Source organism: Ketobacter sp. MCCC 1A13808 (assembly GCF_009746715.1).
In the GTDB taxonomy this organism is placed as follows: domain Bacteria; phylum Pseudomonadota; class Gammaproteobacteria; order Pseudomonadales; family Ketobacteraceae; genus Ketobacter.
In genome coordinates this window covers 288,358-403,700 of sequence record NZ_VRKW01000003.1, presented here as the reverse complement: position 1 = coordinate 403,700, position 115,343 = coordinate 288,358, and the positions used below count along the sequence as shown (strand labels likewise).

The window sequence follows — 115,343 nt, the reverse complement described above, 5'->3', positions numbered from 1 at the left end:
CGCCGGTTGGAGCGCTCGGGTTTCCCGCCTGGGGTTAGCCACCGGCTTTGCGGGAATCGAAGTCTTTGGCTGTACCGCCAATGGGGGTCGTGATGAAACCGGATGCAGGGCAGCACTCTGATTCAGATAATTCTGTGGGGGATCCAAGAGAATCTCATAGCGCCGGTAAGTAGCCCCTTCCGGCCACCGCAACTCCACCACCATGTCGATATAAGGTTCCTGGATACGCTTGGTTGACATTACCCGCGCCGATAATACGCCTTGATCGCTTTCAATCACATCGAATCGCATTGTGCCATGGTCGACCAGATCACGCGCACCGAAACGGGCATAAACATCGGCACTGGCCAGACTGATTTTAACATCCGAACGGGTAAGCTCTTGCTGAGAGAGCAATGTTATTTGCGCATTCAAGTGAGCCCCTAGAGGCGACTCGACTGCAATATTTCCCAAACCCATCGCATGCACAACACCCGCCTGGAGCGCAGCGCCAGCCAACAGTAGTGACCTATACTTCATGTTTTATCCTTACTACATATCCATAACGAAACAAAAAGGAAACAAACTAATCAATACCTAGTCTATTGAACTGTAGACCATGTCTTAAAAAGCAGCATAGCCATTGCAACACAACTCATACGAATTCATGCAACGATGTAATGATGATAGACAATTGTAATTGAAACCGATTGAATACAGACTTGGTTATTAGGTTTGTGAGACATAGACCAAAAGGTTATAGGCCGGACAACGAGGTCGCGCGATGCAGGCTCAGGAGCAGATTTTTTATTATCAAGGTAATCAAGAAGATGCTGCAGGAATCATCATTAGCTGCGGTATTCACGGCGATGAGATCATTCCGGTATTTGCTCTACAGCAAATGCGATCCTATTTGTCCACTTGCGCCAGAGAGCTGCCCTTTTCCTTATTGTTGATCTTTGGAAATCCAACCGCGATTGAGCGGCGACAACGATTTGTCACAACTAATCTGAATCGGTTATTCGGCCTGAAACACAAACCCGACTGCGATGAAGGCACCCGCGCTGGCATCCTGGAGCAAGCCTGCATCGATTTCAGTAACAGTTGCAGTAAGGTGCTGTACCACCTGGACCTGCACAGTACAATAAAAGCGTCCCTACACCCCCGCTTTGCATTACGGCCTGCAAACATCACGACAGACGCGATCAATACCCATGCTTTGTCCGACCAAAGATCGCAGCAAAAACCGGCATCGTTTTTCAACCTGCTCGGCGTAAGTGCTTTGGTTGAACAAAGCCAGCATTCCAATACTTTTTCCCGCTTCACCGCCACCACCCTGCAATGTGAGAGCTTTACGGTTGAATGCGGTAGTCACTCCAATCCGGATGCCGGGGATATAGAGCGCCTGACCCAATGTTTAATCCCGTTTGTTTTTGATTCCCAAAATAAAGATACGCCCACTCAGCCAGCTGCCATGGCGCATTTTAAGGTCAGCCATGCAATCATCCGCGAAACGGATCAATTCCGGTTTTTGATCGAGGAAAACGAGCCCAACTTTTCGATTCATCCTGCTGGCACTGCAATTTACGCTGACACGAAAGGCCCTTATTATTGCGACACCGAAAGTGCAACTTTATTTCTCAATAGTGCTGTCCCATGCGGACAGAGAGCGGGATTACTTCTGACAAAAATCTAACGCCAAGTTAAGGCAGAAACGGCTGTAATAAACTTTCTGGCAGCTCCAGAATCTCATATATCTTCTCGATAGCGGACAACATTGAGCGCACCACATTCCAATCCGATAGCATAGCGATGCTCAGTTGCTCCGGGTAATATCTTTGTACTACTGTCTCCAGCTCAGCAATGGTTTTCAAGTCTACAATCAGATTCCCTTTCATCGCCTTCATTTCAGTTTCCGCCAGATTAATGCGCAATCTCAGGCACGCGGGCCCACCCCCGTTTTTCATGCTCTGATCCAGATCCAAATACTCAATCTCGGACAGGCCTGCCTGTGCACGCAAACTTTTTTCGACGTAATCAAACACCGCAGAATCGCGCTGACATTGCGTCGGAAGTAGCATCGCGAGCGCACCATCGCTACGGGTTACAATCTGGCTATTGAATAAATAGGCCGACACCGCTTGCGCCAGTGTTATCTGCCGCTCTTCAATGTTGATAATCTGGATTTGGCCGCCACTCAGGATTTGCAAACGCTGCAAGAAATCGCGCTGATTGACGAAGGCCTGGTCGTGACAAACCAGCAATCGGTCATGAGAAAGTGCAATGACGTCGTTGTGAAAAACGCCGCTGTCGATCGCATGCGGTGTTTGTTGAACCAGCACCACCTGGGACGCTGGTATCCGGTTTAATCGCGCTACCGCCTGGCTCGCGGCCAGACTCTGTCGTGCGGCATAACGCTGATTTGCCGGTGCAGCCACTGAGTGATCGTAACCGTATACCAATACATGGATTGCATTCCCGCAGCCCCCGATTCGCATATGATTGGCTGCGCCTTCATCTGACAATGGCAATACCGGCGGTAGTGGCGGGTTTACCCTAAAATAGCGGGTGTCGGAAAACACGTAACGTAACAAGGCTTCGGTCGCACCCACTTCAATACTGCGGTGCAGATGACTGATCAGATTGGCCGGGGTTATATTCAGTTTTTGGTCGTCCGTATCACAGGAAGGCGCCACCGTGGCAGCATTCGCAACCCACATAGACGAAGCGGAACAGGCATTGGAGAACAACAACGGCTGTTGCTTGAAGGCCTGTTCTAATACGTGCTGCGGCTCACCCCGATAGCCAAGGCGGTAAAGCAACCTGAAATCAGGCCGCACTTGGGGCGGCAGGACACCTTGCCTGACACCACGCTGCATCATCCAGCGTATTTTCTGCAAACCCTGCAAAGCAGCTTGGCGCGGGCTGGACATCCGCTGTTGGTTCTGAAGCGAAGCCAGATTGCCTTTGGCTAATCCGGAATAGTTGTGATTTGGCCCCACCAGCCCATCGAAATTAACTTCGTTTGTTGTCACAGCGTCATACCGGGCGGTAATTCAGCCGGGCTTTGTGGTTCTTCCGCAGTCAGTGAGGCCACCGGATAAGCGCAGTAATCCGCTGCATAGTAAGCACCAGGATTGAAGTTACCACTGGCACCGATGCCACCGAAGGGTGCTGAACTGCTAGCCCCGACCAACGGCTTATTGCAATTCACGATTCCTGCGCGCACTTGATCAGCAAACACTTGATAGGTTTCCGGCTGCTCGGTGACGATGCCTGCCGCCAGCCCAAAACGGGTGTCGTTACATAACGTCAGCGCATGCTCCAAATCCCGGTAGCGATACAACTGCAATACCGGGCCGAATAGTTCCTCATCGTAGTTTTGCTGCGCCGTCGACATATCCACAATACAGGGTGACATCAAGGTCTGCTGTGGATTCCCGTATTGACTTTGCAGCAACGTGGTACCACCGATATTATTCAACAACTGTATCCCGTGATTCAGATGGGCAACTGCATCCTTTGAAATCACGGTACCCATAAAGGGTTGCGGCTGAGCAAAACCATCAGCCACCACCAAATTTTTTGCACAGTGAATAAGATCCTCAACAAACTGATCTCCCCAGCGGCTGTCCGGCAACATCAGCCGCCGTGCACAAGTGCAACGTTGACCGCTACTAACAAAGGCCGAGAACAGGGAAAGATACATAGCCGCCTTCGCGTTACCTACCTGATCAATAACCAACGGATTATTGCCACCCATTTCCAATGCCAGTACTTTTTCCGGATGACCGGCGAATTGTTTGTGCAGGTAGTGTCCTGTCTGCGCGCTCCCGGTAAACAGGATGCCATCCAATTGCGGGTCCTCTATTAAGGCTGAGCCAGTCACTTTGTCGCCCTGTACCAAATTGAACACACCCGGTGGCAGTCCGGCCGCCACCCATAATTGGCACATTTCCTCTGCCACTCCGGGAGTCAGCTCACTGGGTTTGAATACCACACAATTACCCGCCAAAATGGCCGGTAATATATGACCGTTGGGCAGGTGACCTGGAAAATTAAACGGTCCGAATACCGCCAACACCCCATGAGGGCGGTGACGAACACTTAACATTCCCGCCGCGGTATCGTGCTGCGTGGTACTGGTACGTTCCTGCAATGCCCGTAACGATATCGCCGTTTTAGCCAGCATCGCGTTGACTTCGCTTTCAGCATCCCATAACGGCTTGCCATTTTCCTGGGTGATCAGCTTGCTGAATTCGACTTTGCGCTGGCTGAGCAATTCAGTGTAACGGTTAACAATATCGACCCTATCTGCTAAAGAGGTTTTGCGCCATTTGCTGAACGCTGTGCGGGCTGCCTCAACAGCGGCCGCAACCTGATCGCGGTCTGCCCCCGGCCCCTGCCAAATCACCGCATCGGTTAGCGGATTGAGGGACACCAAATCCGCGCCAGCTCCCGCTAACCATTCATTATTTATGAGGGCAGCATTATTCATTTTAAATTCCATCCCTGTTCAACAAAATACAGCGGGCTTTTTGTTCTTGGTTGAGTTTAAGTTCAGACCACAGCGACTCCGTGGACGTCGCGTGCACCCCGGACTCCCCCGGCCATAATAAGGCACAGCGGAATTGCAGCCGGTCCGGGTTGCACACCAATAACGGATAACCATCCAAAGCCTGTATTTGTAACATCGTTGCCAGATAGCTGTCCCGGATCGCTCGCACCCTATCCACATAACACTCCAGTGTGGGCCCGGCATCAAAAATATCGATACAGCCTTCATAACGAAACCCTTCCTGCTCCAGCAGCTTTTTTGCGGGGCGGGTGTCTGCATGGACTTTGCCGATGACACTACGGGCGCTTGCCGGTAGAAAATTGGTGTAAAAGGGATAGCGCGGCATTAACTCCGCTATAAACTGCTTGCGGTTGACCGCGGTTAAATAATCGGCCTGGGAAAAATCCATATCAAAAAAATGCCGGCCCAGCCCTTCCCAAAAAGGCGATGACCCGGTTTCATCCAGATAGCCTCTCAACTCGGCAATTACCTTCGCTGCAAATAACTGGGGATATTGCGCCATAAATAAAAATCGTGCTTTGGAAAGGAGCGCTCCGATTTTACTGTGACGGAAGGTGGGATCGAGATACAACGAGCAAAGCTCACTACAACCGCTGTGGTCGTTAGTCAGAAATAAAGTGGGAAACTGATGATAGATATTCAGGTTGGTAGAGGCGTGCACAATAGTGCCCACACGATAGGTATAACAGGCTTGGTCGAGGCCGATAGCGGATTCAATTCCGGACACACCAACGATGTTACCGGTATTCAGGTCTTCCAGCACAAACCAGAACAACCCGTCACCAAAGCTGTTCATGTGCTGGTGGGTATGCACGGCGCGGGAAAGTTTTTCAGACAAGGTAGAACGATCCAGCGGCAGATTGGTTAATCCACCGCCCGAGGTTCTAGCCAATTGAATAATAGCATCCAGATCTTGCGCCTGCGCCAGTCTGATGACTAACATCGCGGCTCCCGGGTTCGGAATGACACTAGTACTATAGGCTGGTTTGTTGGCTAATTAAAGTCTGCCGGTGGTCACTGCATTACACGCGCACATCGCCTGAGTCAATCTGTTGCTGCATAGCGGCGGTCAAGGGCACATAGTTACGGGCGCTGCTGTCCAGCATGTACAGGGGCTCAGACACCTTCTGCAAATCAAATCCTTCGTTCTTTAATTCCACTTTGCGGTTTTTGAAGGTGCCGGTAATTTCGTGTTCCGTCCGTATCCGTACAAAAAGGGGTATCGCATAACCGGGTAGCGCATTAAACAGCGTCTCGGCCAGTGCCAGCGTATCCAGGTTTTCACCGTTTTGCATGGTAATTGCAGCCATGCCCGCACGCCCATCGCAATTGGGCACCTGAACCCCGTACACCACAGCCTGATCTATCTGGTCTACATGTTTAAAGGCCGCTTCCACTTCAGTGGTAGCCACATTCTCGCCCTTCCAGCGGAAAGTGTCACCGAGCCGGTCAACGAACTGAATATGTTTATAACCCTGATCCCGCACCAGATCTCCGGTGTTAAACCAGCTGTCGCCATTTTTGAATACATCGTGCAGGATTTTTTTCTCACTGGCCTTGGCATCGGTATAGCCATCGAAAGGCGCCAGTTTGTTAATCTTGGTTATCAACAATCCAACACCGCCAGTGGCAACCTTTTTCATCCGGTTCTGCGAATCCCGAACCGGTTCTTCCGTCTCCGGATCGCATTCAACCACAGCAAACGGCAATGGGCAAAAGCCCGCTGTACAATCCACATCGAAGCTGTTCACAAACGCCAGATTACACTCACTGGCGCCGTAAAATTCGCAGATACGCTCGATACCAAAGCGATTTTTAAATTCCATCCAGATTTCCGGACGCAGGCCATTACCGACCACCACCCGCACGTTATGTTGGGCGTCCTGCGCAGTCGGCTCCTGGTTTAACAGGTAACGGCATAATTCACCGATGTAACAAAATCCGGTGGCATTGTAGCTGCGAACTTCGTCCCAGAACCGGGATACACTGAATTTCGGTGTGAGAGCGATACAGGCACCGCTCAGCAATACCGAACCCCAACTCACGGTAAGCGCATTATTGTGATACAGCGGTAACGGAACATAGAATGTATCTTCTGCTGTCAGTCGAGCGGTTAGCAACCCCATACCGGCCCCCCCTTTCAGCCAGCGGGAATGGCTCATGACGGACGCTTTCGGCATACCGGTGGTGCCGGAGGTGAATATATAAAAACAGGGCTGTTTGCTGCGTACAGCAGCCGTGGTGGACGGGTTCACTGCCGGCAGGCGCTCTGACTCTGTCTGCAGGCTGGCAAACCCGGCGGGACGATCGTTGTCGTTTTCACCTACCCAGAAATGGAACACATCTTTTGTATTGAGCGGGGCATAAGAAGTAGATTCAAGCGCGCCGACACATTCTTCGCCGGTGACAATGACCTTGGGTTTGATTAAGCCAATGCTGTGTTCCAGTACTTCGTCGCGCTGGTTGTAATTGAGCATGCCGGCAATGGCACCGAGCTTGGCTGCAGCCGCAGTACAGACCAACATCTCGGGCCTGTTCTCAGACATAATGGCGACCACGTCCCCGCTTTGCACTCCCGATTGCCGGAACAAGGCGGCGACCCGGTTCACCCAACTATTAAACTCCGCATAACTCCATACCTGATCCCTGAATTTCAGAGCCGGGTTAGATGGACGACGGTGGGCTTGCTTTTCCAGCTGCAGGCCGATTGACATCTTACTTTCGGGTCTGGCCTGAAGCATAGTGCGGACACCGTTAATGAAAGCCGGTGCCTCGGGCAGTGCACGTAAAATGCCTGCAGAGATTTCAGTAAAGCTAACTTGTTTATTAGAAGCCATAACTACAAATAATCGTTGTCGTTGCTAAACGGGAGGCTATGATCTCAAAATTAGGCTGCAGTGGCCAGACTACACGGTCGCAAGTCCAGGCTCCAGGGTCAATACACAACATTGGACAGGTACAGCAATTAATCCGATACCGGCTGCAATTGGATCTTGGGCTTCCAGTTCAACCACTCGTCATCGAACTCCTGGTGCAGGATATAGCGGTCACCCCCCGCAGCCAGTGGCAGGGTATTGCCTCCCGGCGGCGTTGCAAATGAAATACCGCCGGCGAGGATTGTTTCCAAAGATTCACTGCGGATGCTGGCACCACTGAATAATCCCACATCAATATTGATTCCGCTGGCGTTCCAGAATTTGGTCCCCTTACGCACCAGCTGGCTGTATGGTTCTTCGATATTGGCAAACACCAGCACCTGATCAGCTTCACCGCTCAGTGAGTATCCGGTCACCATACCCACAGCGATATCCCGATAAAACACCTTCAGGCCCGGCCGAATCGAATTCAGTCGTGGTGTGGTCAGTACGATATTGACTCCGCTATCCGGCACAGCCATTCCCGGCTCGCTTAATTGCAGTTGAAAATCGAATTTCGGCGCCCCGCTTCCCGGCTCCACATTAAAATACTGGCCTTTTAAAAGCGTCTCCAGATGGGAAGCGCCGGTAATGCCCAACTCCGGCTTTACCAGCCAAAAGCGGGTGCCTGCCACGGCAAACTTTTCCGCATGCTGACGCAGTACCACATGAGCTACCAACCCGCTCAGGTCGGGGTCCAGCTCCAGTTTTTTAACTTCGCCCACAGGGTAGCCCTGGTATTTGACCGCTGTTCCCTCTTCAACTCCTTCGCTGCTGGGCAAATGGATCTGGACAGCAAGCCCTTCTTCCGTCGCCTCGCTGTAATCCCGATATAGATTAAAAAGGGTACCGTTGCGCACGACACTGTGTTCACTTTTTGCTTCTGGATTCATAAAGGCGATGCCGCCCTGAATCAGCGTACTGAGCGATTCTGCTTTCACTTTTATCTTGGTCAGCGACCCGCTCACAGAAACCCCGCTGGCATTCCAGAAACGGGTTTGGCTGTTCACCAGGTTGCGAAACTCTTCGTCTATGGTGATATCCGCGACTATACCGGTTTTATTTTCAGACAACGAAACGGCCTGTACCTGACCGACTTTCATCTGACGATATAAAACAGGTGCACCTCTGCTCAGCGAGCCTGATTCGGTCGCTTCCAGTTTCAGGTGTAATCCAGGTCGACTGTAATCCACTTCCGGTGGCTCGTTGAGGGCAACAAAATGTCGGCGAGGCTGGCCTTTTTTCACCTCCATTTCAATTTGACTACCTGAGATCAACGTATCAAGACCACTGACACCGGCCAGCGATATCTCCGGTTTCACCAACCAAAAGCGCGTATTTTCCGTCAGATATTCTTCTACCATCGGATGGAAGCTCACGCTCGCCGTTACAGCACTGTTATCTTCCGTTAGCTTGGCCGCTTTAACCGTACCGACCTCAAACCCGTTGAGCATTATTTTGGTTTTTCCGGCATTCAGCTGTTGCGGTGGCCGAAATACGATTTCTGCATCCACCCCTCGTTGTGCAGCGTCATAGTCCTTATACAAAATATATTCATCATTATTGCTTGCGGCTGGATTGCCATCACTCGGCTCCCCGGAGTCGAAGGTAATCCCCCCCTGCACCATACTGATCAGGGACTCGGCCCGGATATCCAGGCCACTCAGATCGGCGTTGACCTGAATCCCGCTGACATTCCAGAAGCGGGAACTAGCGCGCACCAGATCGACATACTCCGGTTTAATATGGACGCTGATTTCGACCCGGTCGTTATCCTGGTCAAGTTGATACTGGGTAACGCTTCCAACGGTGATTTGTTTGTACAATACCGGGGCATCTGCGTGTATCGACCCCAAATCCCGCGCATGCAAAGTCAGATGTAGGCCCGGCATTTCAGTATCTATCGGCGGTGGCTCTGACAACGCCTCGAATCGCGTGGCACGCTCACTATCGGCTCCCATTTTTACACCGATGTAATTACCGGTCACGATGGTCTCAAGCCCGGTAACGCCACTCAAACTGATTTCCGGACGCACCAACCAGAACTGTGTGCTCTCTTTCAGTATGACCTCAAGGCGATTATCTATTTCGACCGTCGCCACGACCCCTTTCATATCCTTTGTATCCAACTGTATATCGGTGACCACTCCGGCCGTGATGCCTTCATAAAGCACCTTGGTTTTGCCCACCTCCATGCCGGTGCCACTGGGGAAGTTAATCGAAATTTCTATCGGTGCTTCGACCACAGCCCGATACAGCAACCAACCGCCAATAACGACGGCGATCAGCGGTAACAACCAGATTATTGAAAACGCCTTGTCTTCTTTTACCAGCGCATCTTGATATTCAGGTTCAGCCATTTTTTTCTTCCAACAAATCCCAAAGCAAACGAGGATCAAAAGTAATTGCAGCCAACATTGTTAACACCACCACGCTGGCAAAAGCGGTCGCACCAGGACCGGCACTGACTTGTGCTACGGTACCCAAATCCACCAGGGTGACCAGAATAGAAATCATAAACAAGTCCAGCATCGACCAGGCACCAATAACTTCGATGATACGATAGAGCACCGTGCATTGCTTTTTACTGAGCCGCCATTTGAACTGCACAGTGAACAATAACAGCATGATACCCACCAGTTTTAACACCGGTACAACAATACTGGCAATAAATACCAAAACAGCAATGGGTAACATGCCCTCTTCTGCCAGCTTGATCACACCGGACAAGATCGTATCGGGGTCACCATCCCCCAGATACACTACCGTCATTATCGGGTACAGATTAGCCGGAAACATGAGAATCCAAGCGGTGATAATAAGAGCCCAGGTACGGGAATAACTGGCAGGGATCCGGGAATGCAGCCGACTGTCACAGCGGGGGCAAACGCCTTTGCCCTGCGCCGGTTTGCGCACCAGCAACTGGCATTCATGACACAACACCAATCCCCGGCTGCGCGCTGTGCTCATGCCGCCACCCGCTGTCGCTGCTGGCCAATACGCTCCCAGATCACGGAGGCATCAAATAAAACCGCATTGAGGGTGGTGGCCAGCAGCACGCTGCAAAAGCAGAACAATCCCACGCCAAAGTATACCTCGCCGTCCTCAATCAGTTTCACATAGGCCACCAAGATACCCAGGAGATAAACCTCCAGCATGCCCCACTTTTTTATTTTCCGTTGCGCTTTCAGCAAGTTGATTAACAGCCCGTTGTAGCGTTGCATTCGGACCAGCAAACTGATCAACAGGATTAATCCGGCCTGCGCTACCGGCGCGACCATACTGCACAGCAATACCAGCAGGCCCATAAACCAGAAGCCTTCCTCAAACAAATGCCCCACGCCCTTGGCAACGGTGTCCACGGTGTTGGAGCCGAGCATATTGAACGTCAGTATTGGCAATAGATAGGCCGGCGGCATCAGGATCAAGGCGGTCAGGCTCAGAGCAAGTCCTTTGGCCGTTGTGTCTTTGCCGGCCTTTTGCAATGTCGCATTGCAACGAGGGCAAACCAGCTTCTGCCCGGACTTCAGAGCGACCCGATTCACCAGAGTGTCGCACTCGTGGCACGCTAGCAGGGGTTGATCGTATAACATAAGCTATTCGTCTTCACGCCGTAGATGGACCGCGACCTGCCCCTCCTCGCTTTCGTCCACCACCACTCCGACCAGCATCGGCTGACAACAAACCTGACAATCTTCGGTGTAAGTTTGCTCTTCAACACTGCAATCAATCAGCAGCTGGATTGATTCGCCGCAGTATGGACAGAACAACGCGATTTCTTCCAGATTGAGCATGGATTACCTGGCGAGGTATCTAAAGGGGCGTTTTAAGGTGCTGACATTGAGTGTGCCAGATTGAAAGGTAATGGAAAACATACTGGTGTCCCTGATTGTGAACTCATCCTATGCTATCACACACGGGGCTTAAATGAGGCGCCTATCCGCTGGCCAGGCAAATGCAATTTCGGCCCATGGTTTTCGCTTCGTAGAGCGCCATATCCGCTTCGTTAATCAACTGGTCCTGGACCAGCTTCCTGGCCGGTGTGGCCGCCAGCACGCCAATACTCACCGTCACCATGATCCGCTGTCCGGCGCAGGATATCGGGCATTCGGCGACACGGGCTCGTAGTTCCTCTGCCATTTTCATCGCTCTGTTTTCATCGCAGTTGGAGAGCAGGGCGACAAATTCTTCACCACCATACCGGCAAACCAAATCCTCTGATCGCCGCAAATTGCGCTGCAACAACTGCGCGACCGCTTGAATGCACTCATCACCGGCAATATGGCCACAGCTATCGTTGACCGATTTAAAGTGGTCAATATCAATCATTAATATGGCGAATGCCGTATTCAAGCGTTGGCCTTTTTCAATTTCTTTCTCTAACGCGGAGTTGAAAAAGCGGCGGTTCTTTAACTTGGTTAACGCATCCCGCTCACTGATCAACTCCAGCTCTTGCAGCGTGTCTTTCAACTCCCGGGTTCGTTCTGCCACGCGCCGCTCCAGTACCAAAGCGTAGGCTTCCTGAGCGTCCACCGCCTTTGCCATTGCCTGTCTGGCCTGCTTTTCCTTGATCATGGCAAGCTGTTTCAAGTCGGCTTCTTTTTGCACTGCCCCGATGACTTGCTCCTGCGCCTCTATTTTCAAGTTGCGTTCTTCATGGTATTTGTCGCCCAGCGCAATACACAACAAAATCATATCCAGAACAGCACCCCACAACACCATATTCTCAGTCGCTGGCAGCACCTGAACAAAACCGAATTTATTCAATCCCATACTGAATGCCCCGAATACATACAGCATCCAACCCAGAACAAAAAGGCGGGTTGGCCGGTAACGAAAGGAAGCGCAAGACCACATGGCCTGTAACACAAGAATTACCGCAGGAAAAGTTAAGGTTGAGGCAATAATAATGGCCCATTGTTCATTCATAAACGGAGTCATTAACGCGCCCAGCAAGCCCAGGTTACGCACCAAATTAAAGATTTTATAGCCCGAAAAATTCGCGGCTTTTATTTTCAGAAATTCGCCACAAAACAACATAGAAAAGGCAATGGCAAGAAAAGTCGCAATGGAAATACTGCGCTGCTGAAATTCGACCCACCCTACCCAAAGGTAATCCGGGCCAATACCCTGCCAGCTCAGAACAAAAAAAACAAAACAACAGACATGAGCTACGTACATCAAAAATGTTTTGTCTTTCACAGTCAAATACAACACGAAGTTATACAAGGCCATGGCGACCAAAATCCCAAGGAAAACACCCAAAGTGGTATCGTTAAGTTCTTTTTTGGTAATATATTCGGATTCCTCCACTACTTGTGCTGGAATCTGCAGTGCGCTGGTGGAGGTTACTTTTAGATAAATTTCGTAGGCGGCATTTTCCTGAACCAGAAATTCAAATGAAGGCAATCGATTTTTTACCGTACGCCGGTAGACCCCGTAACGAGTGCCGGCACGCTGTTCGCTTTGCAATACCCCGTTTTCAAGTACACTGAACTGAACATCCGTCAGCAATGCATTGTGTATCCACAAATACCAGCGACCCGCCTTTAGCTCATCGGCATCGATCTGCAAACGAAACCAATAGGTTTTGGAGGTAAAACCCAGATTGGGAGAATCCCACTTTGATTGCTGCCACTCGTTATCCGCTGACTGCACTTGGTGCAAAGTAAAATCCTGATCTTGCAATATCGACCAACGCCCTTGAACTCCGTTCGCGGCAAAGCCGGTGCTGGCGAAAACCAGCAACAACAGCAGTAGGGAAAAACGGGCGATGAGATTAGGCACGCAACTGTCCCCCGTTTTCAAGTGCAAGTTGCACCCGGTTACGGCCGGATTGCTTCGCACGATAAAGAGCCGTGTCCGCCATCCCCACCAACTGTTCGGAGCGTTGACTGGCCTCGGGCGTAAAGCCGGCAACACCAATACTGACCGTTACCCTGTCCGGCCCGCTCTGATCGGCCAGATTAACTGTGGAAACCTGCTCGCAGATCGCATCCCCCAGCAGATAACCCTGCTTAGGATCCGCTCCCGGCATGAGTACGACAAATTCCTCGCCACCAAACCGGAATAGCTTGTGACCGGTATCGCCCAACAGACGGCTTATCCTAGCGGCTACCGCACACAAACATTTGTCGCCAATTGCGTGGCCCCATTGATCATTGACTGCTTTGAAATGGTCCACATCAATCATTAGCAAGGAAATGAAGCGATTGTGGTGTTTTGCAGTTTCAAAATGCTCAGCGATTTGCTCATTAAAAAAGTGCCGGTTATACACCTGAGTCAGAGGATCCAAGCGCACCAATTCTCGCAATTTTTCCGCGGCCTGCCTTAAGTCACCGGTTCGCTGCTCTATAGACTGCTCTAATTGCGCGTTGTTTTTCAGCTGTACCTGGAGTGATAATTCTTTGGCATTCAATTCCATTGCTTCGATCTGAAGTAGTCTCTGCATTTCCTCCTGTTCCGACTCCAAGGACAGCAGCACTTTCTCACGGGCGGCTAAAGCCTGTGCTTTTTCTGTATTGATACGGTCACCTAGCGCAATACTGAACAGAATCATCTCGGTAATCATGCCTAGGGCTATGGTTTGCTCTGTCCACACGTTGACCGAAATCCAGCCCAGTTTATTGAATATATAGAGCAACACACCCAATAAAAATACCACCCAGGCGGCGATGAATATCTTGATGGGGCGGTCACCTGATTTGTAATAGGTGAAAATAGCGATAAAGCCGACGCAGATCACACTAATGGCGAGCAAAGCAACGATATACAGGTTCCAATACCGATCCAAAACCGGCAACATCAGCAACGCTCCAATGGCACTGTAACGCACCAGGTTTATCGCCCACAGCAAGCGAAAGCCACGCTGTTTTAGTTTCAGGAACCACATCGCGAACGTCGTTGCGAAAAATAAGGCGCAATAAGCAGAGAGAAATGTAGACACCTGGGACCAGGCGGAAAATTCACCCCAAAGAAAGCGATAGCCTAACCCTTTAAGTGAAATCTGCAGCACCAGAAAACTACACACTCCGCAGACATACACCAGATAAATGGGATCACGAATGGCCGTATACAGAAAAAAGTTATACAACAACATAATCGCCAGGGCGCCAGCCAACATGCCCACCACCACACTGCCTGCTTCCGAGTGCTCAATGAAACGTTCCATTGACCACAGTGAGGCAGGCAATTGCATTGAGTGATGACTTATCACCCTCAGGTAAATGGTAAAATGGCCGTCCCCGGGCATGTCGAGAGGCACAAGGTTCAGACGATGGACAAGCTGCCTCCCGCTATTCGGACGGGCAATCCCCATATGGTGCTCTGACAGCAGCAGTCCGTCATCCGAGACTAAATAAAAGTCGAGTTCATCCAGCAGGGGATTGGATATTTCCAACAACCAGTTTTCCAACCGATTGTTATTCTGCACCTGCAGGCGGAACCAGAATGCCTTGCGGGACAACCCGTGATTAGGAACGGTCTCGGCACTCGGCAGCCAATCCGCCTGCCTAATAACTTTTTGTAAGTCTGCATCACCAACCTCGTCAACCCAAAACGACATGTATTTGCCCAAAGGGGCTCCCTGAATCAGAGGATCCAATACAAGCGCCTGGGCTTGGAGGTTGGCAGTCGCTGAGCTCAACAACAGCAATAAAACTAGAACTCTAAATCGCATCTGCTCGCCGGTGGGGAATCTACTACGACTCTAATAATAGGGAGTGAATCGACTTCTCACCATTTAACTATGTAGTATTTCGTAATCAATCAGGGCCTTTGTATTAATATCCCAGATAGGCGATTTTCATATAACCTGTGGCTCTAAGAAGCGCTTCGATAAAGACGGATGACTGACAGTTCACCCATTCCCCATGCAAAAGTGACGTAAAAATCGATGTCAATCAGTCATTGCTTTATCCGCCGTGACCGGTATCGTATCAGCGCTTATCGTTTATTAATTTTTTTGACTTTGGTATCGACTATGCGCAATCCAGGGCTGTTAACGCGATCTTATTTTTTTGTCCGCAATGCGATTGAACGCCGGACACAAACAGAAAAGTTCATCGTCTCGGATAAAACCAGCCACGACGTTTTATTCAGTGATGGTTTAATGGAATTGCGTTTTTACCCCCAACAGGATGAAACGCCTTTTGTATTGGATGGTGATGCGATCGTTCCCGACCAACAGCAACACCGCACTCCGATCCTCCTAGTCCCGCCGTTAGGCGTGTACCACTGGATTTACGATTTGATGGCCGAGCGTAGCTGGGTGCGTTTTCTCAACGCACGGGGGTTTCAGGTGTATCTGGTATGTTGGGGCGCACCCTCAAAATCCGATGCCGGGCTGTCCATTGATACTTACGTCAATCATTGGTTGAGCAAGGCCGTAGAACAGGTTCAAGAGCATAGTGGCCAGCAGCAAATATCGATGGTCGGCTATTGCATGGGAGGGTTACTCACCCTGCTCTGGGCCGGTGCTCATGACCGCGGCCAAATCCGCAATATTGTTACCATCGCCAGCCCCATCGATTTTCATGCCAGCCACGTCTACGGCAAAGTGCTTCGCTGGGTAAAACAAAGCACCCGCCGCGTGCCGATACCGGAATATTTCCGCGACAGCCAACGCTTTCATGTTCCGGGTGATATCCTGTCAGTGATGTTCAAGATGACCAACCCATTGGCGGGGGTTGTCAGCTACATTGATCTTGTACGTAACCTTTCTGATCGTGACTACGTCACTGCCCATCTCACTACCCGTGAGTGGTTCAATAATATGCCGGACTATCCCGGCGCCACCGTCCAGCAACTGATATTCGACTTTGGCATTAAAAATTCCCTCGCAGACGGCAGTGCCATGATCGGCAAGCACCGTTCAGATTTGACCAGCATCCGCAGTAACCTGCTGGCTTTCGCGGGTAAAAGCGACAACATCGTCAGCGTGGAAGCAGCCAGGAAAATCATGGATTTAGTAAACACAGAAGACCGCACTTTTATGGAAGTGCCCGGCGGCCATGCCGGTGTATTTGCCGGCGGGAAGGCGCAAGAGCACACCTGGACCATTACCGCAGACTGGTTGGCACAGCGTTCGGATTAAAGGCCGTTCTCAAGGCTACACCTTTAAAGCTGATCCACATCCGTCAACAAGGAGGGAAACAATGCCAGTGGATCTGAAGACAAACCGCCTAGATATTTTTGCTTCAGTGCGGGGAGCAAAGGCTTGATGGAGTCGCACAAATAGGGTTCTTCCAGTGAGATAATCTGGAATATAGCGCGTTTTAACATATCGCGTCCCATGCTGGTGCCACCGTCAGGCTGTATTGATGTGGTTTGCAAAAAGGAGGACCAGGAGACAACAGTCACCCAGATATTAACTATCAAGGCATCCACCTGTTCCGGCGTCGCCTTCATCAAGCCGGCGCTGACCATCGTAGACAGAATCTCGCGACCATCGCTGACCGTGCGGATTGAAAAGTTACGGTAGGCGAGCCTTAGCCCGTCATTTTCCAGCAACAGCTGATGCAAATCCCGGTGTAAAAAACGGTAGTCCCACATACTGCCCAAAATGGCTTCAAAATACTGAACTTTGTCCTGGTAAGTAATCGGACGATGGGCAGGCACAGCCAGAAATTCCTGCACTTCCTCCTGATATTTCAGGAACAACTGAAATACAATTTCATTTTTATTGCGGTAGTGATAATAAAGATTGCCCGGACTAATGCCGAGGTTTGCGGCAATATGATTGGTGGAAACATTGCGCTCCCCCTTCTCATTAAATAACTTAAGGCTGGCTTGCAAAATTCGGTCTTTGGTTTTCATCAGATTAATAACGCTTCTTTATCATGATGCTACATAAGAACGGGGTTTGGCGCCCCTCGCTGTGCATTGTAGATAAAAACCCGACCAATGGGGGATAATATCTGTCTGAAACACCGCAAAATCAAACTAAATTTTTATAATTCAATATATTATTTATCACCTGACGCTCTAATCACTCCAGATTACCTGATAGTTTTGTTGCAGGTTCGCCACTTGACTGTCGATCTGTCGGATGCGTTGTTGTTTTTGCCAGTCGGCCATGAGCCTGGGCCGCAACACCTTTAGCGGCGGCAGCATTTCCGGCTGGTGGGTCTGATAATTAAGCAGCCAGGTGCGGTCTTTGAGCGCGACTCTCCGCCATTGTTGATCCGGTGAAAGTGCATTCAGCCACTGAACCAGGTCTGCCCCCCACACAGCACTTAAATAGGCCGGGTTTTTACCTTCAACCTGTTGCACCTGTAGCTGCAAAGCCGCCGGATCTGCGCCATTATTCAAGGCCCGCAGCAGCAACCGGTCTTGCTCGGCAGACGAACTGGCCGGGAGTGCGAGAAAGCCATAACGGGGGGATTCTGCGTAGCGCTGTCGATGCTGTTGCAAAAACCGCTCTAACTCGCTTTCTTCCGGCTCTGTCAGCTCAGGTTGACCGGCAAACAACAACTGCATCTTTTTAATAACCCGCTCACGCACTACCGGGTCGTGCTGATCCAGTCCCATTGCAAGACCTTCTTTGTACAACACTTCCTCTTTAATCCAGTTTTTTTCAAAATCCTGTAATGCCTCAGTTTCTGGTGACTGTCCATGCTCTTTTTGATATCGCTCAATAAACTGTTGTCTGGTTTCGAGAGGCAAACGAACTTGCTTCTCTGCTTGCTCGTCCTGCAACCATGCGCTTATAACAAACACCACCGCCCCCAAAACCAGAAAGTGGAAAAGCGGTTCATTCCCCACCGATACCTTACGTTTTTCTATCATGACAGGCTGCTTATCCAATTCGGAATATTATTGAGCATGTTAGTTCATCTCTATTACATCGAAATGAACACCCTTTGAATTATCCGTCCTATGTTCGTTTTTCACTCTGACTTCTTACGTTCATCAAGTTGAAAGTGAATCGTTAAAAATATGTCCAAAGGACGAAATTTAATTACCGTATCTTGTGAGCCTCCCTTCCTGGTTCGCTGTCTTTTCTATAGGAGCTCTCATGTTCAGAATAAAAAAATTGGCTGTTGGTATTTCACTGGGGACTGCATTGCTGGCGGGTACCAGCATTCCGACGCTCGCTCAAACACGTCAATCTCATGAAAGGTGGAACCCGCCACATCAGTCCGACACCTATCGTGCAGAAGTAGAAACCATTGCCTCCAAAAACGGAAAGCTGACCCGTAAGTTCGTTAAGGGTACCGTTTTTGAAGACCGCAATAGAAACGGAAAACTGGATCGTCGCGAACAAGGTATCTCCGGCGTTATGGTTTCCAACGGCAAAGACGTTGTTCTTACAGACAACAAAGGCCAATATACCTTGCCGGCCAAAACAGGCGGACTGAAAAATTTTACCGTATTCGTCACCAAGCCTGCTGGCTTTGAGCTCCCTGTTGACCAGGATAATATTCCTCAATTCTACTATCACCACATGCCCCAAGGGTCACCGCAAATGCAATTTGACGGGCTGCCGGCAACCGGCCCTCAACCCAAAGCGATTAATTTTCCAATGGTGCGGGGCGCGTATAAGAAGCATTTCAAAATAGCGGTGTCCGGGGATCCTCAACCTTATTCGAATAACGAAGTTGGCTATGTTCGTGATTCCCTGGCCAATGAACTTGCCATGCGTGACGATCTGGAAATCGTTTTAATTGAAGGCGACATTATGGGCGACGACCTCGGCCTCTACCCTCGCTTCAAACGCATTATGAGTGCTGTGGGTAAGCCGGTTTATTTTGTTCCCGGCAACCACGACCTGAACTTCGATGCACCCACGGATGAAAACAGCCTGGATACGTTTAAACGGGAATGGGGGCCGAGCTACTACTCATTTGATATTGGTGATGTCCACTTCGTCACACTGGATAACATGCGTTACCCCTGTACTCCGGATATTGATAATGCAGATGGCAAACATGATTTCTGTAATGATCCGCAGACAGCGCCAACCTACAACGGCATTATCGATGCTGCACAAATGGAATGGCTGGCGAACGATCTTGCACTGGTGCCAGAAGACAAATTATTGGTGTTCAGCATGCACGTTCCGCTGGTTTCCTATGTGGATATGACATCAACCAAACACCAGACCGACAACGCACAATGGCTATATGATCTGGTGGGCAACCGACCCGCCGTTGCACTCAGCGGGCACACCCATACTCTGGAAAACTTTTTACCCGGTGAATATTACGAAGGGTGGCAGGAATCATTGGGACTGGGACCAACGCCATTCCCGCATATTATTACCGGGGCAACATCCGGTTCCTGGTGGTCCGGCGATATTGATGAGTTCAATTTGCCCATGTCAATACAAAAATTGGGGGCACCTCGGGGCTATCTGATTTTTGAGTTCCATGGCAACAGCTATTCCAACCGGTTTAAAGCAGCAGCCAAGTCCGAACAGGAGCAAATGTCCGTTGATTTTCTCTCGCCCACATTCCTGGGCTGGTATCAAACCATGAAAGACTGGGCTTCAATGCCTTCTGCGAGCCGTCCTGAGACACCGCCGGTCAACATCAACGACCTTGCAGATACCAGCATCCTCACCGCAGACGATCTGGCCGGTGGTACTCAGCTTATGATTAACGTCTGGAACGGCAGTCGTGATTCCCGCGTTTGGGTTGAAATCGATGGCAAATCCGCCGTGCAGGCTCAACGTACGCAATCCGGCAATGGCGAAGGCAAAGCGGTGTCTCTGGATCCGTTTGCACTGAAGAAGCAAATGTATGTCTTCCGTTATGCTGCTAAAAGCGAATCCGGAAATGAGCGCACCCAGGGCTTTGAACAATTCCGCGGCTCTCATTACGGCACCGCCGACCCTCAACCGATTAGCCGTTCCAATTGGACCGAATCTTCCAATCATATCTGGGCAATCGACATTCCCGCTGATCTGGAAAACGGCATTCACACAGTGAAAATCACTACCCAGGACCAATTCGGCAAAACCTACACCAGCCACAAGACGTTCGAGGTCATGGAAGAGCGACCCGCCCCTTATTTCCGTACGGAATTATTTGAATAGTCCGTTTTATCAAGTCTACTTGCCAAAAAACCCAGTAAGTACCTCAAAGGCAGCCGGCGTTTAGCGCGGTTGCCTCTTTTCATTCCTGGACGAATAAAACCGCAAACTAAAGAGATTAGACCGGTTATCGCTGCCCCCTGCGCAGTTGGTGGCACTCTGCCCGCTGCTGATATATTCTAGCAATAGACCGGAAGAGCGAGACCATAATAATGAAAACGTTAAATCAACAACTCACTCAATATGCTGCCTATCACCGGGACAAGCGCAACGTGTTTTCCCATTTCATCGGTATTCCCATGATTGTGTTTGCAGTGACCATTTTGTTATCCCGTCCCGGCGTCAATCTCACCGGCTTTTTAATTTCTCCCGCCCTGCTAGTTGCCCTTGCCGCACAGTTTTATTATTTCAGACTGGACTTTCGCTTCGGTGTTGCGATGGCGCTGTTCCTGGGCCTGTGCTTGTGGGGCGCCCAACACATTGCTTTGATCTCAACCGCACAATGGCTCGCCTGGGGTATTGGCCTGTTCGTGGTCGGTTGGATTATTCAGTTCGTTGGCCACATTTACGAACGTCGAAAGCCTGCTTTCCTGGACGATGTAATGGGACTCGCCATCGGACCGCTGTTCGTTATGGCTGAACTGGCCTTTCTACTCGGACTGCGCAGTGATGTTCAACACGCCGTGGAAGACCAGGTCGGACCTTGCGTTATCAAAACCGCTGCAGTCCACTAGTCGTTTTATTGCATAGTGGAATCAGGTTACGACGCAACCCTTTGGCCTGTGTACCAATTGGCATGAAATCAGCTTAAATATAGTTACTACCCAATAAGTAGCGCTGGCTGCCAGCCAGACATTGATTGCCATCAAGGAGATGCTTCGTGTCCCCCGCTTTACACCCTATTCAATTTCTCCTTAATGACCAAAGCGTCACCATCGACACCATCGCACCCTCGATGACCGTGTTGCGCTATCTACGTGAAATTCGTGGGCTAACAGGAACAAAAGAAGGCTGTGCCGAGGGCGACTGTGGTGCCTGCACCGTTCTGATCGGAGAACGCAAGGGGGATGACTTGCAATTACGCAGCGTAAACGCCTGCATCCAGTTTGTGCCGACATTGCACGGCAAAATGCTTTATACCGTGGAGTATTTGCGGCAATCCGATGGTGAACTGCATCCGGTTCAGCAAGCAATGGTGGATTGTCACGGCTCCCAATGTGGTTTTTGTACACCGGGCTTCGTTATGTCGTTGTGGGGTTATTACCTGGACAAACAAAGCCAGGGCACGGCGCCGTCCAAATCGGAATTACGTACCCTGCTGTCCGGAAATTTGTGCCGTTGCACCGGTTACAAGCCCATTCTGGCAGCTGGAATACACATGTTTGGATTGCCCACGAAAAAATACGATAAAAACGACAAGTTACAGCAACTGGATACATTAACCGCGCATCTGTCTGATGAAGATGCGGACCATTTTCGTCACGACACCGGTGACTACTTTGCACCGCATACCCTAGCGCAATTGCTCGCATTACGCAGTCAGCATCCTGACAGCACTTTGCTGGCCGGATGCACTGATATTGGCTTGTGGGTGAATAAACAGTTCCGCGAGCTGAATACTATTATCTATCTCGGCAACGTCACGGCATTACAGCAAATCGAACACTCACCGCAAGTGATCCGCATTGGTGCTGCGGTGTCGCTGACTGACAGTTATGGTGCACTCGCCCACTACTACCCCGGTATTACCGAGTTGTGGCAACGCTTTGCTTCGGTTCCCATCCGCAATGCCGGCACCTTGGTCGGTAATCTTGCCAACGGCTCGCCTATCGGTGACTCCGCACCCTGGTTAATTGCGGTGGGCGCCAGGGTGGAACTTCAAAATGTTGACGGTCAGCGTACCCTGGCGCTGGAAGAGCTATACACCGGGTATCAACAACAGGCCCGCGCCAAAAATGAGGTTATCACCGCCGTCATGGTACCCCTACCTACGGCACAACAACGCTTCCGCACCTGGAAAGTTTGCAAACGATACGATTCTGATATTTCCGCTGTCTGCGGCGCATTTCAACTAACCATCACCCATGGCGTTATTGACAGCGCACGGGTTGCATTCGGCGGCATGGCCGCTACCTCCAAGCGGGCAACACAATGCGAAGCCGCTCTCAACGGAAAGCAATGGAGTCAGAATAGTGTCGAAGCAGCGATGCGGACACTGGACCGGGATTTCACTCCCCTGTCGGATATGCGGGCCAGCGCGGAGTACCGTAGCCAGATCGCAAAAAATCTACTCTATCGTTTTTACCTGGAAACCCGTGATGATCAACCGCTAAACCCGTTGCAGACCCGGGCCTTTACACTCGCGGAGCAACCATCATGAAACCCGATTCGGCAGCCCATGAGTCAGCGCATTTACATGTCTCCGGTGAAGCAACCTATATAGACGATATAGCGGAGATAGCGGGTACGGCCCACTGCGCACTGGGGTTAAGCACGCAAGCACACGCAATCCTGACGACAGTGGATTTGCAGAACGTTCGGAATAGTCCCGGCGTTATCGCCGTTTTAACCGCCGGGGATATTCCAGGCGTGAATGATTGCGGTCCCATCATTCACGATGATCCGGTGCTGGCACAGGGCGAAGTATTTTATATAGGCCAGCCCATATTTGCGGTGGTCGCAGAAACCCGCGAACAAGCGCAAAGAGCGGCACGCCTTGGGCAAATCGAATATCGCCCCCTACCGGCAATATTAACGCCCCGCGCAGCCCATGCAGCACACGACTACGTGTTACCTCCTATCTCGCTTACCCGCGGCGAGCCGGAGCAGAAATTAAAGGCCAGCGCGCGTCAATTAAGCGGAACATTCGACATTGGCGGACAGGAACAATTCTATCTTGAAGGACAGATTGCTTACGTCATACCCAAGGAAGACGGCTGTTTTCATGTGCATAGTTCCACGCAACATCCCACCGAGATGCAACACGTGGTGTGCCATCTGCTGAACCTGCGAGCGCATCAGGTGGTGGTGGAAATGCGGCGCATGGGTGGGGGCTTTGGCGGCAAGGAATCGCAGTCTGCGCTGTTTTGCGCAGTCGCAGCGTTAGCTGCCTGGAAAATAAAACGCCCGGTAAAGCTGCGCCCGGACCGTGACGATGACATGATGATTACCGGCAAACGTCACTGTTTTGCCTACGACTACGCGGTGGGGTTCGATAATCAGGGCAGAATAAACGCTGCTAAAATTGACATGATTACCAGGGCAGGATTTTCCGCCGATCTTTCCGGGCCGGTAGCCACCCGCGCACTCTGTCACTTTGACAATGCTTATTTTCTCAGTGACGTTACCATCAATGCATTTAACGGCAAGACCAATACACAAAGCAATACCGCATTTCGTGGATTCGGCGGTCCACAAGGCGCCATTGCAATCGAATACATTCTGGATGACATCGCCCGTGAATTAAAAATGGATCCGCTGGATGTACGCATGACTAATTTCTACGGCACCCATGATCGCAATGTCACACCCTATGGGCAACCGGTTAAAGATAATGTCATTCATGAACTGGTGGCCGAACTGGTGGAAACCAGTGATTACCGGCAACGGCGTCGGGCGGTATCGGATTTTAATCAATCCAACACCATACTGAAAAAGGGTCTGTATCTGACGCCGGTTAAATTCGGAATCTCTTTTAATGTTAAACACTTTAACCAAGCGGGTGCGCTGGTGCACGTCTACACTGACGGCTCTGTGTTAGTGAACCACGGTGGTACTGAGATGGGTCAGGGGCTGAATACCAAAGTGTGCCAGGTTGTTGCCCGCGAGTTGGGTATCAGTCTGAATCAGGTGCGGGCGACCGCAGCCGATACCAGTAAAGTGGCCAATACCTCCGCCACGGCTGCATCCACCGGAAGCGACCTCAATGGCAAGGCAGCACAGAACGCAGCCGCACAGATCCGCCAGCGCTTGACTACTCTGGCTGCCACATTACTGCAATCCGAACCTGAGCAAATCGAGTTTTCAGGCAACCACATTACGGCCGGGGCCCGTCGCATGCGGTTTACTGAATTGGTACAAAAGGCGTATGAAGAACGCATCCAGTTATGGTCCGACGGCTTTTACAAAACACCGGATTTAAGCTGGGATAAAGACACGCTGACCGGAAGCCCGTTTTACTACTTTGCCTATGGTGCGGCGGTCTCGGAAGTGGTGGTAGACACCCTGACCGGAGAATGGAAATTACTCCGCGGCGACTTGTTGCACGATGCGGGTACCAGTATTAATCCGGCTATTGATATCGGCCAGGTGGAGGGGGCCTATATTCAGGGAATGGGCTGGCTCACTACCGAAGAATTGTGCTGGGATCAGAACGGTAAGCTGACCACGCACGCTCCCTCTACCTATAAAATTCCAGCGACCCATGATTGCCCGGATCTGCTCAATACAACATTATTCAGCAACCCCAATGGCGTCGACACCGTATTGCGCTCCAAAGCAGTGGGTGAACCCCCATTGCTACTGCCATTTTCAGTATTTTTCGCCATCAGGGATGCCATTGCACAGGCAGGACAACAGAATATCTCTCCACCACTACAAGCACCGGCAACGCCGGAAGCGATTCTGGCTGCGATCAGAGCAGTAAAAGGTATTTAACGGGAAGGACGTTATCTGGAAGGAGCGCCATCGTATTCGCCACCTTTAGCAGATCAATAAACCCGATCTGCTAAAGCGGCACGATGCTTCAAACTATTCGGTCATAGATTTAACTTTGTTTTCGGCGTCGTTCAGTGCCTCATCCGTTTTATCCATGGCGTCATCACCTGCATCTTCAGCGTCATCCGCCATATCGTCCATGCTGTCCCCGGCGTCAGCTGCCATATTTTCGGCAGAATCCATCGCATCATCCGCTGCGTCACTTACGCTGTCCATGGCATCGCTGCCCATTTCTTTCGCAGATTCCGCCATTTCTGAAGTTTTATCCCCGACAGTTTCTGCTGCTGAAGAAATTGAGTCTGCTGCACTATCAGCAGTCTCTTTTGACTTTTCACAGCCGATCAACCCAAATGCCAGCACTACGGAAAAGGCAATGTGGTGTAATTTCATGGTCATTTCTCCTTGAGAGTTATAATTAGATATTCCACTTCGAAGCGTCCAGGACAACTTACCACCCTATAAAATCATTTGGAAGCACGAAGAGCAACCCACCCGCACTATACCAAACAACCTGCGTCAGGGTGAGTATGCAGGCAACCAGATTAACAAAGAAATTCCACAAACTTGTAAAACTCCTGCACAAAGGCGCGCTCGTCTGTCTTCACCTGAAACTTACAGATCATTTTTTAAACAGAAGGTATCACTCAAAACCGCCTTCGTAGTTTCGCATTGGGAAGCACTATTAAACTGGTAAGATAGATTTTTTACCGGCAGGCACCATTCAATCCGGGATATCTCCGAGCACACCTACGGTCTTCAAACATTATCTTAAGGAGCTACGATGAGTGAGCGCGTCACCCTGAATGTAGAAAACGATATTGCTTATGTCACCCTGAACCGCCCCGAAAAACACAACGGCATGGACCTGGAAATGCTTAGGGCCATGATTAAAGCCCAGAAAAAAGCGCGTAAGCTGAAAGGAATTCGCGCGGTTATAGTGCAGGGCGCAGGTGCGTCATTTTGCTCCGGCCTGGACTTTAAAAGTGTGTTGGCAAAACCCGCTTCCGCTTTCACCAGCTACATGAAGTTATGGAGCCTTTATCGGAATGATTTTCAAACCTGGAGCATCGGATGGCGTGAAGTAGGCGTGCCGGTGATAGCAGTCATGCATGGCAACTGCTTTGGTGCCGGCTTGCAATTGGCATTAGGTGCAGACATCCGGATCAGCCACCCGCAAGCAAAGATTTCCATGATGGAAGCCAAATGGGGCTTAGTGCCTGATATGGGTGGCTGCCTAACAATGCGGGAATTGCTGCCTCTGGATGTGGCAAAAGAGCTCACCATGACCGGTCGCATACTGGACGCCGAACAAGCCAGGGAAATCGGATTGATTACCCACTTGAGCGATGATCCTCACCAGAAAGCACTGCAGTTAATAGACGAAATTAAAACCCGCTCACCCGATTCAGTAGCGGCCGCAAAATATTTGCTACAGGATGCCTGGCGGGTTCTGGACAGCGCTGCGTTAAAAGCAGAACGCATATGGCAACGACGAATCATAGGTCGAAAAAATCAACGCACTTCGGTAAAACGCAACCAGGAAAAAGGCGCGGCTCCTTTTTCAGAACGCCAGCTATAAGGCGACTACCGACACCGCGGCTATTTTCACTCATCTATGCAAGTACATTTTCCCTACTTTGAAGGTAATTAGTAACGACCCTCACCGAGCTAGCCCTGTTTTCAAACAGGGCCACCCAATCCGCGGTTTACGAACCAGATCTGGCCCGGCTCCGCGGCGCAAAATAGAAACACCAAATATCACCCCCTTGGACTGTGCACAAATCCTCTGCTCTTACATCCACTAGTTAATAGTGCTGCGCACCTCTCTGGACGTACGCTGAAAAGGTATCCAGCTCTTTTTGTCTGGACGCGGGTACACACAAACTAAATTCAAATGGAGAAAGACTATGGACACTGTATTCAAAAAAATCGCACGCATACGCCATCAGGATATCCCTACTGTTGCGGCTGCGGGTGTTGAGCGCGCGGTCGCTGCCCGTAATGTGAAACTACGGGAATTAAGTGAAGAGGAGCTGTGTCAGGTGGGTGGTGGTGCTGCGCAATTCGCAATGGAGCTCATCAATGGTGGCCGCATGGAGTTGATGAAGGCTACCTCCATGAAAGCCAACGTCATGACCCCGGCTATCGACGCAGGTACATTCGCTGGTATGCCCACATTAGGCGTGATGGGTTTGTAATGGCCACTCACTCCGATAAACCATCACTCTGCCCCAGTGCACAACCTGACTGGCAGGATGCGAAGGTGTTCGGTGTCGTCGGTGGAACCTCGGATACGCCGGCAACGGCGTATCTGAACACCCCCGCGCCGGTCACCGCAGAACTGCTGAAGTTGGCCGAGCCGGTTGCGCCCGCAGAAGTGTTTCGTTTTGCAGCACCTTGTGCCTGCAGCGCTTGCGATCACTATAGCGAAGCGCAATCGAAATGCCGTTTGGTTGAAAAAACCGTGCGCTGGGTGCCTATTGTCAGTGAGAGCTTACCGGTTTGCAGTATCCGCGCTGAATGCCGCTGGTGGCAGCAAGAAGGACGAGCGGCCTGCATGCGTTGCCCGCAGGTAGTAACCAACGACTTCAATCCGAGTGCGGAAATCCGTATGGCTGCTGATCCGGAAAACCACTGATATGTCCGAGTCACTATTCAGGGAGGAAGCCATCGCCCATCAGGAATCTACCCCGATGGGCGATGCCTTTGCTATCCATTCTTCCTATTTTCTTCCGGCTACGATCAGTTTCCTCTTTCTCTGTCTGCTGTTGATCTGCTTTATTGTGCTAGGTGAATACCACCGGAAGCAAACCGTGCCCGGTTTCCTGGTACCGAGCCAGGGCATGATTAAAGTATTTACCCCCCAATCCGGTACGGTCATTGAAAAACAGGTTAGCGAGGGCCAGGCGGTGGAAAAAGATGACGTACTTTTTGTGCTTTCATCAGAACAATCATCTGCGGAAAACAGTCAGGCACAATCCGAGATTATTGAACAGCTTCAACGTCGGCACCGTAGTTTACTGTTGGAACGTAAACAGCAGCAGGAGCTGAATGCACTCCAGCGCACCGAAATGGACAATCGGCTGCAAGCGCTGAAGCACGAATCGCAACAATTATCGCAAGAGATCCGTTCGTTGCAGCAACGTCATCACAATGCCCGTATTACCCTGGATAAATTTATCGATCTGAACTCCAAGCGTTTTACCTCAGAATTACAGACACGGGAACAACGGGACCGGCTGCTGACACTGGAAGGGGAATTACACAGCCTGAAACGGGACAAATTACAATTACAGCGTGCCATCGCCAGCCTGAATACCGAAATCGCCTCCAACCCTCACCGGTTTTCCCGCAATCAAATGCAGCTGGACCGGCAGATTGCCTCGGTTGCACAACAGATAACGGAGCAACGTTCAAAACGCAGTGTAGCGATACGTGCTCCCGTTACAGGAACCACCAGCGCGATACTTATCGAGCCAGGGCAATTGGCTACCCCGGATAAGCCACTGCTGTCGATCTTGCCAGTAAACTCACATATGCAAGCTCATTTATTAGTGCCCAGCAAAGCCATCGGTTTTATTACCACCGGGCAGCCTGTTTCACTACGCTACGAAGCGTTCCCGTTTCAACGCTTTGGCAGCCAGCCTGGCAAGATAACTGAAATGTCCCGAGTAATGATTGCAGCCAATGAAACGCTACTACCTATCCGCCTTCAGGAGCCGGCTTATCGGGTGGTAGTGGAACCGGAACAACAAAGCTTGCTGGCGTACCGGCAAACGTTGCCACTGCAATCCGGCATGCTATTGGAGGCAGATATTCTGCTGGACAAGCAGCCTTTATACCGATGGGTATTCGATCCGCTTTTTAGCCTGGCAGGAAAATTATGAGACACATTGATTTTTCCGGTCGCCGCTCAACGCCGATGATCATGCAATCCGAAGCTTCTGAATGCGGACTTGCCTGTCTGGCAATGGTGGCGGGATTTCATCGCATGCATCTGGATATGCCGGGACTGCGCAGCCGGTTCAGCAGTTCTTTACAGGGCATTACGTTGCAGCATTTGATGCTGTTCTCCAGGCAACTGAACTTTCAATGCCGCCCATTACGGATTGAACTAAAAGAACTGAATCAACTCAGATTGCCCGCGATTCTGCACTGGAACTTTAATCACTTCGTCGTGCTTACCCGAGTCAAAGGACAAGCGCTGACGCTACACGACCCATCCAGGGGCAAACTGGTGATGGAATGGCACCAGGCCTCGCCGCATTTTACCGGTATAGCGCTGGAGTTAACCCCGGACCAGGAGTTTACCGTTCACAAGCCAGCAGTACGGCTTAAACTGCTGCATCTTCTGGGAAAGCTGCCGGGTATCCGGCTTTCCGTTATACAAATCCTGCTACTGGCGTTAGCGCTTGAATTTCTTACCTTGTTAATGCCCTGGTTCACACAATTGGTGCTGGATGACGCTATTGTTTCAGGGGACAGGAACTTATTGCATGTAATTGCACTGGGATTTTTATTGCTGGTCTTGTTCAAGGTGGTAGTCGAAGCGGTACGTAGCTGGGTGGTATTGGTTCTGGGTAGCACCGTTAACTTGCAGCTATTGAGCAACCTTTTCCGCAAAATGCTCAACCTGCCCTACTCGTTTTTTGAACGCCGGCACCTGGGAGACATAGTATCGCGCTTTGAATCCATGAACGTGATTCAGCGCACGCTGACCCATAGCTTTCTGGAAGCCGTAATTGATGGTCTAATGGCTTTTTTCACTGCCATTATGATGCTGATTTACAGCATTAAATTATCCTGCATCGTGATACTGGCGACTGTCTGTTATCTGTGTCTCCGCACAATCCTGTTCGCACCACTCAGAGCCGCCACTGAAGAAAAAATTCACCGTTCAGCGATACAACACAGCAACCTGCTTGAAACCGTTCGTGGTATCCAGAGCATAAAACTGTTCAACCGGATTACCCATCGCAATGCCCACTTCCAAAACCTGGTCGTCGACCATTTCAATGCCGATGTCCGCTACCAGAAACTGCAGATAGTCTATCGCATTGCCAACAACCTGATTTTCAGTGTCGAGAATATTCTGGTGATCTGGATTGGCGCTTTATTGATTCTGGATCAACATTTTTCTGTGGGTATGCTGATCGCATTCCTGGCTTATAAAGAGCAATTCAGCACCCGGACCATCGCACTGATTGAAAAGGCTATTGAATATAAAATGCTGGGATTGCATAGCGAGCGGGTGTCCGACATCGCGCTAACAGAGCCGGAGCGAGCCAACGGCACCCATGATACCCGCCCTGTCGCTACCGGCTATCGCATTGAGATAAAAGCACTGAATTTTTCCTACGCCGACACCACCCCCCTCATCCTGCAAAATCTAAATCTCAATATTGAGGAGGGCGAATGTGTTGCGATTATCGGGGCATCCGGCTGCGGTAAAACCACACTGATGAAACTATTACTGGGCTTACTAAGCCCGGTTAGTGGCGAGATTATGGTTGACGGGATCAATCTTCAACAAATAGATATCGAGTCTTACCGGGACAAGGTCGGTGCGGTGTTACAGGACGATCATCTATTTGCCGGCTCCATCGCCGACAACATTTGTTTTTTCGCGCCAGAGTCCGATCGGGAGCACATCATGCGCTGCGCGAAAATGGCCTGTATACACGACGATATCATGGCCATGCCGATGCATTACAACACCCTGATCGGTGACATGGGTGGCGCCCTTTCCGGCGGCCAGCAACAGCGTATTCTGTTGGCCCGTGCATTATATAAAAACCCGAAAATCCTGCTATTGGATGAAGCCACCAGCCACCTGGATGTGCAGCGGGAAAAGCAGGTGAACGACGCCATTAAACGGCTTGATCTGACCCGTATCATCATCGCCCACCGCCCCGAAACCATTGCCTCTGCGAAACGGGTTATATTGCTACAGCAGGGCTATGCTCACCCTTGTGAGGGCACCGAGCAGGGTGCAATCCACATTGCCGGATAACGCAGCAGACCGGAAGCTGCAAGCACTCAGCGCGGTGGTGGAACGCTTCGGTCGCTTCCCCCACCGCAACACACTACTCGGCCGATCCTCTACGGCAGAAGAAGAAACTTATCTGAATTCCGATGAAAACAAATTCAGATAAGCGTTGTAGCAGTCAAGCGTTACGGACAGGACGGACAGATCTAAGCGGGTATTACTCCCGGCTGTGGTAACGACTGCGATGGAGTCAGCAGAACGCGACACAATACCGGTATAAACACCAACGTCAGCAACGTCGACATCATCAGCCCGGAGATAATCGCCCAGGCCATCGGCGGCCACAATGTTGATGCAGACAACGCGAGCGGCAACAATCCCAGCACCGTCGTCGCTGTAGTCAACAGAATGGGTGCGGTACGTTCCCGGATTGACTGCGCTACCGCCTCATCCACGGAAACCCCTTCAGCCAAACGAGCATCCACTAAATCCAATAATACAATCGCATTATTGACGACAATGCCGATCAGAGCGATCACACCCAGCAAAGATTGAAAGCCGAATGGCTGACCGCTCAGGAACAGGCCCGGAATGATACCCATCGCGGAAAGCGGAATGGTGGTCAGGATAATACCCAGGCGCCGAAAACTATTGAACTGCAACAACATGAAGAACAACAACAACATAATGCCCAGCGGAGCGGTTTTCAACAGCGCATTATTGGCTTTGGATGACCCTTCTGCATCACCGCCCAATTCCAGCTCTACCCCATCCGGCAGTGGCTGGTGTTCTAATTCCTTGTCTAATGCCGCCAGCACTTCGTTGTAAGCCGCACCAGGTAACAGCTCACTCAACATAGTCACCGAACGTTGCCCGCCATAATGGTGAATCACCGCCGGGCTCCATTGTGCAGACACTTCCGCAACGGCATCCAACGGAACGGCATCGCCATTCTCGTCATACAGGTAGAGGCTGCGTAACTCTTCAGCCTGTGTATGATCACCCCCGTCAGAACGGATACGGATGGTAATTGGATCATCACCGTACCGATACTCGCCGGCATTCAATCCTCGTGATTGACCAAACAATCCCGTCGCCACTTGTTCATTGCTGATGCCCAACTCCTGCGCGGTATTATTCTCAACGCGTACCGAAAATTCGGCAATCCCGGTATCCAGGTCATCGCGAATCATATGGGTTCCCGGCGCCCGCGCCAATATCGCTTTAACCTGATCTGCCGCTTTAAACAGTTGCGATTGACTTTGCCCGATCAGCCGGATTTCAACCGGAGCAGGTGAAGGCGGTCCTTGACCCAACTTCTTGGCAATTAACGTTGCTTCCGGAAACCGGGGCTGCAAAGTATCTTCGACCCAATCAATTATATGCTGGTTCGCCGCCAGCCCCGTCGTATTGACCATCAGTCGCGCCAAGTTTGTGGAATCCGGCACGCCATCCAGATTGTAGTAGAAACGGAAGCCCGTCATACCCACTGACCTGAAAACATCGCTGACATCGATTCGCTCCAGCAGTGCTTCTTCTACTTGACTACTCAATGTCAGGGTTCGTTCAAGAGTGGCATCACCGGGCAGCGTTATATCAATATAAACCTGATCCCGGTCTGCGGAAGGGAAAAACTGGAGCTTCAGCATTGGCAGCAAAGCAAGAGTCAATACCAAGGCAGCCAGCCCGACTATCATCGCTTTACCCGCATGATACCGGCTGATACTCACCAGTTTTTCTGACGTGTACTCCAGAAATCGACTCTTTTTTCGCACCCGTTCACGCACCAGGTGCTCAGCCAATAGGGGCAGTACTAACACCGAAATGATGTAGCTGATGATCAAAGAAAGAATGATCATCACCGGCACACCGCGGGTAAAGTCTCCGGTTCCGCCCTTACTCAGCAACAACGGAATAAACGCCGCAACGGTGGTGCCAGTCGACGTAAACAAAGGAAAGGCCATCTTGGCAACCGCCTCTTTGACCGCTGCTTTTCGGTTCAACCCCTGCTGCAAGCCCTGCTCAATGGCTTCTACCACAACGATTGCGTTATCCACCAGGATACCCAATGAAATAACCACTCCGATTACCGCAATCTGGTGCAACACACCGCCACCGATACTGTAAATTGCTAATGCGATTATCGCCACGACCGGCACTACCGAAGCCACCATCAACCCGTTCCGCCAGCCCAATGCAAACACCACGGCCAGGGCGATGATACTGATGCTGCCGAGCAAACTGAGTTGCAGCCCCGAAAGCCGATCTGCCACAAAATCTGGCTGGAAAAATATTTCTTCGATTTTTAACGGTGCGTATTGTTCACGAACCGAATCGAGACGCTCACGCAATGCAACCCCGAATTTTATGGAATCGACCTGGCCACGCTGCAGAAAAATACCCAAAGAAACTGCTCGCGCCCCTTTATGATAGGACTGGGCTGCTTTCGGTTCCTTTGGCGCAATGCTGATTTTACCCAAAGCGTGCAGCGGAATACGCTGACCGTTCGGTAAGGCAATTGGTATCGCTTCGATGTCACCGGTGTGTTGCAGATCGGAGCCGCTGGCGATTCTCAATCCCTGATTACCGGTGCGTATTAGTCCGCCGGGAATAATTTTATTATGGGTCTGAATCGCAGCGACCACCTGATCGCGGTTAATGCCCAGTTGATTGAGCGTATTATTATCCAGCTCAATACGTAATTCTTTTTCCGGATCGCCATTAATTTCTATGCGGGAAACACCGGCCACATGAAGCAATTGCTTTTTTAACTTCTCCGCCTGTTCGGCCATCGACACGATATCGCCACTGCCGACCACGCTGATTACCACAGCCGGAATCTCAACCCGTTGATCATCCAGAGAAAATTCAACGACCCCCTGGGGAAAATCGCGCTCTGCCTTTTCCATCGCACGACGCACCCGGTCCCAGGCGGCATCGGTATCATAAATACGATCCTGTAGCTGCATTACTACCAGCACCACATCGTCTCTGGAAGTGGACTTAATCGACCGTAACTCTTCCACTTCCGTGAGCTGTTCTTCCAATGGTTCGGTGATCAGTTTTTCAATTTGCCCGGCGGTCACCCCGGGAAAGACGACCTTGATCAATCCGGCACGCTGGGGAAAGCTGGGATCTTCCTGTCGCGCCATCGTAAACCAGGAGGCAATGCCGACCATGATTAACATGCCGGTTAATGCGTATGCCAAACGCTGGTAATGCCGCATTATTTCAAACAATTTCATGGCTACTGTTCCGGCTGATTATCTGATTTCGGGTCTGGCTGGGAGCTTACCAATGCCCCGTTATGCAAGCGATGACTACCGGCCACCACCACTCTGTCACCGCTGTTCAGATCACCATGAATCGCGACCAACTGATTTTGCATATCCAGAACCTTCACCGGTACTTGCCACGCTTTATTGTCGTTGTCGACGCGATACAAAATAGCACCGTCACCATTACTCACTAGGGCACCCACAGGAACCTGATACGCTTCACCCTGTTCATAATGGAAGTGCGCACTGGCGGCAATGCCCGGCCGCACATCCCCCGACGGGAAGCGTAAAACAATTGTCGGTAACGCTCGCCGCTCACGGAACGGGCTGATTTCGGCCACCACCGCTTTTCGTTGGGCATCGCCTGACAACGGTAAGGTGACATTCACTGCATCGGCTATTTGGAGACTGTCGGCAATGTCCTGACTGACCACCAGCTCCAGCTCAACCTGCCCCGGATCAGCCACCCGGATCAGATGTTGTCCCGGAGAAACCACTTCACCAATGTCGGTATCTATCGCGGTAACCACCCCGTCGAAGGGGGCGCGGATTAACCGCTCTGCATCCAGCTGTTGCGCCCGATGATATTCACTCTCGGCACCCAGCATAGCGTCATTCGCTGTTTCCAGCGCGGTACGCGCCTGCTCATGCTCTTGCTTACTGGCAGTGCCTTTCTTTACCAATGCTTGTAGGCGGTCGTAATCCCGTTGGCGCTGCCCCTGTTGTGACTGTGCCTGACGCCACTGGCGTTCCGCAATCAACACGGCCGGAGCGGCTTCGGGGTTGTACAATTCCAATAACAAATCGCCCTGCTTTACTTGCTGACCCAGAAACGCGGGTAACTTTGCCACCCTGCCCGCAATCTGAGACCGGACCACAGCCCGGTTCACCGGTCGTGTCGTTCCGGTAAAAACTCTGGACTCAACCAGTGGCTCTTTTGACACTTCTGCCACCCGGATCGGCAATGCTGCCGGGGTCCTCTGCACAGTCTCGGCCACCGGGCGCACCTGCCACACGGTTGCAGCCACTCCGACCACGACTATACTGATTAGGATTTTGGTTTTCACGAACGCCTCCGCTGTTTGACGCTGATATGCTATGCTAATTGACATTATGTTAATTAATGGCAATATGTCAATTATCTTATGAGTAAAAGGAGGCTGCTACACCGTGAAACCACGATCCCGCAACGACGACGAAAAGCTGGCCCGCCGGGAAGCCATCCTGGACGCCGCTGAGGAAGCGTTCCTGCAGGAGCGTTTCGATAAAACCTCCATGGATTCTATCGCAAAGAGTGCAGGGCTAAGCCGGGCATTACTCTATGTTTATTTCCGTGACAAAGAAGATATTCATCTGGGTTTGTGCGGACGGGCGTCTGAAATTCTTTTCCAGCGCATGCAGCAATATTCGGCTCAGGGCCAAACCGGAATCGAAAAGCTGAACGCGTTGGGCCGCGCCTATGTGGACTTCTATCTGGAGGACACCAGTCAGTTTCGCATTCTGACCCTGGCCTGCAGCCTGGCCAGTTCTGCGATTCAAACTGAGGAGGAGATCACACCATCGCAACAGGAATTCTCTGAACATGAATCCCGCATCATGGGACTGATGACAGAGTGCGTTCAACTGGGCATCAACGACAACACCACCAACCTCGCCCCGGAATCTGACCCGCTTTCCGTTGCCATGCAGATGCGAGGCTCACTGCATGGCGTCATTATGTTGCAGGATGTGGGCGGCAGCCCGATGTTCGATAAAGCCAATATCGATCGCAGGCAGTGGCTGGAACAGAGCCGCGCAAGATTGGCCGACTCGTTAAAAAAACAGCGCTAACCGCGCCCCAATTCACACAGCAACGTTCGCTTACGCCAGCAACGATTTCAGCTCCTGGATTTGCCCTTTGGCTTCATCCAAAACTCCCAGGCTCAACTGCGGCGTCAGTTGCCCGGCAGCCAACTTCTGAAACGCCGGGATTTCATCTATCCGGGGTAATTTGAGTCGCGCTCGCTGACCCGCCAGCGCATGCAGATGCGCGAGCAATAACACATCCGTATAGTCCGCCGGACCGTCATGGTCACGAAACCAGTTATTCTGGTGCCGTGCTGCAGTAATGAAAGCGTCTTCGAAACCCCACTGGTGCAGCGACATGGCCGTCAGCTCCGGGGTAAGTCGGTCAAGCATATCCTGAAGCACCTCCGGTTGCGCCAGCAAATCCGGATAAGAGGACACCGATCGCAGCAGCGGCAATGCACCGATTTCATGCAACAATCCCGCTAATAACGCATTTTCACTTTGCAGCCCCTGGGTATGCCTCGCCAACACGGCACACAAAGCCGCAATATCGATTGCGTGGCGCCAGCGTTGCAGCATCAGCTTCTTCAGATTTGCGTCCTTCACCACAAACAAATCCCGCGCCGCCAAACTCATAACAATCTGCAACGTCTTGTTCACCCCTAACCGTTGCAACCCGGTTCTTACTGATTCACACGGACGGCAGCCCCGGAACAGTGCACTGTTAGCGATATTCAACAGGCGCGCAACAATGGCCGGATCCGCAGAAATGATCGCCACAATCTCATTCAGTCGATAGTCATCCCGTTCCAGCGATTTTCGTACCCGCAAAGCGATTCCCGGCATTGCGGGCAACGAGAGAGTTCCGTTACGAGCCTGTTTTATTAAACGGGTCACCAACGGGTGATCGATCCAGTCAAGGCCGGCGACTTCATCATCAGTGAACAGACTGGCAGGTTTGCGTGAGGCTTGATGGCTGCGCAGCTTTGAAGCTTCGATGCGCAACAAAATCGCCCCCGCTGCCGCCGTTACGCTGTAAGGGCTGGGCCGCAGATTAGCAATGGGGTATCCCGCATCCGGATCACCCTCACGGATAGTTCGGATCTCGCCTGTCGGCATTTCCACCGTCACCTCTCCTTTCACCAGAAAATAGGCGAAAGGCTCCATCCCGTTAACCTGGATAATACGCTGCGGAGCAGACATCTGCAGCGTGCGGCAGCCTGACACCACGGACTTAAGCTCAGGAGCCGACCAATCGCTAAAGTACGGTAGTGTCCGGGAAATATGGCACAAATTCGTTACAGGAACGGACACGCTTGTCGCTTGACTCATCAATAGGCTTCCTTACCGCAGAAAACAGAATGGGCTTCAGATAAGGAATTATAGAAAACTCTGGAGAATGTGCATGACCGCACGGTATGGTTATATCCATTCTCCACAGCGATATGGAAAAGAATGAGATGACGGGGCGCCTATTTTTGAAGATCACCGGTATTTCCCTGGCGATAGTGCTCACCTTGGCAATACTGTTTTTGTGGACGTTCGATTTCGGTGTACTCAAACCAAAATTGGAATCCACCCTCAGCGACGTCATCGACCGCGAATTCCGTATCAATGGCGACTTCTCGTTAAAGTTATTACCTACCCCCACGCTGTTATTCGAAGATTTGACGCTAGCCAACCCTTCCTGGGGCTCAGAACCTGAGATGCTGACAGCAGGTAAAGGCTACATGGAAATCAAGTTGATGCCACTGTTTTCCGAGCGGATCGAGGTGGAAAAACTGCAACTTGAGAACATACGCTTGCTGGTCGAAAGCAGTGCAGATGACAAGTCGAACTGGGAATTTGACCTGGCTCAAAATAACGACGCGGAACCGGAGCAAAAAAACGAAGCGGACAAGGCGGCGTTTTCCTATGATATTCAAACCGCGGACATGAGCAATATTGTGGTGATCTACCGACAACCCGATGCTGAAGATTTATCGCTTCGTGTTGAGTCGTTTACAGTTAACCAACGCGATTCCGCCACTACCGAAATCAATGGCACAGGCCGCTTTATCGACATCCCGCTGTCCGTCTCTGGCCAGGTGTCGGAGCACCATACCGACCTCAGGGCACAAGCCGGTGAAGTTAAGCTCGTGTCCAAATACGATTACCCTGAAGATACCGTCAATTTCAGTTCCTCTTTGAGTACCCTGTCTGATTTGGGGGGCCTGCTTAAAATCGAAGAATTACCGGATACCGAGCTATCACTGGAAGGCCATGTATCCATGTCAAAGGGGAACGTCATGCTTAAACGCGTGGTTGCCAGCACCAAAGGAATCCGTATCACCCTGGATGGGGAAATTGATACCGGTACCAGTCGCGTTGAACTTTCCGCTCGGGCCTCCGGCGACAAACTCAGCTTATTGAGCCCGGATTTACCCCCTTTACCGTTCGAAATTCAAAGCGAGTTTATGCTGGCTGGCAACAAAGTCGATATGCCATCCTACCGTGTCCAAATCGGCAGCAGCACGCTGACCGGAAAAGCACATATAGAAAATAACGAGCGCCCGGTGATCCACCTGCAGGCCAAGTCGGATTTAATTGATCTTACCCCCTTTATTAATCATCAACCTGCAAGCAAGCCAAAAGCAGAGAAAACGGAAGCCAAATCCAACGGCGAAACCCATTATATTTTTGACGAAACCCCTCTCCCTTTCGATACGCTACAAGCATTGAGTCTGGATACCGACCTTAGTATTACCCGCTTGATAGTGCAGGATGCCGAATTCAAAAATGTGACTATTCAGGCGCAAGCGAAGAACGGCAAAATGACGGTGTCCAATGCCTTCGAAGGCAAGCTCAGTGGAAAATACGATAACAAGCTAACACTGAACACCTCCGACAAAAAAGCCGACATCCGCATCGACACGAAAGTCCGTGACCTGAAATTGGCATTGCTATCCGGAGCCTCGGTCCCTGAAGAACAGATTCCGGTTTCCAATATGAATATAGACCTGCACAGCAGTGGAGATTCACCCCGCGCACTGGCATCCAACCTGGATGGAAACGTCGTGGCCAACCAAGGCAAGGGCAAAGTCAGCAATGCGCTTATCGAAAAATTTACCGGAGACATTCTTACTCAGTTGTTCAATGCCATAAATCCGTTCGCTGAAAAAGAAGAATTTACACAATGGGAGTGCAGTCTATTTGCTATCGAGTTTGAATCCGGCGAGGGCGATATTGAAGGGTTTCTGATGCAGAGCGAACAACTAATGGTGGTCGGTGGCGGCAATATCGATCTAAACCAGGAAACTCTCGCCATTGAATTTAATACCAAACCCCGAGAGGGTGTTGGCGTCAGTGCCGATATGTTTGTCACGCCCTTTGTGAAATTGAGCGGAACGTTGGCGCAACCCAGTGTTGGCCTGAATAACAAGGGTGTTCTGCTTAGCGGAGGGGCGGCAGTATTAACCGGTGGCATGTCTTTCCTTTATAAAGGGCTAATGGACCGGGTAACTGCCGAAGCCGGGCGATGCGAGGAAGCTGAAACGGCGCTAAAAGACCGGCAAAACAGTGCCGAGCCTGACCAATAACCCCAATCCCGGTAATGCGTTTACCACCTCACACCCAGCCGCATCCTGACCCGTGAGTCGCACAAAATATGATCAATTATTGATGAATCAGAAACTTGGGCTAACCTGATCTGACAGATCTATAAACAGAGTGCGCACACATGAGACGACCACTTCAATGGTCTGTCGCAATAGCGGCAAGCATCGGCTTAATGGGGCTATCAGCCCAATCCCAGGCAACAGGCATGCACACGGTTAAAGCTGGATACGGCTATACCGATTTCGCCAACGACTCCGGTCAGCTGCAGGGTGATGGGGTGCCGGCAGGCATTACCGCTGGCGCCAAAAATGTTGACACGTTTTTATTAACCTACGACTACAACTTCAATAAAAACTGGACGTTTGAACTGGCAGTGGGGATTCCACCGACAGTCAAGCTCAAAGCACAGGCCAGCGGGCAGGATCTGGGTGAAGTCGGTGAGTCAAAATCCCTGGCACCCACCTTTCTGGCAATCTACCGCTATCCGCTCCAGGGCGGCTGGAATGTTTATGCTGGCTTGGGGGTCAACTACACCAAATTCGTCGATGTGGAAGTGTACGAAGGTTATACCTTTTCCCTGCTTTCAGGTGTCGTCGGGCCTGTTTTGGCCCAACAGCTAATTGCTTCCGGACAAGCATCCGCGGCAGGCGAAATTGATGATTCAATCGGTGCGGCTTTCAAACTGGGCGTGAGCCACAGCTTTGCGGCAAATTGGCTAATCGATTTGTCGTACTCGTATTACGATGTCACAGCCGACATCAGCAACACGGTAAACGTAAACGGGTTTCCTCCCAGCTCACAAAAAATTTCTATTGATGTAGACCCCAGTCTCTACAGCCTTTCCCTCGGCTATACGTTTTAAACTGACCCGCAAACCCGGGTTAGACTTCTGCTTGATGTAGAAGGCCAACCCGGTAGCAGATGACAACACAGTCGAAACTATTTCAACTGCCCACTATGCTGTCCGCTCTTCATCCCTAAGCGTCAGCACTTCATAGCCACCTGCTGTAACGGCTATCGTGTGCTCCCATTGCGCGGACAACCTTTTGTCGCTTGTTACCACTGTCCAGCCATCCTTCTTTGTTTTAACTTTTGCTTTACCCTGATTGATCATCGGCTCGATCGTGAAAGTCATACCTTCCTGCAAGAGCAGGCCTTTACCCCGCTGACCGTAATGCAATACCTGGGGCTCCTCGTGCATCTCCCGACCAATGCCATGGCCGCAGTACTCACGCACAACCGAATATCCATGCATTTCCGCATACCGCTGAACAGCGTGCCCAACATCACCCAGAGTAGCCCCTGGCCGCACCGCCCGTATTCCTTCCCACATTGCCTCATAGGTTGTTAAAACCAAGCGCCTCGCCAGTGGTGACACAACACCAATCAGATACATTTTGCTGGAATCGGCGATAAAGCCACGGTGTTCCAGCGTAATATCAACATTGACAATATCACCCGGCTTCAGTTTCTGAACGCGGGAAGGCACACCATGACACACCACATTGTTTACTGAGGTATTCAGCACGTACTGGTAACCGTACTGGCCTTTACTGGCTGGGCGGCACTTAAGTTGCTGTACTATATAATGCTCAGCCAGATTATTAATATCCATCGTCGACATTCCGGCTTCGATCTGACCATCAAGATAACCAAAAACCGCGGCCAGAAGCCGTCCGGATTCCCGCATCAGGCTCAATTCCCCGGCACTTTTCAAAACGACCTTAGCCACCGTTAATATCACTTATATCAACGTCGGCCTGCTTCATTTGGTGATTCACAATCTGGGAGTAGGTCATGGCCGGATTAGCCTCAGCCAACATACCAATTTTGATCCAGTATTCCGCCTGAGCGTTAATTGAACGCACCATTACCGAACTCGCTTTGCGCAATTCCTCGTGCAATTCATCATCTATCTTGACAATACCCATCTACGCCACCTGCATACGAAACATATATAAATCATATATCGATAGCGAATTGGTCGCAAGGGACTATCCAGGCCCGGAGAATATCCTCTAGAATACTGAACACGCAAACTCGCTTCACAAGGCTTCCACAATGCAATTAGTCGGTGTTCCGAATTCCCCCTATTTTAGAAGAACGGCCATTTCCCTGGAATTATTAGAGCTACCCTTCGAAGTCAAACCACTATCACCCTTCATCGATGTTCAGGCTCTGGGCAAGCTCAATCCCATCTTGAAAATCCCGACCCTGATACTCGACAACGGCGAAAAAATAATGGACTCGTCGCTCATTATTCAATACGCCGAACTGGCTCTTTCGAATGGCAACACGCTATGGCCTAGGGAGCCTGAATGGTTACAGAGCGATTTTCGGACCGTCAGCATTGCGCTGGCTGCACTGGAAAAATGCCTGCAGATTATTTACGAAACAAAGCTACGACCAGAATCAACCCGACATCAACCCTGGCTTGATAGAGTCCAGGGACAATGCCACGCCGCCTTTATTGAACTTGAGCAAGCCGTCAAAAACAACGCGGCTCGATATGATGGTGATTGTTGCCAAGCCGGTATTACAGCCGCCATCGCCTGGAGTTTCGGTGCTCAGTTGGTCGCCTCATCTATTCAGCCGGAGCACTGCCCCAGCCTGGTATCGCTAACATCCAACATGGAAGCACACCCGCTATTTAAAAAATACTCAGCCACTCGCTCTTGAAGTAATTTATACAGGACTATTGGAACTTCTCACCATCGTGTTCGAGCCAGCCATCGATGTGCCGGGCGCTTGGGTCATGGTGAGTCCAATGGACCACTCCGCCTTTATCGTTCCATTCGTACTCACCGAAAAACGCGACCTTGTCGCCTTTTCTCAATTGTGGAATGCGCGGAGCCAGATCAATGTTGTGTGCGACCAAAATACCAATACCCGAAGGCAAATCGAGTATGAATTTCTGATGCCGGCTGCCCTTCAGGTCATCCGGAAGCACCCTGGAAACCGTTCCATAGCCACGCACCTGTACGTCACTCTTTTTATCCTGAAAGGCTGCATACACTTCCGAACCAGCAGCCGAACCCGATGGCACAGATGAGTCAGAGAGGCCCAGATCGCCTCCCAATAAATAGTAAGTTAAACCCACCAATAATAGGAGAACGTATTTTATTTTCTTAATATTATGCGCCTTCAACATATTCACTTGATACCTGGATTAAAAAGACCTTATAACTGATCGAACGCTGCAGCCGTGCTTACCCAAAATGTCTTAAATTGCGTACAGATAGAGATTAAAAAACCAGACGATAAAGATACACAGACTCTGCCTTTTCCCCGCTTCGATCAACTGGCACAGCACAACGGAAAAAAGTGAAATTGACTGAGGGGGCACTACGACCAGTCGCACCCCCAAAGAACCCGAGGCTCCTCTCAAAGACCTCGTGCCCTAACGTTACGACGTACTTTATTTATGCGCTATCGGCTTGTCGGTAAACAGGTAATCTTTTAGTTCTTTATCGAACCGGGGATCCTTTCTTCTGATCCATTCAATGACCATGGCAGCGTGTTCTTTTTCCTCGTCCCTATTATGGGCGAGAATGGCCTTTAGCTCTTCGTCTTTACAGGCATCAACCCGCTGATTGTACCAATCCACCGCTTCCAGCTCTTCCATCAATGATGTAATCGCTCTGTGCATATCTCTGGTTTCAGCGGTAAGTTCTTCAATAGGTTCGTGGTAACCTTCATTTGACATAATCGTATCCCGACAGTTAAATGGTTGAAATTAAATTGAGATTATAAACCATAACCCGACATAATATACCCTGGTTAAAAATTGTTTACACCTCTAATCTCCGAGCAGAGCCACTACTGGTTAGTGCTTTGAAAGTGGCAGCGCCGGTTACTCAATTTCCCATCACAAAGTCGGGGCCCAGTAAAGGTACTTGGCCCGATTACCCAATGGCATCCAGCGGGCTATTCCCTTCCACCGGCGTCATCGTGTTTTAGCTCGGCAAATTTTGCAGCCATCGTCGGGTTTTTCTTCGTTAGTTTTTTCACACTTAAATCATCGGCCTTATTATTAGCAAGACGAAGATTGTTTTCAGACCCCAGCAATGCATCCTTGGTTTTTTGGAGGTGGTCGATGGTTTTGTCGATCTCCTGAATCGCTGTTTTAAATTTCTTAGACGCCAGCTCGTAATTTCGCGCAAAACCCGCCTTGAACTCGTCGAGTTCGTTTTCAAAGTTCGTGATATCAATATTCTGAGCTTTGACAATAGCAAGTTCATTTTTATATTTCAGCGCGTTCTGCGCCGCGTTACGCAACAAGGTAATGATCGGAATAAAGAACTGCGGGCGCACAACATACATTTTCTGATAGCGATGGGAGACATCAACAATCCCGGAATTGTAAAGCTCGCTATCCGGTTCAAGCAGTGAAACGAGAACAGCGTACTCGCACGATTTTTCGTTTCTATCCTTATCAAGCTCCTTGAAAAAGTCTTCGTTTTTCTTCTTAGTCGCCGTCTGATCATTTTCATTTTTCATTTCGAACATGATCGACACGATTTCCGTTCCGGTCTCACTCGAATCCCGAAAGATATAGTCCCCCTTACTACCGGATCGAGAATCGTTATCCTTTTCAAAATAAGCCTTGGGGAACGCGGTGGCCCGTATACGATTAAACTCCGTTTCGCAGTGCTGCTCCAGCGATTCTCCGACCATTTTGGTGGACAAGCGTGCCTTCATATCCTTAAGCCGCTCAATAGCATCATCACGATCCTTTATCTGAGTCTCATATTTATCTTTTAGCGACTGCTCCGCTAACTGCTTTTCGAGTCTAGCCCTCTCCAAATCACTTTTCAGTTGATCACGAATTTTTTCAGCCGCATTGGTTGCTTCCGATATAGCGTGTTGTTGTGCTACTTCGTTAGCACGTAATGTCGCCTTCAGCTCTTGAATTTCCACCTCTTTTTTCGCTGCAGTCTGTTGCAGTTGATTTGAATACTGGGCCGTTGCCAACTTAGAGGCTGCGTCGTTTTCCTGCTTCAGTTGCTTTATTTCATTTGCCAGTGTGTCGCGCTCTCTCTCAATTTCTTTTAACGCTTCGCTCACAGCCAATTTTTGCGCGACCTCAACCACACCCAGCCTGGCTCGCAATTCCTGTATCTCATTCTCCTTCACTGCCGCCGCTTTTTGCATCTCGCTGCTGGCCTTCTCCTTTGCCAGCGCCACCGCAGCCAGCTTCTCTTTCTCAGCCAATTCGAGCCTCTCGTGCAATTGCTGATTAAACTCACTGTCCCGCACCTGCTTCAGAATGTCAGCGTATCCGGCCTCGTCAATTTTGAAAGCTTTTGTACAGTGAGGACAAATAATCTCATGCATGACTTTTTTCCTTGCTCCTAAATAGATTTTAATAGTCGGCCGGTGCCATCGCTCCGGATTTCATACGGTATTCATGCACAAATCACTTACGTAACACAAGCGCCAAGAATAGCGTTGCATTTTGCAAGTCATGGTCATGCCCAGGGAAATAAATGAAAGGACTCTTCACATTGAGCAATGTTTTGCTCGTTTCTGCCCTGATTTTTGTGGCTGGATTCGCCGCCTGGTATCGAGGGTCTATAAACCCGCTTTCAGTGGAGGAGCAGGACTATTTTCTCCAACAGCTGAGTCAGCAAAAAGGGGCTGTGGCCGCGTTTCTCAATCCTGAAGAAGCCAGGCATTTTATGGCCACCGATGATGGCAGAGGGTTCTACGTCATAAATGCCTTCAAATTCAACGACCAGGCGCAATATGCGGAAGCTCTCTCCCCCGCGCTGACCGGAACAGAAGCGTTCAACAAATATACCAGGCAGCTGGCACCCATCTGGCTAAGCGCAGGTACCCACCCCCTGTTTAGTAGTACATTGGGTCGAAGAGGGTACAGTGACTGGGACTTTGTCAGTGTCGTCCGGTATCGGAGCCGACGTGATTATTTTACTATCCAGACCAGTGAAGCCTTTCTCGCAGCCATACCGGACCGTATTGCCGCTACCAAAGCCAATTTTCGGATCAAGATTGCAGGCAATCAGATGCCACTGCCGATTCTGCTTTTGTTGATTATCATAATTCTGCTCGCAGGTTTGGTTGCGGCAATAGTCGCCTTGGTTAAGCAAACCAGACTGGCGCGATCATTGCGTCCAAAAAACCCAAAGGACACCTAATGTGGCGCAAGTACCCAGCAATGGCAACATGGCCATTTTTAGCCGGAAAGCACACACCATTGCGATCACCGCCAACGTCATCATCGGTGCATTTATGCTGTCCAGCACCGGCAGTTGCATGTTAATGCCCCACCCGGTGGTGAACCGCTGATGCTCTCCAAACACTGCATTTACCGCGAACCATAATGCCAAGTTGGCGATCACCCCCACCACCACCGCCGTAATGGCGGACAAAGCGGAGGAAAGCCCATGGTTATTACGTAATTTTTCTACATAAGGTGCACCGGCAAAAATCCAGAGAAAGCAGGGTAAGAACGTAACCCAGGTCGTGAGCAACGCACCCGCGGACGCCATCAACAGACTGGGTTCGCCAGCCCCATCCCGGTATGCAGCCAGAAAGCCAACGAACTGGGTGACCAAAATCAGGGGCCCTGGTGTGGTCTCCGCCAGCCCCAACCCCTCCAGCATTTCACCCGGTTCAAGCCACTGGAAAGTTTCCACGCCTTGCTGTGCTACGTAGCTCAGCACCGCGTACGCTCCCCCGAAAGTGACCGTTGCCATCTTCGAGAAAAAAACCGCAATCTGGGTAAACACGCTCTCGTCGCCCAAAACCATAAATAACGCAGCCACCGTCAGCCCCCACAATAACAGACAACACAGCGCCGCCTGTTGGGTGCCGGGCCTGAGGGTAGTTTCAGTGAAAGCGTCTGGCCTGGGTTGCCTGCTGGCATCGGGGGCCGACCAACGGGCAACCAGGTAACCGATGATACCCGCGCTCAAAACAACCAAGGGAAAAGGCAAACTGAACACAAACAGCGCCACGAAACCGCCGACCGCAAGCGCAGGCTTCAGGATGCCCTGCAAAGTTCGGCGCCCGATACGAATCAACGCCTGTAAAACGATCGCCAGCACGGCCGCTTTCAGCCCGAAGAACACCCCCTCGGTAATGGCCAAATCCCCATACACTACATAAATCCAGGACAGTACAAAAATCGCCAATGCGCCCGGCAAGATAAAAAGCAGCCCCGCAACCAGCCCACCTCTGACCCCGTGTAACAGCCAGCCAATATAGGTCGCCAATTGTTGAGCTTCCGGTCCCGGCAATAACATGCAATAGTTCAACGCATGCAAGAAGCGGGATTCATCCAGCCACTTCTTTTCGTCCACGATGGTTCGGTGCATCAACGCAATTTGACCCGCCGGCCCCCCAAAACTGAGCAGACCAATGCGCACCCAGACTGCGAACGCTTCTTTGAACGTGATCTCCTGCCGACCCTCTACTTCTTTAAGCAACGTAAGAAATCCTCTCTGCTCTTTATTGGAATAAACCGACTCCCAAAACGAGTTTGCCAAAACCTGTGATCTTTTGGCGGCTAATCGTTACTATGCAGGTCTGAATTTAAACCACCCCAAACCGTGGAATTGGCAGGTAACACTTCAACCTGGCCGGTCTGACTGTGTCTGCGAAACAACACATTGGATGCCCCTGATAAGGAAACCACGCATCTATGGATTTGCCGGACTCAACGTCAATATAGCGATGTCCTTTTCGTTTAAGCATACCACGCCCCATAATTCACAATCTGACTTCCTCAACCCAACATAGTTTTGCCGCAATGCCGTATTCGCCAATGGCATTTTTGTGGTCGCTACTGCTTGTTATACTCTGCCTTTACTGAAAGCTCTCCTTCATCGGCTTCAACCCAATCGCTTTGGTTCTTATAATAAACCGTAATTCGGTCATCATCTCGCTTACCGGCGATCATGGCATAGTCCGGTCTATCGGACGATGAATAAATTTCAAATCGCGCCTCTTAGAGCGCATTGCGATAAAAAGAGATGACCTCTTCCCGTGCAACCTGAGTGCCGAATCTGGCTATCGATTCCTCGCGATCCCCCCCTGCGGTATCATAGGCGTCGCTGATAGCCAATCTCGCACCCGGTATAGCAGCCAGGCCAAACGGCATGCTGAATTCGTCAGCAACTACCGTGCCCGCGTTTAAAGCTGCAATCAACGCCACTAACCGTACAATAATTTTCATCTGGATCCCTCGTTATTTTTAAATAAAAACAGCAAAATTTATATTGCGATGCCGACACCCGCTAGCCAACAGCATAGTTCCATATAAGAATCCCCCACATAGCCAAAACCGCTGTGAAATTAATAGTAAATAGCAAACCCCGAAGCCTAATATTTGAAGTGCAAATTTGAACATAGCTATGAATCACGCGACCACCGACAAAAACCCAAGCCAAACCTGTATACCCCGAAAAATAGGTAAAATCGGATGACATTAACAACACGCAAATCACATAAAAAAAGAGCGGCCATTCAAATTGATTAGAGAGGTTGGCAGCCACCTTTGGCTCAAATTCAGCCCAGGGATTAGTGCCATCCTGGCGAGCCCCGACGCGCCATATTCCGGGCGCTCTCATTATAGTCAGAGCCACGTATAAAAATGCAGTCCATAGCATATGCGCAAACATAGGAAGCAGTAATTGGCTGGCCATAGCTAACATTTCCCAAGAAATAAGTTAGAGGATCTGGTTAACTAGAACAATCCATCCATTCAAACGCCCGCATCAGCGTCGTCGCAGAGCGCAGCATACAGCAATGAACCCAGCCAGAAAAGCGGAACAAATGTGAGTTGCACACTCAATGGTTGGCCTTCCGATTCGCTCTTGCCGTTTTCTGCTCTACGAGTCTTTACTCAAAAAAGCCCGTCGAAATAACGACGACAATACGGCCCATTGGATTGCTGCCTGACTTCTACGATGGCCAGCTATCTTTTTAACCGCATCATGCACTTCCGTCGTTCTATTATCGTAATAAATATGCGCAATAGGCGGAGGCAAATCCAGGTGACGAAGGTAGTTTGTGGGAATAGACACAAACCCAATAATCGAACCCATCTCTACTTTGCAATATTTAGGTTTACCACACTGTATACATTGACCGCGTTTGATCGGCGAAAAGCCGCTCTGATAGCTTTTAAATTCTAAACTTTCAGCATTTAGACTGGTGCAGTCTTTCAATAAAAATGTGCATTCATCGTTGTAGTCTGAGCCAAAAAACAACTGGCACGTTCTACAATGACAAACCAGCCTGAAAAGCGGCTTCGAAAAAGTATCAAACTCACCCGGACTGCAACCACAAAGTCCATTTGGAATCATGACTATTAGCTCCCTCTGCTGTCTATAAGACCGACCCAAGCATTCCGACCCTTAATTAAACACCGTTTGAGTCTATGCATCCAGCACTGGCCATCAGTCTCACCCCAAAAGGCATTAAATCACCCGATTTTCACTCCCTCTAGTCCGATAGTATCAGGACAACTCTCTTACCGTTGATTACAGTATCGGGAACTATTGCAAAAGAACGAGTTTTCTCTGATGGGCACATTCATATCGATACTGATCCGGTTCCGCTGGCTGCTTTTCGTCGCTTCGCTGGCCTTATTGGTCTTTTCTGCCGCTGGCCTGCGCCACTTCACGTTTGACGGCTCCCCGCGCGCCTTTTTTTCTGACGGCGACCCCGAGTATGAGCGTTTTGAGGCTATGGAGGAAACCTACGGCAGCGATTACCGGATTTTCTTTATGTTGTCCGCAACCGAAGGCAGCATGATGGATCCTGAAAATCTGCGCGCATTGCAGCAGATGACTGAAAAGGCCTGGGAGCTTCCCTATGCCCGCCGCGTGGATTCCCTCAGCAACTACCAGTACACCTACAGCCACGACGATGAGCTGTTCGTAGAGGATTTTTTTGGTGAGTCCGTAGTGAATGACCCCGATACACTGGCTGAGCGGCAGAAGGTGGCGCTGAATGACCCGGCCATCACCCAACGCTTGGTTTCCGCTGACGGCAAGCACGCAGCTGTGATCATCGCCCTGACCATTACCAACGAACAGTTGCTTTCCGGCGAGGGTTTGGCACTGGTCAAGCAAGCCTATGGCCTGGCTGATTCGATCAAAGCCCAGTACCCCAACATCACCACAGCGGCCACCAGCAGCTTACTGAGCACGGTTTACAACATGGAAGTGGCAGCATCGGATATGAGCTTGATGATCCCGGTGATGTTCGGTTTGATGTTTCTGATTCTGGGGCTGCTTTTGCGTAGCTTCTGGTCCGTTGTCGTGGCGTTGTTTATCGCGATTGCCAGCTCCCTTGGCGCGATCGGCTTTGCATCCTGGTTGGGTTTAACGTTTTCCGTGGTGTCCATTAATGCGGTCATTATCAGCATTATTGTTGCCGTCGCCCACTGCATTCATATCTTCACCCAGTTGCTCAAAGATATGCAGACTTTAAATAAAAAAGAAGCCTTGGCCAACAGCCTGCGAGTCAATTTTTTTGCGGTCAGCGTGACCACACTCACTACTCTGATCGGCTTTTTGAGCCTGAACACCAATGACTTACCACCCGCTGTCACACTGGGCAACGTCTCGGCCATTGGCGCTGTGTTGGCGTGGCTGTTTTCGCTGACCTTGCTGCCCGCCCTGGTCACCCTGTTTCCGTTTAAGCCGACCCAATCCAGAGAGCTGCTCATTGATAGGGTGATGGACAAGCTGGCTTTATTTTTAATTAAACGCAAATACGCCGTCTTGCTGTTTATGATCGCGTTGTCCGCCATCATGATTACACTCAGTTTTCGCAACGACCTGAATGATAATCTGGTTGAAACCCTGCACGAGCCGCATATTTTCCGCAGTGACACCGCCCTGATCGATAAACATTTCGGTGCCGTGTACATCTACAGTTACAATCTGGATGCCGACGGCGAGAACAACGCCGTGGACCCTGATTACCTGAAAAACATGGACAAGTTCGCCACCTACCTGCGAGCCCAACCGGAAGTTTCCAGTGTGCACGCTTTTTCGGATGTCATCAAACGCCTAAACAAGAGTATGCACAATGATGATCCCGCCTATTACAGCATTCCCGATGATCGGGAATTGATTGCGCAGTATCTGCTGTTATACGAAATGTCCCTGCCTTTTGGTCTGGATCTAAACGAGCAACTGACACCCGACCGGAGCCACACGTTAATGACGGTGTCTATGCCGGTACTGGATACCAAAACCGACATTGAACTGGATCAGCGCTTTTGGGCTTGGCAGAAAGAAAATCTGCCCCCGCACATGCAGGACCGGAATATCGCCATTGCAACGATTTGGTCTTATCTGACCATCCACAGCTTGACCAATTCATTGCAGGGTTCGGCGACAGCGCTCGTGCTTATCTCCTTTGTGATGCTGCTGATGTTGCGGTCGTTGCGCTATGGCGTAATCAGTCTGGCACCCAACATCATTCCGGCCATGTTCGGCTTCGGCGTCTGGTATCTTTATTCCGGCCGGGTGGGCCTGGGACTGACCTGCGTCACCATCATCACCATTGGTATTGTGGTGGATGACACCGTGCATTTTTTGGTGAAGTATCAAAAAGCATTGAAGGATTTTAAAGGGGATGCCGAACTCGCCATTCGCGCCACCTTCAAACAGGTTGGACCTGCGCTGTTCGTCACCACCGCGGTACTAGCGGCTGGATTCGGGGTGTTAGGCTTGTCGCAGATCATCATCAACAGCGCCTTGGGGCAGGTCACCGCCGTAATTCTATTGGCCGCGTTTTTATTGGATATTCTGTTACTGCCGGTGCTGCTGTTAATTTTCGATCGCAACCGTAAACACCAATATGCAGAGCAAAACACCGCCGCACTAAAAGCAACCGACACTCACCAGCCCGACCCCGAGGCGACGATAAATTCTGCTGAACCCGCATCGCAATAAGGAATCATTCCAGTAATCCCAGCTCCCGCGCTTTGGCCACCGCCTGAGTGCGGCTGCTCACCGCCAGCTTTTCATAAATATTGCGTAGGTGAGCCTTGGTGGTGGCCATGGCAATATGCAAATGGTCGGCGATGGATTGATTGCTGAGCCCCTGCGCTATCAGATCCAGCACTTCCTGCTCGCGGGTAGTCAGGGGCTCGACTAACCCCTTACTGGATGCCGGGCGACCTTTCGCTATCAACGCAACCTCCCACCAGCCTCGCTTGCCTTCTTTTACCAAAATGCGCAGCAAAGGAATCAGTGCTGCGCCCTCATCCAAAAACAGACGACGATAGCCTGGTGCCTCGCTTATCGTGATGGCTTGCAGCAAGCAGTCCGCCGCCAGGTCCGGTTCTTCCGCAGCCAACACCAGGGCGCGAGCGACTTTGGCACGTACCAGATTGATGATTCGGCCATGGGCTTCGGTATCCGCCTCAATACGCAACAATAAATCCACCGCTTCGGCTTTACGGTTCTGTAATGCCAGACACCGCGCCAGCACAATTCTGTCTTCTTCCTGCAAGAAGCCAAAATGCTGCAACAGGGCGTTTTCTCGTTCGGCAGCCCAGAGCAGGGCGGATTGAATCTGGTTCGATTGCAGGCAATACAAAGCCCGCATCATGCTGACGCTGGGCCCCATTTTGGACCAATAGGAACGATCCCGCTCCATTACCGGCGCTGCGCTATCCAAAATCCGGATGGCTTTGGAAAAATCTCTGGCCGGCACTTCCAAGGATGCTTGCAGCATCAGGATAAGGGCCCCATAAGCTGCTTCCGCGCCACTATCACGGAATTCAAGCAACACTTCTAACGCCTCAGTAGCGCGCTCAATCTGGTTGATTTCACAATAGATGTGCACATAGGCGGTGTTTTGCCAGCAGGCCAGATAGTGCGGGTCCAGACCTTCACCAATCAACCAGTCACGAGCATCCTGCAACTGATTGAGCGCTTTTACAGTGAAACCCTGCTGAAATAGAACATGAGACAAAATGACCGAGCAGGACAACACACAGAAATGATTTCGCTCCTGGCGGGCGCTGGCCATCGCCAACTCCATCAGCTGCTGTGTAGAGGGGTGATCGCCCTCTTGGTATAACTCCATACCCAGGGCGAATTGAGCCACGGCATTAAGCTGAACATCACTTTCAGCGGCCAGGGTGCGGGCCCGACCAGACCAATGATGGGCCAGCTCATCTTCACCCCGGACCCGCGCCAACTGGGTGCGGAATATCGCAATCTGAGTGCGCAGTGGCCCATGATCCGGGTGTTCCTGCGCAAGCAGACGGTCGGCCTGATCCAGATAGGGTTCAGCTTCTACAATCCGCTCCGTACAGAACAGGCTCCAGGCTTTAATCAAAGCCAGTTTGGGTCGCTGCAAAATTGTGCCCGCCGGTAGTCGGCTTAGCCACCAATTGAGGGATTCGTTTTGCCCGCCCAGCATGCGCGTCACCCCCAACTGCTCGATTAACTCGGCGGCTTCATCCCAGAGTGAGGCAGCAAGCAAACAATGTATGGCTTCCTCACGCTCGTCATTACTCACAAACCAGTCCGCTGCCCTGCGATTCCAGAGCAACCACTCCTGCGGATGCCGGTCACTGGTGATGTTAAGCAGGTTTTCCCGAAACAGGTCATGGAAACGAAACCAATGGCCCTGGTCATCCAGGGGAATCAAAAACAAATTGTCTTCCCGTAAGGCATCCAGCAACACCGCCACCTCTTTACTGTTTTTGTCCGGATTAAGTGCTTCACACAGGGACAGATTGAAGCGCCGGGCCGTGGCCATACTGAGCATAAACTGCCGCGTAGTTTGCGGCAGATTACTCAACACCTCTTCTGCCAGATAGTCCACCAGCAAAGTTGAGGATTCCTGCTCCAACCACTCGGTTGACTGCCGCGGGTGCTGCTTTAGGGTTAAACCAGCCAATTGCAGGGCTGCAGCCCACCCTTCGGTTCTGGCTTGCAGCGCGTCCAACATACCGGTATTGAGTGTCAGCTTGAGGGTTTCCTGAAAAAAGCGCTGCACTTCAGTGCGCCCGAAGCTGAGATCGAAGGCCTGAATTTCCGTGATATGGCTGCGCACCCGCCGCAGCGGGATATGCAGGGACGGCAATACCCGTGTGGTAATCAGCACATGCAAGCTAGGGGGCAGATTATCAAGAAACCAATTCACGGTTTGCAGCAACGCCGGATCCTGAATGACATGGAAATCGTCCAACACCAAGGTGGTCACTTGATCCTGGCCGGTCCAATGATTAACGATACTCACCACCCAAGCCTCCGGATCCGAATCCGTCTGGGCCGGCGCAAAACGGGTCTCGTTTCCGCCGGCCAAGGTGCCACTGACATAACGCCAAAAGCGCAAAGAATCGTTATCCTGACTATCCAGTGACAGCCAGACATAAGGCTGCCCAATGGACTGCAGCCACTGCAGTGCAAGCGTTGTTTTGCCGTATCCGGCAGGCGCATGAATTAAGGTAAGTTCACCCTGCGCAGGTGCACCCAACAGCTCCAGAAGGCGTACACGAGGTACCGCATTCTGCCGCAACGGCGGTGCGAATAATTTGGTTTTCAACAACATATCAGTAATTCTTGTTCTGATGACAGGACGTTAGTGTTTCCGGAAACGCCCCCTAAGTCAAAGTCGATCAATCCAAACAAAGAGGACAATCACACCCGGATAGCGCGAACCAACAAAAAACTGGCGGGTCACACTAAACAGAGACTGTGGTATAGTCCCGAAGCAGCGCCCGCGAAGGGCGGATTCAAAACTAATTTAGCCGAACTAACAACGCTGTATATTGAGACGTAAATCATGAAAGAACATTTTGCCGCAATCCTGAAAGCCGTTGGCGAAGACCTGGAACGCCCCGGACTACAACGCACCCCGGAACGGGCCGCCAAGGCCTATGAATACCTCACCCAGGGCTATCACCAGGACCTGGACGAAGTCATCAACAACGCCTTATTCCCTTCTGATTCCAGCGAAATGATCATTGTTAAGGATATTGAGCTGTATTCCATGTGCGAGCACCACTTGCTGCCTTTCATCGGCAAAGCCCACGTTGCCTATATCCCTCAGGGTGAGGTACTCGGCCTGTCAAAAGTTGCCCGCATCGTTGACATGTATGCGCGTCGTTTTCAGATTCAGGAACAGCTCACAACGCAAATTGCCGAAACCATTCAAAGCGTGGTGAACGCAGCCGGTGTCGGCGTGGTGATTGAAGCCAAGCATATGTGCATGATGATGCGCGGTGTTGAGAAGCAAAATTCGGTCATGAAAACCTCGGCAATGCTGGGCACATTCAGGGAAAGCCAAGCCACCCGATATGAGTTTTTATCCTTGCTTCGGGACGCCTGAAACAACACCCTCCAAGCGGTTCACAAACCTAAAGGTGAACCGCTTTTTTGGGCACCCATTTACCAGCTACTCCTGTTAATGCCAGTTACCTCACGCGCTTCACCTTGTAACGGACGGAATTCCAAGTTACTGGTGCACTTAATCGCCTGCGTCGTGCCCTCTGCCACCCCGGCCACACCACACTACGACCCCACCGTTTTCTGAAAAAAGACCAAATTGACACCATAATTCCATTATGTAATCATGGTTCCATTATGAGAAACGATGAAAAAGTACACCATCCGGTCATCGCCCTGATAGACGAGGTGATCCGTGTAAACAGCCGATTGCGATCCGTTTTTGAGGGTACTACCGATGCCAGCGGACTCAATTCAATGCAATTGACCGTGCTCACCGCGGTGGTTGAATCCAGAATGCCGCCCACGGTTCCCCAAATCGGCAGAAGCCTTGGGCATCCACGGCAGGTCATTAACCGTGCCACCAAAATATTGCTCGAGCAGGGTCTGATTGAGGCTCTGGATAACCCCGACCACAAACGTGCGCCGCTGCTGATTGCAACTGACACCGGCAAGCAGCTCAAAATGAAAGTGGATGCAACCGCAGAAGCAGCCGCAGACGCTTTATTAACAACCATTGACGCCGCGACTTTCAGGAAACTAACCAAAGACCTGCAAACCTTGAGAGCCAGCATCGAAGCCCATACGCGAGGCAGTAAAAATCGATCCTGAGATAACTTGCCAAGCTCCAACAGAATTATAGCAACCCAGCCACCTATGCAAACCGGGGATTAAATTGGTTATCACAGATAGACACATCGCTTTGAACGGCTCCAAGAATTTCCGTGATTTCGGCGCTTACCCTACCCGGGACGGGCGCCGGGTAAAGCGCGGCCGCTTATTTCGCTCAGACAGGCTATCGGACCTGTCAGCAGAAGACTTGAAGAAATTGGAACCGTTCGCGATCCGCACCGTCTTCGACTTACGGGGATTCAGGGAACGCACCGAGGCACCGACACGCTGGCATGCGACCTCAACCACTCGCAACGTGCATTTGCCTTTAATCAGCAGCACCAGCGGTAACGCCGTTTCAAGCGCCTTACGCGACACCCACACCAACAACGATACGTCCGCCGTACGCCAGGCTATGGTCGATTTGTATTGCGATATGGTAAAGCAGGCCGACTCCCTGAATTGCCTTCAACAAATATTTCAATCCCTGGCTCGCCAGGATGAGCTACCGGTGCTCGTTCATTGCAGTGGCGGCAAAGACCGCACCGGCATCACGTGTGCTTTAATTCTTTGGACCCTGGGCGTCACCCGCGACCTCATTCTGGAAGACTACCTGCTCAGTAAAACGTTATATTCCGACCGTATTGATGCGAGCCAAACAATCCCGCAAGCGTTGAATCATCAAAAGAATGAAGATTGGGGTACGGCGGCGATCAAGGTTGTGTATGGTGTGGAGGCAACGTTTCTGAACGGTGCCCTCGATTATCTTATGCAAACCTATGGCACGGCTGAACAGTTTGCAGAACGCGCGCTAAAACTCGATAGCGATTGCCTGAGTAGCATCCGCCATAACTTGCTGGAACACGGCTAAATGGCATACACAATGCTAAGCCTGGAGCGTTACGGCCCCTGGGCTCTGGTAACCGGAGCGTCTTCCGGTATCGGCATGTCGTTTGCCCGTCAGTTAGCCGCTGCAGGATTCAACCTGGTTATTACCGCAAGAAGAACGCAAAGGCTCGATGCTCTGGCCGCGGAATTGCAACAGCAACATCCGATCACGGTAAAAACCGTGAACCTGGATCTCAGCGATACCGCCTCACTTTCGCACCTGGTTGAGGCGTGCCACAACAAAGATATCGGATTGATTATCAGCAATGCCGGCTTCGGCTTTAAGCAACGCCATCATAAATTACGGATGAGCGATCTGGACAACATGCTCGACGTCAATTGTCGTGCCCCAATGGCGCTGAGCCACCACTTTCTACCGCACTTGCTCGAACGAGGCAAAGGTGGCTTTATCATCACTTCGTCTGTCGAAGCCTATTTTGGCGTGCCGGGTTCGGCAGCCTATTCCGCCACTAAATCCTTTGCAAAGACACTGGGCGAAGCACTTTACGGAGAAACGGTCGGCTGCGGCGTAGACACGCTGGTACTCTGCCCCGGATTGACGGACACGGAAGCACCGACGCTACAAGGCTTCGATAAAAAGGAAATGAAAGGCATGAAATCCCCCGACGATGTTGCAGCCGCGGCATTGCAAAGCCTGGGGAAACAACCGGTGCTAATGAGCGCGTCTTTGCCTTTCCGGTGTATGATTCAAATTGCGCGGCTACTACCCCGCGGCTTGTTGTTGCGGAAAGCTTCCGCATCGATTGATAAAATTATTCGGCCTTAAGCTCTGAAAAATCCTGCCCTATGGAAGCGATATCGCGGACCGGTTTCCAACCTTGCCAATTTGCAGCCACCTTTTTCATCATAGTGAAAAACTGCAACGTCGCCGCCGGCGCCTGAATCAATTCAAGGTGAATAGCGCCCGGCAAATACTCGTCAAGATAGACAAATTTTTGCCCCTGCGGCATGCTGCCCGACTGCACAATTCGATCATGCAGTTTGTGCTGGTTAAGCACCCCTTCCAGATCCGTAACCAAAGTTGCCATGTGATTCAGTTTTCCAGGGCAATCCCGCAGCGCGCGAGTGTATAAAGAGTCCGTTGTCGACAAAGGGCGAACGAGTTCAATCTGCACATCGTTCCAATAGCCAAAACACAAAGACAGCTCTAATTGCGTTGCGGTACCGCGATAACTGTACTGATCCAGAACGATGGAATCGAGTCGGTAAAATGGACCGGCACCCACCCGCTCCACCCAATCGAGCGCAGCTTTATCAATGTCTTCCACGATATAACCCAATTGCATAACCGGGCCGAATGAATCCGTCATCTGCACTCTCCTGTCCTGTTTATTCCAAAAATCACCGAAATATCGGTTCACATGCATCATCGGGTATTTGACACATCAATGTCAACATGTAACCATGGTTCCATTATTCACCATCCAAGGCTTCTTTCATGGGACTGCAACACGACCTCGACAAACTGATAGACATTCCGAAATTGACTGATTGGCTGGACCGTAATTTGCCCGAGCTGGGGAACGGCCCGCTGCAGGCGGACCTGTTACACCAGGGCTTTTCCAATGTGGTCATCAACCTTAATCGTGGTAAAGAAACACGGGTCATGCGCAGGCCCCCTGCGGTGGCTCCGCCCGGCAGCGAGAGAACGGTGTTGCGTGAAGCCCGGGTATTAAGTGCACTGACCGGAACCGACGTGCCCCACCCGATCTGCTATGCAGTGTGCGAAGATGCAGAAATCGTCGGCGCGCCTTTTTACATTATGGAAAAAGTGGCGGGTTGGTCGGGTAAGGTCGTCGACCGCAAAGTCGTGCATCAGCCCCCTTTTGATAGTATGCCGTTTGAATACCGGATTCCGTTTGCGGTGGTAGACGCATTGGTTGCATTAGCCAACGTGGATTATCAGGCTGTGGGTTTACAGGATTTCGGCAAGCCGGAAAACTACTTGCAACGCCAGGTTGATCGCTGGGCTAACCAGCTGGCGTCCTACAAAGAACGTTACAACTACGAAGGGCGCGAACTGCCGGGTTATCAACTCACCGAGCAGTGGCTACGGGACAACACGCCGTCCGACTATAAGCCCGGCATTATCCATGGCGACATTGGCACCCCCAACATGCTGTTTGCGGATAAACCACCGGCACTGATTAACGCATTAGTGGATTGGGAACTGTCGACCATTGGCGATCCGATGGTGGATATGGGCTGGTTTTGTAACGGCATGCGTGATGAACGCACTCCGGATATCATCCCCGACTCCGCCCATGACACCCGCCACTGGCCCACACGCCAGGAACTGGCTCGTTACTACGCAGCGGGCACCGGTCGCAGCATAGACAATTTCGATTACTACCTGATTCTTTCGCGTTTTAAAGCGGGCTGTATTATGGAATACAAAGTTGCGCAGGCGGCCATCGGCAAACTCGACAAAAAAGCCGGCGAATGGTTTGGCGATATCGTACTGGATTGCTTTGCCAGCTCGTCAGATCACATTAAAAAATTCTGCTAAGCCACACCCGGATAACGAATTACAAAACAAATTGGTGACAACACATGATTGATTTCAGCATAGAACCCGAATTTAAGAAAAAACTGGATTGGATGAATAGCTTCGTGCGTGAAGAGTGCGAAATGGTGGATCTGCTCTTCCCCCGTGCGTCGGATATGTACGACGTCAAAAACAGCAACGCGCGCAAAATCGTGCGCCCATTGCAGCAGCAGGTCAAAGATCAGGAATTATGGGCCTGTCACCTGGGACCCAACCTGGGCGGCCCCGGCTACGGCCAAGTAAAGCTGGCCCTAATGAATGAAATTCTCGGACGCTCAAGCTGGGCGCCCACCATTTTCGGCACCCAGGCGCCGGATACCGGAAACGCTGAAATTCTCGCCATGTTCGGCACCGAAGAGCAAAAAGAAAAGTACCTCAAGCCATTAATGGATGGCGACATCGTATCCTGTTTCTCAATGACCGAACCCCAAGCCGGAGCCGATCCGCTTGAGTTTGAATGCAAAGCCTGGCAAGAGGGCAACGAATGGGTCATTGACGGCTACAAATGGTTTTCGTCCAATGCCCGCTACGCCGAGTTTTTGATCGTGATGGCGGTGACCAACCCCGACAATGCCCCTCATGAACGCATGTCCATGTTTCTGGTGGATGCCAAAACACCGGGAATTGAAATCATCCGCAACACCAAGATTATGAGCGATTCCCCCGAGAATGAAATCGACGACGGCATTCACGCTTTTATGAAATACAATCAGGTACGGGTACCACTGGACGCCATGCTGGGGGAGCAGGGCGGCGCATTCAAGGTTGCCCAGGCACGTTTGGGCGGAGGACGCATTCATCATTGCATGCGCACAGTAGGCCTGTTGCAACGGGCTTTGGATATGATGGTGGAGCGAGCCGTTTCCCGCCAGACGAAAGGCAAATTACTTTCCCAGCATCAATTTGTCCAGGGCATGATCGCGGATACCGCGGTCGACATCGAACAATTTCGCTTACTGATCCTGAAAGCCGCCTGGATCATCGATAATGAACCCCACGGAGCCGCCCGCACGCACATAGGCATGTGCAAAATTCAATTGGGCAAAGTATTCTATGAAGTTGCCAAGCGCGCTGTTCACCTGCATGGCTCACTGGGTGTATCGCTGGAAACGCCGCTGGCAAAAATGTGGGCCGGAGCCCCCACACTGGCCGTAGCCGACGGACCTACCGAAGTGCATCAGGTGCAGGTGGCCAAAGCACTGCTAAAAAATGCCACGCCTGCGCCGGGCTTCTTCCCCACCGATCACAACCTGACACGGCTTGAACAAGCCAAAAAGAAATTTGCTCACCTATTGGAAGACTGATGATGGACGCGCTACTGGATTTCACCGGCAAAGTCGCCCTGGTCACCGGGGGATCCCGGGGCCTGGGCTATCAAATGGTAATAGGCTTAGCCGAACGTGGCGCAGATATTATTATTGCCAGCCGCAAGCTGGAACAGTGCGAGCGTGTGGCGGAGGAGGTACGCCAGCTCGGGCGCAAAGCCCTGGCGGTTTCAACGCACGTGGGCCAGTGGGCGCAAATAGACGCATTAATCGAGTCAGCTTACCAAACCTTCGGGCGGGTCGACATCCTTATCAACAATGCCGGGATGTCACCGGCCTGCCCCAGCCATGAGGTATCGGAAAAGTTGTTCGACTCGGTAATGAATCTGAATTTTAAAGGCCCCTTCTATCTTTCCAGCCAGGTCGCCCGGCGTATGGTAGCGGCCGGCGGCGGTAGCATCATCAATATCAGCTCTTCCGGCGCGCTGATGGCACTGCCCGGTGTGGTGCCCTACGGCTGTGCCAAGGCCGCACTCAATGCCATGACCGTTTCGATGGCAGCGGAATACGGGCCCAAGGTACGTATTAACACCGTATCCGCCGGACCCTTTATGACGGAAGCACACGCCGACTGGACCGAAGAGGTAATCGCTAAAATAAAAAACGCCGCCCAACGCCCGGGGCAACCACAAGAAATAATTTCCGCTGTTTTGATGCTGGCAAGTGATGCTTCCTCATTCACCACCGGCTCGACCCTGCGAGTAGACGGGGGGCAACGAGGATAGGCCTGGCCAACCAGACAAGGCTACCTCAATTAGGTTCACGTCTACTACATAAAATCCACCAAATTAAAACAACTCCGTGACAAATCCCCCCGAGCTCCGATCTGCGATACCCTATAATTAAACAATGTAGAAGATAATCCGAGTGATCTACTGATGACACTCTGATTGCAGTTTCTGAGCACGGAGACCACATTTTTGACACCACACGCCCTATACCGGTTAGTTCTGGTCAATAGCCAATACAGCGAAGAGGAAATTAAAAATTTACCTCTGCCTGTGATTCGTGAAATTGTCTATCGGTTGATGTCGGTGCACCTGCCTATCTTTGTATTACCTGTGCTGATGGTAACCTGGTCACGGGGGCAAAACCTTTTATTCACTATTTACGCACTCGCCACCAGCATTACGCTGGTGCATTTGATTATGTTGGTTAAATCCAACCGCCGTCTACTATCACCGCCACTCTTACTCTTCATCTGTTTTATCCTTTATGTTTCCACCATAATGTTGATCCAGAAATACACGATATTCTGGAGCTATGCGTTCACAGTAGGATTTTATCTGCTGCTGGAAAAACGCCTGTCTGTGATCATGAATATCATCTGGGTATTAATAAATGGCTCAATCGCATTTTATCTATTCCCGTTTGAGCTGGCGTTGATTTACATGCTCTCTTTGGCCACCTGCGGCTTTGGCATCGAAATACAATCCGCCATTTTGTACCGTCACGAACAGAATCTAAAAGATCTGGCTTTACGCGATCCGTTAACCAATGCACTCAATCGTAGAGCCATGATGCAGGAACTGGATAAAGCAGATGCTTTACACAAGCGCTACAACACATCTGCATCCATTATTATGATTGATATAGATCACTTTAAGGCGATAAACGACAACTATGGCCACCAGGAAGGCGACACGGTATTAATCAATTTCGTGGCAACACTCTCCCGGCGGCTGCGCAGCACCGACAGCTTCTTTCGCCACGGCGGTGAAGAATTTACCGTACTCCTGCAATCGACCAACCTGAAAGATGCAGCGAGCATCGCTGACTCCTATTGCGAACTGATACGGGAAACGCACCTTTCCACAAAAGTAGCCATCACAGTGAGCTGCGGTGTCGCCGAGGCCAAACGAGGAGAATCCGTTGTTAACTGGCTGAACCGATGTGATACCGCGCTATACAACGCAAAATCTGCAGGTCGGGATTGCATCAAATTGGCCTAGCAACACACTCCTGCCCCCTTCTGACGCCTTCGCTCAAATGCCCCGTAAGCGACATGCTCCACTTAAGGCGCGTTTCTTCCTTTAATTAGTCTATTCAAACGTTTATCCTGGTTTTTCAGTTGACGTGTAGCCGCAGTTGGTAGGGAAACTCTATGAAGTTGAGACAAACCAATATCGACAAGCTTAAAACAGAAACTTTTGATGTGCTGGTGGTGGGTGGCGGTATTAACGGAGCGGTATCAGCAGCGGCCCTGGCGGGTAAAGGCGCAAAGGTCGGCTTAATTGAAAGGCAGGACTTTGCATCCTGCACCAGTTCAAACTCCTCCAATTTAGCTTGGGGTGGCATCAAGTATCTGGAAAATATGGAGCTCCTGCTGGTCAATAAGCTGTGCAAGAGCCGCAACCACCTGATGAAGAGCTACCCATCAACGGTGCAGGAAATCCGCTTTTTCACTACCATTCAGAACGGCTTCAGATTGCCGGTTTCCTTCGTATTTCTAGGCACACTCTTCTATTGGATGATCGGCCGTTTTTTTACCAAACCGCCTAGATTTTTGACCAAAGCCACCATCAAAAAGCTGGAGCCGGTCGTCAACACCCAGCAAGCCAAGGGAGGCTTCGAATATTCAGACTGTTATCTCTACGATAACGATGCCCGCTTCGTGTTTAATTTTATTCGCAACAGTTTGAATTACGGCTGCGTTGCGGCCAATTATGTCGAGTCCACGGCGTTGAAACGCGACAATGGGCTTTGGCAGATAACCGCCAAAGATACCCTGACCGGCGAGCACTTCCCCATTCGGGCTAAAGTATTGATCAATGCCTGCGGCCCCTATGTTGACCAGCACAACTCGATGGCTCGGCTCCAGACCAATCACCATCATGTGTTCTCCAAAGGCATTCATTTGATTATCGATCAGGTGACATCGAACAAACGCGTTCTCACTTTTTTTGCCAGCGACGGCAGACTGTTTTTTGTCATCCCGATGGGACCCAAAACCTGTATTGGCACGACAGACACTCAGGTTGCAGAACCCAAAGCGCAAGTCACAGAGGCTGATCGCCAATTTGTAATCGACAATATAAACGCATTATTAGTCCTGCCCAAACCGATTACTCCGCAAGATATCATTGCCGAACGCTGCGGGGTCAGACCGTTAGCCATTGAAGGCACAAGCGGTAAAGCGGACTGGGTCAAGCTGTCACGCAAACACGCCATTGATGTCGATTCACAACAAAAGCATTTATCCATCTTTGGCGGCAAACTCACAGACTGTCTGAACGTCGGTGAAGAAGTGGTGAATCTGGTGGCGGGCATGGGCATCCCCATTCCCTATCCGAAATTCAGTTGGTACGGAGAACCCAACGACGAAATAAAACAGGAATTTTTGCACCAGGCCAAACTCATGGAGCTGGATAGCCTGACTCATCCCTCCTCTTCGGAGCCGTTAACCACACGCTTCTGGCGACGCTACGGTGCACATGCTTTCGGCTTGCTGGAACGAATTCGCTCCGACCCTTCGAACGCACAACTGCTCATTGAAAATGCCGAATACACCCGCTGCGAAATAGAACAGGCCGCTCAACGTGAAGTGATCGTAAAACTGGAAGACTTTTTGCGCCGTCGCTCCAAAATCGCGTTGGTAGTAAGAAAAGAAGACCTGCAAAAAGCACCGGGCCTCAAGGCCGCCTGTAAAATTTTGTTCGGCGATCAAGCGGAGCAAAAATACAACGAATACTTTACTGAACACTGAGGTGAAATTCATTCAGCGTAAGCAGGCCTTCATACTGTAACGCCTCTATCGGTCTACTTATGCCTATCCGGTTTAGCGAACGACGCCCGGGCTATAACGTGTACACCCGCTTTCACGTTCACAATACTTATACGACCCTCTACTTACGCCGATGGAGTTGATACCTTGTTGTATTCTTTATTCGAAAAAAGAATCAGAACTCCGTGTATACAGCGAATATCAGGCAACTTTTTTTGATCTGTACCGCATTCAAACTTGACCTTTGAAGCACGCACTGACTAACAAGAAAAGGGCTTTCGTTCAACATAATGAACGGGTTAGCTCAAAATTCAACATATAAAATCCGGCTAGTGCGCAACCTGTAAAACTAGCTAATTTTGATCTACAAATGTATAAATTTAATCACGAGAGTCTTGCATGCCTCCACCCCATCGGATAGATTAAAACCATGTGACAACGCAGGTTGTAACTTTTAAGTTTCCCAACACGATCACTGAGCTTAATGCTGTTGGCTCACTTAGCTATACTAAAAAAAACAATTAGAAAGAATAACTATGATGTACAAAAGCGAACACCACATAAACCGCAACCATTCCAACGCAAAAATCCATTCGAATTTTTGCTTCTTTCTGATTTGCTCCCCCCAACCTGCCCTGATTGGCGTAACAAACCAAATTTGATAACAAACAAAAATAATTACTCGAAACAATAAAATTACGAAGGTGTATGGAGATTTAAAATGTGCGAATTGAAAAAGATCAGAAGGGGATTCCCTTCAACAGCGGCATCCTCCCCCCAACCGACAATGAGTTTTCTGGCTGCGGCAATCACTACGGTCATTGCTACCGGTTTTACCACACAGGTTAACGCTGAAGAGCCCGAGCAAGCCGAACGTCGGGGCCCCATCGAAGAAGTCACGGTAACAGCAAGACGTCGTGAAGAAAGCGCTCAGGATGTTCCCATTGCTGTAACCGTTATGAATTCCGACCAACTGGAAAAACAAAACATCGTGGAGCTGGAAAGTCTGGGCACCAAAGTACCGGCAGTGACCATTTCAAATACCGGCACCTCCTCCAACGCTCCCATTGTTGCTGTGCGGGGACAAAGGCCCACCGATACAACGCTTTCCCTGGATCAATCCATACCTATCTATTTTAATGATGTAGTTATGACGCCCTCCCAGGGAACCAACCTGGCTTTTTATGATTTAGCGAACCTGCAAATCCTGAAAGGCCCACAAGGCACCCTGTTTGGCCGTAACTCCACCGGTGGAGCACTGTTGATTACCCCGGCCAAGCCGACCAATGAGCAAGAAGGTTACGTGCAGATGAAGGTGGGTGATTACAACCTGGTTGGATTGGAGGGCGCTGCAAACATGCCTATCTCCGACAACCTGCAAATTCGCGTTGCCGGCCGCGCCTTACAACGTGATGGTTACCAGGAAGTGGTTGCTGACAATCAGTTAAACGGACAGGATTTGTGGGACGAAGATTCAAAAGGCATGCGCATCGGTGTCAATTACGAAACCAATTCTTTTTCCAACTTGTTCATGGTCGCCTACGACGAAAATGACATGATCGCGCGGGCACCGACTATTTCCGCGTTTGCACCCATTCAGGTGGGCGCATTAACTCAGGTGTCTTACGGCACCGGTGTCGCTGACGCTGTTACTCGACAAGCCAATCGTTCTGCCCACGATGTCGAAATCGATTTACTGGGAAGAGAAAAAGTCAAAAACACGTTCGCGTCCAACACCACTGAATTTGATATTTCCGACGACATGACCATAAAGAATATTTTTGGTTACCGCAAAGTCGAAACCTCAAGAACCAGCGACGCCGACGGCACCGCCTTCCCCATTTCCTCGAACGGTCTTTCTTCCCGCACCAGTGCTGTTACGCTTGACCCTGTTGGCGCGGAAGTAATCGAAGCAGAGCAGCTCAGCAATGAGCTGCAGTTGTTGGGAAGCACCGACAAAATAGAATGGATCACAGGTGTTTATTGGTATCAGATGGAAGCCTCACAAGACGGGTTTACTCAGGTCTTCTCCGGCAATGTGGGCCCTTTTCCTGCTCTGATTTATCAATCCGCGCCGATAGGCGATGTCGACAACACCGCCTATGGTGTATTCGGAGAAGCTACCTATCACTTCAATGATGAATGGGCCGCCACTCTGGGGTTACGCCAGAGCTGGGACGAACGCAGCGTTACCGTCAGAAACCAAAAGCAGGAACCCCAGAACCCAGCACTGCCCTTCACGCTCGCTTCCGACCCACTGGCCTGTGCCGTAACCGACGTCAATGGCAATCCCGAACCCGATTGTGCGCGTACAGAGAGCGAAACCTTTTCCGCGCCTACTGGCCGCGCGTCGGTGAGCTATACACCGGATGACGCCACTTTGATTTACGGAAGTATTTCGACCGGCTACCGATCGGGCGGCTTCAACCTCCGCGGTGTCGATAACGTTACTCTCACGCCATTTGAAGAAGAAAACGTTATCACCTATGAAGTGGGCCACAAAGCGGAATGGGGTAACTTCAGAACCGATGTCGCCGCCTATGTACAGCAATACGACGACATTCAGAAAACCGTATCCGTATCAACCGGTTCCAGTTTTGAAACCAGTACCATCAACGCCGCTACCGCCACCATACAGGGCATTGAGTTAAACGCCATGTGGGCAGTGACCGACGACCTGTTATTAACCCTGGGCTATGCCTACACCGATGCCAGTTATGACGAATGGGACACCGAAGTGAGAAATGCTACGGACCCGACCCTTCCGGCCTATGTACCCCATGATGCTTCCGGCAACGATTTTGAATTCTTGCCGGAAAATACCGCCACTGTTTCTGCTTCCTATACCTTCCCGACCGCAGTTGAAACCGGCGATATTTCATTGACCGCTTCCGTTTATTGGCAGGATGAAATGGTTAACTTTGCCATTCCCTCCCAATTCGAAAACACCATAGCTGATCCTACCTTACGCGCAGCGGCCTACCAATCGATTGAAGTCGACGCCTATGCAGTCGCCAATCTCCGGATCGATTGGCGTGCCATGCTGAATTCGGACTTCGATTCCTCACTGACCTTCAGCAACATCACCGATGAAGAATATGTATCGGGTGGCTTTAACCAGATTGACTCGCTGGGTCTGGTTGAATCAGCTTATGGGCCACCACGTACCATTGTGGCGTCCTTGAGATATAATTTTTAACACCGCTTTTATTCTATACTCTCCGATAACGGAACATTGCAACATCGCCGCTCATGAAAACTCATGAGCGGCGATGTTGCCGGATAGCAAAACGGAAAAGCCTCGATTAAAAGCAACCATTTTTGAATCAAATAACATTTCTCAATCACTTACTACTAAAAAGGGAAAGCATCATGAGAAAAATCACCCCCCCTTTCCTAGTACGACACTCGGCTATTCTGTTGTCTGCTAGCTTTCTTTTTTCAACCACAAGCATCGCAGCCAGCGTGGATCAAGTTGTGGGTGAGAATAACAAGGCCAATGTTGCCGCCAAACAATCGCAATCGAAAATCGACTCAATATCGCAACAAACCGATAAGCTCTTCAATGAGTATAAAGTTGTCAGCAAGGAATTCGATGGTCTGCGGGTTTACAACTCGCAACTCGAAAAACAGATTGCCAATCAACTAAAAGAGATGGAATCCATCAACAGCTCAATAGATCAGGTTACTGTTATTGAGCGTCAAATCGTACCGTTGATGCTAAGAATGATCGACGGTCTTAAACAGTTTGTGGAACTGGATGTACCCTTCCTGCAAGAAGAGCGAGACGAACGGATCAGCAACCTGGATCAATTGATGGAGCGGGCGGATGTGTCCGTGGCCGAGAAATTTCGCAAGGTCATAGAAGCCTACCAAATCGAAAGCGAATACGGCCGTACCATCGAAGCTTATCGCGGCACCATCGACATCGCTGGCAACCAAAGAGAAGTGGATTTTTTAAGAATAGGCCGGGTTTCGTTGATGTATCAAACCGACGATTCCAAATATTCCGGCATCTGGGATAACGAGAGCAAAGACTGGGCTCCTCTAACAGATCAATATCGTAGCGCCATCCGCGACGGGCTTCGTATCGCACGCAAAGAAGTGGCACCCAATTTACTGAAACTACCGGTTCAGGCAGCGGAGACAGTACAATGATCAGGACATTAACCCTTGGCACATTACTGGTCAGTTTGACTTTGGCAGGTCAGGTTATGGCCGCCCCGGCAGCTAATCTGGATCAGCTTCTCAACCTGGTTAAACAAGGCAAAACCGCAGAGGCCAAAGAAAACAGCGCCCGCGAAGCCCGCTTCAGATCAGAAAAAAGCAATCAGGCCTCCATTCTGGCGCAGGCGAAACAGGATCTGGTCACTGAAGAAAAGCGCAGCGTAGAGCTGGAGACCCAGTTTGAGAAACAGGAACTGGAAACCGCAGCACTCCAGGAAGCACTGAACAAACGTCTTGGCTCCCTCAAAGAACTATTCGGCGTATTGCAGCAGGCTGCCGGCGATACCACCGGTCAATTCGAAACCTCCATCATCAGCTCTCAGTTTGAAAATCGCGGCGATTATCTAACTAAGCTGGCAAAGAAGATGGGCACCAGTTCAGAGCTTGCCTCCATCGAAGAAATTGAACGTCTCTGGTTCGAACTGCAGCGCGAAATGACGGAGTCTGGCAATGTGGTTAAGTTCAACCACTCCGTTATCGATGCGACCGGTCAGGAAAAGGAATCCGAAGTTATCCGTGTCGGCACATTCAACCTGGTAGCCGACGGAAAATATCTGAAATACGATAGCGATACCGGAAAAATTGCTGAACTGATTCGTCAGCCTTCTGCCCGTTTTGTGGAAACAGCAGAAGCCATGACCAACGCCGCACCCGGCCAATTGGTCGAATTCGGACTGGACCCCTCGCGCGGAACGCTGCTGTCTGCGCTGATAAAGGAGCCAAACGTCAAGGAGCGAGTCGAACAGGGTGGCCTGGTCGGTTTTATCATTATCGGAGTTGGCATTATATCCATGCTGATTGCGCTGGAGCGTATTATCACCCTGTCGCTTACCCGCGCAAAAGTCCGCGCTCAAACCAAATCAACCACGGCCAGTCTGTCCAATCCCCTGGGGCGCGTATTGTCGGTTTATCAAAACAACCCCAAGTTGGACCCGGATACCCTGGAGCTGAAACTGGCGGAAGCCATCATCAAGGAAAAACCGCGTTTGGAGCGTTTCATCCCGTTGTTGAAAATCATCGCTGTGGCCGCCCCCCTTCTCGGGCTGCTGGGAACGGTTATCGGGATGATCGTGACTTTCCAATCCATCACTCTATTCGGCACCGGCGACCCGAAATTGATGGCAGGCGGGATTTCCCAGGCGTTGATCACCACCGTTCTGGGTCTGCTGGTTGCGCTTCCTACGTTATTTTTCCACAGTATTTCCAATTCTATCGCTAAAAATGTACTGCACATTCTGGAAGAACAAAGTGCAGGGGTCATTGCCGAGCGAATGGAGCAGGAGAAGGACAATGATGTACGCGCTGCTTGATGCCTATGAATCGCTGCGGGTTTTTCTAGAGACCGGCGGCATCGTGTTGCTGTTAATCGGCATTAACATCTTCGGCATGTGGACTTTAATCTTTGAACGAATCTGGTTTTTCCAGGTTCGTTACCGCAAAGACAAAGCAGGCACACTGGAACGCTGGAACGCCCGCCAAGAACGCAAGTCATGGACCGCGCAACAGATTCGCACGGCCATTATTTCCAAAAGTCAGGAGGCTTTGAATGATCGCTTGGCACTCATTCAGACCCTTATCGCCATTTGTCCCTTGCTTGGGTTATTGGGAACCGTGACGGGTATGATTGATGTGTTCACCAGCATGTCCTTTTTCGGTTCCGGAAACGCCAGAAACATGGCTGCGGGTGTCTCTAAAGCCACTATTCCAACCATGGCCGGGATGGTCGGTGCGTTGTCAGGGCTCTTTGCCATCACCTATTTAAAACGTTATGCCCAACGCGAAAGCGAGTTAATAGAAGACGGGCTGACCACCGAACACTGAGGAATACGTCATGAGAAAAGCGCTATCCAAGTTAAGTACTGACGATGAAGAAACGGCCATTGACCTCACACCCATGCTGGATGTGGTGTTCATCATGCTGATCTTCTTTATCGTTACGGCTTCGTTTGTCAAAGAATCCGGAATCGATGTTAACCGGCCCGATGCGGAAACCGCCCAGAAAAAAGAACGTGCCAATATTCTGGTGGCCATAGATGAGCGCAATCAGATCTGGATTGACAAGCGAATGATAGACCCACGTGCAGTACGGGCTAATATTGAACGCCTGCATGCAGAAAACCCACAAGGGTCTGTGGTTATTCAAGCGGATAAAAATTCCAAAAATGAGCGTCTGGTACAGGTTATGGACGCTGCGCGGCAGGCAGGTGTATATAACGTTTCCATCGCTGCAAACGATAGCTGAGGTTCACTCACGATGTACGCAAGAATCGTTTTTTCAGCCATACCGGCGGTTGTCGTCACGTTAGCATTGTATTTCCTGATGATGTCACTGATTACCACCGCCAATAAAAAGTTAAACGATGACGGAGAACGGTACGTGGTGGATTTCGTCCGCGTACAGCAGGATGAAGCCGTTCAAACCAAGGATCGGAAACCGGAGAAACCGCCACAACCGGAAGAGCCACCACCGGATACGGTTGAGCCACAACTGGACGCGCCGGATATGCAGCAAAACACTGTATCTGTGGCGACTGCAGCACCGATGGATAAGACGCTGGATATTTCTACCGGGTTTGGTTTAAGCGGTGCTGACGGGGACTTCTTACCCATCGTCAAGGTTCAGCCGATTTATCCACGCCGGGCACTTTCCCGCGGTATCGAAGGCTACGTCATCCTGGAATTCACGGTGACCAAAAACGGTTCGGTAAAGGACCCGGTGGTCGTCGAGGCAAATCCGACCGGCATCTTCGATTCGGCGGCCATCAACGCTGCGCTGAAGTTTAAATATAAGCCCAGAATCGTGGACGGTGTGCCTGTTGACGTAGCAGGCGTACAAAACCAGCTCACGTTTCAGCTCGAAGATTAGTTTTATCACCATTACTGAGAAAGAATATTTGTATGAAAACGATTCCGTATCATCGCTATTTCAACTCAACTACACCAGTCAACCCACCGTCACTGGTACGTTATACGGCCGGCCTGTTAATCGTTGGGCTACTGGCATCGTTTTCTCCCACTATTCTGGCGGCGGAGAACAATTCCGCCCCGCAGACACAGCAGAGGCAGACTAAAAAGACACCCGCACTGCGGGAAAAAATCTATAAGGTTCTGTCTGAAGCCCAGGCCAAATCAGAAGAAAACAAACCCGATGAAGCGATCAAGGCTCTCGATCGCTTAAAAAAGGGCTCTGACCTGAATAGCTACGAGTCTGCGATGATGTGGAAGTTCTATGCCTACATCTATTACTCACAAGACAATCATGATCAGGCTATCTACAGTTACGAGCAGTTGTTGAAGCAAGATGCGTTACCGGAAGCACTGGAATCGGAAGCACTTTACAGCACCGCTCAACTGTATTTCGTAAAAGAAAACTACAACAAAGCCATTAACTATCTGAATCGTTGGTTCACGCTCACCGACTCCCCCAAAGCGCAAGCGTATATTATGCTGGGCCAGGCCTATTACCAATTGGGCCAGATGGACAAAGCACTCAAACCCATTACCACCGCCATCGCCATGGAAGAAAAAGGCGGCAAGCGCCCTAAAGAAAGCTGGTATCTGTTATTACGGGCTCTTTATTTTGAACAAAACAATTATAAGGAGGGTGCGAAGGTACTTGAGAAACTCGTGGCCTATTACCCGAAAAAAGAGTATTGGGTGCAACTATCCGGAGTTTATGGCGAACTCAAACAAGAGACAAAACAGCTCAGCAGCCTTGAGATTGCCTATCGCCAGGGCCTGTTAAATAAAGAAAGCGAGTGGCTGACCTTGGCGCAACTGCTTATCGCAAACGACGTACCTTATAAAGCGGCGAAAGTGATTGAGCGCGGTGTAAAGGAAGGCATCATCAAGGAAGATAAGGATAATTTGAAACTGCTGTCCTATGCCTGGTCAACCGCTCAGGAAGCAAAGAAGGCCCTGCCTATTTTGGCCAAAGCGGCGGAAACCTCCCAGTCCGGCGAAATCGATATCCAACTCGGCTCCACCTATTACCAGCTGGACGAGTGGAACAAGTCGGTAACCTACCTGCGTAAGGGCATTAAGAAAGGGGACGTCAAACGCAAGGACAATGCCTATATGTTGCTAGGCATGGCATTATTTAATCTGAACCAATTCGAAGACGCGCAGTACGCGTTCAAGGAAGCAGCGAAATCAAAAGATTCAAAGGCGTCAGCCACTCAATGGCTCAATTACGTGGGTAAAGAAATCGAACGACGGGATATGCTGGCACAAACCATGAAGGCAATGGAAGCCCAGCAACCGGATACGAATTGAGATAGGCTGCCACAACTTTGACCCGGGCCGGCAGATCCCTATCTGCCTCCCGGTGGTTCCCCCTCTTTGATAGCCGTTTAACTACCCCTCTCAGGCCAACTGCTACATTGGCTAATTTTCAGTCTTGAATTTGGCTTTTGGCGTGTCGTCATAGCTGTCATAATTTCCCCCCGATCCAATTCTTTATCCGAGGACACCAATGCAACCTCAGTACAAACCGAAAAGCCCCAATTTCTCGTCCGGTCCCTGCGCCAAACGCCCGGGCTATAACGTAACCTCGCTGGCGCTGTCTGCTCTGGGACGCTCCCACCGCTCTGCCATCGGTAAGGCCGCGCTGCAACGTTGCTGTGAAGAAACCGCGGAGTTACTGGGATTACCCGAAGGCTATCGCGTGGGCGTGGTGCCGGCCTCCGATACCGGAGCCATGGAAATGGCACTGTGGTCAATGCTCGGCCCCCGCCCGGTGGATGTACTGCATTGGGAATCGTTCGGCTCCGGCTGGCATACGGATATTGTGAAACAACTGAAGGTGGACCCGGTACGGTCCATGCAGGCGGAATACGGCGAACTGCCACCTTTGCATGAGGTTGATTTCCAACACGACGTTGTTTTCACCTGGAACGGCACGACCTCCGGCGTTAAAGTGCCCGATGGCAAATGGATTGCCGACGACCGCCAGGGGCTGACTATTTGCGATGCCACTTCCGCGGTATTCGCAATGGAATTGCCCTGGAAAAAGCTCGATGTGGTGACTTTCTCCTGGCAGAAAGTGCTGGGCGGTGAAGGCGCCCATGGCATGCTGATATTGAGCCCGAGGGCGGTTGAGCGGCTTGAAAGCTATACTCCGGCCTGGCCGCTGCCGAAGATTTTTCGTATGACTAAAGGCGGCAAACTGATTGAGGGCCTCTTCCGTGGTGAGACCATCAACACACCGTCCATGCTGTGTGTCGCAGACTATCTGGATGCGCTAAGCTGGGTTCGCGGGCTGGGTGGCGTCAGCGCTGCCATCGACCGCTCTGTTGCCAATATGGCCGTAGTGGAAAATTTTGTTGATCAACACGAGTGGATCGATTTTCTGGCAAAGGAGCCGGCCCAACGATCCAATACCAGTATCTGCCTGACACTAAAAACCGACCCCGACCAGACCAAGCGCTTCATCAAATTACTGGCTGATGAAGAGGTTGCCTTCGATATCGGGGCTTATCGGGACGCGCCGGACGGTATCCGCATTTGGGGTGGCGCCACCGTGGAAACTTCCGATATGGAAGCCTTGATGCCCTGGCTCCAATGGGCCTACCAGAAAGTCACGCAATCACAATAATAATCAAGCCGGAATCAGTAATGGATCTTATCAATTAGGGAATGCCACATGTTTAAAGTCAAAACCTACAACCAAATCTCTGTCAAAGGCCTCGAGCGCTTCCCTCGCGCGGACTATGAAGTTGGCAGCAATATCAACCACCCGGATGGCATTTTGCTGCGCAGCCACAAACTGCACAACGAAGCGCTAGCGGAAACGGTACTCTGTGTCGCGCGTGCCGGAGCGGGTGTGAATAACATCCCGCTGGAACAATACACACAACGAGGCGTTGTGGTGTTCAACACACCGGGCGCCAACGCCAACGCTGTAAAAGAGTTGGTATTAGCGGGCTTGCTGCTGGGCTCACGGGGCGTGCTTACCGGCATCGAATACGTGCAAAGCCTGAACCATCTGAAAGATGCCGCCGAGATGAGCAAATTACTGGAAGCGGAAAAGAAACGCTTTGCCGGTAACGAGCTTTATGGCAGCACCTTGGGTGTAGTGGGCTTGGGCGCGATCGGCTCGATGGTAGCGGAAATGGCCCTGGCTCTGGGTATGAAAGTGGTGGGCTATGACCCCGCTCTGTCAGTGGATGCCGCCTGGCGTTTACCGAATCGTGTGGAACGGATGGAAAATCTTCATTCTCTACTGTCCCGTGCCGACTATATTACGTTGCACGTGCCCGCCTTAGACGCGACCAAAGACATGATCAATCACGATACCCTGCAATCGGTTAAACCCGGAGCCCGGCTACTTAATTTTGCACGCGACGCCATTGTCCATACAGCGGCGATTGTGGACAGCCTGGAATCGGAACAAGGGCTGGGTATGTACATCTGCGATTTTCCTGAACCCCGCCTGATGGGCCGCAATGACGTCGTTGCCATGCCACACATCGGCGCCAGCACCGCGGAAGCCGAAGAAAATTGTGCGGTCATGGCGGCCGACCAGTTAATGGAATTCATACAACACGGCAATATCAAAAATTCCGTTAACTTTCCGGCAGTCAATATGCCACGGGCGGAAGGCTGTTGCCGGATCACGTTCACCAACGACAATGTTTCCGGTGTGCTGGGCAATGTCTTGTCTATTTTCACCGAGAATAACGTCAACGTGATCGACATGATGAATAAAAGCCGTGGCAACGTGGCCTATAATATTCTGGATGTGGAAAGCATGCCCAACGACACGATCATCGACCGCCTGCGCCGGGTGGAACATGTGATCAGTGTGCGGGTATTGCCCGAATAAATTGGAAAAGCATCTTTGGAAAGCGCGCCCTGCCTCAGCGCGAATATTCGAACACCTGAGTCGCCCGTTTGAAACAGGGTTAGCGCAGATTGATTCGGTTTCTGGCATGCAGGAATTCCTGGTTCAACACGGGCGTTCCTTATGGCATGAAGCCGTCCGCTACGCCCGGGCAGGTTCCGATTTTGATGATCGTTTATTATATTGGTCCCGGCTCGGCATGACCCATAAACTCAGAATCTGCCTCGCCAGTAAAAGCCGGAGCAGCCCCTTATCACGCAACTACTTCCACTTATTGAGCTTGTTTGATCAGGCAGCACGGGGCTTGTATGAACCACCTGCAACCCGCACGGACAAGTTAATCGTTATAAGCGGTTTTGACCCATTTAACCTGGCATCGGCGCTGGATAAGAGCAACACCTCCGGTGCCAGCGTATTAGCATTACACCAGCAGACATTGACAGCAGACGCTGTTACCGCCACCGTGATCGGTGCTATTTTTCCGGTACGCTATAAGGATTTTAACCAAGGCATCGTTGAATCGTTTTTCAAGCCCTATCTAAGCGCCGTGCACGCCCCGGATTTAGTGATGACCATTAGCCAAATCCAGGATGATTTCAAAGTCGAACGTTTTGCCGGCAGGCGTCGCTCGAGTGAATCGTTCGCGGACAACGCCGGCCGCATCAGCGGTGGATCGCGCCAGCAACCGGTGGAACCGGCTGGCTTGCTGCCAGGCCCTGAATTTATTGAAACCAGCTTGCCCGCTGTTGCGATCCGGGCAGCGCTCGGACGCCACCAACCATTAGCCAATGAGCTCCGCTTTATGCAGCAGGGGGAGACCGCAGGGGAACCGCAATGGCAGTACACAATACCCGCAGAAAGCGGCAATGCGGTGTGCGGATCCGGCGGTGGTTTTTTATCAAACGAAATTTTTTATCGCACCAGCTTATTACGCTTGCATTCCCGGCATAGAAATCTGCCGATGGGACATTTTCATATTCCGGCGCTGGCAGACAATAACAGCCCAGAGCAACGTACTGAAATTGTGAATACGGTAAAGAAAGCGCTTATCGCGACGCTGCCTTATTTATGATGCACTTTCGCTGAATTGGTTTTAGGTAAAATAGTTAAGAAATTTTCCTTTGCCACGCGCCTTGCATCCTCCGGCTGAAGCTGTTCCAGCAAGGGTATAAAGTCTTGCATTTTCTCGTTTACACGCTTGAATGATCCGGTCACATCCGACCCCAACATAAAGCGGTCCGCGTGGTTTTCTATTAGGCTTAACCAGCGGGGGCTTACCTTTCCGCGCGGCTGGATATGATCGTCCATCACGGTCCACGAAAGGTCTATCCATAAATTGGCGTAGGCGGAAAGTAAACGCTCCAGCTCCTTGGCAAGGAATTCCGGCTTATTACGCAAGTTAATGGTTTTGCTGGTACCGGCATGGGCCCAGATAAAACGGGTGTTCGGGTTTTGCTTCAAGGCATCCTCCAACTCGGAAAGATACACTGGGTCATCTGCCGACATCGAGGTAATATTGCTGTGCAACAAAACCGGCAAATCGTGTTTGGCCGCCAACTTATATACCCGCATTAACGCAGGATGGTTGGCACGAGCGGTCTCACCATAGGTTAACGCAGTAAGGTCATCATGACGGGTAATCACTTCGCCTATACCCTGCCAAAAACCAGGATACCATTCCAGCATTCTTGCAACATGTTCGGCTGCATTCTTGTCCGTCGGATTAAAACCACAGATAAAGGGATGCAAACGCCGTTGCTGGCTTTCAGGCAGGCTTAACACGGCGCGAGCTATAATCTCATCGGTCAGGCTATACCAATAAACATTGGCGTCATCGCTGAAGGCGGTGTCCGGCTTACCCGGTTGATCATCCGCCCACTTTTTAATAACCGGCAATCCGCTAATAACAGAATGTTCGATGCTGGCGGAATCCATAGCCTCAATTAAGGGCTCGATTCCCTGGCTTTGCTGACTGAAATTTACATAATGAAGATGCGCGTCATTGTATTTATATTTTTCAGCATAGACTGATGAAACCGACATAAAGCTTGTCGTTACAAGAAGCAAAGCTAAACGGTGAAAGATAGTCATATTAATTAAGTCGTCTGTTTCCAGTTATTGTTCCGGACCTGAAAGTTAAGTGAATTCAACGTTGGTTGGACCCTAGCGTAGACAAAAAGTGTCGCCTTAATAAAAAACACGGGGCCCCTGACAAATCTTGCAAAAGTGTGCAATCCGTTGTGAAATTTTTGCTGCAATGCAATATTCTGGTGAGACCCTTCCCCTGTATACGTCAAACTCTAAGGTGCTCAACCATGTTGTCGAACATAAGCCACGCCTTTTGCCGGAATGGCCGGATTCTATACTCTCTGACAGCCTGCGTCACGCTTCTCACCTGTCTGTCTTGCGCTCTGCCAGCGGTCGACAAGTCTCGCCTTCAGAAATCGGTTAGCACCCAAAAGATGCCTGCCCCCTACCCCGATAGTCAACGAATTTCAGGGCTGAACCTGGATTGGAGCACCCATCAGCGGCACGCACAGGGCAGTGACAATTTCCAGATGACCTGGGCCGAGGATAACAACTTATACGGAGCCTGGGGCGATGGCGGTGGTTTTGGGGGAACCAACAATAAAGGACGTGTCAGTCTGGGTGTCGCCCGTATTGAAGGGGATCTCGAAAACTATCAGGGTTACAACGTCTGGGGCGGATTTGAGGCAGAAAACCCGGCCACCTTCCCGGGTAAAAGCTGGGGCATGATTGGAGCCGGGACCCACTTATTTATGTGGACCGTTCCGGGCAAGCCGGTAGGCGAACATCATATTAACCCCTACCGGTATATTGAGCTGGCCACGTCGCAAGACCAGGGCAAAACCTGGCACAAATCCGACTGGCAATTCACTTCACAAGAAAACCTGACAATCCCCACTTTTCTGAATTTCGGCCGTGACAACGCCGGAGTTCCCAGCCGTATGCAAGGCTACATCTATTCTTATTTCATTCACCCGGAGCAACGCGATATTCAACAAGCCGGGCCGGATGGCCGCGGACTCATCGTTCACAAACCCGGGCGCCTCTATCTGGCCCGCATAGCGGACACCGGACTACCCGGAAAAAAATCCGATTTCGAGTTCTTCTCCGGCCTTGGTGCAGACGGTACACCCCGCTGGGGAACACTGAGAGAAAAGCAACCCGTATTTGAAGATGCGAATGGCGTGGGCTGGTGTTTGAGCGCAAGCTATCATCCCGCAACGGACCGTGTGTTGCTGGCCACAGAGCACGACATTAGTCACCAGGGCCAACTCGGTGTGTTTGAATCACCTAATCCCTGGGGGCCGTGGTCCACCGTAGAATATTACAGCCGTGAAGCCCCGTTTGGTGCAGTCCGGCCAGGCAGCCGCCTTGCCTGGAACAACAACCTGTTTTATCTGTCTTTTATCACCAAGTGGTTTGACGGCAACCATTTCACCATCAGCTTTACCGGGGGAGGCAAAGGCAAAGACAACGATTCGTTCAATATCGTTAGCGGCCGATTCATCACACCGGAGTAAAACCTTCGACCTGATGACCGCTGGGTGATTCCGCTATCGAATGCTATAGATGCCAGGACGCGGACAGCGATAAATTGATGCCGTTATCCGGCACGCCTTTTACCTGTCCCATATAGCCCGGCTGAAAGTCATCCCGGTTAAATAAATTGCGGATGGTCATGCGAGTAGTAAGGCTGGAAGACACCATCCATGCCAACACGATATCGGTTCGCAGAAACGTTTCCGGCCCTTGATTTGCCATTGCTGCAGCGCTAAACACTTCAGCGGCCTGCCGGCGATGGTGGTAGCGCGTGGAGGAATACAGATCCCAGTTTGCATTGAAGGTATATCCGACTCCGATGTTCAGCATCCAATCGGGAAATGCATCGAAAAATTCATCTGTGTCGTCATTTTTACTTCGGACGTGAGACAGCATGGTGTCGAATCGAAATTTATTCCAGCGCGCCAACGTTTCCAACTCAAAGCCGTAGGCTTTATTCTGCCCGGTATTCTGAAACTGGAAATCAACGCCATTAACCGGCACATCGAGCGCCTCTGTGCGTATTGCATCACTCCAGTCATTTGCAAAAAGAGTAATCCCGGCAAACAGATGCTCGAATTGGGTCTGTAAAACCAACTCAATAGTCTCTAGCGCTTCCGGTTGCAAATCATCGTTTGCTGCGATTTGTTCCGACCCGAAACGTTCTAGCAAATTGGGTGCGCGAAACGCCTGACCATAGAGTAATTTGATGACCGTTCTGTCGTTCAGATGCTGCAACAACCCCAGCCTGGGACTGGTTTGTAGATCGAACTCCTCGAATTCATCCAGCCGCAAACCATATACGATTTCGGTTTTGCCCAAATCAAATAGATAGAGGGGATAGCGGCCGTCCAGCAGCAAACTGTGCGAATCGGATTCTGTGCCTGCTTCTTCACGTTGCACTTCGGTCAAAGCGCCACTGTTATTCAATGTGGTGACATTAAACTCATCCAATACCGCTCCTCGATATTCATAACCATAAGCCAGGTTGGCACCATTATCGAATGAGTGGCGATTAATAGCCTGCAAACCCCAATGGCTTTCCTGCCGTTGCTCTTCGACGTTGACTCCCAATACAGTGTCACGGAAATCGGTGTTATAAACGTCCTCGTTTTTCCAATAGTAACCAAAAACGGAAAATTTACTTTGATCAGACCATTCATGGTTCATACCCAGTTTCATCAGGCTTGTCAGACTGCGGTAATACGACCAATCTTTGTCTGCCATTCCCGGTTCACCCAACGTTGCGCCGATGCCGGGCAATTGATTGGCGTCCATATTGAACAGATAGGCGTTCGCATACAACTCGGTGCCAGTGCGAACATGCGCAGAGTATTTCACCACAAGATTGCTGATCTCAAGCTCATTGCTGCGCTCACCGCTGCGAACTTGTCCAAGAGCGGGTTCGTTGTATTCATACTGCAGCGCCTGGTCGCCCAGTTTTCGTTGACTCAGCACCGTGGTTAAGCCCTGCTGCTCCCCTTCAAAATGAGCAAGCACCGAACCCGCTCCGTCTTGTTCTGTGCCCGCTTCAAGTTGCACCGTTTTAGTCGCTTCCGTCGGGGCGTAGGTTTGCATTGATATAACCCCGTGGAACGCGTCAGCGCCGTGCATTGCAGAACCCGGACCGCGAATTAACTCAACATTACTGAGCGTCGCCAAATCAAACCCTTCGATACCTAGCATGCCGGTACCGGAGCGCAATTTATTCACCGGAATATCATCAAGCCGGGTCGCGATACCGCTGTTGGAATTGAAATCAAAAAAGCCACGAATGGAAGTCACTCGCGAAGATGCAAAACCCTGCGGTGATATTGTGGAGGGCATGTTGTTCAACAGTTCACCCATGGTGCGGACGCCCAACTCCTGCCAATGTGCAGGATCGGAATGGGTGACACTACTGCTCGCGTCCATCCGGGTTTGATCAAAATACGATGTGCTGGTGACTTTGATATCCATCAGCTCCTCTAGGGAAATGCTGAACAGATCTCGCTCGTGAGCAAAGAGCGATACGCTGAAACACTGAATAGATATCGTGGTAATCAGCTTAGTAACGAAATGTTGTTTCATCCTTGAACACCTTCAACCAATGAGTTCGCATAACTGCCCCAAGCATCCCGAAGGGGCAGGTTAATGTTATGCAGCCTTCTCCGATACCGGCCAGCCTTCAAAACATTCGCCATATAAACCTATTAGTCCCATTTCAATGAATAAATCCACTTACGTCCCCGTGAATCCAATCTAAATTAAGCACTTACTGCAACTTGCATCTATTATTTAAGGATAGCTGAACATCGTCTTTTTGGTTCAAGGGGCCAAGTTACACAGCGCTTAATATAAACTAATCGGGTTTTGGTACGGTATGCTTCGGATTTTGTTTGTTTTTCTTCTTTTCGCGGGGTTCGGTGGGGCGAAGGCCGAAACTGTGATGCTGGATCCCGGCGATCAACAGACAATCATTGAAAACCTTCGATATCTCGAAGACCCGGATGCTCAATTGGACATTACCGATATCCGTAACCCCGACCTGAACTGGCTGCAACACTCAGGCAGCTCCTTTAATAAGAGCTTCAGCCAGTCGACCTGGTGGCTGCATCTGCAATTAAACAACCCGCAAAACCGAACGGAAGATCGCTTGCTTGAGATCTCTTACGCTATTTTGGACTATGTGGATATTTACGTCTTTTCTAACCATAGCCAGATATCCCATTTCACCCTAGGGGATAGGTATCCTTATGCGGACCGCCCCATAGACAGCCCGTTTTTTGTGGTACCTCTACATTGGTCCCGTGATGGTCGGATGGATGTCTATCTGCGCATCAAATCCAGCAGCGCGATCCAGGTTCCACTGACGCTATGGCAGCCCGACACCTTCACCACCCAAGCAGCCAAAACCAACATCATTCAAGGTCTGTACTACGGGGCCATGCTTGTCATTGTGGTGTACAACCTGTTAATTTTTCTGGCGCTGTGGGATCGAAGCTATCTTTATTACTCCGGTTTCGTTTTGTCGATGCCGCTGTTTTTTGCAGCCATCAGCGGTCAGGGCTTTCGCTACATCTGGCCCGACATTCCGGGCTGGAATGACTACGCGCTCACACTCTTCTTAGCGTTGACCGTGATTTTCGCCAATCTGTTTACCCGACTTTTCCTTGATTTGAAGAAGGTATCACCGCTGTTAAATTATTGGACCCTGATTGTCACCGCGCTCGCCGTGATCGGTTTGGGTTTAGTGCTCTTTTCCAATTATCGTATCAGCATTTTGTACCTTGTTGCTGTGAGTGCAATATCCGCTCCCGGCAGCATGGTGGCCGGTGTTGTTTCCTGGCGCAGAGGAGCTGAAACCGCGCGTTTTTACTGTGTTGCCTGGGCCTTGTTCTTGCTCGGCGTGAGCGTTCTGGTTCTGAACAAAATCAATATTCTCCCCAACAACCAGCTCACTCAATATTCTGTGCAAATCGGTTCCATACTTGAAGCGGTATTGCTGTCCTTTGCCATGGCAGAGCGAATCAACGTGGAAAGAAAGCTGCGTTATCAAGCTCAGGATGAAACCCTAACCACCACTCGCCGCTTGAACACAGAATTGGAAACACGGGTCCAGGAGCGAACCGACGAATTGGAACAACTGAATAAACGCCTGCGTGTATTAAGTAATACGGATCAGCTGACGGGCTTATACAACCGCCGTTATCTTGAACAGAAGATGCAGTCTGAATGGGAACGCTGCAAACGGTATAAACACAGCATGGCCATGGTGATGATGGACGTGGATTATTTTAAAACGGTTAATGATACCTATGGCCATCCGGCGGGTGACGAATGCCTGCGTCAGGTTACGGCACAGATTCTGGGTTGTGTCCGTGTTCAAAGTGATCACGTGGCTCGCTACGGAGGCGAAGAATTCTGCATGCTATTGCCGGAAACCGATACTGAAGGTGCGGTAGTTTTGGCCGAACGAATTCGCACTATTGTCGCCAGCCATCCCATTGTTACTCAGGACCATGTGTTTAATGTCACTATCAGCCTTGGTGTGTTCGCCATGATCCCCAACAATAACCAGCACCTTGGCTATATGTTGCAATGTGTGGACCTTGCCCTGTATCAATCCAAAGAAAACGGCCGTAATCTAGTGACCGTATTCGATCCTGATCACAGCAACCCACAAAAACCAAATGACGAAATAAAGAATTCGCACCGTTGAAAATACCGATGCACCTCTCTCCAAAAAAATAGCACTCCATTGCCTTAAGAGTCTTATTAAAACGCGGATCAGGATTCTGTTTACCTCGAAAAAATCCGTTTCAAGCGCACTTTCAAAAACATAATTACAAAGTTACATAGAAAGAAAGGTTGCGAGCACCTTTGCACTGTAAGTAGACTGGAATACTTGTGAAACACCGCTTATCACATCGCGCTATCCCTCATCGCAATGTTGTCATTAAAAAAATAAATACGGGACCGATCCAATGAAAAAACTTGACCGTCGTAAATTTCTTGGTGGTGCAGCCGCTGTTGCTGCCAGCACCGCCATCCCCACCACATCCGAAGCAGCCATCGGCCGGCGAACGACCCGCTCCGAGGAGCGCGTTGTGGTTATCGGATCCGGATTTGGCGGCGGCATCAGCGCGCTGCGGCTGGCGCAAGCCGGCGTTAAAGTGCTGATGCTGGAAAAGGGCCGTTGGTGGCATACCGGGCCGAACTCAAACACCTTTCCCAGCGCCATGGCTCTCAGCCAAAAGCACCTCTTTTATACCGCCTGGCCTGAATACGCCGGCTTCCGTATTGGTCTGGCACCCTATGCCGGCGTTCTCGAAGCAATGACGTCTCCTACTCATACCATCGTATCTGCCTGCGGTGTCGGTGGTGGCTCGCTGCTGTATCAGGGCATGACTCTGCAGCCCACCGAAAAGAATTTCACCGATTGGTTTCCTGCCGGAATCGACTACGCCGAAATGGACCAAGTTTACTACCCCCGTGTAGCGCAAATGCTGAAGGTGAAAACAGCACCTGACAAACTCATTAACAGCAAGACTTATAAGGCGGCACGAATTTTTGCTGACCGCGTACTGGAAGCCGGTTATGACCTTACCAAAATTCCTATGCCCATTGATTGGCAGTACGCGTTGGACGAACTCGACGGACTGATGAAACCGTCCTACACCAACGGCGATTGTGCTTTGGGCGTTCGTAACGGCGGCAAACATTCGGTGGATGTCACCTATATTGACCAGGCCCTCGCCACCGGTAACCTTACGGTGGAAGCACTGCACCACGTGCGCGAACTGGAACGGGCCGATGACGGTTCCTGGCTGGTGTATGTGGATCGCACCAATCTGCGTGGCACGGTGCTCGAGCACAAGATCATCAAGACTCAAACGCTGATCGTCGCTGCGGGCACCGCCAACACCAATAAACTCCTGCTCAGCGCAGCCGCCGAAGGTAAAATTACCGACTTGCCCGATGAACTGGGTCAAGGCTATGGCACTAACGGTGATCAAATCTATGTCTGGAACAAAATGCCGGAGAATCCCGGCCCCCGGCAGGGTGGCCCGGTGATTTACGGTAGTCGCGAGTGGGAAGATCCGGATCAACTTGCCAACACGATCATCCAGGCGTCCATTCCTCCGTTGCAGCCTGGAAAAAGTTATGCGTCTTCTATCCCAACATCGTTGGTACCGGGAATGGCCGGCATGGCTACTGATCCAACCGTGCAGGGCACTCCCGCCACCATGTTGGTTGGCTTTGGTGTCAGCCCGGATCGCGGCCATTTCAGCTACAACCCAACCAAACGCCGGGTGGAGCTACACTGGCCGAAAGACGGCGACGCCGCTCTGGCAGCCCGTATTCACGAGCGGATCGCAAAAGTTGCCGGCCCGGACAGCCAGCTCGTCAATACCAACAAAACCGTCAACAGCACCTGGCACCCATTGGGTGGCGCCTGTATTGATGTCGTGTGCGATCTGGAAGGTCGCGTTAAAGGACAAAAGGGGCTTTATGTCCTCGACGGGGCCTTGATGCCCGGCACCACTGCCGCTTGCAATCCGTCCATGAGCATTGCCGCGATTGTGGAGCGGGCAATGGACCGGATTGTGCAAGACGACGTAGGGACTATTATCTAAAGGGCGTAATGAAGACGAACCACGGCCGGCATTCACTGCCAGCCGTGGCGTTTTCGTGTTTACCTAACCATTCTTTGCTGACACTGAATTCAAGCGCCGAGACGCAATCGCGGACACGCGCAACACCATCCACGACGGGATAATGGAAAGCAGGCCCAGAAACTTCAGGCGGATGCTGGTATGGCGACGCCGCGCAATCTTCCAACCATCAGCGCCACGCACTAGCTCATCGTCGTAATAGCCAATGGCATGAGCACTACCAATGCCGCCCGGCCCGAACACCAACGCATCCACATAGGTTCGGCACCAGGCACGATCACCGTCAATACGAATATCGAAATTACTGAGACGGTGCAGTGAAGGTCCGGAATGCGCCCGGATCATATAAGCGGTCACCTCGTCGCAGCTGTTCCAGCGCCCGATTACGCCGTAATCCAGCTGGCAGTCTTGCGTAAAACAGGTCCGGAACAGGTCCCAATCGCGGGAGTCGATTCCAGTGGCATAGCGCACTAATACCGCCGAGATTTGCTCAAGATCGTTCATTCAGATTCAGCCCTTACCCATGACTTTTTTATTCGCTTTATCCATTAAGGACACAATAAAATTGCGGGAAAACGGGAACAGGAATCTAAGTCCCCAGCGCATTTTCCGGTTTGCCAGACGGATAGGCCCATCGGTTAAATGCGCCAGACAATCATCCACCACGTATGCCGGTGTCTCCGCGCCTTTGACCGCTTCATTCGGCCCCATTGCCAAACCAAGATTGTGACGCAAGCGCCGCAGAGCAGGTGTATCCGTTTCCCCCAGGATCAAACCCAACACATCCACGCCTTTGGGTTTAAGCTCACAAAACAACGCTTCGGCAAACACCATATCGAATGCTTTCGAGGCAGCATAAGCCACCATATTGCTCGCGCCCGCAAAGGCCGCGCCGGAACCCAGTATCACCACCGCCCCTTTGCCTTTGCTCACCATGGGCGCACAGAAGTGATGACAAAGCTGGACGGGTAAATTGCAGTTGCGGTGCACCATCGACTCTGCCACCGATAAAGGTGATTCAAGGAAGGGCATGTAATTCGAATCAGCCCCCGCACAGTAAACCAAGAATCCTACTTCAATATCGTTGACTGCGTTCTGAACCTGGATGGCGGCGTCGGCATTCGCAAGATCGATGGCCAGCGTCCGTGTTTTCACGCCATAGCGTTGCTCGATTCCACTGGCAACCTCATTCAACACATGCTCTCGCCTTGCGACCAGCACCACATTAAGCCCGCGTTGTGCCAATGTTTCTGCGAAGGTGCGGCCCACCCCTTCGGACGCGCCCGCGATCAGGGCCCAAGGCCCATACCGTTCCAAAAAGGTCATTATTATTTTTTCCTTTTTCTTGAATATTCAAGTTTAAATATTTAATATTTGTTGTTTGTAGTTTAAGCCGATTTTAAGGAGAGGGTCAATGCGGGGTGCCACATCCGGGCCAACCAGCCGGACACTGGATGTTTTAGAGTTGTTGGCCCGGAGTCCATCGACGGGCATTAGATACGTTGATATTGTCCGGCAGCTAGGGCTCAACCAAGGTACCGCCCATACCATTCTGAAGACGCTGGTGGACCGTGGCTGGGTGATTCGCGATCCCGGCGACAAAACATTCACCCTTGGCCCTGCCATTGCCGCGATCGGAGCGCAGTTTGACCAGACGCGACCTCTACTGCATGCCGCTCGCATTGCAGCCAAAAGATTGTCTGAAGAATTGGGCTTTTCTGCCTCGGTGGTGGAGTTGGTAAACGAAGAGTTGGTGGTGTCAGCGGTTTATCCCGGCGAATACGGCGAGGCCGTACCGCAACCGGGAACCAAAGTACCTTATGTGCCACCCTACGGGGCGATATTCGCCGGCTTCGCCCCGGAGCCCGAGCGCGTGGCCTGGCTGAACCGGGCCACCTCCCAGAGTCAAGAGGTGCAGGACGCGCTGGAGCGCACGCTGGCCCTGACGCAAGAGCGCGGTTATGACGTGGACTGGACAACCCCTGCGGTTGCCAAGATAACGGCTATGGCAGATTCCCTGGCAGACCTGCACCCATCGCTCCTGTCGGCAATGGATCAGGTGCTTATGGAACTCACCGCCCTCAGCTTTGACGAAATCGATACAGACCGTTCTGTAACGTCCATTATCGCGCCGGTGCTTGATCAACCAGGTTATGCCCGTCTGGGTATTGCCATCCACCCCCTGCGCCCTCTGCCTATTCAAAAGATCCAGGCCTGTGGCCGGCGCCTGGTAGAGGAAGGCAAAAAGATCTTGGATTTGCCTGTGCCGGGCTGACATGACGAAAAAACCCAGTCGGTCAGTCTTCAATCCCGATGATCAACCAGGGTGCGTCTGGATGAGTAAGATCTCGTTTCAAGTGCCAGATATCGGTAATCGGTTCTTCCACACCCTCATGGGTATCGCGATAGCGGCCACTAAACTTAACACTGAGTTCAGATTCACTACTCGTGTGCTCCGCACGCACCAGCTCTGCATCCACAAACAACACTTCGGTATGCTGGTCACCGGGCAATGTGGCCCGCTCTTCGCGCAGATCGCTATAGAGTGCTGGCGTGACATATTCTTCTATCTTAGCCAGATCGTTTTTGTTCCAGGCCTCCTGAAGGGTGCGGTAGTGATCACGGGCACCGGAAAGAAACCCGTTCATATCGAAGTCGGCCGGCAGGTTAAACGGTACCCTGGACGCAGCGAATCCAGTACCTGTGCCGGAACCGGAACCGGAACCGGAACCTAACACCGTGTCACGGGCCGGGGGAATGGAGTCGAATGTCGCGGGCCGTGTTGGCTGTGGCGCAGCATAGGCGGAGGCCTGTTGCTGAGCCGCCGGCGCCTTGCTGCGCAACAAACGAAAAATCACAAATCCCAACAGGCCGATGATCAAAATATCCATGAACTGAATACCTTCAAACGCCCCACCGCCGATCAGTGCAGCCAGAAGACCGCCAGCTAGCAAGCCACCCATCAAACCACCGAACATACCTTTACGGCCACCGTTGGCCGGGGCCTTTTGCGCAGGATTGCCCGCATCCGGGCGGGATGCCGGAGCCGGAGATGTCTGCCGCGACGAACCGAAGCTTTTACCACCGCCGAATTTTTTCGCTTCCGCTTCCATGGGCACCAGTGCAAACATAAGCATCATGGCAAACGCAGACCAAAGATATTTCATATTTTTCAATCCTTAAACCGAATGAGCGACCAAGCGTACTGGCGAACATGACGGAATACAACCACCACGCAACGCGAAACGCCCGCGTACTGCATCCGCAAACTGCCGGTGTGGTGACGACAAGTCCGAGTTCGACCTGTCGCCCTACGACATTGACTCTTTAGAGTAAAAGCTCTAAAAAGAGATTCCATGTTTACATAATGAGCCAAACCCGCCAATCTAAGGGTCTGGCCAAGAATTAAAACGAAAAAAAATAGCGGGCCACAGACCCGTTCTGATCCACTACAGAGGACAACAACTCATGGTCGCCAACGTTGCTCAGATGCAGGAGCGGAATCCTACCCTAACGGACTTGGAGCGGATATTTCAGGCACAAAAAGCCGCGTTTATAGCCCACCCCATGCCCGGTGCCGAAGAACGCATCAACCAGATTCAGCGCCTGAAGCCGGCTCTGCTCAGTCATCAGGACGCCTTCGTGGCGGCGGTCAGCAAAGATTTTGGCTCGCGCTGCCCGACCGAAACCCGGATTGTTGAAATTGCATCCTTGCTCGAAACCATTAAATACTGTTGTAAAAACCTGACCCGATGGATGCAACCACAAAAACGCAATGTGGCCGTCAATCTGAAACCGGCGAAAGCCAGAGTCTATTATCAACCACTGGGCGTGGTCGGCATTATCGTGCCCTGGAATTACCCCTACTTTCTGGCACTTGATCCGGCAATTGCCGCGCTTGCAGCAGGCAATCGGGTGATGATTAAAATGTCCGAATACACCCCCCACGCAGCAGAGGCATTGCGCTCCATGCTGGCAGAGGTGTTTCCAGAGGATCGGGTGGCGGTGATCACCGGTGAAGCCGATGTCGGCATTGCCTTTTCCAAGCTGCCGTTCGATCACCTGCTTTTCACCGGCTCCACCGCCGTAGGCAAACACGTCATGGCGGCCGCGGCAGAAAACCTGACGCCCGTGACACTGGAGCTGGGTGGCAAGTCCCCCGTAGTAATCCACGAATCCTTTCCGCTGGAAACCGCAGCCGAGCGTATCTCATGGGGTAAATGCATTAACGCCGGGCAAACGTGTATCGCGCCGGACTACGCACTGATTCATCAATCCAAAGTGGACGAGTTCGCCAGCGCGTTCACCCGCGTGGTATCACAGTGGTACCCCAGCAAACGCAACAACGAAGACTTCACCGCAGTCATTAACGAACGGCAACTCAGCCGCCTGAAAAGCTATCTGAGCGATGCAAAAGATAAAGGCGCTAAAATTGTTGAGATCAATCCCGCTCATGAAAATTTTGAAGGCTCGGGTAAGTTGCCGATCACTCTGGTGTTCAACACCACGGAAGACATGCTGATTGAGCAGAACGAAATTTTCGGGCCGTTGCTGATTATTAAATCCTACGACGCGATTGAAGATGCGATTCAGTACATCAATGAACGTCCGCGCCCTTTGGCGTTGTATTATTTCGATTTTGACATGCAACGCGCTGAACATCTGTTGACACACACTCATTCTGGCGGCGCCTGCATTAACGATACGCTCAACCATGTTGCGGTAGAAGACATGCCCTTTGGTGGAGTGGGCCCCTCTGGCATGGGGCACTATCACGGTCACGAAGGATTTTTAACGTTCAGCAAAGCCAAAAGCGTATTGATCAAAGGCAAATTCAGCGCAACCAAAATGTTGTTTCCACCTTGGAATCGTCGCATTCATCGCTTTCTGTTGAATGTGGCAATGAAAAACCCGAACAGCTAACAGAACCTTTCAGCACCTGTGCGCCAGGACAGCGCCTCCCGATAGGCTGCCCTGGCAAATTACCAACCAATATCTATATTCTTAAACAAAACCAAAAATAATAAATGACAGGAAGAACCCATGCACCCGACCCCTTCGCCCGCGCTTGAGCGCCGTCTCATACTGAAGTTGGGAGTGGCAGGATCGACCATGCTTGCAGGCGCCGGATTGCTCGGCTCGCTTCATGGTTGCAGCAGCCAAACCGTTGTCACTCACCCGGAAATAGAAACGCGTACCCTGAGCGTATTGAGAGAAAAAGACGTTGTCATTCTCAGTGCTATCGCACCGATTGCAATCAAAGGTAATTTTCCCACCGATTCGACAACAAAACAGCAAACGCTGAATCGGTTGATGATCGATATTGATGTATTTGTTGCTCACACTTCGCCACTCACCATCAAAAAAGTACAGCAGATGTTTGATCTGCTTTATAACCCTGCCTTTCGGATGATGGTCGCCGGTATCTGGCCCACCTGGCAAAACGCCAGTGAAGACGATATTGAGGAATTTTTGCTGGGATGGCGCGACAGCCGTATTAATACGTTCAGGCAAGGCTACCTGCTACTCACTCAGCTTTCCACCATGATGTATTACTTCGAACCGGATAACTGGACCGATGATATTTATCCTGGCCCCCCACAACACATTCCCGGCTGAGCGAGACCAACATGAGCAATAAAACCGTAGTTAAAGGTATCCCTGATCTCTTTCGACAGGGTATCGAATCCGGCTGGGCCACCCACAATGGCAGCAGCCTGACAGCAGCGCTGAACCTGGAATGTGATGTGCTTATTATTGGCAGCGGAGCCGGTGGTGGCACCGCTGCAGAAATTCTTAGCCAACAGGGGCTAAAAGTCATACTGATGGAAGAAGGGCCCCTGCAAACCTCCAACGATTTTGATATGACTGAAGCAAAAGCCTATCGCAATCTGTATCAGGAAGATGTGACCCGGGGTACGGCAGACGGCTCGCTGGTCATATTGCAGGGTCGCGCTGTGGGCGGGTCTACCACCGTCAACTGGACCGCCAGTTTCCGCACGCCGGATCAAACCCTGGATCACTGGACCAACGTACACGGGTTAAAAGGCTTCACCAAAGAAGAAATGACGCCCTGGTATGAAAAAATGGAACAGCGTCTGAATATTCACAAATGGCCAATGCCCCCCAACGCCAACAACAACGTCATTGCCAAGGGCTGCCAACAATTGGGATACGATTGGCAAATCATTCCCCGCAACGTGAAGGGTTGCTGGAACCTGGGTTACTGCGGTACGGGCTGCCCCACCAACGCCAAACAGAGCATGCTGGTCACTACCATTCCAACCGCCTTGGATAACGGCGCTGAACTGGTTTACCGCGCCCGTGCTGAAACCCTGATTATCGAAAACGATGCGGTGCAAGGCGCAGTGGGTTACGGCTTAAAGGAAAACGGCATTGACCGCACCCAGCCGATCCGTATCCAGGCGAAACACACGGTCATGGCCTGCGGCGGTATAAACGGTCCTGGACTTTTGTTGCGCTCCAAAGCACCGGATCCACACCACCGCATCGGCAAGCGCACCTTTTTGCATCCTGTACCCTCCACCTTGGCGGATTTCGGCACACGCATTGATGGCTTCTATGGCGCGCCCCAGTCGGTTTATTCCGATCACTTTCTGTGGACGGACGGCATCACCGGTGCGGCCGGGTTTAAGATGGAAGTACCACCACTGCAACCCAGCTTCGTAGCCTCCATCGGGGTCGGGCATGGCAAATCCCACTCCGACCAAATGAATCGCTTGCCCTATCTGAATATGATGATCGCATTGATCCGCGATGGCTTCACCGAGCAAAGTCAGGGTGGCACCATCTTCCTGCGCGACGATGGCCTACCCGGTATCGACTACCCGGTGAATGACTACCTGCGTGAAGCGGTCGTACGCGCCACCAAAACGATGGCCAGGGTGCAGTTCGCGGCTGGCGCAAAAGCCGTGCGACCTATTCACACCAACGGCGAGTTCAATACCACTTTGGATAAAACGTTGCAGCATATCGATAGCCTGGACCTCAGCATCAACCGCATGAAGCTGGGCAGCGCTCATGTTATGGGAGGCTGCGCCATGGGCGAAGACCCGCGCACCTCTGTCGTCGATAGCCTGGGTAAATTTCACCACCTGCATGGATTGCATATTATGGATGGCTCCATTTTTCCCACCAGCATCGGTGCCAATCCGCAGCTTTCGATCTATGGCATGGTGGCTCGTCAAGCCACATTACTGGCGCAATCCATGAAAGCGTAAACTGTGTAGCTTCGGCTGCCCCATCCACGGGAACAGCCGGAGCTTTGACCCGATTCGTACGCTGCCGTGCCCCGCAGCGGGAAACAATGCTATTATTGCGGCCAAATTGCGTAACCACTGAACACGTCTATCCATGAGCAAATTCGATAAAAATACCCTGCCTACCTTCACCCAGTATTGGAAACCCCGATATTGGCCGGTGTGGGCATTGATATTTTTGGGCTGGTGCGTTGCCCGGCTTCCTTTTTCCTGGCAGTGGAATATCGGCTGCCTTCTGGGGCGCATTATGAAAAAGGTGAGCCGGTCCCGTCGCCATATCACCACCCGCAACATCGAAGTCTGTTTCCCCCATTTGAACAGTGAACAGCAACAAAAGATCATAGATGAAACGTTCGACAACCTGGGCATGGGCTTTATTGAAATTGCGATTGCCTATTGGGGCAGCCAGAAAAAAGTAGACAAGCTGCTGGCGCAATTTACCGGACTTGAGCATTTTGTGCAGGCCCAGGAAACGGGTAAAGGAGTGATTCTTATTGTGGCACACATGATCAGCCTGGAATTGTGTTTGCGTTTTTTTGCGAGCGCCCAGGAGTGCGTAACGATGTACAAGCCAGCACACAACGAGCTGTTCGAACATTACAGTTTCGCCAAACGCGCCCGCTATACCATACCGGTGCCAAACAAAGATCTACGGCGTTTTTTACGTCACCTTAGGGAAGGCAAAGTAGCGCTTTATTTACCCGACCAGCACTATGGCATGAGCAACAGCGTGTTTGCTCCGTTTTTTGGTGTCATGGCGCCCACCATTGCTCGTACTGATGAATTCGTCCGTCTTACGAAGTGCGCATTAATGCCTGTGATGTTCGGCCGTAAAGCGGATGGTTATCACATCGAAGTACTGCCTGAATTCGAATTTCCCACCGGCGACAAAGTCCAGGATGCCACGCTGTTGAATCAATGGATCGAAAAGAATGTGGAATTGTATCCGGAGCAATACCTATGGGCGCACCGCCGCTTTAAAGAAAGACCGGAAGGCGACGCGCCGATTTATTAAAGCGCATAGCCGTTTTATAACTCGGATAATCCAACCCCGTCACCGAGGCAATATCGGCACTGTCTGCGATCGCCCATTTAACACGAAGGTTATCACTGCTATGGCAAGTGCGGGTGTTGTAGCCCACTCAAGTATTAATTCGGCTTACTTTCCTGAAGAGGGTCAAAATCACGCACAAATGAGGTTACCTGAACAGAGGTTAAGGGACGACTTACAAAAAAGCCCTGCACAGCATCACACTCCAGCTCTTGCAATTGCAGTAATTGCTGTTGCGTTTCCACCCCTTCGGCCATCACTTCTTTATTGAATGATTTTGCCAAGTCGATGATGGTGCGCGTAATTGCGCTGCTTATGGGGTTTGAATCCAGATCAGCAACGAAATTTTGATCGATTTTAAGAAGATCAAATGGCAGCGTATGCAGGTAACTCAAAGAAGAATAGCCGGTACCAAAATCGTCAATAGCAATGGTCACTCCCAGCGCGCTCAACTCGCCCAGCTTTTTTACTGCACTGTCTGCGTCGCCGATCAGAATGGTTTCCGTTACTTCCAGCTCCAGATCATCGTATTGAAGTTCAAAATCTTCGACCGCCGATTGCACCACACTGACGAAATCCGCTCGCGCAAGCTGGCGACCGGACACATTCACCGACACCCGCCGCACCGGTAGTTGTTGCTGACGCCAAGCGGCCATTTGTTCACAGGCCTGACGCACCACCCATTCACCCACATCCAGAATCAAGCCGGTGTCTTCCGCCACATCGATAAACTCACCGGGCAACAACAAACCGGCTTCTGAATCACGGATACGCACCAAGGCTTCCACACTGATTTCTTTTTTTTGCATGTACCACTGCGGCTGATAATGAAGCTCGACGTGGTCCTGCTCCAGGGCATCACGAATCCGGCGTTCCGCGGTCATCCGGCGCTGGGATGCTCTGTTCATTTCCTCTTCAAAGTAGCGGTATTGCGCTCCACCCTCGTGTTTGGCACGGTGCATTGCGGTGTCCACCTTACGCAATAACGTATTCACGTCCTGACCATCACTGGGGAATACGGCAATACCGACACTGGCCGTCAGAAAGTATTTTTTTCCTTCCACATTAAACGGCGACGACAGCATCGTCAGTATTTTGTCGGCCACCCGGGTTGCTCTCATTGGCGTATCAATATTATTCAGAACAATTAAAAATTCATCGCCTCCTTGCCTGGCTACCGTGTCTTCAAGCGTGACACAGACCTGCAATCGTTCGGCTGCCTTCACCAAAATCTGATCACCCAATGAATGTCCTTCGATATCATTTACTTTCTGAAAACGATCCAGATCCACAAACAATACTGCGCCCGATCCAAAATTCTTTATTGCGTGCTTCAGGCTTTGTTCCAGGCGATCTTTTAATAATTGACGATTGGGCAGACCGGTCAACCCGTCAAAATGCGCCTGCCGATAGAGTTGTTTTTCACGCCGCACCGCGGTGATCGCTACCGCTAAACGGTCGGCAAAATCTTTTAGCAAACTGCGATCCTGCTCCGACAACGTGGTGGGCTGCTCCCAACTCAATGCCAATACACCGCGGTTTTTACTGTTCACCGTAATCGGAAAAAGATAGGTGTTGCCGGCCAGCAAGCTGGTCTGCTCCGGCCACAACCAACTCAAATACTTCACGTCATTGCTACTGGTTCGATGCATAGGCGACACAACACCAAGCCAATGACGCTCATCATCGCCCAGCTCCCGCCTATCCACCTGATATTTCACTTTAGTACTGTGGTAACTGTAAACACACATTTCGGCAATGTTATCCGGATCACGCAATGCCACAGCCGCCGCATCGCTTTGGATCAGGTCCTGCATAGTGCTCAAAATTGAATGCGCTACCTGGTCCAGGTCGGGCACACTCAGAATCAGTTGATCAATGTTGGATAACGTCGTCAGCAACTGAAACTGCTTGCCTATTTGCTGAGCCATCTGGTTGAAGGCATCAGCGACATCGCTGAGCTCATCGTTACTATCAATGGCCAGGGAAATATCAAACTGGCGGTTAGCCACCGCCCGCGTGCCCTCCATCAACCGGTTCAGTGGTTGCAGTATGCGCTTGATCTGGACCGCGCTGACAATCGCGGCTAACAAAATGGTAGCGGCCACCAGCAACGAAAGTGCCCGTTGCAAGACCGTCAACGCGCCCATAACGTCGGAGCGGGACTGGCTTACCCATAGCTTCCAACTCGGCGCGCCGAATTTATTGTCCAGGAACAGACTTTGGATTTGCACCAAGTGCGTTTGCCCGCCCTGCTGCCACTCGGTCTGAAAAGCGGGGCGCAATCCGTTGTCACGCATTAGCTGTGAAAATTGGGCCGACGCGATCAGCGAGGAGTCAGAGCAAAGCAGTAATTCGTCGTAGCTGCCGAACAGGCAATAATCCATTTGCGGGTCCCGCATTCCCGGGTCGCCCATCAGATAATTGACATTCAGATCCGCCATTTGCAGCGACAGCCGCTCAGGTTGGTCCGGTGCACTGAGCAGTAACACCGCCCGGCCATCGGGCTGGCTGATCAACAGAAGCTCGCCATTATGCAAGCGGGTTCGCGCCGCAGCCTTTTGATCTTCGGGCCACTTTTTCAGCAAGGTATCCAGATCGCCCCAGGAACGGTAAGTCCAGCGAACGGCTCCGGATTCGGCTTGCTCCGGTAGTACCGCTTCCGCATCCTTTCCGGACCGGAATTGACTGCTCACCAATAGCAAGCGCTCATACAAAACTGAGCTATAAAATCGCGCTTCGTTACGCAGGTCCTGCTGACTTTGGTGGTAAAGATAACTACCGATGTAATTATAGGCGAACGAGGCGAACAGCAGCATGGGCAGCAAAGCTGCCAGGAACACCAACAAGAAGAACTTGCGGCCGAGTTTGCTGCGTAATGCACTCAGTTGAAACAACATCGTCCCTCAGGGTTTAAGGCTCAAATCAGAATAGCATACCACCGCCCCAGCCATTGTGGCCGGCGACACAGGCACTGTCGATAATCTTAACAAGCGCACTCACACTTGTATGAAAGATCCGAAACCGGTTATGGCGGTACAAGGGCGCCTGATCCCGGATGTTAAGTGTCGGTTTTTTTTACAATCAATTCAAGCTGTCTCTAAAATGTCACACTTAACTTATTGTATTAGTTGCTTATAGCCAGGCTGGCACAATGCTTGCTTTCAAAAGCTCGCTTTCTAAGGGATTGATCCGGAGTAGTCGTAGTATGAAATCTTTTTCTCTTATTGTTGTTTTGTTTTCATTGTTTTGCGCTCCTGTCTTTGCCGAACCAGTCTTGACAGAATCCGTTGAGTCGACCCAACTGGGCGATCAATTTGGAGTTATAGGGCTGTTATTGTTGGGCGCAATTTGTTTGGTTCTGGCGCGTCGTCGCGCAGTCTGAACCTTGTGGTTCAAATTGGCTTACGTTACCCTTCGCTTCCATTGTTAGCATTCTCGTTTGTAGTGCAATAGGAAGGGTAACGCAAGTCATGTCATCACACACCCGAGTCGTCTATCCAGGCACGTTTGATCCCCTCACCAATGGCCATCTGGATCTTGTAGAACGCGCATCGCGCCTATTTGACGAGGTCGTCGTTGCGATTGCGTCCAGCGAGAAGAAAAAACCGCTGTTCAGCCTGGAACAACGCATCAACCTGGCCATTGAAGCGGTTTCCCACTTGCCCAACGTCGAAGTGAAAGGCTTTTCCAAATTGCTGGTGTTCTTTTGCCAGGAGGAAAAAGCCAATGTCTTGTTACGAGGCCTACGGGCCGTTTCGGATTTTGAGTACGAGTTTCAACTGGCCAACATGAACCGCGCTTTGGACCATGAAATTGAAACCGCTTTTCTCACCCCTTCGGAGCACCTTTCCTTTATCAGCTCTTCTTTAGTGCGTGAGATATCGGCACTGGGCGGCGATGTCAGCCCCTTTGTTCCAACCCATGTATTGCAGGCGCTGCGCTCCAAACACAGCGAATAGCCTTAATGCCTGCCGGTGGTAAGTAAACCAAAGAGTCATTATCATTGTCGGAATTACCACTTTTTGTAAGACGAGAGAATTCATTGTATGGCCCTACTGATCACCGATGATTGCATTAACTGTGATGTGTGCGAACCGGAATGCCCTAACGGGGCTATTACCCAGGGCGATGAAATTTATGTCATTGAACCCTCCAAATGCACCGAGTGCGTGGGCCACTATGATGAACCTCAATGTCAGCAGGTCTGTCCGGTTGACTGCATTCCGCTGGACCCCGAAAACGTTGAATCCGAAGACCAGCTGATGGAGAAATACGAACGCCTGCAAGCCGAGGGCTAACCCCCTCCCAGACTACCATCGTCACTACCTTCAGGACGCACGGATGACCTTTCGCACCAACTTGACCGCCTTCTGTTTTATCTTGCTCACCACCGTCGCGCAGGCGGATATCGTGACCCCCAAGCACAATGCTGTCGCCAGCGCCCACCCCCTGGCAACAAAAGCCGGCCTGGAGATCCTGCAAGCGGGTGGTAACGCGTTCGATGCGGCAGTGACGGTCGCTTCGGTGCTGGGCGTAGTGGAACCCTATAGTGCGGGGATCGGCGGTGGTGGTTTTTGGATGCTGCATCAGGCCAAGAACAATAAAACGTTAATGATCGATGCTCGCGAGAAAGCCCCCGCAGCCGCCACCCGGGATATGTTTCTGAATAAAAAAGGCGCCGTCGACCGCGATCTCGCCATCAATACCGCACTGAGCGCTGGCATACCTGGCCAGGCCGCCGCCATGGCCCATCTTGCAGAGCACTACGGCACCCTGCCGCTGGGCAAAACCCTGGCTGCCGCGATTCACTACGCGGATACCGGCTTCCCTGCCAACAAAGTGTATCTCCAGCTTGCCAAAGTGCGACACTCCGTTTTGCAACGCTACCCCGCCAGCAAACGCCTGTTCCTTCTGGATGGTGCAGAAATGGATATCGGCACGCTGATCCGGCAACCGGGCCTGGCCGACACGTTGCAGGCACTAGCCAAAGATGGCTTTGCCGGATTCTATAAAGGCGACGTCGCCAAGCGCCTGGTCAAGGGGGTGCAAGCTTACGGTGGCATCTGGACAGAACAGGATCTGGCGGATTACACCGTGGTGGAACGTGACCCTATCCGCTTTAATTATCAGGGTGCCACCATTTGGTCTGCTCCTCCACCCTCTTCCGGAGGAGTGGCGCTGCAGCAAATGTTCGGCATGATGTCCCAGTTTAAATACAGCGATATGAATGAGGCGGATAAAACGCATTTACTGATCGAAGTGATGCGCAGGGCCTACCGCGACCGTGCGGAGTACCTGGGTGATTCCGATTTCGTCAAAATCCCTCTTAATCGCATTACCAGCGAAGAATATCTGCAAGATTTGTCCGATTCCATTTCCATGGCCCACGCCACCCCCAGTAGCAGCCTGGGATTGCCCAAACAGGTTGGCTCCGGCACCCATACCACTCACTTTTCAATCATTGACAAACAAGGCAACCAAGTCGCCGCAACGCTCTCGATTAATCTGCCTTTCGGCAATGGTGTCACTATCGAAGGCACCGGGGTGTTGCTGAACAACGAAATGGATGATTTCTCCGCCAAGCCCGGCAGCCCCAACGCCTACGGACTGATCGGTTCGGAAGCCAATGCCATTGAGCCGGGCAAACGCCCTCTTTCCAGCATGACTCCCACTTTTATGGAATTCGGCCCGAAAGACAATCGACAGCTTGCTGTGATCGGGACCCCAGGCGGCAGCCGCATTATCACCATGGTATTTTTGGGCTTACTGGAAGCACTCGATCAAAAAGGAATCCAGAGCTGGGTTGATCGACCACGCTTCCACCACCAATTTGCCCCTGATGTGGTGCAATACGAAGACGACGCCTTTGACCCTAAATTGAAAGCGGCGCTGGAAAAACGCGGCCACACCCTGAAGTCCGTTGGCCGAGAATACGGTGATATGCATACCGTACGCTGGTATCAAAAGAACGGTGAGGTGGAAGCAGCCTCTGATAAGCGCCGCCTGGGTTACGCTGAAATATCACCATAGAACGCAAAAAGCCCTGACTAGCAGGGCTGGATGCACAATCTTCGAAACCACTATTTTCTAAGCTATTCCGTGAACTTAACGGCTACCTTAGGGGTTAATCTTCGTAGTTTCCTGCTGGCAAGTGCTTCTGTGAGCAGCCGAGGCAGCGCATGAACGTAGACTTAAACGGCGTTCCCACCAAAGTTGAACCCGCCTCTCCCACATTTCCGCCCAACGCAGAAAACGGCAGCGAGACGATGAATAAACCGGCTCCGATCACGGTTGCGGCCAAGGTTAAGGGTCTGACTAAAATCATGTCACCACCCATTTCCAATCCTGTGGGTCGATCTGTCACTGTCTGAGCCTGGGCGACAATCGGAGCCGCAGCAAATAACGCCACGGACAATGCCACTACGAAGGATCTGAAAGTGCTCTTAAGGCTGCGCATAATAATTCCTCTTTATAATATTCTTTAAGGTAGCCACCCAAGTGCTTTGATTAAGTGTATTCCCTAAATGCAGAACGATCCACTTTTGCGCCCTACTCACCGCCGATTTCGGAACGGATTTTGTACTGGATCGCATTTTTAAACACACTGGCCCACCTATCCGGCATAAGCCACCAGGGTACAACCATTATCCTGACTTCTAAGTTTGGCACAGTTTACAGAAAACGGTAGAGCGCTGCCCCAGGCGGATTTCCTTGAGGGGCGTTTGGCAGTTACGGCATGGCCTGTTGGCACGACCATAAACCCGCAAAGTCTGCTGAAAGTAGCCCGGCTTGCCATCTCCGCCGACAAAGTCGCGCAAGGTGGTGCCACCCATATTGATGGCGTCCGCCAGAACCTGTTTAATGGCCTGAACCAATTTTTCATACCGGGCAGCACTCACCTTCCCCGCCGCCCGCTTGGGGTGAATGCCCGCCATAAACAGCGCTTCATTAGCATAGATATTACCTACGCCCACAACGATATGACTGTCCATAATGAAGGCTTTGATACTGCTTTTGCGGCCTCTAGATTTGCCGTGCAGGTAGGTTGCGTGAAACGCCTCCGTTAAGGGCTCCGGCCCCAAAGACGCGATCAGCGGATGATCAGTGGGCTCCTCCTCTGTCCATAACCAGGCACCAAAACGCCGTGGATCGCAATACCGCAACCGGCGCCCGTCACTGAACACCATATCCACGTGATCATGAAAACCCGGCGGCTCATCCGGCGCCGTAATGCGCATACTACCGGACATCCCCAGGTGAGCGATCACCGTGCCATTGCGAAACCGAAATAGCAGGTACTTGCCACGCCGCTCCACATCCAGCAACTTTTTCCCAGCTACCTGGTGAATACTGTCCGGTACCGGCCAGCGCAATTTGGCTTGGCGGACTTCCAGGGTTTTCACACGCTGCTCTACAATATGCGGCAGGATGCCACGACGGGTGGTTTCGACTTCAGGTAATTCAGGCATAACGGCCCCCGCGCCATTCTAAATCGCGCTAGCATACAGGCAGAGAGGTTCAGCACCAAATCCCCTTGCGTCTGCGTTACACTAGGCGCTTTCCCACTGCGTTGACGGCCCTTTACATTACTTTATGATCGATTCTGACCAGCACCCTCAACCCATCCTCCAGGTACTTGGCGTCGATACCGGCGGCACCTTTACCGACTTTGTTTTATTTGACGCGCAGAAGCCGTCAGCGCCGCTACGTATCCATAAAGTACTGTCCACACCGGATGCACCGGAACGCGCCATCCTACTGGGCATTGACGCCCTAGGGTTAACACAGTCAGTCGCTTCAGGGCGGGTTGCCATCATTCACGGCAGCACGGTTGCCACCAACGCGGCGCTGGAAGGCAAAGGGGTTCGAACGGCGTTTATCACCAACACCGGCTTCAAAGACTTAATGACCATCGGCCGCCAGACCCGGCGCGAGCTCTATAATCTGCAACCCGCAGCCGTTATACCTCCGGTTGCGGCCGAATTGTGTTTTGAAATGCCGGGCAGAGTGGATTCATCGGGGCGGTTGCTGGACCCGTTGGCGGATAAAAAGACCGACGCACAATTAGCACAGCTAAAAGAAAGGCTGCAAGCTGCCAATGTTGAGGCCGTTGCGATTACCCAACTGTTTTCGTTTTTGAATCCCGAGCCGGAATCCAAAATGAAAGCGGCTCTGCAAGACCGGTGGTTTGTCAGTGCGTCCCATGAGGTATTGCCGGAATCCGGGGAGTACGAGCGCGCGATCGCCACTTGGCTGAATGCCAGTCTGGGCCCCAAAGTTCAGCACTATTTACGGCGTTTACTCAATGGCGTGAGCCCAAGCCCGTTAGCGGTAATGCAATCCACCGGCGGGGTGATGGACGCCGAGTACGCTGGCAACATGCCGGTGAATATGTTGTTGTCCGGGCCTGCTGGCGGCTTGGCGGCCGCCCAGTTCCTGGGCAAACAAACCGGATTCACAAAATTGCTTACCTTTGATATGGGTGGCACCTCGACCGACGTTTCCTTGATTGACGGCAGCATACAACTGACCAATGAGGGCCATATCGGGCCGTGGCCGGTGGCGGTTGCTCAGGTTGATATGCACACCATCGGTGCTGGCGGCGGCTCTTTCGCTTATGCCGATGCCGGGGGCATGCTGCAGGTAGGACCGCAGTCTGCCGGTGCTAATCCGGGACCGGCGTGTTACGGACAGGGCGGCTCGCGCGCCACTGTTACAGATGCGAACGCCGTGCTGGGGCGCTTGCAGGCGAAGTACTTTCTGGGCGGGGACATGGCCCTGGATCTGGTAGCCGCAGAGCACGCCATGGACGCCCTTGCCACCGAACTGAACCTGAGCCGCCAACAAACCGCCGAAGGCATTATTCGGATTGCAAATGAGCATATGGTGCGGGCATTACGGGTGATCTCCATTGAACGCGGCCACCACCTGGATGAATTCCGACTGTGCTGTTTCGGCGGAGCCGGCGGCTTGCACGTGTGCGCCCTGGCCGAGGCACTGGAACTCAAGCAGGCAATCGTACCGAATCAGGGCGGGGTGTTATCGGCTCTGGGTATGGTAGTAGCCCCCAAATCCCGCCAACTTTCTCAGGCGTATCGCACCATCGGCACCACCGACACCCTCAGCCCCGGCCACCAAGGCCTATCAGAATCCATCGACCTCGACCAACTGGAGCAGACATTGGCGGCACTGCAACAACGAGGCATTAATCAATTACTGGATGAGGGGATAGAGCAGGATGAAATTCGTTGCGAGTTGAGCCTGGATCTGCGCTATCGAGGGCAGCGCTTTTACCTCAATCTAGGATGGAAAAACGATCTCAAGGCAGTAACCGAGGGCTTTCACCGGCAGCATGAAATGCGCTACGGGCACCGACTGGCAATGCCGGTTGAACTGGTGAATTTACGCTGCCAGGTCAGCGCACCTGCTGCAGTGGAGCAACTGCCACCCTGGGCAACGAACCCGAAGGGCTGCGCACCGGCCTCGGCGAAAGAAGAGGTCAGGCTAACCGGCATTGAGAAGCCTGTAGCCATTTATTGGCGACCGGATTTGATTGCCGGACAAACAATTCATGGTCCGGCACTGATAACGGAAACCGTGTCGACAACGCTGGTTGCCACCGGCTGGCGGGCTCAGGTGGACAAATGGGGCAATTTACAACTGAGTCATGGTTAATGGGGGGCGCTCATGCTCTGGCTCACTTTCTCAGCCCACTGCACGGCGTCAAGGTACATCTCCCACATCTGATTCGCATCCAACCCCATGGGCGACACCTTATCAAAACGACCTTCATCATAGGCAATCACCGCACACAGAATCTGTCCTAGCTCACCCCCACCCTCCAGCAATGCCTGTTCCAGCTCCGGTGACAGCGGCATCTGCTTCATCAGCAAGTCCAGTGGCTGATCGAGCAGTGCGTCCAGCACCGACAGCAGGCCCGCCGCAAAATAACTGCCGGGATTGGAACGCTTCAGTGATTTAGCAGCGAACTCACACATTTTCGCTCTCTTGATCCCGGTTAGCAGCAACTCGTTAGGCTTATTATCCACTCCGGCTAACGCTAGCATGCCCGCCCAGCGTCGCAATTCATTCGCTCCCAGAAACACCACTGTATCTTCAATCGATGTGACCCTACGTGGCAAACCGAAAGCGGCGGAATTGACGACCCTTAACAGTTTGTAGGACAAGCGTGGATCCTGGGCGATGATGGACGATACTTTTTCCACATCATAGTCATCACCCCCTAACTCGCCCAATAGCGAGACCAGGACCTGCTGCGATGCCGGAATGGATTTACCCACCACCAGGTGGGGCTTGCACAAGAAATAGCCTTGAAAATAGTCAAACCCCATCGCTTTATAGATTTCAAACTCTTCGTAGGTTTCAATTTTCTCTGCCACCAGCTTGCCCCTCAGTACACCACTGGCCTTGAGCAACTTTAACTGCGCTTCAACCCCTTCCACCCCCAACGCCATCACATCCAGCTTAATGTAATCCGCATACTGCAACAGGGGCTTCCAGGCTTCAGAATATTCAAAGTCATCCAGCGCGACCTTGTAACCCAGCTCCACCAGGTTCTCCACTTCACTGATGACATCGCCATTAACAACGACGGTTTCCAATACTTCGGGTATCAACAAGGCGTGCAGACCTTTCGGCAGATCCCCTTTTGCCAAAATGTCATGGGTAATATTCACGAGCGCCGGTTTACCGCTGGTGATCGTGTCCAGACCAATCTCGGAGAAAGCATTAGCCAGCACCTTCATAGACGCGGCATTCGGATCATCAATAATTGCGTGAGCGACATTACCACTGCGGAACAGCAGCTCATAGGCAATCGCAACCATGTCGCGATCGAACACCGGCTGCCGCGCCAGATAAATTTCCATATTGGTTTACCATTCTGACCAAGTTCTAAGCATATGGATAAAGTGTGGCAGAAATTTCAGGAAGGTAAACCCGACATTATTCGCAGAACGCAAAAAGCCGGATCAGCTGAAGCTGACCCGGCTTTTTAGGAATACCTTAAAAATCAATTACTTGATTTTAGCTTCCTTGAACATTACGTGCTTGCGAACAACGGGATCGAATTTTTTGATCTCCATTTTCTCAGGCATGGTGCGCTTGTTTTTGGTGGTTGTGTAGAAGTAACCTGTACCCGCGCTGGAAACCAATCGAATTTTGTCACGCATGATTCTTACTCCTTATACTTTCTCACCGCGGGTTCGCATTTCTGTTAAAACAGAATCGATGCCCTTTTTATCAATAATACGCATACCTTTAGCCGATACACGTAGCCTTACGAAGCGTTTTTCGCTCTCAACCCAAAAGCGATGGTGGTGCAGGTTGGGTTCAAAACGGCGCTTGGTTTTATTGTTCGCATGTGAAACATTATTTCCAGTGATCGGACGCTTACCGGTCACCTGACAAACCTTAGCCATTACTCGTCTCCAAATCGGCTATATCGCTGTCCGACACAACCTAGAAATTACTATAAAACTGTTTAACTGGTTCAATCGCCTCTGCAATGGTCTGCACACAGAAGCTGAGAGGGGCTGCTTTATACCAAACCGACAGAGTAAAATCAACCACACTCTGAAAACCTTAACCATTTTGCCTGCCTTCAAATCACTCAAATTGGTTCCGGGAACCGCTGATCCCTGTACACTGGGGGAAAATAATAAGGAGTAACGGGTATGAGTGAATGGTTTGATTATGTGGTGGTCGGCGGCGGCTCTGGCGGCTGCGTGATGGCCGGACGCTTAACCGAAGACCCTTTGTCAGCCTATGCCTATTGGAGGCCGGCGCTGGCGGTAGTAGCCCGCTCATCAATATCCCGGCGGGTGCCGTGGCCATATTGGCCAACAAAAGGCTCAACAATTGGGCTCTGGAAACAGTCCCACAGCCCGGCCTTGGAGGCCGCCAGGGTTTTCAGCCCCGCGGCAAGTGCCTGGGCGGCTCCTCAGCCATAAACGCGATGGTCTATATCCGCGGCCACCCCTCTGATTACGACGACTGGGCCGCCCTGGGAAACGAGGGCTGGGCTTATCAGGATGTGCTGCCCTATTTCCGCCTCAGCGAGCATAACGAACGCTTGAACGACGAATACCATGGACAAAATGGCCCGCTCTGGGTGAGCGATCTGCGGACCGACAGTCCTTTCCATCATTATATTGCCGACGCTGCCCGCGAAGCCGGATTACCCGTCACCGCCGACTTTAATGGCGCAGAACAAGAAGGGGTCGGCGTGTTCCAGGTTACCCAGAAAGACGGCGAACGCTGGAGCGCGGCTCGTGCCTACCTGCTACCCCACTTGCAGCGGCCCAATCTGAAAGTAGCAACCCTGGCGCTGGCACAGCGCATCCTGTTTGAAGATGGCCGCGCCGTCGGAGTGGAATACCGCCAGGGTGAGCGGCAACGAATTGTACGCGCCCGTAAAGAAGTCATTCTGGCCTCCGGCGCTTTTAAAACGCCGCAATTATTAATGCTATCGGGTGTCGGCGAGCGAGAAGAATTGGTCCAACACGGCATTCCCCTGGCGCACCATCTGCCCAAATTAGGCAAAAACCTGCGCGACCACCCGGACTTTGTTTTCGGCATGACAACCCAGAATCCCGACACCTTTTCATTCACCGCCTCAGGATTCAACCGTCTCGGCCGGGAAAGTTGGCGCTACTACCGCCAACGTCGTGGCGCATTAACCTCTAATTTTGCGGAAGCCGGTGCCTTTCTGAAATCCCGGCCGCAACTGGACAGGCCGGACCTGCAACTGCATCTGGTCACCGGCCTGGTGGACGACCACGGTCGCAACCTCCATTTTAAAAAGGGCTTTTCCTGCCACGTTTGCCTGTTGCGGCCGCGTAGCCACGGCAGCGTGCGCCTGCAAAGTGCAGACCCGCAAGAGCCACCGTTGATTGACCCGGCTTTTTTGCACGATCCTCAGGATGTGGAAGATCTGGTGGCAGGGTATAAACTGACACAACGACTGCTTGATGCACCTTCACTAAAACAACAGATTTTGAAGTACGTGTTCCCGCTCAACATTAACAATGATAACGATATACGCAGAATTCTGCGGCAAAGAGTGGATACGGTTTATCACCCGGTGGGCACTTGCCGGATGGGTATAGACGACCAAGCCGTAGTCGACCTTGTTCGCGGCCAAAGCCGGATACCCTCTCAACTCACCGATGTCGAGGCCAACCAAACACAGCATTATGGTACAAACTGAAAATATTTACCGGGTCATTATCATCGGCTGTGGTTTTGGCGGAATTGGCATGGCTGTTTCGCTTCGCAGACAAGGCATTTCTAATTTCATTCTGCTGGAGAAAGAGCAAAGCATCGGCGGCGTATGGCGCGACAACACGTATCCTGGCGCTGCCTGCGATGTTCCGTCCCACCTGTATTCATTTTCCTTTGCCCCGAACCCGCGGTGGAGCTCCGTCTTCTCCCCACAGGCCGAAATTCTGGATTACCTGCAAGGCTGTGTGGATCGCCTGGATCTGCAACGCCATATCCGTTACGGCACTGAAGTCCATCAAGCTGAATTCGATGAACTGCGGGGCCTATGGAAAGTGCACACACGAGACGGTAACACCCTCCTAAGCAAAGTGTTGATTACCGCCACCGGGCAGCTCAACCGGCCATCTATCCCGCCACTGAGCGGGCTGGAAAAATTCAGAGGAACCTGGTTTCACTCCGCTCGCTGGAATCACCGGGCGGTACTGAAAAATAAACGGGTCGCTGTGATTGGCACTGGCGCCTCGGCTGTCCAGTTTGTACCGGAGGTTGCGAAACAGGTGACACAGCTCGATTTATTTCAACGATCGCCGCCCTATTTGATTCCACGACCTGAGCGACGTTATACCCGTTTTGAACAGCTCCTGTTTGAAAATATTCCGTGGCTAATGAAGCTGTATCGGGCCAGCGTTTATTTCAAACTGGAGTCCCGCGCGTTGGCCTTTTCACGGCTGTCTGCTCTGATGCAGCCGCTGGTAAATGCGCCCTTCCGGCGCATGCTGAAACAACAGATAACGGACACCGATCTGCAGGCCCGATTAACGCCGGAATACCCGGTTGGCTGCAAACGGATCCTGATGTCAAATGAATATCTGGCCACCATCGCACGACCCAATCTGAATTTGATTACCGACGATATAGAGTGTATTGACGAAACCGGCATTCTGAGCTCGGACGGCAAACACCACCCGGTGGATATTATTATTTTCGGAACCGGGTTTGCCGCAACGGAATTTCTTGCACCGATGAACATCGTAGGGCGTCGCGGCCGCGACCTCAACCAGGCGTGGAAGAACGGGGCACAGGCCTATCTGGGTATAACCGTACCCGGGTTCCCCAACTTTTTTATGGTCTATGGACCCAACACCAACCTGGGGCATAACTCCATTATCTATATGCTGGAAAGTCAGATAGCCCACATCATGCGTTGTCTGCGGCGCATGCAGAAGGAAAAAGCAAATACCATTGAAATCAACGAAACCGTGTTCAGGGAGTTTAACCGGCGTATTCAACAGCAACTCCAACTCCATGTCTGGCACCAATGCAACAGTTGGTACATCGACGCAGCGGGTCACAACAGCACGAACTGGCCTGGCTTTTCACTAACATACCGTTGGTTGACTCAACTCAAGAAGCTTCAGGTTTATCAGTGCAAGTAGATAGACGACCACACTAAAGCTATTCCGCCAAAGCCAACAAGATAGTCGCAGTAAACGAGCCGCCACCGGTGACAAATTTACCGCCACCTTCCTGCGCCAATCGTTTTAAATAACTTTGCCCACCTGCCCGTGAATCGGTGTAAACAAAAACCGTTGAAACCTGGCTCTTTTCCCCACCGCGATGAAAACTCTGAGCAGTTGAAAGGGTGGAGTTAACTTTTTCCGGATAGGCCGCGTTATCGGTAATTATGATAATAGTTTTTGCTTTAGATGTCGGGCGCCACTGCATAGAGAGGGAAACCTGAAGCGCTTGGTCCACAGCTTCCTCGACATCCAAGTTACAAGGATTCGATCTAGGAGTCATTGTATTTGTAAAACTCTGCAGTGACGAAAGTGAAGACGCCGTCAACTTCGTAATCTGGAGGCTTCGAACTGCCCCCCGAGGCTCACATCGATCTTTGAAATCTATAATTCCCATAGCAGCATCAGGTGAAAGCTTCATAATCAAATCGGCAAGCTGAACAATCTCACTACGAATACCCGCCACCTGCTTATCCATGCTGGCAGTGGTATCCAGAGCAATCACAATATCCATCGCCGGGAAGGAAATTTTAGATGTGCTTTTTTCCTCTTGCAGCGCCTTCTCAATCGCCTTCTTTTGCTCTTTTTCTTCTTCCAGTTCCTTCTCCTTCGCCTCAAGATCCTTTTTAACATCCGCTATCCGCTCTGCCGAATCACCCGTATTAGGAAAATAAGGCAATGCTATGATAGCTAAAAACATAAAGGCCCCCAGAGCAGACGCGAACAAATCAAGCGCGGACATGCTGAAAATGTTAATTTCCCGACTACGTATTTTCATGCGTGAACTCTCTCAAAATAAAAGGAACGTGAGCCTTAAATGTTATGTTTTACACGAAACGGCTATCTTTATTCTTTAAAGACAAATATATTCCAACAAATGAAATAACGCCTAACAACATTATTGCCGCATAGACAGTATAAATATTGGTGGGCATAGCGTCCCACAGGTGTTTTCCATCAATATAGAAATTCAATTGGTCCACGGCAGACTGCGGCTGCAAGGTTACTTCAATCTCGGGTGTAGGCAGTGGATCTCCATGACCATCGATCGCGAGTAAGCGAGGAGAAAACTCCATCACTCCGGCGGGTATGGTATTCTCTTCGTCCACCCAATGCCCAGTGGATTTAGCGCCACTATCCTGTAAAAAAGCAAAACCTTCGGTGCCCCAGCGGCCCAAGGTAAGATAACTTAAAAAAACTTTTAGCTCTGTATCCATCTTAGCAATTATCCCGGCGAGCATAATCTGGGGTATTAAAGCAATGGGTACAACCGTCATAACTTTTTCGGAGCTCCTGAAAATGGCGGACAACAATAATCCCAACAGAGTAGCGGAAATAGAAAGGCACAACATAAACCCCACATGACTCCAAAACCGCCACAACCCAACATCAGCATCACTCAAAGAAAAGTTGAAATGAATAATCGACACAAATATAAGAACCTGTATAAAAGCAATCAGACTAAGAATGACAACTTTGGAAAATATATAGTTGGTAATGCTTAAATTAAACATTCGTTCCCGTTCATAAATTGGCAATTCAGAAACAATTTCCTTTGATGCATTGCTCACACCAAACCAGACCGAGGAAATAGACATCATAAATAAAACGCTGAATTGCAAATGCTTAAAAATAAATATTAAAAGAAGCGCAATAATAAAAGGCTGAGCAATCAATAAAATCAGATTCCACAAATCATTCCATTTAATATGCAAATATCGCATAGAGAGCCAATAAAATTGGCTAAATCGAGAACTGTTTTTCTGTGAATTCAGTGGCACCGGCGTCTGCGTATCAGTGACAGCTTGTCGACCCTCGTTCAAACGCGCACTCCACTCTTTACCCACTGCATCATCTTTCATCAATGAATAGATTTTGATGATATCCGATCTCTCGAAATAGGTAAGCACACCGTCTTTATCACCGAAATAGGTATGATATCCACCTTTAGATAAAAAAATGACTTTATCAACATAATCTAGATCGGAGGGTTTATGGGTCACCATGATGACCGTCTGGCCTTGCCGAACCAAACCTCTTATACAATGCAAAAAATCTTCGATGGTTTCGGGATCCAAAGGTGATGTAGGCTCATCCAAAAACAAAATGGCAGGATCATTAAGCAATTCGACGGCGATTGATATCCGTTTTCGTTGTCCGCCGGATAAGTCTGCTACTTTAGTGCCCCTAATGGTTGCCGGATCCAAATTAAGGCTTTTAAGTACACTTGTAATTTTCTCGTCTATTTCAGCATCAGTAACATCGCCGGAGATTCGCAACTTAGCAGCGAAATACAAAGTCTTTTCAACCGATAGCTCCCTGTGCACTATATCATCCTGGGGTACATAGCCTATATTTCGTTTAAGCTTTTGAAAATTCTCGTTATTGAGCTGCAGTCCAAGTATGTAAATCTCACCTGCAGTAGCAGGATTTGCGCCATTAAGGCATTTGAGCAAGGTGGACTTTCCACACCCCGACGGCCCCATCAGAGCGACAAACTCGTTTTTCGGGACCTTGATCGTCATTTTTTGCAGGCCTACAAATCCCTTCGGGTATACTTTTTCAATATTCTTGGCAACAATGGCATATTGCTGATTCACAATGCCCGCTTCCAACACGAAGGAAACCGCTCCGATGGTAATCTGGTCCGAGGGTTTTATTGACACCTTACCGGAAATAAGCTGACCGTTTACGAAAGTCCCATTTGTAGTGTCTAAATCCTCTATGGAAATGGATTCGCCTTCCAATCTGAGCATGGCATGGCGCCGGGATACCTGTAAGGAGGACAAGACGATGTCAGCATCCGACAATCTCCCTATGAGTAACTCTCTTTTGGAACGGAGCTCGGCAATCACATCGTTAACTTCAGTGATTGCCTGCTCAACACCGGAGCTGTAGTTGGATGTGCGATTATCTGATTGTGTACCATGAACGTATTTTTCAACATCCAAAAAGAGCGTAATCGCGCCTTCTGAAAGATCAATATACGTGTTTTTTTCGATCTTGTATTGCAGACCAGAGGTTAAAGATTTCCCCCCGATTTCAGATCCGTAGGTACTGCTATCGCGAACAGAAATCTGCCCTGAACTGAAATTCAGAGCAATATGACTGCGTGAAAGACTTGGATTATTAATTCTGAATGTACATGTTTCACTACGGCCGAGAGTATATTCTCCTTCTTTAACAATCGAATAGACCTGAAGCAACCTTCCTTCATTCATTATATGCAGATCCAGCCCATCAAAAGATTTGCTTTCAGTCACCGTTAACTCCTTCCTGGGTAAACTTTCAGTTTCGATGTCGACATGGTTTTATAACGCCCGGCGGTCTTTCAATACATAGCTGTAACCGGCAATGCTGATGATCTGCCCAAGGGAAAATTGTTTCGCTTCGAAAGGTTTCAGTGCAACGCTTTCGAGGCTGGTACCGTGGCTACTATTCAGGTCTTCCACGAACAACATACTCTCTCTTAACTTCAGACGACAATGGCGCCTTGAGACCATTTCACTGTTCATTTCAACATGCACTAGATCCAGCGCCCGGCCTATCACCAAGCCCTCTTTACACTTAAGAAACCGGGTCGTTAACGGTATAGGTTCACTGCCGTCCAATGGGACCAGAACTGCAAACGAATCATTCCGCGATTTCGGTTTCGCGTCGATGACAATAGGGGCATTCGTTTCCTTAATTCTGGGTAGATCGACAGCGGCCTGTGCTGACGATCGATTATCGATCGTACTTTTGGAATGGCCATCTGCCCGGTACGACGGATCTATCGAGTCTGCTTCCCTACGTGTTGATGCCCGTAGCAAGGCAAACCCAGCTACCGCTAATCCCACTAGCAAGGCAATTGCAACCGCCTTACTGTTTCCGCTGGCATCATCACCTGGCATTTTATTCTGCGATTTCCTTTCTTGTTCCTGTGGTGCAGGAACAGAGGTACCATCAGGCTCAGGAAGTGGTGGTGCAGGGGCCGGAACTGGCGCTTGCGGAGCGGGAGATGCAGCACATAAATTGGGAATCCCAATCGCATCCATAGCATGATGTACCGCTTTCCATTCTGCAGAATTTTTCCCGTGCTGCAACTCAGCTATATGAGCGAAACCGCAACGGGCATCAGCAAAATTTGAGTGAGAAGTAAGGACACTAGCGCCGGCTAGAGCGTAAATTCGGGTGGCATTTATCAATCCTATCCCTGCAACAGATTGTCCAGACTTCAGCCTGGGGTGCTGGCCCCCTTGAGATAAAAGATAAAAGCCAACATTCATGATGGAAGAATTGACATGCACCCCGCCGTAATCTGCCTGCATCCGAGCATACTGTTCATAATGATCCGGATAATTTTGACCCGCCAACTTCGGCAGCATCATATTTCTAAGATCGCCATCCGGACCTCTAATTCGCCATAAATCATTCGCAATCTGAGGTAAATTGGGACTCTTATTGCCAAATTCATACCAACCACGAAATCCGACGCCTATAGAATCCGCAATAGACTCATTCAGCGCACCCGATTCATTTTCATAGACCAGGCCACTGCCATGACCAATAATCCCATGCCCCAGCTCATGGGCAACTACTTCTACATAGCGATAAGCGTCTGCGGTGAGTGATAAGGAGCTGGTTGGTTGCACCCAAGCAGCATTAAATACGTCACCTACACACTGAATACTACCGGGCACTAATTGATGATAGTGAACATTAGCAAACACCTTTAGCGCTATCCCCGCATTGTCCAGACTATCCAAGCCATAAACCGCGTTTATAAATTGATAGGTGTATTCCAATAGGTCATAGATTGAATCAACACTGTCGTTTCCGGAACGCGACTGACCTTCTAATCGGGCATAATTAGTCACAGCCACATTAAGCAAATAATTCGAGACCAGGGGTGGTACGGGCGTGGATATACGGCTTTTTTCGCAAGCGGCTTTAAAATTATAAACTTTTCGGTTCATCGCCGAATGCAGTAGGGGCACTCTCCTGATTATGTCCCCACTTTCCGTATCCACATAGACTCGCTGATAGCCGGGCGCATCCTTAGCATCAAATTGACCTTCAATTTTATATACCAGTATTAATTTTTCACCGCCCCCCCGCCAATAGACCAGTTCATGCTGGTATTTCGTTTCTTCCACGTGACCAGCATTTTCCAGGGCTTTGCTTATCGGGATCAAAGGCTCAGAATTCGCTGCGGCGCCATAGCCGTTGTGCCGCCCCATCAGGAACAGGGGAACACCGTCCTTGTCTGTTACCAGGCGTGACTCATGGCCGTCAACCGGCTTCCCTTGGAAAGATTGAACCACAGGGTAAATGGTATAACCGTTCAAATGCTGACTTCTGCCAGCAATCGCAATCCGATCAGACGCCATTAAGCCCAAGCGCGTCGCTACTTCATCTTGTAACCATTGGTTGACTCCCTCTACCGAATGCAAAGAACGAGCGGAAGCGGGAAAATCCAGGTCAATACCCGGTATTCCATCAGCTCCCACCCGGTCATTCCTCTGCTCTCCTTCTGCCTTTACAAAAAACGCGCACACAGTCAAATAAAGACAAGCCAGCCAGAATATTGTCTTGACTCTTTTCAAAACAAATCAATCCCGATTGGATCCTGTGACAGGATCTGGTTAATTGAACTATTTTTCCTTAAATTCCGTGCCAACGGCCTCGTTTCCGCGAGAAATCAATTCTTCGCGAACTAGCAGAGAAGCATCATCTGCGCTAAATATATTTTTTCCATCAACACCATCGGTTGTTACAATACCACTCCACGCCAACCGATAATTTTTCTGCTCCTTGAAGATCAATAACTGGCCTGTTTTTTCAGCCTTGATATTCTGCGTTATCGAAGATTTATAGCGTTCTATTACCTCTGAGTAAGTCAACACAGGTTTAATATCAATCTCAATGTCAGAGACGGGTTTACCCGATATATGAATTATTTTTCCGCCTTTAACGGTAGCACGCAGTTCAGCAGAATAAACTGGCACCCCTTTATACTCTTGCTGCATCCTGATAATCTTCGCTTCACCTACAGCAGTGCCTGCGCCCGAGTCGCTAAGGAGGCTGTCATTTGTACCTATCAGGCCGTCTCTTCGCAGCACGTCACCCGTTTTTTCAGCGACCTGGTCTATATTATCCACCGGCTCGCTCACTTCTTTGTTGACAGTATCAATGGGCGCCGGGCCCGGATTCCGGTTGTTTTCTGTCTCTCTGAAGCCGCCCTCTTTCCTTGATTCAAAAATCTGATCAATCTCGCCAGGCATGGGCGCTAGCGCCTCATCTTCTGCGGGCGGGCCTGAGGACTCCGTTAAAGCACCAACCGGCACAGCAGCGTCCTGGTTAGAGGTGCGATTGTGCTTTTGCAATAGCAGCCAAACACCAACAAGAAGCAGACCGATTAATAGAAGCGACAACCATTTGGTTCGAACTCCACGTCGCTTTTTTTCAGGTTTTTTCCGTGGTTGCAACACCGGCAACGACCGCAACCGCAGCAACACCGCTGTTGTATTGTCGTGTTGAGTTCGGGCGTCAATCCGCTCTTGAACAAGATTTTCCAGATTAGCCTGAGTAAGAGCAAGCTTGTCAAACTCAATCATCTCCTCCTGGGTAAATAGCTCCCAAAACCCATCGGAACATACGATAAAAGTGCAATGCTCACTCATATCCCAACGCTCTAATTCAGGGTCGGGCCCCTCATCTCCACCTATGCAGGAGGTCAGCCTGTTCTGGTCTCTGTGATCTCCCATTTCATCATCATTAATTCTGCCCTGTAGTACATGAATCTGTGCGACAGAATGGTCCAGCGTTCGCTTGATAAACTTTTCGTCCTGGATTTGGATAACCCGACAATCGCCTACGTGTACTGAGATAGCCTGATCATTACGGATCATCAGAGCCGCAATAGCACTACGGGGCTCAAGCCCTGATACCATTGCAGCCTGCTGAACTGCTTGTTGACTCGCTTGTACCAGATCCAGAAGGAACGCTTGGTTGTCGGGCTT

At 51.0% G+C, this 115,343-nt stretch carries 96 protein-coding genes (2 of these 96 only partly in view); 53 read left to right on the top strand and 43 right to left on the bottom strand.

What is annotated here, in order from left to right:
• Positions 1–519: the 5' end (the start) of a type IV pilus assembly protein FimV gene (locus tag FT643_RS08615; RefSeq protein WP_156870971.1), read on the bottom strand. 801 nt of this gene lie to the left of the window's left edge; the window shows 519 of its 1,320 coding nt (coding positions 1–519); it begins with the start codon at positions 517–519; the stop codon falls past the left edge of the window.
• 244 nt (positions 520–763) lie between these two features.
• On the opposite strand from FT643_RS08615, the gene FT643_RS08610 reads away from it, so the two are divergent.
• Positions 764–1,675: a succinylglutamate desuccinylase gene (locus FT643_RS08610; RefSeq protein ID WP_156870970.1), complete on the top strand. Its 912-nt coding sequence runs from the start codon at positions 764–766 to the stop codon at positions 1,673–1,675.
• A 7-nt stretch (positions 1,676–1,682) separates the two neighbouring features.
• Here the strand turns inward: FT643_RS08610 and FT643_RS08605 are convergent, their stop codons facing one another.
• From FT643_RS08605 to FT643_RS08560, 10 genes are all read right to left on the bottom strand, one after another.
• Positions 1,683–3,014: an N-succinylarginine dihydrolase gene (locus FT643_RS08605; protein WP_156870969.1), complete on the bottom strand. Its 1,332-nt coding sequence runs from the start codon at positions 3,012–3,014 to the stop codon at positions 1,683–1,685.
• The gene (gene astD, locus FT643_RS08600) at positions 3,011–4,477 is read right to left on the bottom strand and encodes a succinylglutamate-semialdehyde dehydrogenase (RefSeq protein ID WP_156870968.1); all 1,467 of its coding nucleotides are present in this window, start codon (positions 4,475–4,477) and stop codon (positions 3,011–3,013) included. Before astD ends, FT643_RS08605 begins: the two co-directional genes overlap by 4 nt.
• 1 nt (position 4,478) lies before the next feature.
• Positions 4,479–5,501: an arginine N-succinyltransferase gene (astA, locus tag FT643_RS08595; protein WP_156870967.1), complete on the bottom strand. Its 1,023-nt coding sequence runs from the start codon at positions 5,499–5,501 to the stop codon at positions 4,479–4,481.
• A 79-nt stretch (positions 5,502–5,580) separates the two neighbouring features.
• The gene (locus tag FT643_RS08590) at positions 5,581–7,395 is read right to left on the bottom strand and encodes a long-chain-acyl-CoA synthetase (protein ID WP_156870966.1); all 1,815 of its coding nucleotides are present in this window, start codon (positions 7,393–7,395) and stop codon (positions 5,581–5,583) included.
• 128 nt (positions 7,396–7,523) lie between these two features.
• Positions 7,524–9,833 carry a PqiB family protein gene (locus FT643_RS08585; RefSeq protein WP_156870965.1) on the bottom strand — a complete coding sequence of 770 codons (2,310 nt, stop codon included), beginning with the start codon at positions 9,831–9,833 and terminating at the stop codon, positions 7,524–7,526.
• Entirely contained in the window at positions 9,826–10,443 is a 618-nt protein-coding gene (locus FT643_RS08580) for a paraquat-inducible protein A (RefSeq protein WP_156870964.1), read from the bottom strand. Before FT643_RS08580 ends, FT643_RS08585 begins: the two co-directional genes overlap by 8 nt.
• Positions 10,440–11,066, bottom strand: coding sequence for a paraquat-inducible protein A (locus FT643_RS08575; protein WP_156870963.1), 627 nt, complete (start codon positions 11,064–11,066; stop codon positions 10,440–10,442). Before FT643_RS08575 ends, FT643_RS08580 begins: the two co-directional genes overlap by 4 nt.
• A 3-nt stretch (positions 11,067–11,069) precedes the next feature.
• Positions 11,070–11,267: a CPXCG motif-containing cysteine-rich protein gene (locus FT643_RS08570; RefSeq protein ID WP_156870962.1), complete on the bottom strand. Its 198-nt coding sequence runs from the start codon at positions 11,265–11,267 to the stop codon at positions 11,070–11,072.
• A gap of 142 nt (positions 11,268–11,409) precedes the next feature.
• Positions 11,410–13,260, bottom strand: coding sequence for a sensor domain-containing diguanylate cyclase (locus FT643_RS08565; RefSeq protein ID WP_198043416.1), 1,851 nt, complete (start codon positions 13,258–13,260; stop codon positions 11,410–11,412).
• On the bottom strand, positions 13,253–15,076 hold the full coding sequence (locus tag FT643_RS08560) for a sensor domain-containing diguanylate cyclase (protein ID WP_198043415.1): 1,824 nt from the start codon (positions 15,074–15,076) through the stop codon (positions 13,253–13,255). The genes FT643_RS08565 and FT643_RS08560 overlap by 8 nt, the downstream gene beginning before the upstream one ends.
• Before the next feature lie 291 nt (positions 15,077–15,367).
• Here FT643_RS08560 and FT643_RS08555 point away from each other — a divergent pair, with 291 nt between their 5' ends.
• Positions 15,368–16,567 (top strand): alpha/beta fold hydrolase, encoded by a 1,200-nt coding sequence (locus tag FT643_RS08555; RefSeq protein WP_156870959.1) that lies wholly within the window; start codon positions 15,368–15,370, stop codon positions 16,565–16,567.
• A gap of 23 nt (positions 16,568–16,590) precedes the next feature.
• Here FT643_RS08555 and FT643_RS08550 read toward each other — a convergent pair whose 3' ends face one another.
• A complete protein-coding gene (locus FT643_RS08550; RefSeq protein ID WP_156870958.1) occupies positions 16,591–17,289 on the bottom strand; it encodes a TetR/AcrR family transcriptional regulator in 699 nt (232 codons plus the stop codon).
• A gap of 168 nt (positions 17,290–17,457) precedes the next feature.
• Positions 17,458–18,261: a hypothetical protein gene (locus FT643_RS08545; protein ID WP_156870957.1), complete on the bottom strand. Its 804-nt coding sequence runs from the start codon at positions 18,259–18,261 to the stop codon at positions 17,458–17,460.
• Positions 18,262–18,490: 229 nt separating this feature from the next.
• On the opposite strand from FT643_RS08545, the gene FT643_RS08540 reads away from it, so the two are divergent.
• The 4 genes from FT643_RS08540 to xdhB all read left to right on the top strand — a co-directional run bounded on the left by FT643_RS08540 (position 18,491) and on the right by xdhB (position 25,165).
• The gene (locus FT643_RS08540; protein ID WP_156870956.1) at positions 18,491–20,512 is read left to right on the top strand and encodes a calcineurin-like phosphoesterase C-terminal domain-containing protein; all 2,022 of its coding nucleotides are present in this window, start codon (positions 18,491–18,493) and stop codon (positions 20,510–20,512) included.
• Positions 20,513–20,721: 209 nt separating this feature from the next.
• A complete protein-coding gene (locus tag FT643_RS08535; RefSeq protein WP_156870955.1) occupies positions 20,722–21,243 on the top strand; it encodes an Mpo1 family 2-hydroxy fatty acid dioxygenase in 522 nt (173 codons plus the stop codon).
• A 146-nt stretch (positions 21,244–21,389) separates the two neighbouring features.
• Complete coding sequence (xdhA, locus tag FT643_RS08530) at positions 21,390–22,889, top strand: xanthine dehydrogenase small subunit (protein WP_317621976.1); 1,500 nt, start codon at positions 21,390–21,392, stop codon at positions 22,887–22,889.
• Positions 22,886–25,165 (top strand): xanthine dehydrogenase molybdopterin binding subunit, encoded by a 2,280-nt coding sequence (xdhB, locus tag FT643_RS08525; RefSeq protein ID WP_156870953.1) that lies wholly within the window; start codon positions 22,886–22,888, stop codon positions 25,163–25,165. The genes xdhA and xdhB overlap by 4 nt, the downstream gene beginning before the upstream one ends.
• A gap of 93 nt (positions 25,166–25,258) precedes the next feature.
• Here xdhB and FT643_RS08520 read toward each other — a convergent pair whose 3' ends face one another.
• A complete protein-coding gene (locus FT643_RS08520; protein ID WP_156870952.1) occupies positions 25,259–25,615 on the bottom strand; it encodes a hypothetical protein in 357 nt (118 codons plus the stop codon).
• Positions 25,616–26,006: 391 nt separating this feature from the next.
• Between FT643_RS08520 and FT643_RS08515 the strand changes: the two genes are divergently transcribed.
• From FT643_RS08515 to FT643_RS23125, 6 genes are all read left to right on the top strand, one after another.
• A complete protein-coding gene (locus tag FT643_RS08515) occupies positions 26,007–26,804 on the top strand; it encodes a crotonase/enoyl-CoA hydratase family protein (RefSeq protein ID WP_156870951.1) in 798 nt (265 codons plus the stop codon).
• 328 nt (positions 26,805–27,132) lie between these two features.
• Positions 27,133–27,423 (top strand): hypothetical protein, encoded by a 291-nt coding sequence (locus FT643_RS08510; protein ID WP_156870950.1) that lies wholly within the window; start codon positions 27,133–27,135, stop codon positions 27,421–27,423.
• Positions 27,423–27,863, top strand: a complete 441-nt coding sequence (locus tag FT643_RS08505; protein WP_156870949.1) for a nitrogen fixation protein — start codon at positions 27,423–27,425, stop codon at positions 27,861–27,863. Before FT643_RS08510 ends, FT643_RS08505 begins: the two co-directional genes overlap by 1 nt.
• Before the next feature lies 1 nt (position 27,864).
• A complete protein-coding gene (locus tag FT643_RS08500) occupies positions 27,865–29,112 on the top strand; it encodes an HlyD family secretion protein (protein ID WP_156870948.1) in 1,248 nt (415 codons plus the stop codon).
• Positions 29,109–31,238: a peptidase domain-containing ABC transporter gene (locus FT643_RS08495; RefSeq protein WP_156870947.1), complete on the top strand. Its 2,130-nt coding sequence runs from the start codon at positions 29,109–29,111 to the stop codon at positions 31,236–31,238. Before FT643_RS08500 ends, FT643_RS08495 begins: the two co-directional genes overlap by 4 nt.
• Entirely contained in the window at positions 31,228–31,380 is a 153-nt protein-coding gene (locus tag FT643_RS23125) for a DUF924 family protein (protein WP_232340000.1), read from the top strand. The genes FT643_RS08495 and FT643_RS23125 overlap by 11 nt, the downstream gene beginning before the upstream one ends.
• Positions 31,381–31,420: 40 nt before the next feature.
• On the opposite strand, the gene FT643_RS08485 is transcribed toward FT643_RS23125, so the two are convergent.
• Together FT643_RS08485 and FT643_RS08480 are read right to left on the bottom strand one after the other, a co-directional pair.
• Positions 31,421–34,459: an efflux RND transporter permease subunit gene (locus FT643_RS08485; protein WP_156870946.1), complete on the bottom strand. Its 3,039-nt coding sequence runs from the start codon at positions 34,457–34,459 to the stop codon at positions 31,421–31,423.
• Between the two features lie 2 nt (positions 34,460–34,461).
• Positions 34,462–35,559: an efflux RND transporter periplasmic adaptor subunit gene (locus FT643_RS08480; protein ID WP_198043413.1), complete on the bottom strand. Its 1,098-nt coding sequence runs from the start codon at positions 35,557–35,559 to the stop codon at positions 34,462–34,464.
• 103 nt (positions 35,560–35,662) lie between these two features.
• Here FT643_RS08480 and FT643_RS08475 point away from each other — a divergent pair, with 103 nt between their 5' ends.
• Positions 35,663–36,322: a TetR/AcrR family transcriptional regulator gene (locus FT643_RS08475; RefSeq protein WP_156870944.1), complete on the top strand. Its 660-nt coding sequence runs from the start codon at positions 35,663–35,665 to the stop codon at positions 36,320–36,322.
• Positions 36,323–36,352: 30 nt separating this feature from the next.
• Here the strand turns inward: FT643_RS08475 and FT643_RS08470 are convergent, their stop codons facing one another.
• Positions 36,353–37,612 carry an HDOD domain-containing protein gene (locus FT643_RS08470; protein ID WP_156870943.1) on the bottom strand — a complete coding sequence of 420 codons (1,260 nt, stop codon included), beginning with the start codon at positions 37,610–37,612 and terminating at the stop codon, positions 36,353–36,355.
• Positions 37,613–37,698: 86 nt separating this feature from the next.
• Between FT643_RS08470 and FT643_RS08465 the strand changes: the two genes are divergently transcribed.
• Both FT643_RS08465 and FT643_RS08460 read left to right on the top strand, forming a co-directional pair.
• Entirely contained in the window at positions 37,699–39,858 is a 2,160-nt protein-coding gene (locus FT643_RS08465; protein ID WP_156870942.1) for an AsmA family protein, read from the top strand.
• Positions 39,859–39,998: 140 nt separating this feature from the next.
• Positions 39,999–40,739, top strand: coding sequence for an OmpW/AlkL family protein (locus FT643_RS08460; protein WP_156870941.1), 741 nt, complete (start codon positions 39,999–40,001; stop codon positions 40,737–40,739).
• 93 nt (positions 40,740–40,832) lie between these two features.
• Here FT643_RS08460 and map read toward each other — a convergent pair whose 3' ends face one another.
• Both map and FT643_RS08450 read right to left on the bottom strand, forming a co-directional pair.
• Positions 40,833–41,609 carry a type I methionyl aminopeptidase gene (gene map, locus FT643_RS08455; protein WP_317621975.1) on the bottom strand — a complete coding sequence of 259 codons (777 nt, stop codon included), beginning with the start codon at positions 41,607–41,609 and terminating at the stop codon, positions 40,833–40,835.
• Positions 41,602–41,808, bottom strand: coding sequence for a ParD-like family protein (locus FT643_RS08450; protein WP_156870940.1), 207 nt, complete (start codon positions 41,806–41,808; stop codon positions 41,602–41,604). Before FT643_RS08450 ends, map begins: the two co-directional genes overlap by 8 nt.
• 130 nt (positions 41,809–41,938) lie before the next feature.
• On the opposite strand from FT643_RS08450, the gene FT643_RS08445 reads away from it, so the two are divergent.
• Positions 41,939–42,556, top strand: a complete 618-nt coding sequence (locus FT643_RS08445) for a glutathione S-transferase (protein WP_156870939.1) — start codon at positions 41,939–41,941, stop codon at positions 42,554–42,556.
• 16 nt (positions 42,557–42,572) lie between these two features.
• Here FT643_RS08445 and FT643_RS08440 read toward each other — a convergent pair whose 3' ends face one another.
• The 3 genes from FT643_RS08440 to FT643_RS08430 form a co-directional block, all read right to left on the bottom strand.
• Positions 42,573–43,028 carry a DUF3465 domain-containing protein gene (locus FT643_RS08440; RefSeq protein ID WP_156870938.1) on the bottom strand — a complete coding sequence of 152 codons (456 nt, stop codon included), beginning with the start codon at positions 43,026–43,028 and terminating at the stop codon, positions 42,573–42,575.
• 267 nt (positions 43,029–43,295) lie between these two features.
• Positions 43,296–43,583, bottom strand: a complete 288-nt coding sequence (locus FT643_RS08435; RefSeq protein WP_156870937.1) for an encapsulin-associated ferritin-like protein — start codon at positions 43,581–43,583, stop codon at positions 43,296–43,298.
• 221 nt (positions 43,584–43,804) lie between these two features.
• Positions 43,805–45,214, bottom strand: a complete 1,410-nt coding sequence (locus FT643_RS08430) for a DUF2130 domain-containing protein (protein ID WP_156870936.1) — start codon at positions 45,212–45,214, stop codon at positions 43,805–43,807.
• A gap of 152 nt (positions 45,215–45,366) precedes the next feature.
• On the opposite strand from FT643_RS08430, the gene FT643_RS08425 reads away from it, so the two are divergent.
• On the top strand, positions 45,367–46,035 hold the full coding sequence (locus FT643_RS08425) for a hypothetical protein (RefSeq protein ID WP_156870935.1): 669 nt from the start codon (positions 45,367–45,369) through the stop codon (positions 46,033–46,035).
• Here the strand turns inward: FT643_RS08425 and chrA are convergent.
• The 4 genes from chrA to FT643_RS08405 form a co-directional block, all read right to left on the bottom strand.
• A complete protein-coding gene (chrA, locus tag FT643_RS08420; protein ID WP_232339999.1) occupies positions 46,003–47,388 on the bottom strand; it encodes a chromate efflux transporter in 1,386 nt (461 codons plus the stop codon). The two genes, FT643_RS08425 and chrA, sit on opposite strands and share 33 nt — an antisense overlap.
• 461 nt (positions 47,389–47,849) lie before the next feature.
• A complete protein-coding gene (locus FT643_RS08415; protein WP_156870934.1) occupies positions 47,850–48,077 on the bottom strand; it encodes a hypothetical protein in 228 nt (75 codons plus the stop codon).
• Positions 48,078–48,138: 61 nt separating this feature from the next.
• Positions 48,139–48,546, bottom strand: a complete 408-nt coding sequence (locus FT643_RS08410; protein WP_156870933.1) for an MAPEG family protein — start codon at positions 48,544–48,546, stop codon at positions 48,139–48,141.
• A 186-nt stretch (positions 48,547–48,732) separates the two neighbouring features.
• Complete coding sequence (locus tag FT643_RS08405; RefSeq protein WP_156870932.1) at positions 48,733–49,209, bottom strand: GFA family protein; 477 nt, start codon at positions 49,207–49,209, stop codon at positions 48,733–48,735.
• Between the two features lie 219 nt (positions 49,210–49,428).
• On the opposite strand from FT643_RS08405, the gene FT643_RS08400 reads away from it, so the two are divergent.
• Complete coding sequence (locus FT643_RS08400) at positions 49,429–51,816, top strand: efflux RND transporter permease subunit (RefSeq protein ID WP_156870931.1); 2,388 nt, start codon at positions 49,429–49,431, stop codon at positions 51,814–51,816.
• A 4-nt stretch (positions 51,817–51,820) separates the two neighbouring features.
• Here the strand turns inward: FT643_RS08400 and FT643_RS08395 are convergent, their stop codons facing one another.
• Positions 51,821–54,433 carry a LuxR C-terminal-related transcriptional regulator gene (locus tag FT643_RS08395; RefSeq protein WP_156870930.1) on the bottom strand — a complete coding sequence of 871 codons (2,613 nt, stop codon included), beginning with the start codon at positions 54,431–54,433 and terminating at the stop codon, positions 51,821–51,823.
• 234 nt (positions 54,434–54,667) lie between these two features.
• On the opposite strand from FT643_RS08395, the gene folE reads away from it, so the two are divergent.
• The 4 genes from folE to FT643_RS08375 all read left to right on the top strand — a co-directional run bounded on the left by folE (position 54,668) and on the right by FT643_RS08375 (position 57,616).
• Positions 54,668–55,213 carry a GTP cyclohydrolase I FolE gene (gene folE, locus FT643_RS08390; RefSeq protein ID WP_156870929.1) on the top strand — a complete coding sequence of 182 codons (546 nt, stop codon included), beginning with the start codon at positions 54,668–54,670 and terminating at the stop codon, positions 55,211–55,213.
• Positions 55,214–55,467: 254 nt separating this feature from the next.
• Complete coding sequence (locus FT643_RS08385; RefSeq protein WP_156870928.1) at positions 55,468–55,941, top strand: MarR family winged helix-turn-helix transcriptional regulator; 474 nt, start codon at positions 55,468–55,470, stop codon at positions 55,939–55,941.
• Between the two features lie 64 nt (positions 55,942–56,005).
• Complete coding sequence (locus tag FT643_RS08380) at positions 56,006–56,812, top strand: tyrosine-protein phosphatase (RefSeq protein WP_156870927.1); 807 nt, start codon at positions 56,006–56,008, stop codon at positions 56,810–56,812.
• Complete coding sequence (locus FT643_RS08375; RefSeq protein WP_156870926.1) at positions 56,813–57,616, top strand: SDR family NAD(P)-dependent oxidoreductase; 804 nt, start codon at positions 56,813–56,815, stop codon at positions 57,614–57,616.
• On the opposite strand, the gene FT643_RS08370 is transcribed toward FT643_RS08375, so the two are convergent.
• On the bottom strand, positions 57,603–58,160 hold the full coding sequence (locus FT643_RS08370; RefSeq protein ID WP_198043412.1) for a VOC family protein: 558 nt from the start codon (positions 58,158–58,160) through the stop codon (positions 57,603–57,605). The genes FT643_RS08375 and FT643_RS08370 overlap by 14 nt on opposite strands.
• A gap of 128 nt (positions 58,161–58,288) precedes the next feature.
• On the opposite strand from FT643_RS08370, the gene FT643_RS08365 reads away from it, so the two are divergent.
• From FT643_RS08365 to FT643_RS08295, 15 genes are all read left to right on the top strand, one after another.
• Positions 58,289–59,359, top strand: coding sequence for a phosphotransferase family protein (locus tag FT643_RS08365; RefSeq protein WP_198043411.1), 1,071 nt, complete (start codon positions 58,289–58,291; stop codon positions 59,357–59,359).
• A gap of 44 nt (positions 59,360–59,403) precedes the next feature.
• Positions 59,404–60,702 (top strand): acyl-CoA dehydrogenase family protein, encoded by a 1,299-nt coding sequence (locus FT643_RS08360; RefSeq protein ID WP_156870924.1) that lies wholly within the window; start codon positions 59,404–59,406, stop codon positions 60,700–60,702.
• A complete protein-coding gene (locus FT643_RS08355) occupies positions 60,702–61,448 on the top strand; it encodes an SDR family NAD(P)-dependent oxidoreductase (protein WP_198043410.1) in 747 nt (248 codons plus the stop codon). The genes FT643_RS08360 and FT643_RS08355 overlap by 1 nt, the downstream gene beginning before the upstream one ends.
• A gap of 195 nt (positions 61,449–61,643) precedes the next feature.
• Positions 61,644–62,675, top strand: a complete 1,032-nt coding sequence (locus FT643_RS08350) for a GGDEF domain-containing protein (RefSeq protein ID WP_156870923.1) — start codon at positions 61,644–61,646, stop codon at positions 62,673–62,675.
• Between the two features lie 152 nt (positions 62,676–62,827).
• A complete protein-coding gene (locus tag FT643_RS08345; protein WP_156870922.1) occupies positions 62,828–64,429 on the top strand; it encodes a glycerol-3-phosphate dehydrogenase/oxidase in 1,602 nt (533 codons plus the stop codon).
• Between the two features lie 739 nt (positions 64,430–65,168).
• On the top strand, positions 65,169–67,646 hold the full coding sequence (locus tag FT643_RS08340) for a TonB-dependent receptor (RefSeq protein ID WP_156870921.1): 2,478 nt from the start codon (positions 65,169–65,171) through the stop codon (positions 67,644–67,646).
• A gap of 173 nt (positions 67,647–67,819) precedes the next feature.
• The gene (locus FT643_RS08335) at positions 67,820–68,605 is read left to right on the top strand and encodes a DUF3450 domain-containing protein (RefSeq protein ID WP_156870920.1); all 786 of its coding nucleotides are present in this window, start codon (positions 67,820–67,822) and stop codon (positions 68,603–68,605) included.
• On the top strand, positions 68,602–69,984 hold the full coding sequence (locus FT643_RS08330) for a MotA/TolQ/ExbB proton channel family protein (protein WP_156870919.1): 1,383 nt from the start codon (positions 68,602–68,604) through the stop codon (positions 69,982–69,984). Before FT643_RS08335 ends, FT643_RS08330 begins: the two co-directional genes overlap by 4 nt.
• Positions 69,965–70,495, top strand: coding sequence for a MotA/TolQ/ExbB proton channel family protein (locus FT643_RS08325; RefSeq protein WP_232339998.1), 531 nt, complete (start codon positions 69,965–69,967; stop codon positions 70,493–70,495). Before FT643_RS08330 ends, FT643_RS08325 begins: the two co-directional genes overlap by 20 nt.
• A gap of 10 nt (positions 70,496–70,505) precedes the next feature.
• Positions 70,506–70,916, top strand: coding sequence for an ExbD/TolR family protein (locus FT643_RS08320; protein ID WP_156870918.1), 411 nt, complete (start codon positions 70,506–70,508; stop codon positions 70,914–70,916).
• A 12-nt stretch (positions 70,917–70,928) separates the two neighbouring features.
• On the top strand, positions 70,929–71,540 hold the full coding sequence (locus FT643_RS08315; RefSeq protein WP_156870917.1) for an energy transducer TonB: 612 nt from the start codon (positions 70,929–70,931) through the stop codon (positions 71,538–71,540).
• Between the two features lie 32 nt (positions 71,541–71,572).
• Entirely contained in the window at positions 71,573–72,949 is a 1,377-nt protein-coding gene (locus FT643_RS08310) for a tetratricopeptide repeat protein (protein ID WP_156870916.1), read from the top strand.
• Positions 72,950–73,148: 199 nt separating this feature from the next.
• The gene (locus FT643_RS08305; protein WP_156870915.1) at positions 73,149–74,270 is read left to right on the top strand and encodes a phosphoserine transaminase; all 1,122 of its coding nucleotides are present in this window, start codon (positions 73,149–73,151) and stop codon (positions 74,268–74,270) included.
• 48 nt (positions 74,271–74,318) lie between these two features.
• Positions 74,319–75,500, top strand: coding sequence for a phosphoglycerate dehydrogenase (locus FT643_RS08300; RefSeq protein ID WP_156870914.1), 1,182 nt, complete (start codon positions 74,319–74,321; stop codon positions 75,498–75,500).
• Between the two features lies 1 nt (position 75,501).
• Positions 75,502–76,590: a hypothetical protein gene (locus tag FT643_RS08295; RefSeq protein ID WP_156870913.1), complete on the top strand. Its 1,089-nt coding sequence runs from the start codon at positions 75,502–75,504 to the stop codon at positions 76,588–76,590.
• Here FT643_RS08295 and FT643_RS08290 read toward each other — a convergent pair.
• Complete coding sequence (locus FT643_RS08290; RefSeq protein ID WP_198043409.1) at positions 76,581–77,561, bottom strand: amidohydrolase family protein; 981 nt, start codon at positions 77,559–77,561, stop codon at positions 76,581–76,583. The two genes, FT643_RS08295 and FT643_RS08290, sit on opposite strands and share 10 nt — an antisense overlap.
• A 272-nt stretch (positions 77,562–77,833) precedes the next feature.
• Here FT643_RS08290 and FT643_RS08285 point away from each other — a divergent pair, with 272 nt between their 5' ends.
• Positions 77,834–79,066, top strand: a complete 1,233-nt coding sequence (locus FT643_RS08285; protein WP_156870911.1) for a hypothetical protein — start codon at positions 77,834–77,836, stop codon at positions 79,064–79,066.
• Positions 79,067–79,109: 43 nt separating this feature from the next.
• Here the strand turns inward: FT643_RS08285 and FT643_RS08280 are convergent, their stop codons facing one another.
• On the bottom strand, positions 79,110–81,155 hold the full coding sequence (locus tag FT643_RS08280) for a TonB-dependent receptor plug domain-containing protein (RefSeq protein ID WP_156870910.1): 2,046 nt from the start codon (positions 81,153–81,155) through the stop codon (positions 79,110–79,112).
• A gap of 292 nt (positions 81,156–81,447) precedes the next feature.
• On the opposite strand from FT643_RS08280, the gene FT643_RS08275 reads away from it, so the two are divergent.
• Together FT643_RS08275 and FT643_RS08270 are read left to right on the top strand one after the other, a co-directional pair.
• Positions 81,448–83,286 carry a sensor domain-containing diguanylate cyclase gene (locus FT643_RS08275; RefSeq protein ID WP_156870909.1) on the top strand — a complete coding sequence of 613 codons (1,839 nt, stop codon included), beginning with the start codon at positions 81,448–81,450 and terminating at the stop codon, positions 83,284–83,286.
• 265 nt (positions 83,287–83,551) lie between these two features.
• The gene (locus FT643_RS08270) at positions 83,552–85,204 is read left to right on the top strand and encodes a GMC family oxidoreductase N-terminal domain-containing protein (RefSeq protein WP_156870908.1); all 1,653 of its coding nucleotides are present in this window, start codon (positions 83,552–83,554) and stop codon (positions 85,202–85,204) included.
• A 63-nt stretch (positions 85,205–85,267) separates the two neighbouring features.
• On the opposite strand, the gene FT643_RS08265 is transcribed toward FT643_RS08270, so the two are convergent.
• Both FT643_RS08265 and FT643_RS08260 read right to left on the bottom strand, forming a co-directional pair.
• Positions 85,268–85,747, bottom strand: coding sequence for a nuclear transport factor 2 family protein (locus FT643_RS08265; RefSeq protein ID WP_156870907.1), 480 nt, complete (start codon positions 85,745–85,747; stop codon positions 85,268–85,270).
• Positions 85,748–85,753: 6 nt separating this feature from the next.
• Positions 85,754–86,569, bottom strand: coding sequence for an SDR family NAD(P)-dependent oxidoreductase (locus FT643_RS08260; RefSeq protein WP_156870906.1), 816 nt, complete (start codon positions 86,567–86,569; stop codon positions 85,754–85,756).
• Between the two features lie 88 nt (positions 86,570–86,657).
• Here FT643_RS08260 and FT643_RS08255 point away from each other — a divergent pair, with 88 nt between their 5' ends.
• The gene (locus FT643_RS08255; protein ID WP_156870905.1) at positions 86,658–87,518 is read left to right on the top strand and encodes an IclR family transcriptional regulator; all 861 of its coding nucleotides are present in this window, start codon (positions 86,658–86,660) and stop codon (positions 87,516–87,518) included.
• A 22-nt stretch (positions 87,519–87,540) separates the two neighbouring features.
• Here FT643_RS08255 and FT643_RS08250 read toward each other — a convergent pair whose 3' ends face one another.
• Complete coding sequence (locus FT643_RS08250) at positions 87,541–88,410, bottom strand: Tim44 domain-containing protein (protein WP_156870904.1); 870 nt, start codon at positions 88,408–88,410, stop codon at positions 87,541–87,543.
• 301 nt (positions 88,411–88,711) lie between these two features.
• On the opposite strand from FT643_RS08250, the gene FT643_RS08245 reads away from it, so the two are divergent.
• The 4 genes from FT643_RS08245 to FT643_RS08230 all read left to right on the top strand — a co-directional run bounded on the left by FT643_RS08245 (position 88,712) and on the right by FT643_RS08230 (position 93,538).
• Positions 88,712–90,166 carry a coniferyl aldehyde dehydrogenase gene (locus tag FT643_RS08245; RefSeq protein ID WP_156870903.1) on the top strand — a complete coding sequence of 485 codons (1,455 nt, stop codon included), beginning with the start codon at positions 88,712–88,714 and terminating at the stop codon, positions 90,164–90,166.
• Positions 90,167–90,286: 120 nt separating this feature from the next.
• Positions 90,287–90,862, top strand: a complete 576-nt coding sequence (locus FT643_RS08240) for a hypothetical protein (protein ID WP_156870902.1) — start codon at positions 90,287–90,289, stop codon at positions 90,860–90,862.
• A gap of 11 nt (positions 90,863–90,873) precedes the next feature.
• Entirely contained in the window at positions 90,874–92,484 is a 1,611-nt protein-coding gene (locus FT643_RS08235) for a GMC family oxidoreductase (protein WP_156870901.1), read from the top strand.
• A gap of 133 nt (positions 92,485–92,617) precedes the next feature.
• Positions 92,618–93,538: an LpxL/LpxP family acyltransferase gene (locus FT643_RS08230; RefSeq protein ID WP_156870900.1), complete on the top strand. Its 921-nt coding sequence runs from the start codon at positions 92,618–92,620 to the stop codon at positions 93,536–93,538.
• A 134-nt stretch (positions 93,539–93,672) separates the two neighbouring features.
• Here FT643_RS08230 and FT643_RS08225 read toward each other — a convergent pair whose 3' ends face one another.
• Entirely contained in the window at positions 93,673–96,474 is a 2,802-nt protein-coding gene (locus FT643_RS08225; protein WP_156870899.1) for a putative bifunctional diguanylate cyclase/phosphodiesterase, read from the bottom strand.
• A gap of 308 nt (positions 96,475–96,782) precedes the next feature.
• On the opposite strand from FT643_RS08225, the gene FT643_RS08220 reads away from it, so the two are divergent.
• The 4 genes from FT643_RS08220 to ggt all read left to right on the top strand — a co-directional run bounded on the left by FT643_RS08220 (position 96,783) and on the right by ggt (position 99,607).
• The gene (locus FT643_RS08220; RefSeq protein WP_156870898.1) at positions 96,783–96,959 is read left to right on the top strand and encodes a hypothetical protein; all 177 of its coding nucleotides are present in this window, start codon (positions 96,783–96,785) and stop codon (positions 96,957–96,959) included.
• An 88-nt stretch (positions 96,960–97,047) separates the two neighbouring features.
• Positions 97,048–97,536 (top strand): pantetheine-phosphate adenylyltransferase, encoded by a 489-nt coding sequence (coaD, locus tag FT643_RS08215; RefSeq protein WP_156870897.1) that lies wholly within the window; start codon positions 97,048–97,050, stop codon positions 97,534–97,536.
• 87 nt (positions 97,537–97,623) lie between these two features.
• Positions 97,624–97,875 carry a YfhL family 4Fe-4S dicluster ferredoxin gene (locus tag FT643_RS08210; protein ID WP_156870896.1) on the top strand — a complete coding sequence of 84 codons (252 nt, stop codon included), beginning with the start codon at positions 97,624–97,626 and terminating at the stop codon, positions 97,873–97,875.
• 43 nt (positions 97,876–97,918) lie between these two features.
• Complete coding sequence (ggt, locus tag FT643_RS08205; RefSeq protein WP_156870895.1) at positions 97,919–99,607, top strand: gamma-glutamyltransferase; 1,689 nt, start codon at positions 97,919–97,921, stop codon at positions 99,605–99,607.
• A 94-nt stretch (positions 99,608–99,701) separates the two neighbouring features.
• Here ggt and FT643_RS08200 read toward each other — a convergent pair whose 3' ends face one another.
• Positions 99,702–100,034, bottom strand: a complete 333-nt coding sequence (locus tag FT643_RS08200) for a hypothetical protein (protein ID WP_156870894.1) — start codon at positions 100,032–100,034, stop codon at positions 99,702–99,704.
• A gap of 199 nt (positions 100,035–100,233) precedes the next feature.
• Entirely contained in the window at positions 100,234–101,046 is an 813-nt protein-coding gene (gene mutM, locus FT643_RS08195) for a bifunctional DNA-formamidopyrimidine glycosylase/DNA-(apurinic or apyrimidinic site) lyase (RefSeq protein ID WP_156870893.1), read from the bottom strand.
• Between the two features lie 124 nt (positions 101,047–101,170).
• On the opposite strand from mutM, the gene FT643_RS08190 reads away from it, so the two are divergent.
• Positions 101,171–103,252: a hydantoinase/oxoprolinase family protein gene (locus FT643_RS08190; RefSeq protein ID WP_156870892.1), complete on the top strand. Its 2,082-nt coding sequence runs from the start codon at positions 101,171–101,173 to the stop codon at positions 103,250–103,252.
• Here FT643_RS08190 and FT643_RS08185 read toward each other — a convergent pair.
• The 3 genes from FT643_RS08185 to rpmB all read right to left on the bottom strand — a co-directional run bounded on the left by FT643_RS08185 (position 103,249) and on the right by rpmB (position 105,018).
• Entirely contained in the window at positions 103,249–104,466 is a 1,218-nt protein-coding gene (locus FT643_RS08185) for an EAL and HDOD domain-containing protein (protein WP_156870891.1), read from the bottom strand. The genes FT643_RS08190 and FT643_RS08185 overlap by 4 nt on opposite strands.
• Positions 104,467–104,613: 147 nt before the next feature.
• On the bottom strand, positions 104,614–104,769 hold the full coding sequence (rpmG, locus tag FT643_RS08180; RefSeq protein ID WP_156870890.1) for a 50S ribosomal protein L33: 156 nt from the start codon (positions 104,767–104,769) through the stop codon (positions 104,614–104,616).
• Positions 104,770–104,781: 12 nt separating this feature from the next.
• Positions 104,782–105,018: a 50S ribosomal protein L28 gene (gene rpmB / locus FT643_RS08175; protein ID WP_156870889.1), complete on the bottom strand. Its 237-nt coding sequence runs from the start codon at positions 105,016–105,018 to the stop codon at positions 104,782–104,784.
• 255 nt (positions 105,019–105,273) lie between these two features.
• On the opposite strand from rpmB, the gene FT643_RS24010 reads away from it, so the two are divergent.
• From FT643_RS24010 to FT643_RS08165, 3 genes are read left to right on the top strand one after another with little or no spacing between them, the layout of a single operon-like run.
• Positions 105,274–105,549 (top strand): hypothetical protein, encoded by a 276-nt coding sequence (locus FT643_RS24010; protein WP_411267806.1) that lies wholly within the window; start codon positions 105,274–105,276, stop codon positions 105,547–105,549.
• A complete protein-coding gene (locus tag FT643_RS08170) occupies positions 105,435–106,808 on the top strand; it encodes a GMC family oxidoreductase (RefSeq protein WP_411267802.1) in 1,374 nt (457 codons plus the stop codon). Before FT643_RS24010 ends, FT643_RS08170 begins: the two co-directional genes overlap by 115 nt.
• Positions 106,768–108,258: a flavin-containing monooxygenase gene (locus FT643_RS08165; protein WP_317621984.1), complete on the top strand. Its 1,491-nt coding sequence runs from the start codon at positions 106,768–106,770 to the stop codon at positions 108,256–108,258. Before FT643_RS08170 ends, FT643_RS08165 begins: the two co-directional genes overlap by 41 nt.
• A gap of 19 nt (positions 108,259–108,277) precedes the next feature.
• On the opposite strand, the gene FT643_RS08160 is transcribed toward FT643_RS08165, so the two are convergent.
• The 4 genes from FT643_RS08160 to FT643_RS08145 form a co-directional block, all read right to left on the bottom strand.
• Entirely contained in the window at positions 108,278–109,117 is an 840-nt protein-coding gene (locus FT643_RS08160) for a VWA domain-containing protein (protein ID WP_156870887.1), read from the bottom strand.
• Between the two features lie 49 nt (positions 109,118–109,166).
• A complete protein-coding gene (locus FT643_RS08155) occupies positions 109,167–111,602 on the bottom strand; it encodes an ATP-binding cassette domain-containing protein (RefSeq protein ID WP_156870886.1) in 2,436 nt (811 codons plus the stop codon).
• 48 nt (positions 111,603–111,650) lie between these two features.
• Positions 111,651–113,831, bottom strand: coding sequence for a M4 family metallopeptidase (locus FT643_RS08150; protein WP_156870885.1), 2,181 nt, complete (start codon positions 113,829–113,831; stop codon positions 111,651–111,653).
• Positions 113,832–113,975: 144 nt separating this feature from the next.
• Positions 113,976–115,343 carry the 3' portion of a PP2C family protein-serine/threonine phosphatase gene (locus FT643_RS08145; RefSeq protein ID WP_198043408.1) on the bottom strand. Its footprint extends 204 nt past the window's final position, so the window shows 1,368 of its 1,572 coding nt (coding positions 205–1,572); the start codon falls outside the window, past its right edge; the stop codon is at positions 113,976–113,978.

Coding starts and splice junctions, on each gene's coding strand:
- FT643_RS08610 (WP_156870970.1), top strand. CDS start 764: ATGCAGGCTCAGGAGCAGATTTTTTATTATCAAGGTAATCAAGAAGAT.
- astD (WP_156870968.1), bottom strand. CDS start 4,477: ATGAATAATGCTGCCCTCATAAATAATGAATGGTTAGCGGGAGCTGGC.
- astA (WP_156870967.1), bottom strand. CDS start 5,501: ATGTTAGTCATCAGACTGGCGCAGGCGCAAGATCTGGATGCTATTATT.
- FT643_RS08590 (WP_156870966.1), bottom strand. CDS start 7,395: ATGGCTTCTAATAAACAAGTTAGCTTTACTGAAATCTCTGCAGGCATT.
- FT643_RS08585 (WP_156870965.1), bottom strand. CDS start 9,833: ATGGCTGAACCTGAATATCAAGATGCGCTGGTAAAAGAAGACAAGGCG.
- FT643_RS08580 (WP_156870964.1), bottom strand. CDS start 10,443: ATGAGCACAGCGCGCAGCCGGGGATTGGTGTTGTGTCATGAATGCCAG.
- FT643_RS08575 (WP_156870963.1), bottom strand. CDS start 11,066: ATGTTATACGATCAACCCCTGCTAGCGTGCCACGAGTGCGACACTCTG.
- FT643_RS08570 (WP_156870962.1), bottom strand. CDS start 11,267: ATGCTCAATCTGGAAGAAATCGCGTTGTTCTGTCCATACTGCGGCGAA.
- FT643_RS08555 (WP_156870959.1), top strand. CDS start 15,368: ATGTCAATCAGTCATTGCTTTATCCGCCGTGACCGGTATCGTATCAGC.
- FT643_RS08550 (WP_156870958.1), bottom strand. CDS start 17,289: ATGAAAACCAAAGACCGAATTTTGCAAGCCAGCCTTAAGTTATTTAAT.
- FT643_RS08545 (WP_156870957.1), bottom strand. CDS start 18,261: ATGATAGAAAAACGTAAGGTATCGGTGGGGAATGAACCGCTTTTCCAC.
- FT643_RS08540 (WP_156870956.1), top strand. CDS start 18,491: ATGTTCAGAATAAAAAAATTGGCTGTTGGTATTTCACTGGGGACTGCA.
- FT643_RS08535 (WP_156870955.1), top strand. CDS start 20,722: ATGAAAACGTTAAATCAACAACTCACTCAATATGCTGCCTATCACCGG.
- xdhB (WP_156870953.1), top strand. CDS start 22,886: ATGAAACCCGATTCGGCAGCCCATGAGTCAGCGCATTTACATGTCTCC.
- FT643_RS08520 (WP_156870952.1), bottom strand. CDS start 25,615: ATGAAATTACACCACATTGCCTTTTCCGTAGTGCTGGCATTTGGGTTG.
- FT643_RS08515 (WP_156870951.1), top strand. CDS start 26,007: ATGAGTGAGCGCGTCACCCTGAATGTAGAAAACGATATTGCTTATGTC.
- FT643_RS08510 (WP_156870950.1), top strand. CDS start 27,133: ATGGACACTGTATTCAAAAAAATCGCACGCATACGCCATCAGGATATC.
- FT643_RS08505 (WP_156870949.1), top strand. CDS start 27,423: ATGGCCACTCACTCCGATAAACCATCACTCTGCCCCAGTGCACAACCT.
- FT643_RS08500 (WP_156870948.1), top strand. CDS start 27,865: ATGTCCGAGTCACTATTCAGGGAGGAAGCCATCGCCCATCAGGAATCT.
- FT643_RS08495 (WP_156870947.1), top strand. CDS start 29,109: ATGAGACACATTGATTTTTCCGGTCGCCGCTCAACGCCGATGATCATG.
- FT643_RS08485 (WP_156870946.1), bottom strand. CDS start 34,459: ATGAAATTGTTTGAAATAATGCGGCATTACCAGCGTTTGGCATACGCA.
- FT643_RS08470 (WP_156870943.1), bottom strand. CDS start 37,612: ATGAGTCAAGCGACAAGCGTGTCCGTTCCTGTAACGAATTTGTGCCAT.
- FT643_RS08465 (WP_156870942.1), top strand. CDS start 37,699: ATGGTTATATCCATTCTCCACAGCGATATGGAAAAGAATGAGATGACG.
- FT643_RS08460 (WP_156870941.1), top strand. CDS start 39,999: ATGAGACGACCACTTCAATGGTCTGTCGCAATAGCGGCAAGCATCGGC.
- FT643_RS08450 (WP_156870940.1), bottom strand. CDS start 41,808: ATGGGTATTGTCAAGATAGATGATGAATTGCACGAGGAATTGCGCAAA.
- FT643_RS08445 (WP_156870939.1), top strand. CDS start 41,939: ATGCAATTAGTCGGTGTTCCGAATTCCCCCTATTTTAGAAGAACGGCC.
- FT643_RS08440 (WP_156870938.1), bottom strand. CDS start 43,028: ATGTTGAAGGCGCATAATATTAAGAAAATAAAATACGTTCTCCTATTA.
- FT643_RS08435 (WP_156870937.1), bottom strand. CDS start 43,583: ATGTCAAATGAAGGTTACCACGAACCTATTGAAGAACTTACCGCTGAA.
- FT643_RS08430 (WP_156870936.1), bottom strand. CDS start 45,214: ATGCATGAGATTATTTGTCCTCACTGTACAAAAGCTTTCAAAATTGAC.
- FT643_RS08425 (WP_156870935.1), top strand. CDS start 45,367: ATGAAAGGACTCTTCACATTGAGCAATGTTTTGCTCGTTTCTGCCCTG.
- FT643_RS08415 (WP_156870934.1), bottom strand. CDS start 48,077: ATGAAAATTATTGTACGGTTAGTGGCGTTGATTGCAGCTTTAAACGCG.
- FT643_RS08410 (WP_156870933.1), bottom strand. CDS start 48,546: ATGGCCAGCCAATTACTGCTTCCTATGTTTGCGCATATGCTATGGACT.
- FT643_RS08405 (WP_156870932.1), bottom strand. CDS start 49,209: ATGATTCCAAATGGACTTTGTGGTTGCAGTCCGGGTGAGTTTGATACT.
- FT643_RS08400 (WP_156870931.1), top strand. CDS start 49,429: ATGGGCACATTCATATCGATACTGATCCGGTTCCGCTGGCTGCTTTTC.
- FT643_RS08395 (WP_156870930.1), bottom strand. CDS start 54,433: ATGTTGTTGAAAACCAAATTATTCGCACCGCCGTTGCGGCAGAATGCG.
- folE (WP_156870929.1), top strand. CDS start 54,668: ATGAAAGAACATTTTGCCGCAATCCTGAAAGCCGTTGGCGAAGACCTG.
- FT643_RS08385 (WP_156870928.1), top strand. CDS start 55,468: ATGAGAAACGATGAAAAAGTACACCATCCGGTCATCGCCCTGATAGAC.
- FT643_RS08375 (WP_156870926.1), top strand. CDS start 56,813: ATGGCATACACAATGCTAAGCCTGGAGCGTTACGGCCCCTGGGCTCTG.
- FT643_RS08370 (WP_198043412.1), bottom strand. CDS start 58,160: ATGACGGATTCATTCGGCCCGGTTATGCAATTGGGTTATATCGTGGAA.
- FT643_RS08365 (WP_198043411.1), top strand. CDS start 58,289: ATGGGACTGCAACACGACCTCGACAAACTGATAGACATTCCGAAATTG.
- FT643_RS08360 (WP_156870924.1), top strand. CDS start 59,404: ATGATTGATTTCAGCATAGAACCCGAATTTAAGAAAAAACTGGATTGG.
- FT643_RS08355 (WP_198043410.1), top strand. CDS start 60,702: ATGATGGACGCGCTACTGGATTTCACCGGCAAAGTCGCCCTGGTCACC.
- FT643_RS08345 (WP_156870922.1), top strand. CDS start 62,828: ATGAAGTTGAGACAAACCAATATCGACAAGCTTAAAACAGAAACTTTT.
- FT643_RS08340 (WP_156870921.1), top strand. CDS start 65,169: ATGTGCGAATTGAAAAAGATCAGAAGGGGATTCCCTTCAACAGCGGCA.
- FT643_RS08335 (WP_156870920.1), top strand. CDS start 67,820: ATGAGAAAAATCACCCCCCCTTTCCTAGTACGACACTCGGCTATTCTG.
- FT643_RS08330 (WP_156870919.1), top strand. CDS start 68,602: ATGATCAGGACATTAACCCTTGGCACATTACTGGTCAGTTTGACTTTG.
- FT643_RS08325 (WP_232339998.1), top strand. CDS start 69,965: ATGATGTACGCGCTGCTTGATGCCTATGAATCGCTGCGGGTTTTTCTA.
- FT643_RS08320 (WP_156870918.1), top strand. CDS start 70,506: ATGAGAAAAGCGCTATCCAAGTTAAGTACTGACGATGAAGAAACGGCC.
- FT643_RS08315 (WP_156870917.1), top strand. CDS start 70,929: ATGTACGCAAGAATCGTTTTTTCAGCCATACCGGCGGTTGTCGTCACG.
- FT643_RS08310 (WP_156870916.1), top strand. CDS start 71,573: ATGAAAACGATTCCGTATCATCGCTATTTCAACTCAACTACACCAGTC.
- FT643_RS08305 (WP_156870915.1), top strand. CDS start 73,149: ATGCAACCTCAGTACAAACCGAAAAGCCCCAATTTCTCGTCCGGTCCC.
- FT643_RS08300 (WP_156870914.1), top strand. CDS start 74,319: ATGTTTAAAGTCAAAACCTACAACCAAATCTCTGTCAAAGGCCTCGAG.
- FT643_RS08290 (WP_198043409.1), bottom strand. CDS start 77,561: ATGTCGGTTTCATCAGTCTATGCTGAAAAATATAAATACAATGACGCG.
- FT643_RS08285 (WP_156870911.1), top strand. CDS start 77,834: ATGTTGTCGAACATAAGCCACGCCTTTTGCCGGAATGGCCGGATTCTA.
- FT643_RS08280 (WP_156870910.1), bottom strand. CDS start 81,155: ATGAAACAACATTTCGTTACTAAGCTGATTACCACGATATCTATTCAG.
- FT643_RS08275 (WP_156870909.1), top strand. CDS start 81,448: ATGCTTCGGATTTTGTTTGTTTTTCTTCTTTTCGCGGGGTTCGGTGGG.
- FT643_RS08270 (WP_156870908.1), top strand. CDS start 83,552: ATGAAAAAACTTGACCGTCGTAAATTTCTTGGTGGTGCAGCCGCTGTT.
- FT643_RS08265 (WP_156870907.1), bottom strand. CDS start 85,747: ATGAACGATCTTGAGCAAATCTCGGCGGTATTAGTGCGCTATGCCACT.
- FT643_RS08260 (WP_156870906.1), bottom strand. CDS start 86,569: ATGACCTTTTTGGAACGGTATGGGCCTTGGGCCCTGATCGCGGGCGCG.
- FT643_RS08255 (WP_156870905.1), top strand. CDS start 86,658: ATGCGGGGTGCCACATCCGGGCCAACCAGCCGGACACTGGATGTTTTA.
- FT643_RS08250 (WP_156870904.1), bottom strand. CDS start 88,410: ATGAAATATCTTTGGTCTGCGTTTGCCATGATGCTTATGTTTGCACTG.
- FT643_RS08245 (WP_156870903.1), top strand. CDS start 88,712: ATGGTCGCCAACGTTGCTCAGATGCAGGAGCGGAATCCTACCCTAACG.
- FT643_RS08240 (WP_156870902.1), top strand. CDS start 90,287: ATGCACCCGACCCCTTCGCCCGCGCTTGAGCGCCGTCTCATACTGAAG.
- FT643_RS08235 (WP_156870901.1), top strand. CDS start 90,874: ATGAGCAATAAAACCGTAGTTAAAGGTATCCCTGATCTCTTTCGACAG.
- FT643_RS08230 (WP_156870900.1), top strand. CDS start 92,618: ATGAGCAAATTCGATAAAAATACCCTGCCTACCTTCACCCAGTATTGG.
- FT643_RS08225 (WP_156870899.1), bottom strand. CDS start 96,474: ATGTTGTTTCAACTGAGTGCATTACGCAGCAAACTCGGCCGCAAGTTC.
- FT643_RS08220 (WP_156870898.1), top strand. CDS start 96,783: ATGAAATCTTTTTCTCTTATTGTTGTTTTGTTTTCATTGTTTTGCGCT.
- coaD (WP_156870897.1), top strand. CDS start 97,048: ATGTCATCACACACCCGAGTCGTCTATCCAGGCACGTTTGATCCCCTC.
- FT643_RS08210 (WP_156870896.1), top strand. CDS start 97,624: ATGGCCCTACTGATCACCGATGATTGCATTAACTGTGATGTGTGCGAA.
- ggt (WP_156870895.1), top strand. CDS start 97,919: ATGACCTTTCGCACCAACTTGACCGCCTTCTGTTTTATCTTGCTCACC.
- FT643_RS08200 (WP_156870894.1), bottom strand. CDS start 100,034: ATGCGCAGCCTTAAGAGCACTTTCAGATCCTTCGTAGTGGCATTGTCC.
- mutM (WP_156870893.1), bottom strand. CDS start 101,046: ATGCCTGAATTACCTGAAGTCGAAACCACCCGTCGTGGCATCCTGCCG.
- FT643_RS08190 (WP_156870892.1), top strand. CDS start 101,171: ATGATCGATTCTGACCAGCACCCTCAACCCATCCTCCAGGTACTTGGC.
- FT643_RS08185 (WP_156870891.1), bottom strand. CDS start 104,466: ATGGAAATTTATCTGGCGCGGCAGCCGGTGTTCGATCGCGACATGGTT.
- rpmG (WP_156870890.1), bottom strand. CDS start 104,769: ATGCGTGACAAAATTCGATTGGTTTCCAGCGCGGGTACAGGTTACTTC.
- rpmB (WP_156870889.1), bottom strand. CDS start 105,018: ATGGCTAAGGTTTGTCAGGTGACCGGTAAGCGTCCGATCACTGGAAAT.
- FT643_RS24010 (WP_411267806.1), top strand. CDS start 105,274: ATGAGTGAATGGTTTGATTATGTGGTGGTCGGCGGCGGCTCTGGCGGC.
- FT643_RS08165 (WP_317621984.1), top strand. CDS start 106,768: ATGTCGAGGCCAACCAAACACAGCATTATGGTACAAACTGAAAATATT.
- FT643_RS08160 (WP_156870887.1), bottom strand. CDS start 109,117: ATGAAAATACGTAGTCGGGAAATTAACATTTTCAGCATGTCCGCGCTT.